Raw genomic sequence first — 115,343 nt, 5'->3', positions numbered from 1 at the left:
ATCCCTGGCCGCACTGCTGTGCTTCCTGCTGATGGTGGTGGTGATCGGCTTCCCGCTGTTGTTGCTGGTCGGTATTGCCGCATTGGTATTGACCATCATTGCCGGAATCAAGGCCAATGAAGGGCGCGCTTATCGCTACCCCTTTTCTTGGCGTTTGGTGAAATAGGCGGGATGGTTTGAAAATAAGAAAAGCCGGCTTGCGCCGGCTTTTTTCTGCCTGTCTGTAGGCTTATACGCTAAGGATCCAATCGTAATCGACGATCAGCGGGGCGTGCTGCGAGAAGCGCGGCTGGCGCGGCAAGCGGGCGCTGCGGATGCTGCGACGCATGCCTGGAGTCAGCAGTTGATAGTCAAAGCGGTAGCCGAGGTTAAGCAACTCAGCCTGCTCGCTGTCTGGCCACCAGCTGAACTGCTCGCCTTCGCGGCTGACTTCGCGCAACGCATCGACATAGCCCATGGTGCCGATCACTTCGTCCAGCCACGCGCGCTCTGGCGCCAGGAAGCCAGGGGATTGTTGGCAGTCGCGCCAGTTCTTCACGTCGATCTTTTGGTGCGCCACGTAAAACGAGCCGCAATAGATGTATTCGCGGCGTTTGCGGCGTTGTTTATCCAAATAATGAGTGAAATCATCCATAAACTTGAATTTCTGATTCAAGCTTTCATCACCTTGCTGCCCAGAGGGCATCAACAGGGTGGCAATACTGACTTTGTCGAAGTCAGCCTGCAGGTAGCGCCCATAGCGGTCGGCCGTTTCAAAACCAAGGCCGCTGATTACCGCTTTCGGTTGCAACCGCGAATAAAGTGCCACACCACCTTGGTTAGGCACTTCTGCATCGCAGGCATAAAGGAAATAGCCGTCCAGTTGGAGGGCTTGCTCGTCCAGTTCGAAGGCGGAGGCACGGGTGTCCTGCAGGCAGATGACGTCGGCATTCTGTGCTTGCAGCCAACTGAGCAAACCGCGCTCGACTGCCGCATGAATACCATTGACGTTCACACTGATGATCCGCATAAATGGCCCCAAAAATCACGTGCGTGTATGATACCCGAGCTCGTCTCTAATAAGTAATTTCCTAGCAAAGCCGTGCCGTTCGGGACTTTTTCATGCAAGCGTACCAGCGCAATTTCATCCGTTTTGCCATCGAGCGTGGGGTTCTGCGCTTTGGTCAGTTCACGCTCAAGTCTGGGCGTATTAGCCCTTATTTCTTTAATGCCGGCTTGTTCGACAGTGGCTTAGCGTTGGCGCAGCTTGGGCGCTTTTATGCGGCAGCAGTGGTGCAGAGCGGTATCGATTTCGATGTGCTGTTCGGCCCGGCCTACAAAGGTATTCCGTTAGCGGCTACCACGGCAGTGGCGTTGGCGGAGCATCATCAGCGCGATATGCCTTGGTGTTTTAACCGCAAAGAAGCCAAGGATCACGGCGAAGGCGGCACGTTGGTCGGCGCGCCACTGGCTGGTCGGGTATTGATCATCGATGATGTGATCACCGCCGGTACGGCGATTCGTGAGGTGATGCAGATCATCCAAGCACAGGGCGCGCAGGCGGCGGGTGTGCTGATTGCGCTGAATCGGCAGGAGCGCGGCAAGGGTGAGCTGTCGGCGATTCAAGAAGTCGAGCGTGACTATGCAATGCCGGTGGTGAGTATTGTGTCACTCGAGCAGGTACTGGAATATCTGGCAGAGGATGCTGAACTCAAGCAGTATCTGCCAGCGGTACAGGCCTACCGGGCTGAATACGGAATCTAACCTGTCGATAAGGTGCTGCATTGTGCATAAATCTGCCCTGACCCGCTGTTCGCTGTTGCTTGGCCTACTGCTGCCGGTTGTGGCAGGTGCCACTGAGCTGTATCGCTACGTTGATGACCGAGGTACCACCGTACTCAGTCGCCAAGGCGTGCCGCCAGAGCATATCGGCAAAGGTTATGACGTGCTGAATGATCAGGGGCGGGTGATCAAGGTTATTCCTCCTGCCCCCAGCGCCGAAGAGATGAAACATATCTTGGCCGAAAAAGCCCGCGCCAGCTCTGATGCTCAGCTACTGCGCTTGTACAGCACGCCTGAAGATATTCAGCGAGCGCGTGAGCGCAAGCTGGCTGAGCTGGATGGTTTAATCGGTGTGGCCCGCAGCAATTTGCAGTCAGTACGCACCCAGCAGGCGAATCTGCAAAGCCAAGCGGCTAATCATGAGCGCGCTGGCCGCGCCGTGCCGGAAAATCTATTGGTGCAAATCGACAATCAAAAGATCGAGCAGGAACGGCTCAAGGGCGACGTTTTGCGCTATCAGGCCGTGCGCCAAGAAGCCGATAAAAGCTTTAATGCTGACCGTGATCGACTTAAGCATTTGTTGGGGCGCAGCCAGTAACTCAATTATTCATTGCTGCGGCGCGCAATGCTCAACGGCCAAAATCTTCTCTCGTAGCCATATCGGCAGTGGGCTACTGCTGCGCGTCGCACTGTCCGCGTGTACGTAAATCACTTCCCCGCTGGTCAGCGCCTGCTCGCCGCACCAGATGCCCATGGCAAAGCTCAAGCTGGAGCGGCCGAGGCGAGCGACACGAATGCCAATGTGCAGTTCATCGTCGAAGCGCGCAGGTGCGAGGTACTCCAGTACCGTTTTGATGGCGAAAAAATCGCCACCCTCGCGGCTGAGATCCTGCGGGTAGCGAATGCCCAGCGCGCGGAAGTACTCGGTGATGGCGACATCGGCGTACGTCAGATAGTGGCCGTTGAATACGATGCTTTGCGGGTCGACCTCAGCCCAGCGCACCCGCAGCGCGTGGAAAAAAATAAAGGCTTCACGGAGCGGTGCGGTTGGCATGCGGTACACCTCAGGCGGCAGTGTTTATTTGCTGAGCTTGGGCGGTGCAACAACCTGCTGCAAGGGCTGCAGCAGGCTATCAGGTGGGCGAATCAGCCTAAATCAGCGGGCTGATTGGCGGCGCTGAACTTAGTGAGGCTTGCGGTTGTAGATCAGGGTGCCGACGCCGCTGTCGGTAAAAATCTCGAGCAGTACGGCGTTGGGTACGCGGCCATCAATAATATGTGCGCTGGTCACGCCACCTTGGACGGCTTCCAGGGCGCAGCGGATCTTCGGCAGCATACCGCCGTAAATGGTGCCGTCGGCGATTAGGCTATCAACCTGCTCGGTGGTCAAACCGGTGAGCACTTCACCCTGTTTGTCCATCAGGCCGGCAATGTTGGTTAGCAGCATCAGTTTCTCTGCTTGCAGCGCTTCGGCGACTTTGCCGGCCACCAAGTCAGCGTTGATGTTGTAGGACTCACCGTTCGGGCCCACGCCGATAGGCGCGATCACTGGGATGAAATCGCCTTTGACCAGCATATTGAGCAGGTCAGTATTGATCCCAGTGACTTCACCGACGTGACCAATATCGATAATTTCTGGCTGAGTCATCTCCGGCGTTTGCCGGCTGACCTTGAGCTTTTTCGCACGGATCAGTTGGGCGTCTTTGCCGGTCAGGCCAATGGCGCTGCCGCCATGTTGGTTGATCAGGTTGACGATGCTTTTATTAACTTGGCCGCCGAGCACCATTTCCACCACGTCCATGGTGGCGGTATCCGTCACACGCATGCCGTCGACAAAGTGGCTCTCGATACTTAAGCGTTTGAGCAGGTCGCCAATTTGTGGGCCGCCGCCGTGTACCACCACCGGGTTGATACCCACCGCTTTCATCAACACGATATCGCGGGCGAAGCCCTGCTTGAGTTCTTCGCTTTCCATGGCGTTGCCGCCGTATTTGATCACCAGCGTCTTGCCAACAAAGCGACGAATATACGGCAGCGCTTCGGACAAAACCTTGGCGACGTTGGTGGCGGCATCACGTTCGAGGGTCATGCAGTGCTCCAGTAGCAAATGGCTAATCAATCAGAACGGCAGGTCGAGGTCCGGCACGGCGCTGTAAAGCTGGGCGCGGAAAACTTCCTTGATTCGTTCGAGTTCCTGTTCGGTTTCCGCCTCGAAGCGCAGTACCAGCACCGGTGTGGTGTTGGAGGCGCGCACTAAGCCCCAGCCTTTGGGGTAGTCGACGCGCACGCCGTCGAGGTTGGTGATATTGCCTTCACCCCATACACCATCACGCTGCAAGCGTTCGATGATGCTGAACTTGCTTTGCTCGGTGACTTGGATATTGATTTCCGGGGTGGCGATATCGTTGGGGAAGGCACTGAACACATGGTCAGCGTCACGGCGGTCCTGGCTGAGAATTTCCAGCAGGCGAGCGGCGGCGTAAATGCCATCGTCGAAGCCAAACCAGCGCTCTTTGAAGAAGATATGCCCGCTCATTTCACCCGCTAACAGCGCGCCGGTTTCCTTCATTTTCTTCTTGATCAGCGAGTGACCGGTTTTCCACATCACCGGTCGGCCGCCGTAGCCGCTGATGAGTGGGGTCAAACGCCGCGTGCATTTGACGTCGAAAATGATATCGGCACCTGGATTACGCGACACCACATCCTTAGCAAATAGCATCAGCAGGCGGTCCGGGAAAACAATGCTGCCCGTGTTGGTCACCACGCCAACCCGGTCACCGTCGCCGTCGAAGGCCAAACCAATATCGGCTTTCTCGCTTTTGACTTTGGCGATCAAATCCACCAAATTTTCCGGCTTGCCGGGGTCAGGGTGATGATTAGGGAAGTTGCCGTCGACGTCGCAATACAGCGGAATCACTGTGCAGCCCAAGGCTTGGATCAGTCTCGGAGCGATCACCCCAGCCACGCCATTACCGCAGTCGACCACCACGCGCATGGGTTTAGCCATGGCAATGTCATCGCGTATTTGCTTGAAGTAGCGCTCCAGTACGTCAACCTGCTCGACCGTACCCACACCGCTCACTAGATCATTGTTGTCGATGCGTGTTTTCAGCGCCTGAATCTGTTCATTGGCCAAGGTGTCGCCGGCGATAACAACTTTGAAGCCGTTATAGTCGCGCGGGTTGTGGCTGCCGGTGAGCATGACCGCAGATTTGCCGGTGAGAATGTGCCCGGCGTAATAGACCACAGGCGTTGGCACCATGCCGACGTCACTGACATGACAGCCGCAATCGAGCAGACCTTGGATCAGTTGCTGCGCCAGTTCCGGGCCAGACAAGCGACCGTCGCGGCCGACAGCGATATTCGGCTCGCCTTGCGCGATGCTTTGCGAGCCGATAGCGCGACCTATCCAGTAGGCGGTTTCGCCATTCAGGTAGCGACCGACTATGCCGCGAATGTCGTAGGCGCGGAAAATATCAGCCGCTAGTTTTGGTGCCTGCGTTTGGGCGGGCATTGGCGGCGGTTCATTTAGACCGAGCAGGTCTTGGTCTTCGTCAAGAATGTCGATGTCGAGGATGTCCGTGTCTTGAAATAGGGGGTCGACCATGGCGTTGACCGGTGTTGGCGCGGTCGCGCGTTCGGGCTTCGTCGCATTTGAGCCGGCTGCTGCTGGGTTTGCCTGCTCGCTGGCGCGACGTGGTATGCGGGCCAAGTTTTGCGCGAGGGTGTCCAGCGCTGGTAGGCCCAAGCTAAAGGCTTTAACGGCTTTGCCAGCCGACAGTTCTTTGAGCATTTGACCCAGCTGGAGGACATCAGCACGCAACTGTTGTTGCAGGCGACTTTGCAGCAAATAAAGCCCGGCAATGGCGCCCGTCAATGCGAGCAACCCGGCAATGGCGAGTAACAGTGGCGAAAACACTGGGTTGGTCAGCGATGGTCCGGGGGTAAAACTGACGGTCCAGTTGGGGTTGCCGGTGCTGAATGCTTGCGCGGTGCCGTGGGCTTCGCCGCGCTGGGCGAGCACTTGCGGGTTGGTGTTGTTGAACTGTTGGATCAGCTGGATTTGGCCGATCTCGGCGGGCATTACCGGCAGGCTGGCGAGCAAGCGCTCCAGGTCCACGACCAGCAGCAGCGTGCCGTGCAGTGGTTCACCTTCACTCAGACGCAGCGGCGCAGCGCTATAGACCAGCCAACGCTGGCCTACTTTGTAGGCTTCAGGTGCTGGCGTTTGGCCGTTCTCTGCGCGGCGCAGCATGTCCAGTGCGGCAAAGTTCATGGGTGCACTACGGCCCATGTCCTGCACGGCTTGGCCACGGGCATTGAGGTGAGCGTCAACCACGGCATGCCAGTAGCTGAGGTTGCGCTCGGCGGCGCGGACCTGATTAATGTCTTGGCTTTGCAGGGCTAGCAGTAACTGCGGGTTGCGCGCAGCAGCTTGGGTGTCGGCGCTGAGTTGCTGCAGGGCTTTTTGCAATACGGTCGCCTGACCACCGCCCCAGGCCTGACTGAGTTGTTGTACATGCTGTTGGTAGGCGCTGTTAAGCGGACCAAACCAAAGCAGTGCACCGGCCAGAAGAGTGCCGAAAACAGCGGCCAGCACACCCGGCAGTAGACCATTAAGGCTGCTTTTAGCCGCTTTTGGCTCGGCAGGCGCACTGGTTAATTGGGCGCTTTGGGTTGGCGCGTCAGCGTCCGTTGCCGTGCGTTTGAAGAGTTTCATGCAGCGTCTCCTCGTTCATTCATCCTGAAAGTAGTTGGGGCAATCAGTGGCTGCCGGAATGGCCAAAGCCACCTGCGCCGCGCTGGCTTTGATCAAACTCGTCGACCAGTTCGAAGTGGGCTTGCACCACCGGGACCAAAATCAGTTGGGCAATGCGCTCGCCAATCGCGATGGTGAAGGCGCTCTGCCCGCGGTTCCAGCAGGACACCATCAGCTCGCCTTGGTAATCCGAGTCGATAAGGCCGACCAAGTTGCCGAGAACAATGCCATGTTTATGCCCCAGCCCTGAACGCGGCAAGATCATCGCCGCCAAGCCAGGATCGCCGATGTAGATCGACAGACCCGTGGGGATCAACACCGTTTGTCCGGGTTCAAGTACGCACGCTTGTTTGAGCATGGCGCGCAGATCAAGGCCCGCAGAGCCTGGGGTGGCGTAATGCGGCAAGGGGAATTCATGGCCGAGGCGCGGGTCGAGAATCTTGGCTTGTAAGGCGTGCATATCAGGCTCTGGGGTCGGTGAATGGTGCGTCAGCGTTGAGCCAGACGTTCGGCAATAAAACTCACCAACTGGCGGGCAATTTTGCTTTTGCTGGTCTGGGTAAAGCTGCTCTGCTGCAACTCACGGTCGATGATGGTGATGGCGTTTTCTTCGCTGTTAAAGCCGATGCTGGGGTTGGCCACATCATTGGCGACGATCAGGTCGAGGTTCTTGTCGCGCAGCTTACGTGATGCGTATTCCAGCAAGTTTTCAGTCTCGGCGGCAAAGCCAACGCTGAACGGGCGGTCTTCGCGGCTGGCCAGGGTGGCGAGAATATCCGGGTTGCGCACCATTTGCAGAAGAAGACCGTCGCCGCTGGATGGATCTTTCTTCAATTTGTGCTGGGCGACCACTTCCGGCCGGTAATCGGCTACTGCCGCTGCAGCAATGAGCACATCGCAGGGCATCACTGCCTCACAGGCGGCCAGCATGTCGCGGGCGCTGATGACATTAACGCGGGTAACGCGCTCGGGTGTTTGCAGGTGCACCGGACCGCTGATCAGGGTGACTTTGGCGCCGGCTTCAACAGCCGCCTCAGCCAGAGCGAAGCCCATTTTGCCGGAGCTGTGGTTGGTGATGTAGCGCACCGGGTCGATATTTTCTTGGGTGGGACCTGCGGTAATCACCACATGCTTGCCGGTCAGTGCTTGGTGCTGGAAGCAGTCGGCGGCGCACTGCACCAGTTGTTCGGCTTCAAACATGCGCCCCAAGCCTACGTCTCCGCAGGCTTGGCTACCTGCTGCGGGGCCGAAGAAATGCAAACCGCGCGCCGCCAGTAATTGAGCGTTGGCCTGGGTGGCTGGGTCACGCCACATGGCTTGGTTCATGGCTGGGGCGAGGGCGACGGGTGCATCGGTGGCCAGCACGAGGGTGGTTAGCAGGTCATCGGCCACGCCTTGGGCGAGGCGCGCCATCAGGTCAGCGGTGGCCGGAGCAATCAGCACCAGATCAGCCCAGCGTGCCAGTTCGATATGGCCCATGGCCGCTTCGGCTTCGGGGTCGAGCAGGTCGAGGTGCACGGGATGCCCGGATAGCGCTTGCAGGGTCAGCGGGGTGATGAACTCACGACCGCCCTTGGTCATGACCACGCGCACATCGGCCTCTTGATCTTTGAGTCGGCGAATCAGCTCGGCGCTTTTATACGCGGCAATACCACCGCCCACGCCAACAATGATGCGTTTCCGATACAGCCGCTGCATAGGCCTGCCTTTTATAAAGATGGCGTTGGTCAAAGAGGGTTACAACGTCGCGCCGACACCTCCCCAGGCCAGGCGCGACGCAAAAGTTGGGCTACGATAGCACAGAGCCTGCAGTGCAGGAGCACCACCAAACGCCAGTCAGGCTTGGCTTTTCGGCGCGCTGATAAGGCGTTAGCGGCATCTGATACCACAAGGAGGAGTGATGAGTATTCGTGACTGGCCTGCTGCAGAGCGCCCGCGGGAAAAACTCTTGGCCCAGGGCGCGGGTACGCTTACTGACGCGGAGTTGCTGGCGATTTTCCTGCGCACCGGCGTGGCTGGGCAAAGTGCAGTTGACCTGGCGCGCCACCTGCTCGGTGACTTTGGCAGCTTGCGGGCGCTGTTGCAGGCGGATCTGCCCTCGTTTAGCCAGCGTCTGGGGCTGGGCCCGGCCAAGTTCGCGCAGTTGCAAGCCGTGCTGGAAATGGGGCGGCGCCATCTGGCTGAGCAACTGCGCCGTGACTCGGCGCTGGAAAGCCCGCAGGCCGTACGTGATTACCTGAAAGCGCTGCTACGCCATGAACCCCATGAGGTGTTTGGCTGTTTGTTTCTGGACGCCAAACACCGCGTGCTAGCTTTCGAAGCGCTGTTTCATGGCTCCATCGACAGTGCCAGTGTCTACCCTCGACAGGTGGTCAAAAGGGCGCTCGCGCACAACGCCGCCGCGCTGATTCTGACTCACAACCATCCATCCGGGGTGGCCGAGCCTAGCCAGGCTGATCGGGTGTTGACCCGCCGCCTAAAAGAGGCGCTGGAGTTGGTGGATGTGCGCGTACTCGACCACTTTATTGTCGGCGACGGTGAGCCCCTGTCGATGGCCGAGTACGGCTGGCTTTAGGTCTCAGGGGACGAGGCGCACCTTGGCAAAGTCTTGCCGGCCGAACGGACTGACCTGATAACCCTCGACCTCTTTGCGCGTCAACGCGTAGGCGGTTGGGTGAGCCAGCGGCAGCCATAGCGCCTGTTGCTGGATGATCTGCTGCGCTTGCTTGTACAACTGGCTGCGTTGCACGTGGTCACTGGTGCGTTTGCCATCGGCAATCAGTTTGTCCAATTGCGGGTCGCAATAGCGGGCGAAGTTGAGCCCGGACTCGACCGAGGCGCAGGCAAATTGCGGCGTTAGAAAATTATCCGGGTCACCGTTATCGCCGGCCCAGCCCATAAACAGCAGGTCGTGCTCGCCGGCTTTGGCGCGACGAATCAGCTCGCCCCATTCGATTACGCGGATTTCAGCTTGGATGCCGATCTTAGCCAGGTCAGCCTGCAACAGTTGCGCACCGACGCTCGGGTTAGGGTTAAGCACGCTGCCACTGGGGCGCGTCCAGATGGTGGTGTTGAAACCATCAGCCAAGCCTGCCGTCTTAAGCAGTTCACGGGCTTTTTCAGGATCATGGTTATAACCAGGCAGCTCGGTAGCGTAGCTCCAAGTGTTGGGTGGGTAAGGGCCGTTAGCGGCTTCGGCACTGTTTTCGAATACCGCTTGCAGGTAGCTGGCCTTGTCGAAGGCGAGGTTGATGGCCTGACGCACAGCGGGCTGGTCCAGAGGTGGATGCTGACTGTTAATGGCCACGAAGGCGGTCATAAAGGCCGCCGTATTGACGCTTTGCAGGTGGCTGTCGCCCTCGATGGCTTTTACATCTTGCGGCTTTGGCGACAAGGCGATGTGGCACTCACCGCGGCGCAACTTCTGCAGGCGCACGTTGGCATCTGGGGTGATGGCGAATACTAAGTTGTCTACGCCAGGTGTGCCGGCAAAGTAGTTCGAGTGAGCGCTGTAGCGCACGCTGGCGTCTTTTTGAAAGCGTTTGAACACAAACGGGCCGCTACCAATGGGCTGGCTATTGAGTTTTTCCGGGGTGCCCGCCGCTAGCAGTTGCGCGGCATATTCGGCGGAATAAATTGAAGCAAAACCCATGCTGAGTGTGGCGAGGAAGGTTGCGTCTGGGCGGTTGAGGGTGAAGCGCAGGCTGAGTTCGCCGGTTTTGTCGATGCTTTTGATCAGGCTTGGCAGTTGCATCGACTGGGCATGTGGGTAGCCGCTGGCAGCAACCTTGTGCCAAGGATGAGCCGGGTCAAGCATGCGCTGAAAGCTGAACAACACGTCATCGGCATTCAGCAAACGGCTGGGGCTGAAATAGTCAGTGCGGTGAAAGCTCACATCCGGGCGCAGGGTAAAGCTGTAATTGAGGCCGTCCGGGCTGACGTCCCACGTTTGCGCCAGACTCGGCTGCAGCGTGCCGCTCGTTGCATCGAACTCTACCAGGCGGTTCATCAGCACGTCGGCCGAGGCGTTGGTGGTGGTTAGCGCGTTGTACTGCACCACATCGAAACCATCTGGGCTGGCTTCGGTGCAGACGCTGAGTGTGCTGGCGTGGGCCAATGCGTGGGCCAGCAACGAGATGAGCAGTAACGGCAAGGCGGCGGGGCGCATGGCAAACTCCTAAATAGAGGTGGGCGCGCGGGCGAAGGCCTTACCCTAGGCCATTACCCGGCAGCAGGGCAATGGCTCTTGGCGACGAGTGGTTGATCGGCTTAATCCCCTTCAACGGCTGACGTGGAGCGGCCAAGTGGGCGCGCAACGTGGTTGAGCAAAGTACGTTTAATCTTGTTGAAGCGTTGGGGTTCTGGTATAAAGCAGCGCTCTTTTGTAGGGGCCCGGTTCTTGCGCTTTCAGGTACGGCCGGTAAGACCCTCGAGATACGCGGCGTTTAGCGCCAAGATTGAATATTAGCGGCCAACCCATGCCGGGTTGGGCATGTGGTTTTAGAGGGCTGAGGCATGTCGAGAGTCTGTCAAGTTACCGGTAAGGGTCCGGTATCTGGGAATAACATTTCCCACGCAAACAACAAAACCCGTCGTCGTTTCCTGCCGAACCTGCAGCATCATCGCTTCTGGGTCGAGTCTGAGAACCGTTTCGTGCGTCTGCGCGTTTCTGCTAAAGGCATGCGTTGCATCGACAAGCGTGGTATCGACATCGTTCTGTCCGAGCTGCGTGCTCGTGGCGAAAAGGTTTAAGGAGCTAAATCATGCGTGAATTGATCCGTTTGATCTCAAGTGCCGGTACTGGTCACTTCTACACCACCGACAAGAACAAGCGCACCACCCCGGACAAAATCGAAATTAAAAAATTCGATCCGGTTGTGCGTAAGCACGTGATGTACAAGGAAGGCAAGATCAAGTAATTGATCGCGTCCTTTGCTGATAAAGCCTGCCTTCTGGTGGGCTTTTTCTTGCCTGTGATTTAACCGCGCAAACCCTGCGAGTTAAAAATTCGTTGGGGCAGTTTAAGTGTTGCGTGCGGCGCCCCCAAAAGGCCGGCCGTCTTGGCTGGCAGGCCATAAAAAGCCCGCACGCAGCGGGCTAAGAGGTTATGCATCAGCTGGCGGGCTCAGTTCGCGGCCTGCTCGAACATCACATAAACCTTGCTGCACGCTTCTAGCACTTCCCAGGTGCCGGAGAAGCCGGCTGGGATTACAAAGCGATCGCCGGCGCGCAGGGTCTTGGCGTTACCGTCTTGGTCACGCAGCACCGAGACGCCTTGCAGAATTTCGCAGTACTCGTGCTCGGTGTAGTTGACGGTCCAGTGGCCGACGGCACCCTGCCAAACCCCCGCGTTGAACTGACCGCACGGGCTGCCGTAGTGGTTACGTACGCTTTGCTCGGGGTCGCCATTAAGGACCTTTACCGCATCCGGCCGGTAGTGCTCGGGCGCAGTGTTGACGGTGGCGAAATCGACGATCTGTGTGATGTTCATAAGCGAGTCCGGTTGAGGTTGAGCGCCCGTTAAAAGTCAGGCTTGTTGTCAGTGAACAGAGTAATTTTCGAGTCTATGTTTAATAAAGCACACATAACAAGGCTGTTTTGCCGCTCTTTGTAAAAAATATTGGAACTGCGCACGCCTCTGGTTTAGTGTTGCCCGCAGGATTGGGTTTGCCTAAACCCCGGGAAAATAATTGACAGCGCATGCGCCCAGAGCGCGGCGCTTCACTCGCAATAGAGGATATTCGAATGACTAGCCTGACTCGTGCCGACTGGGAACAGCGCGCCAAAAGCCTGAAGATCGAAGGCCGCGCCTTTGTTCATGGTGAGTACCGTGCGGCGGTTTCCGGGGCTACTTTCGAGTGCATCAGCCCGGTTGACGGTCGCCTGCTTGGCCTGGTGGCCAGCTGTGATCTGGACGATGCCGAGTTAGCCGTGGCGGATGCCCGTGCCACCTTCGAGTCTGGCGTTTGGTCGCGCATGGCGCCGGCGCAACGTAAGCGTGTGATGATCCGTTTTGCTGATCTGATGGACGAGCACGCCGAAGAGCTGGCGTTGCTGGAAACTTTAGATATGGGTAAGCCGATCAGCGATTCCCTCGGCGTCGATGTGCCAGGTGCATCGCGTGCCATCCGCTGGAGCGGTGAAGCGGTCGACAAGATTTACGATGAAGTGGCCGCCACCCCGCATGATGAGCTGGGTCTGGTGACACGCGAGCCGGTGGGTGTGGTCGCGGCTATCGTGCCGTGGAACTTCCCGATGATCATGACGTGTTGGAAGCTCGGCCCGGCACTGTCCACCGGTAACTCAGTGATCGTTAAGCCGTCGGAGAAATCACCGCTGACTGCACTTCGTCTGGCCCAGCTTGCGCTGGAAGCGGGTATTCCCGCAGGCGTACTCAACGTGCTGCCAGGGTATGGCCATACCGTAGGTAAAGCGCTGGCACTGCACATGGATGTGGATACCTTGGTGTTCACCGGTTCGACCAAGATTGCCAAGCAGCTGATGATCTACGCCGGCGAATCCAATATGAAGCGTGTGTGGCTGGAGGCGGGTGGCAAAAGCGCCAATATCGTCTTCGCCGATGCGCCTGACCTCAAGGCGGCGGCAGAAGCGGCGGCTGCAGCGATCTGTTTTAACCAAGGTGAGATGTGCACCGCCGGCTCGCGCCTGCTGGTGGAGCGTTCGATCAAGGATGCGTTTATGCCCATGGTGGTGGAAGCCATGCAGGGCTGGAAAGTCGGCTACGCGCTGGACCCCGACAGTAAGGTCGGCGCGCTGGTGGATGCCGGGCACCTCAATTCAGTGCTCGGTTATATCGATGTCGGCCACCAGGATCAGGCCAAGCTGCTGTGCGGTGGTAAGCGCACCCTAGAAGAAACGGGCGGCCAGTATGTTGAACCGACCATCTTTGATGATGCGCACAACGCCATGCGCATCGCTCAGGAAGAAATCTTCGGCCCGGTATTGACCGTGATTGCCTTCGATAGCACCGAACAAGCCATTCAGATTGCCAATGACAGCATCTTTGGTCTGGCAGCGGCTATTTGGACCAGCAACCTGTCCAAGGCGCACCTGACCGCCAAGGCGTTGCGTGTGGGCAGCATGTGGGTCAACCAATACGACGGCGGCGATATGACCGCACCGTTTGGCGGCTACAAGCAATCCGGTAATGGCCGCGACAAATCCCTGCATGCCTTCGACAAGTACACCGAGATCAAGGCGACGTGGATCAAGCTATAACCAAGCGCTGACGACCGTTCTCTCTGGGAGCGGCCAGAGTGGATAAAACGCACGGCCGGGTTCCCGTTGGGAGCCCGGCCGTTGTTTTTCTACTGCGTGGCGACGGGCAATTAGCGGCAGAGGATGGGAGTTGGGCACATGAGGTGGGCAACCTATTTCGCCGTTACTGCGGCGGTAGTGGTGGTCGGGTTAGCGCTGGGGGTGACGCTGCCGCTGGTGTCGTTTCGTCTCGAGGCTTGGGGTTACGGCTCCTTTGCCATTGGCGTGATGGCCGCCATGCCCGCCGTTGGCGTATTGCTCGGCGCGCGGCTGACCGGGCACCTGGCCGGCTGGTTCGGTACGCCGCAGACCTTGCGTTTGTGCCTGCTCGCCAGCGCGGCGTCGGTGGCGCTGCTCAGCGTCATGCCCAGCTACCCATTGTGGCTGCTGCTGCGCCTGCTGATCGGCATCTCATTGACCGTGGTGTTTGTGCTTGGCGAAAGCTGGATCAATCAGCTGGTTGAGGACCGTTTGCGGGGTCGTTTAGTCGCGCTGTACGGCACCGGTTTTGCGCTCAGCCAACTGTGTGGGCCGTTGTTCTTGACCCTGCTGGGCACAGATACGGATCGCGGGTTCTGGTTTTCCGCAGGCTTATTGGTCTTCGGCAGTTTGCTGCTGCTGGGTCGCGACGGGGCGCCCAAGGTCGATGCGCAGAGTGCGTCCGGGCGCGGCGTTCTGGCGTTCTGTCGACACTCACCGGCGATTGCTTGGGCGGTGGTGCTGTTTGCCGCCTTTGAAGCCATGGTGCTGACACTGCTGCCGCTGTACCTGTTGCGCGAGGGTTTTGCTCAGCAACTGGCGCTGATTATGGTCAGCGTGGTGGTGGTGGGCGATGCCGCGCTGCAGTTACCGCTTGGCTGGATGGCCGACCGCGTGCCACGGCAAATGCTGTTCCGTTGTTGCGGCGTGGTGTTGCTGTTTTCCAGCTTGAGCATCCCACTGCTGCTGCATACGCCACTGATCTGGGCGGTGCTGTTGCTATTTGGCGCCAGCGCCGGAGGCTTGTACACCTTGTCACTGATTCTGGTCGGCCAGCGATACCGCGACGATGCGCTGGTGCGGGCCAACTCGCATATCGCTTTGCTCTGGGGCGCGGGCTGTCTGCTCGGGCCGCTGTCGACTGGCGCCGCCAGTCAGTGGGTCAGCGGCCATGCCCTGCCGATACTGATGGCAATGGGCGCTGCCGGGTTTGTTTGGCTGGCATTTCGCCGCGGCGCGTTTGATGAGGTGGCGCTGCAGCGCTGATCAATCAGGGAGCGGTGCATGGCGACTGCCGTCGCCCTAACCTCGCCCATGCCCTCAGACCAGTTCTTTCAGGCGATGCCAGAGCATGCCCAAGGCTAACAGTGGCGAGCGCAGGTGCTTGCCGCCGGGGAAGGTCATGTGCGGCACCTTAGCGAACAGGTCGAAACCGTTGCTGGCATGACCCGCAATCGCCTCACCGAGCAGTTTGCCGGCCAAGTGCGTGGCGTTAACCCCATGGCCCGAATACGCCTGGGCGTAATACACGTTGGGCTGTTCCTTAAGACGGCCGATCTGCGGCAGGCGGTTGGCGCCGATGCCAATCATGCCGCCCCACTGGTAATCAATTTTCAGGTGTTTTAGGTGCGGGAAGACGTCGAGCATTTTCGGCCGCATATAGCCGGCGATGTCGACGGGGTCACGCCCGGAGTAATGACAGGCGCCACCGAACAGCAGGCGATTGTCGGCGGACAGGCGGTAATAATCCAGCGCCACGCGCTGGTCACACAGCGCCATATTCTGCGGGATGATCGCCTGCGCCTCGGCGGCGGACAGCGGCTCGGTGGCGATTACGTAACTGCCTGCCGGCAGCACCTTGCCACCGAGGTTGCTGTTCAAGCCATTCAAATAAGCATTGCAGCTCAGCACCAAATTGGCTGCGCGCACCACGCCTTGGGCGGTGTGCACCTTGACCTCGTTGCCATAGTCGATGCGCACAACTGTCGAGTCTTCAAATAGCTGCACGCCCAAACTCTGCGCCGCCGCCGCTTCACCGAGTGCCAGGTTAAGCGGGTGCAGGTGGCCAGAGCCCATGTCGATCAGGCCGCCGACATAGCGGTTGGAGCCGACCACTTCATGCATCTGCTCAGGCTGCAGCAGGCGCATTTCATGGCGATAGCCCAGTTGCTTGAGGTCGGCCATCTCTTCGGCGAAATCGTCGAGGTGGCTGGGCTTATTGGCTAGGTCGCAATAGCCCCACGTCAGGTCGCAGTCGATATTGAACCGCTCAACGCGCTGGCGGACGATTTCCACCGCTTCCAGGCCCATTAACTTCAGGTCACGCACACCTTGAGCGCCAATCACCGCTTCAAACTGTTCGACGCCATGGCCGACGCCGCGAATCAGTTGCCCGCCGTTACGACCACTGGCGCCCCAGCCAATCTTGTGGGCTTCCAATAGCACCACCGACAGGCCTTTTTGCGCCAGTTCGATAGCCGTATTCAGGCCCGAAAAACCACCGCCGACAATGCACACATCGGCCCGTAACTCGCCGGTAAGCGCGGGGTAGGCCAGTTGGCGATTAGCGCTGGCGGCGTAATAAGAGTTGGCGTGCTGGCTGCTGTGAGCGGGCTGGTGAACGCGGGCGTCCATGTGTGGAATCCTGATTATTGTGTTTGGAAAATTTTACGAAGCATAAGCGTGGACTTTGCCAAACGCCAAGCGGCAATCGCTAATAAATATGTTTTCCGTCGGTTAAATCAGGCCAGATGCCGCGCTGCAAGCTGGTGCGCGGTTACTATGCCGGTCACCGCCTGAGGACGTTACCCATGAGTTGCACCGGCCGCAAAATCGACCAACTGCGGTTACAGATTCCCAGTTTTGCCTGCGTGCCCGGCTGCCATGATTGCTGTGGCCCAGTCACGGCGTCCTCCGAAGAAATGTCGCGCTTACCGGTCAAAAGCGCGGCTGAGCACGATGCTGCACTGGCTGAGTACAACTGCGTGCACTTGGGCCCGCAAGGCTGCACGGTGTATGACCAGCGGCCGTTGATCTGTCGCTTGTTCGGCACCACACCCAGCCTGCCATGCCCGCGTGGTCAGGGGCCTGAGCAGATGATTGAACCGGCGGTGGCAAAGCAGGTGCACAACCTGATTGCCAGCACGCGGCAGGTGTTGGTGTAGGTTGGGCTAGTCGGCAATCGGCAGGCTCAAGCTTTCTTTCACTTCTTCCATGACGATATAGCTCTTCGATTCGCGCACATGCGGCAGCTTGAGCAGGATGTCGCCGAGCAGCTTGCGGTAGCTGGCCATCTCGTTGATCCGTGCCTTCACCAAGTAGTCGAAGTCGCCGGACACTAAATGACATTCCAGCACGTGCGGCAGCTTCAGCACGGCGCGACGAAATTCCTCAAAGGTGTCGCCGGATTTGTAATCCAAGCTGATCTCAACAAACACCAACAGGCTGGCCTTGAGCTGCTGTGGGTTAAGCCTCGCGTGGTAACCCATGATGATGCCTTCGCGCTCCAGGCGCCGCACGCGCTCGGTGCAGGGTGTGGTCGACAGGCCAACGCGCTCACCCAGCTCGGTAAAGCTGATACGCCCGTCTTCCTGCAGGATGCGCAGGATGTTGCGGTCAATCTTGTCCAGTTCACGACGACTCTGGTGCTGAGTGCGCACGGTAGATACCCCTCTGTGTAAGGCAGTATTGCCAATAATTGTCGCCAAATATAGCTGTTTATATAGTGAAATACACTGCTGCTGTCTTCCTATACTGCGTTCAACTTGATCCTAAGAATTATCCGTCGTGATGAGTCACGACGAGGAGAGCAGCATGCGGGTTCTGGTCCTCGGTAGCGGTGTGATTGGTACAGCCAGTGCGTATTACCTGGCGCGCCAAGGTTTCGAAGTGGTGGTGGTCGATCGGCAAAATGCCCCGGCCATGGAAACCAGTTTCGCCAACGCCGGGCAAGTTTCGCCGGGTTATGCTTCGCCATGGGCTGCGCCCGGCGTGCCACTGAAAGCTATCAAGTGGTTGCTGCAAAAGCACGCACCGCTGGCTATTAAGGCCACGGCCGACATCAGCCAATACCTGTGGATGGCGCAAATGCTGCGCAACTGCACCGCCAGTCGTTACGCGGTGAACAAAGAGCGCATGGTGCGTTTGTCCGAGTACAGCCGTGATTGCCTCGACGAGTTACGTGCCGAAACCGGCATCGACTATGAAGGTCGCAGCCTTGGCACCACTCAGCTGTTCCGCACCCAAGCGCAACTGGATAACGCGGCCAAGGACATTGCCGTGCTTAAGCAATCCGGCGTGCCCTATGAGTTGCTCGACCGCGCGGGTATCGCCCGTGTTGAGCCGGCCTTGGCGGCCGTAACTCATAAGTTGGCCGGGGCCCTGCGTTTGCCGAACGACCAGACCGGCGATTGCCAATTGTTCACCCTCAAGCTGGCTGAGATGGCCAAAGACTTAGGCGTGGAATTCCGCTTCGGCCAAGACATTCAACGTATCGAGGCGGTTGGCGATCGAGTTAATGGTGTGTGGATCGACGGTAAGCTGGAAACCGCTGACCGCTACGTGCTCGCCCTCGGCAGCTTCAGCCCGCACCTGCTCAAGCCGCTGGGCATCCGCGCACCGATTTATCCGCTCAAGGGTTATTCGCTGACCGTACCGATCACCAATGCGGCCATGGCCCCGACCTCGACCATCCTTGATGAAACCTACAAGGTGGCCATAACCCGTTTCGATAACCGCATTCGCGTCGGCGGCATGGCGGAGATTGCCGGCTTTGACCTCAGCCTCAACCCGCGTAGGCGTGAAACCTTGGAAATGATCACCACTGATCTCTACCCGCAAGGCGGTGATCTGAGCCAAGCGGAGTTCTGGACCGGTCTGCGCCCTGCCACGCCAGACGGCACGCCAATTATTGGTGCGACCCGCTTGCGTAATTTGTTCCTTAATACCGGCCACGGCACACTGGGCTGGACCATGGCCTGCGGCTCCGGTCGTTTGCTTGCCGATTTGATGGCGAAAAAGCGCCCGCAGATCAGCGCTGAAGGTCTGGATATTGCCCGCTACAGCCGCTCCCAGGAGACTCATAAACATGTCAGTACAGCGCCTGCTCACTGAAAAGCGTCACAGCGAAATCGTTATTCATAACGGCACGGTCTATCTGGCCGGGCAATTGGCCGACGATTACAGCGGCGATATTGCGGCGCAAACCCGCGAAACCTTAGCCAGTACCGACCGTATGCTGGCTGAGGCCGGCAGCGACAAGTCGAAGATTCTCTCCGTGACCATCTATTTGAAAGAGTTGGCCCGCGACTATGCCGGCTTCAACCAGGTATGGGATGCGTGGGTTGCCCCGGGTGCAGCGCCGGCACGCGCTTGCGTTGAGGCCACTCTGTACAAGCCCGAAGTGCTGGTGGAAATCACCGTCGTAGCGGCGCTCTAAGCTGTTTTTGTCGGGATAAGACGTTGCCCGGTTTTGCCGGGCTTTTTTATAAGCCATGCTCGCTGGCCGCCCGCTTGAGCATTGCCGTGCAAGGTTAAAGACAACCTCCGTCACGTTTAACCCTGAAACCTGCTGATAGCCGAGAACATCATGCGTCCCGCCCGTGCGTTGATCGACCTGCAAGCCTTACGACACAACTACCAACTGGCCCGTGAAGCCAGTGGGGCCCGCGCATTGGCGGTGATCAAGGCAGACGCTTACGGCCATGGCGCGGTGCGTTGTGCCCAGGCATTGCAGCGCGACGCCGATGGTTTTGCGGTGGCCTGTATCGAGGAAGCGCTGCAGCTGCGCGAGGCCGGTATTGGTGGGCCGATTCTGTTGCTGGAGGGCTTTTTCGAGGCTGACGAATTACCGCTGATCGAGCAGCACGAACTGTGGTGCGTGGTGCATTCGCCGTGGCAGCTCGATGCCATTGAGCGCAGCGCTGTGCGCCGACCGCTGACGGTCTGGTTAAAGATGGACAGCGGCATGCACCGGGTTGGCCTGCACCCGACGGCGTATCAGGCGGCGTATCAGCGTCTGCTGGCCAGCGGCAGGGTGGCGAACATCACGTTGATGAGCCACTTCGCCCGCGCAGATGAACTGGATTGCCCACGCAGCGAAGAGCAATTGGCGATGTTTCAACACGCGAGTCAGGGCATTGCGGCGCCGGTCAGCGTGCGTAATTCGCCTGCCGTGCTCGGTTGGCCCCAGCTTGAGCTTAAAGAGCAGCCAAGTGATTGGGTTCGCCCCGGCATCATGCTTTACGGCGCCACCCCGTTTGATCAGGCGCAGGCCATGGCCGCACGCTTGCAACCAGTGATGACCTTAGAATCAAAAATCATCAGCGTGCGTGAACTACCGGCCGGTGAACCCGTGGGCTATGGCGCGCGCTTTGTCAGCGAGCGACCGACCCGTGTCGGCGTGGTCGCCATGGGCTATGCCGACGGCTACCCGCGGCATGCTCCGACCGGTACACCGGTGGCGGTAGATGGCCAGCTAACCTGGCTAATCGGCCGGGTATCGATGGACATGCTCACCGTCGACCTTACCGATCTGCCGCACACGGGCCTGGGCAGCCGGGTTGAACTTTGGGGTAAACAGGTGCTGGCCAGCGATGTGGCTCAGCAAGCGGACACCATCCCTTATCAGCTTTTCTGCAACTTAAAACGAGTGCCTCTGCTCTATCTCGGGGGCTAAATGCGCGGTTGTAGATGAGTGTCGAACACCAGTGTTGTAAATTCCGAACGCTATGCCATGATACGGCCTCATTTTCGTATATTCCCCAGGGGGCTCCAGCATTGGACGTCGGTGTTCGACTGCAATCCATTCGTAAACTCAAAGGCCTTTCCCAGCGTGAACTCGCCAAGCGGGCAGGCGTCACCAACAGCACTATTTCGATGATCGAGAAAAACAGCGTAAGCCCCTCGATCAGCTCGTTAAAAAAGGTGTTGGCGGGTATTCCCATGTCGCTGGTGGAGTTCTTCTCCCTAGATGTGGAGCAGGATAGCCAGGCTCAGGTGGTCTATCGCGCGGCTGAACTCACTGACATTTGCAGCGGTGCCATCACCATGAAGTTGGTGGGCAAGGCGCATCCGAGCCGGGCTATTTCCTTCCTCGATGAAACCTACCCCAGCGGCACCGATACCGGCGACGAGATGTACGCCCATGAGGGCGAAGAGGCTGGCATGCTGGTTTCCGGTAAATTAGAGCTGACCGTCGGCAGCGAGATTTTTATTCTTGAGCCGGGCGACAGCTACTACTTTGAGAGCAGCAAGCCGCATCGCTTTCGCAACCCATTCGAGCAACCGGCACGGTTGATCAGTGCTACTACGCCCGCCAACTTTTAAATAACCCTGTGACAATCTGGGTTGTTTCGGCTCTGCTGGCTTACCGTTATACTGCGACCTGCTCGCTAAACAGTGGCCGCGAGCGTGACTAGCCACAAAGAGGTGTACCGTGAACCTGATTAAAAAAATCTTGATAGCACCCGCTGCCGTTCTTGCCTTGTGGGCAGTTACTGCTCAGGCCATGACCAGTGACGAGATTGCTGAACGGCTAAAACCGGTAGGCCAAGTCTGTGTAATGGGCGAGGAATGCAAAGGTGTTGGCGCGGTCGCTGTTGTCGCCGGTGGTGCAGCGCGCTCGGCTGACGACATCATCGCCAAGCATTGCAGTGCCTGCCATATGCCCGGCATTTTGGGTGCGCCAAAAATTGGTGACACGCCAGCGTGGAAGGCTCGTGCCGACAAAGAAGGTGGCGTTGACGCTATCCTGAAAACGGCAATTGCTGGCATCAATGCCATGCCGGCGAAAGGCACGTGTGCTGATTGCACAGACGATGAGCTGCGCAGTGCCATCGTGAAAATGTCCGGCCTGTAACCCGCCAGACACCGTTGCGAAAAAGCCGCCTATTTAAGCGGCTTTTTTGTGGGCGAATCCTACGTTTTGCAGTGTTTATTGCTGTTCTCGGTCACTCAATAAAGCTGACCTGGCCATCTTTGAGCGAGCCGATACGCGCCAGCGATTCAACTCGATAACCCTGTTCATCCAGTTCAGCGCGACCGCGCTGAAACGACTTCTCAATCACCACCCCGATCCCCGCGATGCTCGCACCTGCTTGGCCGATCAGGTCGATCAGCGCACGAGCGGCATGGCCATTGGCGAGGAAATCGTCGATCAGCAGCACGTGATCGCTGGCGTTCAGGTGCTTGGCTGAGATGGCCAGGGTGCTTTCGGTTTGCTTGGTGAAGGAAAACACCTTGGAGATATACAGGTTGTCCGTGAGCGTTACCGATTGGAACTTACGCGCAAAGATCACCGGTACGCCCAGCTCCAAACCCGCCATTACCGCCGGTGCAATGCCAGAAGCCTCGATGGTGACGATCTTACTGATGCCCAGGCCGGCAAAGCGCTGAGCAAATTCATGACCGATTTGTTGCATCAGCTGGGGGTCGATCTGATGGTTTAGAAAGGCATCGACCTTGAGCACGTGCTCTGAGAGTACGGTGCCTTCCTCACGAATCTTCTGTTTCAGCGCTTCCACGCGGTTACCCTCGTTATAAATGTGGCCCGGATGCGCTCCGGGGCGTGTTCTTCTGGCTCGTATACGGCTGCGAGGATTATGTAGGGTGGATGGTGCTTTTTCATCCACCAGTGCGCTTTGGTGGATGGATGAAGCGCCATCCACCCTACGCTTGAGCAAACCTAACTCTCATCGTTTGTCGTTCCTCACGGCCACCCTGCGGGCTGGTGCAGTGGCCTTTATTTCTTGAGCATCGCCCGCATGTTGGCCAGTGCCGAGTTACCGGTGGCGGCTTTGACCTCGGGTGGCGCGTCTTCCAAGCCCTCCCAGACTAAGTCTTCGGGCGGCAGTTCATCGAGAAAACGGCTAGGCGCGCAGTCGATGACCTCGCCGTATTGCTTGCGTTTGGACGCATACGTCATGGTCAGGTTGCGCTTGGCGCGGGTGATGCCGACGTAGGCCAGACGGCGTTCTTCCTCAACCGTATCGGCTTCAATGCTGGAGCGGTGCGGGAGGATTTCTTCCTCCACGCCGAGGATGTACACCGACGGATATTCCAGCCCCTTGGAGGCGTGCAGGGTCATCATTTGCACGCCGTCGGCACCTTCCTCTTCTTCCTGCTGGCGTTCGAGCATGTCGCGCAGCACCAATTTGCCGATGGCGTCTTCGATGGTCATATCGCCGTCTTCGTCGCGCTCTAGGGTATTTTTCAATGCTTCGACGAGGAACCAGACGTTGCCCATGCGCGCGTCGGCAACCTTGTCGTTGGAGGCGTTCTGGCGCAGCCAATTCTCGTAATCGATGTCCATCACCATGCTGCGGATCGCCGCAATGGGGTCGTTCTGCGCGCATTCCTGGCGCACCCGGTCCATCCATTTGGTAAAGCGCGCCAAGCGTTCGGTAAAGCGCGCGTCCAGTGTTTCACCCAAGCCGATTTCTCCGGCGGCGGTATACATGCTGATCTTGCGGCTGGTGGCGTAGTTACCGAGTTTTTCCAGGGTTGTGGAGCCAATTTCGCGGCGCGGCACGTTGATCACGCGCAGGAAGGCGTTGTCGTCGTCCGGGTTAACCAGCAGGCGGAAGTAGCTCATCAGATCCTTCACCTCTTGGCGGGCGAAGAAGCTGGTGCCACCACTCAGGCGATACGGAATCTGATGATGCTGCAGTTTCAGCTCCATCAGTTTGGCCTGGTAGTTACCGCGATAAAGGATGGCGTAGTCGCTGTAGGGCCGGTCAGTGCGCAAATGCTCGGTGAGTATTTCTAGGGCCACGCGCTCGCATTCGGCATCTTCATTCTTGCAGCGGATCACGCGGATGGCGTCGCCCATGCCCATCTCGCTCCACAGCTGCTTTTCGAAGGCATGCGGGTTGTTGGCGATCAGGGTGTTGGCGCACTTGAGGATGCGGCTGGTGGAGCGGTAGTTCTGCTCCAGCATCACTACTTTTAGCGACGGGTAGTCGTCTTTCAGCAGCATCAGGTTTTCCGGGCGCGCACCGCGCCAGGCGTAGATCGATTGGTCATCATCACCGACCACGGTGAACTGGTTACGCATGCCCACCAGCAGCTTCACCAGCAGGTACTGGCTGGCATTGGTGTCTTGATATTCGTCCACCAGCAAATAACGGATACGGTTCTGCCATTTCTCCAAGATGGCCGGGTGCTCTTGGAACAGCTTCACCGGCATCAGAATCAGGTCGTCAAAATCCACCGCGTTATAGGCTTTAAGCGTGCGCTGGTAATGCAGGTAAACGATGGCGGCGGTCTGCTCTTTGGGGTTGCGCGACTCGGCCAGCGCCTGCTCGGGCATGATCAGCTCATTCTTCCAGCTGCCGATGGTGTTTTTAATTTCGTCGGCGCCGTCATCACCGGAATACTCCTTCTGCATGATGTCCGACAGCAGCGCCTTGATATCACCCTCATCAAAGATCGAGAAGCCCGGCTTGTAACCCAGCGCTGCGTATTCTTTACGAATGATGTTCATGCCCAAATTGTGGAAGGTCGACACCGTCAGGCCGCGCGCCTCGGGTCCTTTGAGCAGGCTGCCAACGCGCTCTTTCATCTCCCGCGCCGCCTTGTTGGTAAAGGTCATGGCGACGATATGCCGAGCTTGGACGCCGCAGTTATGCACCAAGTGGGCAATTTTACGGGTGATGACGCTGGTCTTGCCGGAGCCTGCGCCGGCGAGCACCAACAGCGGGCCGCTGACGTAGTTCACGGCTTCCTGCTGCCTGGGGTTCAGTCGAGACATTGAATCAATCGCCAGGCGAAATGGGCGGGCATTTTAACAGGCCTGATACGTTCTGCCGCGAGCGTCTGCAGGTGTGTGGCCGTCCACATAATGGCAAACCGCCACGCTTGGTTAATTTGTGCAATCCAGTACTCTGACGCCACTTTTGCTACTCAGGTGCCGGAAACAGGCGCCACTGACACAGGGATGTGGGTGATTAGACGTCGACTACGACGCACCCGAGCGGCTGCACGCTCTTTATTATTCAGCGGGGGAAGTTCTTGTCCGGGTTTGTTCAACCTTTGCGGTTACTGGTGTTGGCGCAAACGCCAGGCTGGGTCGAGTTACTGCGTGAACGCTTAAGCGCGTTCGGCAGCGCGTATGCATTGATCACAGCGCCGTCTTGGGAGGCTGCCAGTGCGTTGTTTGACACCCCTGATAATGCCTTGTTGTTGACCACCGCCCACTACCTGCCGACCTCCAAGCAGTGTTGCCTGCCGATTATTTTGCTGCTGGATGTCGAGCCTGCAGAAGAGCCGCAAGGGGTGTGCGATTGGTTGGTGCGTGACCGACTGAGCACCGATGTGCTGCTTCGCAGCCTGCGTTATGCCGCCGAGCGCAGCACGCTGCAGCTCGCCTTGCAGCGTTTGGGTGAGCAAGATGCGCTGACGGGGATTGCCAATCGTCAAGGCTTCCAGCGGTTATTGGCCGCACGGCTGGCCGAATACCAAGGCGTCGGGCTCACCCTCGGCCACCTAAATTTAGATAACTTTCGCCATGCCAACGATGCCCTTGGTTATCAGGGTGGCGACCAGTTGATTCAACAGGTTGTCGCACGTATTAAGGCGCACTTGCAGCCCAGCGATCAGTTAGCCCGTCTAGGCAGCGATGAATTTGCCTTGCTGTTGGACAGCCGCCGCGACCCGCAGCACGGCGAACGTTTAGCGGCGCACATTATTGAAGCGCTGGCCTAGCCCTACTGGATTGAGGGTGAAAGCCTGCTCGTCGGCTGCAGCCTGGGGCTGGCCCACGCTTGCGCCGAGAGCGGCGCCGACCCGCTGATGTGGCACGCGTACATCGCCATGCAGCAGGCCAAGAGCCAGCAAGGCTGCACCTTGCATGTCTACGATGAGCGCATCAACCGCAACGCGCGCAGCCGCGCGGACTTAGAAGCTGAACTGCGCCGCGCCTTGCGCCGCGATGAACTGGAGCTGCACTACCAGCCGCGCCTTTGCCTGCAAACAGGCCACATCGTCGGTCTGGAGGCATTAGTGCGCTGGCGGCACAGCGAGCATGGCCTGCTCGGGCCTAATGAATTTATCCCGCTGGCTGAGGAAAGTGGGCTGATTGTGCCGTTGGGCTACTGGGTCATTTCGCGGGCATTACGCGACATGCAATGGTTGCTCGGTCGTGGTGTGCCACCGCTGCACATGGCGGTGAATTTATCCTTCCGTCAGTTTCAGGACAGCCAGTTGTTGCCGACCCTTAGTCGCCTGATCGAAGAGCGCGGGGTGGATGCGCAATGGTTGGAGTTCGAGCTGACGGAAACGGCGGTGATGCGCCGCAGCGATAAAGTGCAGCAGACCATGCTGGCGCTCGGTCGTCTGGGCGTGCGGTTTTCCCTCGACGATTTCGGCACCGGCTTCTCTTCGTTTGAGCACCTTAATAGCCTGCCCATCGCCATGCTGAAAATCGATAAGAGTTTTGTCGCGGGCATGAACGAGCGCGCGGAAAAGCGCCAATTGGTAAAGGCGCTGGTCAACCTGGCGCACAACCTCAACTTGCAGGTGGTCGGCGAAGGCGTGGAAGACGCCGAGCAGCTGGCGCTGCTGCGCCAGTTCGGCTGTGATCAGGTGCAGGGCTACCTGATCAGCAAGGCCTTGCCGCTCAACGAGCTGGCGCGGTATTTGGTGTTTGGTATGCGCCAGCCCCTCCTGGGCCCCAATTAGCCGCTGTCGTTGGGCCTACTGCGCCACCTGAATTTGCCGCTGCGCCAATTTTTGCTGGCGGTAGCTGATGGCAGCGGGTGGCACGGCGGTGATCGTGCCGGTTTCCAACCAGCGCTTAAGGCGGTTGGCGTCGGCCATGTGGGTGTACTTGCCGAAGGCATCCAGCACCACGAATGCCACTGGGCGTTTATTCATGACGGTGTTCATCACCAGGCAGCGGCCCGCCTCACCGGTGTAGCCGGTCTTGCTCAGCTGCACGCTCCAGCCGGGTTTGCGCACCAGGCTGTTGGTGTTGCGAAAACCTAAGGTGTAGTTGGGCTTGCGAAAGGCCTGGGTTTTTTCCGAGGTGGTGCTGAACTGGCTGATCAGCGGGTACTGGCGTGCAGCCTTAAGCATCAATACCAAGTCGCGGGCGCTGGATACATTGTGCTCGGACAAACCCGTCGGCTCGACAAAACGCGAATTGTTCATGCCCAGCGCGAGCGCCTTGGCGTTCATTGCGGCGATAAAGGCGCCGTGGCCGCCCGGGTAATGGTGCGCCAAACTGGCAGCGGCGCGATTTTCCGAGGCCATCAAGGCCAGCAATAGCATATCGCGGCGGCTCAGTTCGCTGCCCACGCGCACGCGGGAGAACACGCCGCGCATTTCTTGGGTGTCGCGAATCATGATCGGCAGCACCTCGTCGAGCGGCAATTTGGCGTCAAGGGTGACCATGGCGGTCATTAACTTGGTGACGGAGGCAATCGGCACTACGCTGTCGGCATTGCGCTCATAGAGCACCTGATTAGTTTGCAAGTCGACCAGCAAGGCACTGCCAGCGGCCAAGTCTTGTTGTTTGGTCGTGGCAGCATGGGCGTGCGAGGCAACAGCAAGGCAACTGCAGATCAGCAGCAGATTTACGAGCGAATGACGGATTTTCACAGGGCGCTTCACGGGCAGGTTGAAGGGGATGGTGTAATGCCGCGCAGTATACGGAAATCGAAGCTGGACTTAAGCCGCGCACACTTAAATCGTCATCAGGGCGCGTTATAGTGCGACCGCATTTATTGCAGTGAGCTGCCCCATGCCTGAGTTATCTGCACCCACAGCACCGCCAGCGGTCAGCCTGCGCGAGGCCTTCTGGTTCTGGTTGAAACTGGGCTTGATCAGTTTTGGCGGGCCGGCCGGGCAGATCGCAATCATGCATCAGGAGTTGGTGGAGAAACGCCGTTGGTTGTCTGAGCGGCGGTTTCTCCATGCACTGAACTACTGCATGTTGCTGCCGGGGCCGGAGGCGCAACAGTTGGCCACTTATATTGGCTGGCTGCTGCACCGCACCTGGGGCGGGGTGATCGCTGGGGTGCTGTTTGTACTGCCCTCGCTGTTTATTCTGATTGGCTTGTCTTGGCTGTATATCGCTTTTGGTGATGTGCCGCTGGTGGCAGGGATTTTTTACGGGATCAAACCGGCGGTCACTGCGATTGTGGCGCAGGCGGCTTGGCGCATCGGCTCCCGCGCGCTGCAGAACAACTGGCTGTGGGGCATTGCCGGGGCATCTTTTGTCGCCATCTTCGCCTTCAACCTGCCGTTCCCATTGATCGTGATAGCCGCCGCGCTTTTGGGTTATTTCGGTGGCCGATTCTTGCCCGAGCAGTTCAGTTTGGGCGGCGGGCATGCGGCGGCGGACAAGTCTTATGGCCCCGCCTTGATTGATGACGATAGCCCGCCGGCGGCGCATACGCGCTTTCGCGCCTCGCGGCTTGCGCTGTTGCTGCTGGTCGGCGCGCTGCTCTGGCTGCTACCGATGGGCCTGCTGACCTGGCTGTATGGCTGGGACGGCAAGCTGACGCAGATGGCCTGGTTCTTCACCAAGGCGGCCCTGCTGACCTTTGGCGGTGCTTATGCGGTGCTGCCGTATGTCTATCAGGGTGCAATCGACCATTACGGTTGGCTAACGCCCACGCAGATGATCGACGGTCTGGCATTGGGCGAAACCACACCGGGGCCGCTGATCATGGTGGTGGCGTTTGTCGCGTTTATTGGTGCTTACCTGCAGCCGGTTTTTGCCGGCGACTCTGGCTTTATCAGCGGGGCAGTAGCGGCAGCGTTGGTCACTTGGTTTACCTTTCTGCCGTCTTTTCTATTCATTCTCGCCGGCGGGCCGCTGGTAGAGTCGACTCATGGCGAGCTGAAGTTCACCGCGCCGCTGACCGCAATCACCGCTGCCGTGGTCGGGGTCATCCTTAATCTGGCGTTGTTCTTTGCCTACCACGTGCTCTGGCCGCAGGGCTTCGACGGTACCTTTGACTGGCCGTCGGCGGTGATCGCCCTGGCAGCGGCGCTGGCGCTGCTGCGCTTCAAGCGAGGGGTGATGGAGGTGCTGCTGGTGTCGGCGCTGGCCGGGCTGGCGGTGTTTCTGCTGCGATAAGGGCTTGGCGCAATGTGCATATGTATGGCTCATACAAACCAGTGAGTAGTCCGGATAAGCGCCAGCGTAATCCGGGTTGGGATGATTCCCGGATTACGCCAAGGCTTATCCAGGCTACGGGGTAATGGCGCTGCGGTTCCTAGCCCATAGCCACAGCCCGACATTTGTAGCCCGGATAAGCGCCAGCGTAATCCGCGAGGGCGGAGGGTTTCTCCGGATTGCGCCAAGGCTTATCCGGGCTACGGGGTGGTAGCACGATGGTTCCAAGCCCACAGCCACAGCCCGACATTTGTAGCCCGGATAAGCGCCAGCGTAATCCGCGAGGGCGAGGGATTACCCGGATTGCGCTAGGGCTTATCCAGGCTACGGGTTGGTAGCCCAGCGGTTCCTAGCCCATAGCCACAGCCCGACATTTGTAGCCCGGATAAGCGCCAGCGTAATCCGCGAGGGCGGAGGGTTTCCCGGATTGCGCTAAGGCTTATCCGGGCTAGGGGTGGTAGCACGATGGTTCCAAGCCCACAGGCACAGCCCGACATTTGTAGCCCGGATAAGCGCCAGCGTAATCCGGGGTGGGGTGTTAGCGTAGGGCTAGAGAAACCAGCGGTATTCCCGTGCGCTGACGTCTTGCATAAAGGCCAGGTGGTCTTGGCGTTTGTTCTCGCAGTAGACCATCACACACTCTTCGCCCAAGCCTTGGTTGACCACCGGGTGATCACGCATGGCGCTGACGGCGCTGAGCATGTCTTGGGGGAAGTCGATGCCGCTTTGGCGATTTTCGTTGAGGGACGCAATCGGTTCCTTAGCAGCATCCAGCCCGTGCTCCATGCCCACTAAAATCGCCGCCAGCACCAAGTAAGGGTTAGCGTCAGCGCCGGCCAAGCGGTGCTCGATGCGCAGGTTTTTACCATCCGATTCAGGAATGCGAATACACGCGTCACGGTCCTCAAAGCCCCAACTGGCGCGGCTGGCGGCGTTGACCATGGCGCCGTAGCGACGGAAGGCGTTGTGGTTGGCGGCGAAGATCGGCATGCAGTGCGGCAGCAATTCTAAGCAGCCGGCCACAGCATGACGCAGCGGGCGCTGTGCATCGGCGGCCAGCAGGTTGTTACCGGCCGCGTCGTACAGGCTGACGTGCACATGCATGCCGCTGCCCGGTGCGTGCAAGTACGGCTTGCTCATAAAGCTGGCGCGCTGGCCGTGTTTAAGCGCCACGCCACGGGTGCTGCGGCAGAACAATGCAGCCCAGTCGGCGGCGCGCAGGCCGTCGTCGCAGTGGCCGAAGTTGATCTCGAACTGGCCGGGACCGAGTTCGGCGGTGATCACGTTGGCGTCCACGCCTTGTTCATTGGCGGCATCGACAATTTCGTGCAGCACATCGGCAAAGCGCGACAGACGCTCGATGTGCATATTTGGCTGGTTATCTTCATCGCCGCACAGCGGGTCGCGGGGGAACTGCGGCAGGCCGTCTTGCAGCGCGCGGTCAAACAAGTAGAACTCTAGCTCGAAGGCCACCACTGGGCGAATACCCCGTGCTGCCAGGCGCTTGAGCACGCGGGCGAGTACTTCACGCGGCTCGAACTCGATCGGTGCCGCAGTGCCATCGGAGCTGATCAGCATTTGCCCCAGCGGTTGGTTTTCCCAGCGCACCGGTTTCAGCGTGCCGGGGATTAGCCGGCGCGGGGCGTCCGGGTCGCCGTCGTTGAAGCAGTAATCGCCAATCGGGTACAGGCCGCCTTGCACCCCCAACAGCACACAGTTCTGCGGGATTTTCAGCGGGCCGCCGGCCGCGACTTTTTCCAGCATGTCGATGGGGTAACGCTTGCCGTAGAAATGCCCGGGAATATCCAGGCTGATCAGGTCGACATAGCGTACGTCTGGGTAAGCCGCGCGGAAGGCACGGACTTCGCTGAGCAGGTCGGGAAATACGGTTGTTATTGTCATGGCGGTATCTGCGCGGGTTAGGTGAAAACCCAGAGCACTCGTGTGGGGGAATCGGAAAGATTGGCATAGCGAAACTGTGCATGCGGCGGCAGCTGGAAACTGTCATTCGGGTTAAGGGTGACGGGCGCAGCGTCTGCGCCGTACCAGATGGTCAGCTCGCCTTCGAGGACGAAACCACCCTGTTCCGAGCTGTCGTTCAAATGCCCTTCACCGCTGGTGGCGCCGGGGTCCAGGCGGCTTTCGAGCATGGAGAAGCCACCGGCCATGGTCGGCGAGGCCAGCACGTCGGTAATGCCACCGGCGTAATGCAGGGTGCGGCGCTCGCCGGGGCGAGTGACCCAGGGCACGTCACGCGGTTTACTCAGGCTGTAGAAATAGGTGGTCGGTACGCCGAGGGTTTCGCTGATGGCGGTGAGGTCAGCCACGGTTGGCCGCGACAAACCGCGCTCGACCTGCGAGAGAAAGCCCACCGAGCGCTCGATGCGTGCGGCCAGCTCACCGAGGGTGAGGTTCTTGTGCTTGCGCAGGTCGCGGATCAAGATCGCCAGGCCGTCGATTTCTTCCTGCATGTCCATGGAATGTCCTTAGGGCGTTTTAACGCCCCTCTCCCGCTTGCGGGAGAGGGGCTGGGGGAGAGGGTCGGCTGCCCCCTCTCCCTAACCCTCTCCCCGAGGGGAGAGGGGAGAGGGGACTGGCCATCATCAAATCACATCACGCAGGCGATACCACGCCTTGCCCACCGCCTCGATCGGCGCAGCCAGCAGGTCACCACCGGGGAAGCGTGGGTTGCTCAGGCCTTGGTACAGCTCAAGCAGATCGCAGTCGCCGAGGATCGCATCGCTGACTGCACGGGCGGCGGCCAGCGTCGGCAAAATGCCGTGGCCGGAGAAGCCCTGCAGCCAATACTTTTGCCCGCTGTGGCCGACGTCCGGGGTGCGCTGCATCGTGCAGTCGATATGCCCGCCCCAGCCATAGTCGATTTGCACGCCGCGCAGTTGCGGAAACACGCGCTCCAGGTAGGGCCGGGTCGCGGCGGGTACGTCTTTGGGGATGCCGCCGAGGTAGGTGCAGCCGCCGCCGAACAGCAGGCGATTGTCTGGGGTTACGCGGAAGTAGTCCGGCACAAACTGGTTGTCGATGGCGCAGGTGCCGCGCGGGAACAACGAACGCGCCAGCTCTGGATCGAGCGGTGCGGTGGCGACCTGGTAGGAGCCGACCGGTAACAGGCGTTTTGCCAGTTGTGGGTCGAGCGTGTCGATATAGGCGTTACAGGCCATGACCAGAACGTCGCTGCGCACTTCACCCTGCTCAGTGCGCACCACAAAGCCGGCTGCCGTTTCGCGGTATTCCAACGCTTTGGTTTGTTCGAAAATCCGCCCGCCGGCCGCCTCAATGGCCGCGGCTAAACCTTGCGCTAATTTCAGGGGGTTGAGGTGGGCAGCACCGCTGTCATACAAAGCAGCCAAGTAACGCGGGCTGGCGATCCATTCGGGGAGTTGTTCTTTAGGGATAAAGCTCAGCTGCGAGTAGCCGTACTTTTGTTCCGCTTCTTCCAATCCTTCCTGCAATTGCTTGACGCGGCGCGGCAGCACAGCGGTGTAGATCGCGCCGCTGCGGTAGTCGATATCAAAGGTGTGACGCTCGGGCAGTTCGCCCATCTCTGTGGCCGCCCAGACCATGCTGTCCCACAGACGGCGTGCGCGTTCTAGGCCGAGGGCCTTTTCGAACGGCGGCATATCGCACGACCAGCCCGGCAACGCTTGCCCGCCGTTGCGCCCAGACGCGGCCCAGGCCAGACGGCTGGCCTCCAAAACCACCACCTTCTTGCCGGCCAATGCCAAACGCAGCGCCGTGTGCAGGCCGCTGAAGCCGCCGCCGATGATCAGCACATCGCACTGTAATGGCTCCTGTAAGCGCGGGCGCAGCGGGATTGTTCCCGGATAGGTCGCCGCGTAATAGGTGTCGATATGCTGGGCGGATTGCTTGAACATGGTGCGCCTCGTGAAATTCTATTTAAATAATTTCATGAAAATATACGCTACAAATTTCATAAGACCAAGCTCAGTCGCATTTTACTGAGCTGCAGACAAGAAAAAGGCCGGCCCCAAATGGGGTCGGCCTTGATGGTCTGCGCGGGTGTTTAGCCGCGTGGTTACTTCGGCAGTACAACCGAATCGATCACGTGAATCACACCATTGCTGGTCTCAATGTCGGCACTGATGACCGAGGCGCCATCGACGGTGACACCGTTGCTGGTGTCCAGCGTGAGTTCACCACCTTGTACAGTTTTTAGCGCGGTTTTACCGGCCAGATCAGCGGCCATCATCTTGCCCGGTACGACGTGGTAAGTGAGCACGGCGGAGAGCTTTTCTTTGTCAGCAAGCAAGGCGTCGAGGTCAGCCTTAGGGATTTTGGCAAAGGCGGCATCATTGGGCGCGAAGACAGTGAACGGGCCCTCACCTTTGAGGGTTTCAACCAGGCCTGCTGCGGTGACAGCCGTTACCAGCGTGTTGAACTGGCCGGCGGCGACAGCGGTGTCGACGATATCTTTCTTAGCGCCGTGATCGGCGGCAAAGGCTGGCAGTGCAGCGAAGGTAAGGGCGGCAGTGGTCAGCATCAGCGTGCGCTTGAGGCGTTGGGAAGTCGTAGTCAGTTGAGCAAACATAGGAATCTCCTGATACAGGGTTAATTGTTTTGCACAGTGTTTGTACAACAATCAGACGCGAAGTTCCGCCTTCGACATGATTTGTAAAGTTTGAGCGGCGCGCGCAGTTCAGCAACACATGCCGGCAAGAACGTCTTGCCGGCATGGGAGTGGCGCAGAGGGCGTGTGCTGAGAGGGCGTATAAATGCGGCTAGCGGACTTGATTACGGCCGCCATTTTTAGCGGCATAGAGTGCTTGGTCGGCCTTATCCAGCAGCTCGCTGGCATCGGTTGAGGGGGTTTCGGTTGATGCGATACCCGCACTTAGGGTCACCGAGAACTCGCTGCCACCGGCAATAAAGGTTAATTCAGCGAAGCGCAGGCGGATTTCATCCAGCACCCGCAAGGCTTGCTCGGCGGTGCAGTCGGGCAGCACCACGAGGAACTCCTCACCGCCGTAACGGCCCAGGCTGTCGATACGGCGCAAGCGTTGGCGCAACAGATTAGCCAGGGCGCGAATGACGTTATCGCCAGCGGCGTGGCCATGGTTGTCGTTAACCTTTTTGAAAAAGTCGATATCCAGCATGCCCACGCTGGCTGGTTTGCCGCTGCGCTGCGCGCGCTCCAGCTCAACGGCCGCTTGCTCTTTAATATCGGCGTGCTTAAGCAGGCCGGTCAGGCTGTCGCGCGACAGCGCGTTGCTCAGCAGGCGCGCGCGCTGGGCGCGGGAGAATACGGTGGCGACGAGGGCGTTATCGGAAATGGGTTTAGTGACGAAGTCATCCCCGGCTTTGATCAGGGCGCTCAGTTGCCGGTTGATGTCGGTTTCCGCTGACAAGTAGATGATCGGTACGCGCAGCCAGTCATCGTTCATGCGGATGATTTGTGCCAGCTCAGGGCCGGTGCAGCCGGGCATGTTGACGTCCAGCAGAACCACTTCGGGGTTGAAGTCACGCATATGGCTGAAGATGTTGGCAGGCTCATGCAGCATCTCTACCCGCATATTGGCGCCGCGCAAAATCAGGCTAAAACGGTTGGCCAATTCGCGGTCATCATCAATGACCAGCACCCGGTAAGGTTCGCCTTGTTGCTGGGCGAAGCAGCGCTCTAGGCGGTTTTCCAGCTGGGGAATGTCCACCGGTTTGGTGAAAAAACCCAAGGCGCCAACGCGCACAGCCTCTAGGTGAGTATCAAAGTTGCCTTGGGTGGAGGTCACCAGCAGCGGTAATGGCTCATCCAGACGCTGTTGCACGCTGGCGGCATATTCCAGGCCGGTAAGCGTTTCGTCGGGTAGGTTAACGTCGACGATCAGCGCATCCGGCAGTTGCTGTTGCAAGGCGTTATCGAGTTCGGCAATACGGGTGAAGTGTTCGGCCTGATAGCCGAAGTTATTCAGCGTCAGGCGCATGTTTTCGCCGATGGCGTACTGATCTTCGAGGATATAAATACGCCGCGCGCATTCAGACGCTTTGCCCAGCGCTGCCGGCGGCGGCAAGGACGCTTGCTCAGGGTCAGGCTGCAACGCTTGCGTGGCCAGTTGCTGCAGGCTGCGGCTGAAGTCTTGCAGGCTTTGTTGTTCCTGTTGCAGGATGGCCAGCCAGTGCTCGGCCTGCTGCTCCAGCTCACGGGCACGCTGGCCGAGGCGGCTAAAGCCGAAGGTGCCGGCGCCGCCGGCGAGTTTATGCAGCTGGTCGCGCACGGTTTGCAAGTGCTGCAACTGCTCGTGCAGTTCAACAGTTTGCAGCAGGCGTTCGGCATGCTGCCCCAGTGCGGGTAACTCTTGCTGCATGCGCAGGGTAAATGCGTTGTTTAACTGTTGCAGGTGCTGTTGCAACTGATCGGCAGCAGGCTTGCCCTTATTCATGGGCCTGGCTCCAGATTTTGCGCACCTGTGCGGCCAGTTGCATGGGGTCGAAAGGTTTGATGATCACGTCACGGGCCCCCAGGCTGCGGTAATAGGTGATTTCAGCGGGTTGCACCTTGGCCGTCATAAAGGCCACTGGCACGTGGTTAATGTCGATCAGTCGGGCGATGTGCGCCAAAGTTTGTGGCCCATCCATGCCCGGCATCATCACGTCCAGCAGGATAAAATCTGGGGCAAAATCTTGCACGTGGTCCAGCGCTTCCTGCCCGGAGGCGCAACTGAGCACTTGAAAACCGCCCACGACCTCAAGTGCCAGCCTGGCTACGGCTTGGATCGAAGGGTCGTCTTCCACATGCAGGATTCGCTGTAGTTCAGGCATACCAGTTGTGTCCTAGGGGCGTGATGGCGATTCGGCTTTCGCCTCTGCAGCCAGATTAGTCAGTTCGAACCAGAATGTCGCACCTTTGCCGGCCGTAGAGTCAAAGCCAATGTGACCATGCATGCGCTCGATAATTTCTTTGCTGATGGCCAGGCCCAAGCCGGTGCCGCCTTTATGTCGGGTATCGGTGCCATCGGCCTGTGAAAATTTGCTGAAAATGCGGGTCTGGAAGTTTTCCGGCACGCCGTTGCCGTAGTCGCGGACGCTCACCCGCACACGTTCGTCGTGTTGCGTCACAAAAACTTCCACGGTCTGCCCTTGGGGCGAGAACTTCGCCGCGTTCGACAGCAGGTTGGCCAGTACCTGGGCCAAGCGCAGTTTATCAACCTGCACACACGCGTCGGTGGCTGGGCCTTGTAGCAGCAGTTGCACCTGATAGCGGCTGGCATAAGGTTGGTTTTCTGCAATCGCTTGCTCCAGCAGCGGTTGCAGTGCTTCTTTGTGCAGCTCAAAAGACATCTTGCCGGCCACCAGCTTGTCCATGTCGAGCAGGTCGTTGATCAGCAGGTTGAGGCGCTGGCTGTTGTCTTGAGCGACCTGCAACATCTGCTGCATGTTGCTCGGCACGGCGCCGAGTACGCCACCATTGACCAAGCCGAGGGCACCGGCAATGGCGGTCAGCGGGGTACGCAATTCGTGACTAACGGTTGAAATAAACTCATTTTTCATCCGCTCAATGCGTTTGCGTTCTTCGATATCGCGGATCACTGCAATAAAGCGCCGTTCGCCTTGGTAGCTGATTTGCGAAACGGCCAGCTCGATGGTGAAAGGTTCGCCGTCGCGACGCAGGGCAGTCATCTCGATATCCTTGCCGAGCATCCGCTGAATACGGGTTTTTAAAAAATGGATGATGTCTGGGCTGCGCATTGAACGTTGCGGCTCTGGCAGCATCAGGGTGACGCTCTGGCCAACGATCTCCTGATGGCTGTAACCGAAAATACGTTCAGCGGCACGGTTAAAGGTTTCGATATTGCCCTGCTGGTCGATGGTGATGATCGCATCCAGCACGTTGTCGAGCAGGGTGCGCAGGTAGTCCTCACGTTCGCGGATGGCCATCTCATTGGCGATACGCTCACTGAAGTCTTGAATCTGTGAGACGAAGTGCACGGGTTGGTTATTGCTATCCCGCACCAGCGCCACGCTGAGCAAGACCCAGATAATTCGCCCCTGGCTGTCCAGGTAACGTTTTTCCATCTGGTAGGTGGTGATTTTCCCGGCGAGTAGCTCTTTGATGAACTGCAGGTCTGCACCCAAGTCATCGGGGTGGGTGATGTGCTGGAAATCTGTGCGCAGCAGCTGTTCGCGGCTGTAGCTGAGCATCACACAGAGCTGCTCGTTGACGTCCATCCACTTGCCGTCTAAAGACACCAGCGCCATGCCTTGGGGGGCAATGCTAAAGGCGTTGCTGAAGCGTTGTTGGCTGAGTTGCAGTTGGTCTTCCACGGATTTACGGTCGCTGATGTCCCAGATAAACCCCGAAATCCATTGCAGCTGGCCGGCACTGTTGTATTCACCGCGGCCCTTTTCCCTGATCCACACACTGTGGCCATCGGCGTGCAGCAGGCGGTAGGTCAGCTCGAAGGCCTCTTGGCGTTCGATGGCGCTTACCGCGGCAAAGGTACTGGCCAGATCGTCGGGGTGCACCACGCTGGAGAAACTGCGCACGCGGTTGTTAATAAAGTCACTGGCTGGGTAGCCACACAGCGCCTCAATTTCGTCGCTTAAATAGCTCATGGTCCAGTCGGCATCGCTGTGGCAGCGGTATACGGCTCCCGGCAGGTTAGCCACCAGGCCACGGAAGCGACTTTCACTCTTTTGCAGGGCGCGGGTGGTTTGTTGCAGGTCGTTAATGTCGCTAGCGATGCCCAGGTAGCCGGTGATGTGGCCCTGGTTGTCACGCATGGCACTGACGGTGAGGTTGACGATGCGTTGTTCGCCATTCTTGCGACAGTAGGTCCATCGCCGGGTTTCAGGCTCACCTTGGGCTGGTCTGGTGGTGAATACCGCAAACCCACTGATCTCGGTACCGAGTTGCTGGCTGAGTTGAGTGCTGCGGGTTTGTAGCTCTTCGCTCAAATGGAACAGCGATGGGTTGTGTTGGCCAATGACCTCGGCACTGCTGTAACCCAGCAGGCGTTCTGCCCCAGCGTTGAACAGGGTGATCAGGCCAGCCGTGTCGGTGGTGATAATGGAGACGCCGGTGGCCGAGTCCAGCACCGCCTGCAGATAGCGCCGCGCATCGCGCGTTTTCTCTTCTTGTTGCATGCGTTCAAGGGTGGCGCTGACCCAGCGTGCGAAAAGGCGCATGAACTCTTTATCAGCCTCATCGAAGGCGCTGCGGTGTGCCTCGCTGGAGGCATAGCAAATTGTGCCAAAGCACTGACCGGCGACCCAGATGCTGGTGCCGATATAGCTTTCTAAGGCGAATAATGGGTAGCAAGGGTGCGCGGCATGTTCACTTTCGCCCATGGTCGCAATGGCAAAGACATCACTGCCTTGCAGGGCAATGCTGCAGTAAGTGTCGCCCAAGGCAAAGCGCTGTCCGTCTTGCAGGCTGTCTGGTGGTGAGACGTGCACCATCACACGGTACGCCTGCGCCTCAATCTGGCTGATGATGCCGATTGGCATGTCGAAGAACGCCGCGCCCAGTTGCAAGGCTTGGCGCAATTGCTCTTGAGTGCCTGGGTTAGGCAGCGCGGCAATTTCATTGAGTGCACGCAGAGCCGCTTGCTGACGCTCGGTGCGCTGCTGGGCCAGCTCCCGTTGGCCGTCACGGCGCAGTGCTTCGAGCAACTGGCCCAAGGTGGTGAGCAGGGGCTGCAGCTGATCGGTAAAGTCGTCGCCGTAGCCACCCTCGCGGTTAGCCAAGCCGAGCATGCCCAGTAGCTCGCCTTTTGCACGAATCGGCAGGCCGGCGAAGGCCAGTAGTGGCGGATGTCCCGGTGGCAAGCCCGCGCGTTTAGGGTGGTTGGCTGGATCGTTTGTGATCAGTGGCTGACCGCTGCGAATGACCTGGCCGAACAGGCTGTCGAGGTTACGAAACTCCAAACCCTGCGTGGCATGGGTGTCATAGAAGGCTCGTGTATCCGCATCCCACGCGATATTGCTGATGGCAAAGGTGCGCAGGTAAGGTGCGTCTGCGTCATCCCGCAAAATTTCACCGATAAAACCGAACTGACTGGCACTGACCTCAAGAATGCGCCTGAGCAGTGTGTCAAAAGCCTCACGTTGATTGTGCTGGTTGATATAGGCCGCTTGTACCTCGCTGATCAGCCCAAGCAGCTGGTTCGCGTTTGCGGTTTGCTGGTGCCTGTCTTCGAGTTCCGCGTGGTGGCGGCGCATAACCTTTTGGCTGCTAAGCCGAGTGGCCTGCAGCAGTACTAGCAGCAGCGCCTCTGCGGCGAGCCAAGCCAGCAGCCATTTAATGATCAACCAACGCTGATCGTGCACGTGTTGGTCGACCAGCGCGCTGATATCACGCCACGTCAGGACGCGTATGGCGCTGTCGATAGCGCTTATACCGGACTGATAGTCGCTCATACGGATTTGGTTAAGCAGGTAGGTGCGCCCCTCATCGCTCATCAGCTTGAAGGTGTTACCCGCCTCGGGGTCAGGCAGGCGTTGCTGCGTGTGCCAGGTTTGCAGGTGTAAGTTGGGCGTACCCGCCAGTTGCCAGTCATCGTCATCGGCTGCGGGCATGCGCAGGTGCTCGCTACTGCTGCCGGGCATGTGTGTTGAGCGTTTGAGCAGCAGGGCAACGCCATCATTTATTTCGTCACCCAGTGATTGCAGGTCGCTCGGCATCATAAGGCTGACCTCCAGCGCCCCGACGTTAAGTCGGCCGGCGAGGCTCTCGACATGCAGGGGTACGATGGCGCGTATGCTCAGGCTTTGCTTATCAGCCACTAGGCCGATGGTGGTCAAAGAGTGACTTAGGCTGTCGAGCACTATGCGCCGTTGCAGGGCGGGGGCGTCGGCAAACCATTGCGGCTGATGGACCCTTAGCAGCACATTGGCGCGGGGAGCCAGATGCACATAAAGCTCGAAAGGCCGCGCGCTTTGCAGGTTGCGCCAACGTGGGGCGAGGCGAGTTTGCAGCTGGCTACGGATGGCGCTCAGGCGTTGCTCGTCCGGCTGTTGGCCTTGCTCTAAGGCATAGGCCTGGCGCACCAGTTCAACCAGCCACGCGTCTGCCGCGATTGTTTCTGCGAGCAGCTGCGCTTGCTGCTGCAGCTCCTGCTGGCTGTTACGCAGGGCCAATATTTGCCGTTCATGCTGTTGGGCTATTTGCAGGTCCCAGAGGCTTTCTTGCTGCTTAAGCGCAAAGCCGCCCAGCAGGCTGAAAAAGACGGCTAGGCCCAAGCTGCCAAGGCCAACAATCCAGCGGATGGCGCTGGGTTTGGTGTGCTTATCCATCGATCAGCCCCATCACGGTTGTGCAGATGAATAACGGCATTTAGGCCAAGCCCGCCAGTCTGCGCAGGCGCGCCTGCTCGGGGTCATTGACGGCGCTATTGAGTTCACATGCGGCTAGGCGCATCAGAATATTCTCGCGCTTGACGTTACTGCTCGGTAGGGCATGACAGGCACCTATCAGGTCGCGCAACTGCATCGGCAGGTGCCATTGCGCCTTGATGCTGGCTGCAAAGGGTGCGCTGAATTGGTCGAGGGCCTGCAGCACTTGGCTTTCGTTAAAATGATGGCCGCTGTCCTCCCATAACTGCACTTGATAGAGCACGCACAGTTCGCCCATACGGTGCAGCAGGGCTGCGCTATGGAAGGGCGCGGGGTCCATCGCGCATTGGCGTGCGAGTTGGGTGCTGCGCTCAATTAATTGCTCGGTGCTGTCGAGATGCGCTTGGGCAAATATGCTCAGCAGTGAGTTCTTTAGTGCGCCGCACTGGCGTAAAGCCAGGCCCATGGCCAGGTTTAAGCCGTTTCGCGCACCTAGTTTCTGCAGCGCTTCAAGTAGGTTTGAACAGGGTTTGCCTCCCGTATTGTAGGCACTGCTATTGGCAACACCTAGCAAGCGGAGACTGAGCGCGGGCTCTTGTTGCCACTCGCTGGCAAGCACGCGCAGGTCGATTTGCTCACCGTTAAAGCTTTGCATCAGGCGATCACACACCTGTGCATTGAGGGGCAATTGCAGTTCATTGCTGGGCAGGTTGCTCAGGTGCGCCAACAAGTCATCTTGAATGTTGTCGGCCTGTGCGGGTTGCTCGTCACCTTCTGGCGGCAGCAGCGCGTCTAGCTTGGAAGCAACCTGCGCGGCCTGGAAGGGTTTGCCAATAAAGGCGCTGATTTTCAAGGCTTTTACAGTCATAACACTGGCGCGGTCGGAGCGACCGGTAATCATCACCAGCGGTATGCTGCTGTTATCGCGCCTTACTTGCTCGAGCAATCGGGTGCCTGGACCGTCTGGCAGGTTCCAATCGGCGATCACTATATCCGCTGGGCATTGCTGCCATTCATGCAGGGCGCTGCTGACGCTCTCCAGGCAAATCACGTGAGCGCTGGGACGAAGGCTGAGCACAATTTGCTTGAGTAGATCGGCGATCCAACTGTCGTCTTCAAGAATTATTACGCGCATCAGTTAAGCCTACTTCCGTCGCATGCTGTGGCAGTGATGCACTGCAAGCTTTGTATGGTTTCAAGTGTCGCAGCAGCAAGCCTAGCGTAAGCCCTGCCACGTGTTGTTCAGTATCCACAATGCAGGGATCAACTAATAGATCAAACGGCAAACGTTAAGCGCTTTGTACAGTGCTCAGGTGGAAGTAAGCTCCCCGTGGTTACGGGCGGCGCCCTGGGGGCTGACAAGGGCTGTGGCACTTTGTACGAAAGAGCAACTGGTTTTCTGATCCGGGTCAGGGATAATGGCAATGCGCGTGCTATAGACTGGCGGCGTCTTTCCTTCTGTACGAGGCACTCGACACCATGTGGTACAACGGTTTTCTTGATCTGTCGGTCTGGCAGTTGATTGCAGTCACCCTGCTGATGACGCATGTGACCATCGTCAGCGTGACGGTTTATCTGCATCGCTACTCGGCGCACCGCGCGCTGGAGCTGCACCCGGCGCTGAAACACTTCTTCCGCTTCTGGCTGTGGTTGACCACGGCGCAGAACACCCGCGCATGGACCGCCATCCATCGCAAACACCACGCCAAATGCGAAACCGTTGATGACCCGCACAGCCCGGTGATTAAGGGCCTAAGCACCGTGCTACGTACCGGCGCTGAACTCTATGCTGAAGAGGCGAAGAACCCGGAAACCCTGCGTATCTACGGTAAGAACTGCCCGGAAGATTGGATTGAACGCAACCTCTACTCGCGCTTTCCGATTGCCGGTATTGCGTTGATGGGCGTCATCGATTTGGCCTTGTTCGGCGCGGCAGGCATCACCATCTGGGCGATCCAGATGATGTGGATTCCGGTGTGGGCGGCCGGCGTGATCAATGGCCTTGGTCATGCGGTCGGCTACCGCAACTTCGAATGCCGTGATGCGGCGACTAATCTGGTGCCATGGGGCATTTTGATTGGCGGTGAAGAGCTGCATAACAACCACCACACCTACCCCAACAGCGCCAAGCTGTCGGTGAAGAAGTGGGAGTTCGACATAGGTTGGTTCTGGATCAAGCTGTTCAGCATGCTCGGCCTGGCCAAGGTGCAGCGCGTTGCACCGATCGCTCACCGGGTAGCCGGTAAGCGCAGCTTGGACATGGATACCGCCATGGCCATTCTTAACAATCGCTTTCAGATCATGGCGCAGTACCGCAAGTTGGTTATCGCGCCGCTGGTGCAGCAGGAGCTGAGTAAGGCCGACGCGTCGGTGCGCCATCATTTCCACCGCGCCAAGCGTTTGCTGTCCCGTGAGCCAAGCCTGTTAGATGAAGGCCATCAACTGCGTATTCAGCGCATGCTGGAGCAGAGCCAGGCGCTCAAAGTGATCTATGAGAAACGCCTCGCCCTGCAGCAGATCTGGGTGAAAACCAGCGCCAACGGCCACGACATGCTCGAAGCCATCAAGCACTGGATCAGTGACGCGGAGGCCAGCGGCATCCAATCGCTGCGCGAGTTCGCCGAACAGTTGAAAACCTACTCGTTGCGCCCTGCAACGGCTGCGTAAACTGGCTTTGGTTGGTCCAAGCCCGCTTCGGCGGGCTTTTTATTGCGTGCTGTTTTATGCCGTGCCATGGCGCTTGGTAGTGATAAGGCCCGCCGCCGGCCCTCATTTTTAGCGAGTGCTTGAGCGCTGCAGCACAGCGGTTGTTATGGCCAGTGGCTTGCTATTCACTATATAAAAGAATAGATTGTCTTTATCTTAATTGAATAGCCTGCCATGAACCCAGAACTCGCCCCACTCGATATCAACCAGTTGCGTGCCAATGCTGATGCAGCGGGGCAGTTGCTCAAGGCCCTGAGTAATCCAGACCGTTTGCTGTTGCTCTGCCAGCTGTCGCAGGGCGAGCGCAATGTCAGTGAGCTGGAGAGCTTGCTGGGCATCCAGCAGCCGACGCTGTCGCAACAATTGGCAGTGCTGCGCCGTGAAGGTTTGGTCGAGACCCGTCGCGAGGGTAAGCAGATTTTCTACTGCATCAGCAGTCCTGAGGCGCTAGCGGTGATCAATACGCTTTATCAACTGTTCTGTGCGGGTGCGAATGATGACGATTGATTGGTACAACTTCACACCCTGGACTGCTCTAGCAGGTGGGGCATTGATTGGTTTGGCCGCAAGCCTGTTCGCGTTGATGAACGGCCGCGTCGCGGGGATTAGTGGCCTGCTGGGCAGCTTGCTGGAGCGTGGCGAAGGGCTTGGCGAAAAAGCCTTATTTCTGCTTGGTGTGTTGCTCGCGCCGCTGCTCTGGCAGCTGTTTAGCCACTTGCCTGCAATTGAAATTAACAGCGGTTGGTTGGCGCTGAGTGTGGCGGGCCTGTTGGTCGGCATCGGCACCCGTTATGGCTCGGGCTGCACCAGCGGTCATGGCGTTTGCGGGTTATCGCGGCTATCACCGCGCTCCTTGGCCGCCACCCTGACGTTTATGGCCGCGGGGTTTGCCACGGTGTTTGTCTTACGTCATCTGTTGGGGGGTTGAATATGCGCAAGCTTATGGCGTTTCTCGCCGGTTTGATTTTTGGCATCGGCTTGCTGCTGGCCGGCATGGCCAACCCGGCAAAAGTGTTGGCCTTTCTTGATTTGGCGGGTAACTGGGATCCCTCGTTGGCGTTGGTGATGGCTGCCGCGATTGGCGTGGCGTTTTTGCCTTTTAGCTGGGCGCGGTTGCAGCGCACCAGCCTGCTCGGTGCGCCGATGCAGTTGCCCAGTAAACGTCAGCTGGATCGACGCCTGATTGGCGGCAGTCTGCTGTTTGGTGCTGGCTGGGGCATTGCAGGCATCTGCCCCGGGCCGGCCGTGGCGATGCTGTTGACCGGGCACTGGCAGGTCTCGCTGTTTGTGGCCGCGATGCTGTTGGGCATGGTTGTGTTTACTGCGCTGGAACGCCGGCGCGGGTGATTGATGATCAGGAGATCACGATGAAAGCAAATGTTGGCACCCTCGACCGCAGCCTGCGCATTGCCGCTGGCCTTATTTTAATTGGCTTAGGCCTGAGTGGCGTGATTGGCGTGTGGGGCGCGATTGGCGTTGTACCCCTGGCCACCGGTCTGTTCCGACTCTGCCCGGTCTATACGCTGTTGGGTATCAACAGCTGTAAAACCAAGGCATAACCAAGGCGATCCTGCCGGCCTTTTTGGCCGGCTAGGTTGCAGCTGAAAACCGCGTACTTACCTCGTTTGTTGATCCCGCCGCTGCACACGCCGCTGAATGATGTTGTGTTCAGCAATGCGCGCCCCTTGCATCACTCATCCAACCCCGTGCTTCCCTGCTAGGACGCGCACCACTGTTTATGTGCCGCGCTTAGTCGACGCCCGCAGCATCGCCCACACCATTGCGTGCATGTGCACCCAGCTATCGACGATGATGCCTGTACGCGTGCGCAAATATTGCCGTAACGCTCGGTGAATAGACGCGCCGGCCCTTTACGGCCGACTAAAAGACCCTAGCGTGCGTGACCTCAAGGTGCTGTTGAATGCTTTATAAGTGGCCGCTACTGAACACCCTGCGTGAATACGACCGTGCTCAGGCCGGTCGTGACCTTGTGGCGGCCAGCTTGATCTGTCTGTTGCTGGTGCCGCAGGCGTTGGCGTACGCGCAGTTAGCCGGGCTACCGGCGGTGGCGGGGTTGTACGCGAGCATTCTGCCGCTGGCGGTGTATGCGCTGATCGGCGCAAGTCCTGGCGTGGCCTTGTCGTTTGGCCCGGTGGCGGTTTTGTCGTTGATGACTGCTGCAGCGTTGGCTCCAATCGCCGCTGCAGGCACCGCCGCCTATAGCGCGGCTGCCGTGGGGCTGACCCTGCTGGTGGGTGCGTTACTGCTGCTGATGGGCCTGCTGCGGCTGGGTTTTATTGCTAACTTCCTTAGCCATCCGGTCATCTCTGGGTTTATCAGTGGCGCTGCGGTGCTGATTGCCGTGAGTCAGCTGCACTATTTGCTCGGCGTATCGGCCGACGGTTTAACCCTGCCGCAGGTGCTGCCGGCACTGTATGCCCAGCTTGCAGCGACGCACCGACCTACGCTGCTCCTTGGGGGGCTGAGCCTGGTACTGCTGGTGCTGCTGCGTAATGTGCACCTGTTGCGTGTGCCCGCTGCCTGGGCGCTGCGAGTGAAGCAACTCAGCGCCTTACTGGTGATGTTAGTCGCCATGGCTACAGGTGTGCTGCTAGAGCTGGAAGCCTATGGGGTGAAAGTGGTGGGGCAAGTGCCGGTCGGTTTGCCGACGCTGGGCTTGCCAACCCTCGAGTTGGGCTTGCTGCGTGAGTTGCTGCCGGCCGCGCTGCTGATTGCCTTGGTGGGCTTTGTCGAGTCCATCTCCATTGCCCAGAGCTTGGCCATGCGCAAGCGCCAGTTGATCAGCCCTGACCGGGAACTGCTCGGCCAGGGCGCGGCTAATCTGGCCTCCGCCTTGAGTGGCGGGATGCCGGTGGCGGCGAGTTTTTCCCGCTCTGCCGTAGCCCGACAAAGCAATGTGGCGACGCCGCTGGTGGGTATTTTTGCCGCGGGGTTGATGCTGGCAGCGGTGCTTGGCTTAGCGCCGGTGTTGCAACATTTGCCGCAAGCGGTCCTAGCGGCCAGTATTTTAGTTGCCGCGATCGGCTTGGTGGACATTGCGAGCTTGCGCCGCACCTGGCGCTATTCAAGGGCTGAAGGCTGTGCGCAATTAGTGACCTTTTTCGGCGTGCTGCTGCAAGGGGTGGAGGCTGGCATCATGCTCGGTGTCTGCCTGTCGTTGTTGCTGTTTCTCTGGCGCACCAGTCGGCCGCACATGGCGGTTGTTGGGCAAGTGCCGGGCAGCCAGCATTTCCGGAATGTGCAGCGTCATGAAACGGTGCAGAGCGCCAGCGTGTTGTCATTGCGGGTGGATGAAAGCCTGTATTTCCCCAATGCACGCTACTTAGAAGCCCGTATCGGTGAGCTGATTGCGGTAAGCCCGCAGGTGCGGCATTTGGTGCTGATGTGCTCTGGGGTCAACCAGATTGATGCCAGCGCCCTCGATGCGCTAGAGGGCATCGCTGAGCAGCTGCGCAGTGCCGAGGTGCAACTGCACTTGGCTGAGGTCAAAGGCCCAGTCATGGACCGTTTGTTGCGCTCAGACTTTCTCGAGCATTTTGGCGGCCAAGTGTTTATCAGCCAATACCAAGCGCTGTGCACCCTGGACCCACAGTGTGCGGTGCATGCGCTGACGCCTTCAGCCGCGAGCAGCTAAAGCAGCAGCAGGGTGGCCAGGCCAAGGAAGGCGAAAAAGCCGACAACATCGGTCACCGTGGTCAAAATTACGCTACCGGCCAAGGCGGGGTCGATACCCATGCGATCCAGTATCAGCGGTATGGCCCAGCCCGCGAGCGCCGCGCACAGTAAGTTGAGCAAAATCGCCGCGCCCAGCACCGCACCGATCCCCCAATTGCCGAACCACCACACCGACAGTAAGGCGATCACCACTGACCACAACAGGCCGTTGAGGATGGAGATACCCAGCTCACGGTTAAGCAGGATGCGGATATTGCCTTTTTGTACTTGGCCCAATGCCAAGCCACGGATCACCAACGTCAGGGTTTGACTGCCAGCGATGCCGCCCATGCTGGCCACAATCGGCATCAGTACAGCCAAGGCCACCAGTTGCTCAAGGGTGGCTTGAAACAGACCAATCACCCATGCGGCACTGAATGCCGTCAGCAGGTTGATGCCCAGCCATACGGCACGGCGACGTGAGCTGACCAATACCGGGGCGAAAATATCCGCTTCATCGTTTAAGCCGGCCATGTGCATCAGGGCGCGGTCGGAGTCTTCACGGATCAGGTCGATCACATCATCCACGGTGATACGCCCAAGCAGCCGGTTGTGTTCATCAACCACGGGCGCGGAGAGCAGATCGTGGTCCTGAAACAGCTGGGCCACTTGGTTGCCACTGGTGGTGACGAGGATGCCGGCAATATCACGGTGCATCAGTTCGCTGACGCGCTGGTCGAGTTCGGCGGTGACCAGTTCACTCAGGCGCAGCGCACCTTGGTAATGGCCCTTGCGGTCGACCACCATCAATAGGTCGGTTTGCGGTGGTAAGCGCTCCAGCAAACGCAGGTAACGCAGCACCGCGCTGGCGGTAACATCCGCCCGCACTTGGATGGGGTCGGCGTTCATCAAGCCGCCGGCCGAGTCCTCGGGATAAGACAGCATCGATTCGAGTTGCTGGCGCTGCGCGGTACTGCTGGCGTGCAGCAACTGGTTGCCCAACTCGGCAGGCAGCGCCTGGATCAGGTCGACGCGGTCGTCCAGCTCAAGGTCTGCGGTGGCGGCAATCAGGTCTTCCGGATCAAGCTCCAGCGCCAGCGCGGTGCGAATCTCGTCATGCAGGTAGGTGAGAACTTTACCCGCACGTTCGGTTTCCACCATGCTCCAGGCGCGGTAGCGTTCTGCCGGCGGCATGGCCTCCAGCAGGCCTGCGACTTTAGCCGGGTGCATGCGGTGCAGTAACTTACCGAGGCGCTTCAGCTTGCCCTGAGCCAAGGCTTGACGCGCAGCTTCTAACTGGCTGCTTTGGGCGCTGTTGGCTTCCTCATGAGCGGCCATACTGGCCTCAGATGAATCACCCACTAACTGGGTTTTCAGGCTGGGGCTCAAATGCTGCAGGATGCGCTCTTCCAGCTCTGGGCCAATTTGCTGCCAAAGCGTCAGGCGCTGTTCGCTGTCCAGCAACTCGAGCAACGCGGCAATTTTTCCGGGGTGCATGCGCGCCAGCAATTTACGCACGCGTTTATTTTTGCCAACGGCCAACGCCTGGATGATGGCGTGGGTATCCGTAAGGCTGTGCGGGGCACTGTTGTCGTTGGGCGGGGCTGATTTCATGAGCACGAGAATAACACCCGCGCTTAGGCGCTGGAATTTGCTTGCGCTGGATCGTACTCAGCGCCGGTTGAGAGGCTGCAGCTAAAAGCCCGGCGCTGGCCGGGCGACGTTGTTCAGCCGTGCTGCGGTGCCGGTTGCTGCTGGGTGATGCAGTGGATATTGCCGCCGCCCAAGAGAATCTCCCGGCCCGGCACCATGACTACGCGGTGCTTGGGAAACAGGCGCTGCAGGATTGTTTTTGCTTCGATGTCCATCGGGTCATCAAAGCTGGGGGCGATGATGCCGCCGTTGACGATCAGGAAGTTGACGTAGGAGCCTGCCAAGCGGATCGACGGATCGCGCTCTTGGCTGCCTGAAGCCAGGTCGACCCCGGCGCACTCTGCATCGGTGGCATGCAGCGGGCCGGGAATCGGCATTTTGTGCACGATCAGCTGACGGCCTTTGGCATCACGGGTGCTTTCCAGCACGCGCATAGCGGCCTGGCAGCGCGGATAGTTGGGGTCGCTTGCATCGTCGGTCCAGGCCAGCAGCACTTCGCCGGGACGCACGTAGCAGCAAAAATTATCGACATGGCCGTCGGTTTCATCATTGAAGAGGCCGTCTGGCAGCCAGATCACGGTTTCGATGGCCAGGTGCTCGGCCAGGTACTGCTCAATCTGCTTACGCGTCAGGTGCGGGTTGCGGTTGGGGTTGAGCAGGCATTCCTCGGTGGTGATCAGGGTGCCTTCGCCGTCAACATGGATCGAGCCGCCTTCGAGGATCAGCTCATCGGTGCGATAACGCGCACAGCCTTCGATCTGCAGAATCTTGCGCGCCACTTGATCGTCGCGCACCCAGTTGGCATACAGGCCGCCATTGAGGCCGCCCCAGGCGTTGAACGCCCAATCCACGCCGCGCACCTCACCGCTGTTGTGGGTGACGAAGGTCGGCCCGGTGTCACGTACCCAGGCGTCATCAGTGCTGAGTTCGATGACACGAATATTGTGATGAATCAGGCGTTCGCAGGCGTTTTCGTACTGCCCGGCTGAAACGCCTACCGTCACCGGCTCAAACTCGGCAATGGCCTTGGCTACGGCCGTAAACGCGGCTTGAGCCGGCTTTCCGCCCAGGCGCCAGTTGTCTGGCCGCTCAGGCCAGACCATCCACGTTTGACTGTGCGGTTCCCACTCGGCAGGCATGCGAAAACCATCGGCGCGTGGGGTAGTCGTGAGCAAGGTCATGGGTCACCTGTAGCCCGGCTAGAGTCCGGGGTCATTAATTATCAGCAGCGTTCGCACAGTGTAGCCGAGCAACGTGCGCGGCTACTCAGCGGCCAAAAGAGGTGTTGAGGCCGCGGCGGCCGGCCTATTTATAGCCGATAAAAATCGGACTTATAAGCAGCTTTTAACTTTTAAGCCAATATTCACGCCGTCATATCGAATAAAAATCGATTTTATACAGCTGTTTAGCGTCTGCGGTGTGCAATCAATACGACAGCCCGTTGTTACAGGCATTATCGCAGCGAGGCGCGCGTGGTGAGGTGTGAAGCGAGGAGGGAGGTTAAGCGCTGTGGCGTTTGTGCAGCTGGTATTGCTCGTGGCCGTCATCCCAGCCCGCTTCCCAAGCGGCGACCAATACATCGGCAGCCAGGGCGCGCGGGGTGTTGGTTTGCCCGGTCATGCCAGCCATATAGCCCTGCTGGTAAGCCTTGTTGAGGCTTTCTAGGCTCCAGCTCTGGTTGTCTTCGCTGTTGCGGTCGTCGCAGGCCATGGCGGCAGCTCGAAGTGGATTTACCCTTTAATCCTAGCCGCATCATCGGGGCGGTACTGTGCCGCTGATCTTGCTTTTGCCACCGCTGACAGTTTATGTGATGCAGTTGGCGAAACGCCGGCTTATTGAGGCCGGCGTGAGCGATGCTTTGCAGCAGCGGCGAGCTACACCGCCGGGGCCAAAATGCTGGCCTGATAGGCCGCCGCAAAACTGTCAAAGTCACCCTCTTCGTTGGCTTCCAGCTCACGCTGGCTCTGCAGCGATTGCGCGGCGCTGGTTTCAAACGCCGCTTGCTGCTCAGCGCTCAACGGCTGGCTGCGGAAATACGCAGCGTGCAGTTTGCTTTGGCGCATGCCGAACTCGGTGAAGTTCAGCCCTTGCTGCAACTGCGCGAGCACCTGCGCGGAGGGCGTCAGGCAAGGGTCGGCGACTTTAGCCTGTTGCGCTTGTAACGCTTGGCTGTGGGCGCTACCGCCTTGGCTCTGGTCGAGCAATTCGGCCAGCGGCAGAATCTGCTCGAGCAGCTCATTGGCCCACGCGTGCAGTGCGACCGGCTGGCCATTACGTTGCAGGAGCAGGCCTGGGCGACGACCTTCCTTGACCACGCTGAGGAAGTTATCCGTGCAGGCATGGCACTCATCGTGTTCCAGTATCGGGCTGTCTTGCATGGCGCAAAACAGCAGGAAGGCATCGAGAAAGCGCGATTCGGTGAGGTCGATACCCAGCGGCAGAAAGGGGTTGATGTCCAAGCAGCGCACTTCCACGTATTGCACGCCACGGGCCATTAGCGCCTGAATCGGCCGCTCGCCGCTGTGGGTCACGCGCTTGGGGCGGATGTTGGAGTAATACTCGTTTTCGATCTGCAGAATGTGAGTGTTGAGCTGCAGCCACTCGCCGTCACGCTTGGCACCGATTTCCACATAAGCCGGGTAAGGCGTACCCACGGCCAGGCGCAGGCTGTCGGTGTAGCTTTGCAGGTCGTTGTAGCAGGGCGTCAGGCCTGCCTGGGCGGTGCTTTGGTAGCCTAGGTCGCTCATGCGCAAGCTGGTGGCATAAGGCAGGTAGAGCGTCTCGTCATCCAGCACCTGCAACTGGTGTGGGCGGCCGCGCATAAAACCCTTGTGCAGCGCGGGTGAAGCGCCGAACAGGTACATCAACAGCCAACTGTAGCGACGGAAATTACGGATCAGGGCGATATAGCGCGCCGACTGGTAATCCTGCGCGTTGCCAGTATCGCCTTCAGCCTGTTGCTGCAGTTGCCATAGCGCATCCGGCAGGGAAACGTTGTAGTGGATACCGGCAATGCACTGCATGGTTTTGCCGTAACGCAGCGCCAAACCTTTGCGATAGACGTACTTGAGCTCGCCGATGTGCGAGCTGCCATAGCGGGCGATGGGGATGGTGTCCTCGTCTGGCAAGGCGCAGGGCATCGACGGGCTCCACAGATATTCGCCGTCAAGTTTGCTGTAGGCAAAACGGTGAATCTGCTCCAGATCGGCCAGCGTCACCGCCGGGTCCGCTTCGGCCGGGGTGATAAATTCCAGCAGCGACTCGGAGTAATCAGTGGTGATCTGCGTATGCGTCAGGGCCGAACCGAGCGCATTGGGGTGCGGCGTCAGAGCCAACTGGCCGTCAGCGTCAACACGCAGGCATTCGCGCTCAATACCATGCAGGCAGCGGGACAACAGGGGGAGGTTGGCTTTTTCACCAAGCTGGGCCAGACGGCGGGATAACAGGTTGCTCAAGGTTGCATTCCTTCACGCATCGATTGGCCCAATATGGGGGCGTTGGCCGAGCTCTACAAGGGGCCAAGAAAACCGGTTGTGCCGGTTGCCGGGGCTTTATAACCCGAGGCAGGTGACGAGGGTTAGCGCTGGGCGCTGTGCTGCGTACCGTCATCGAGTCTGCGGGTGTGCAGCGACCTACTTCTTCAACGATTTGGCATTGGCAAACAGCGCCGCCATGCCGCCGCTGGCGGGGGCGGGTTTGTCTTGGCTGGAGTGGCGTTTGCTGCGCGGGGCGTTGCCGGCCGGCTTGTCACCACGGGATTGGCCACCACGGGATTGCCCGCCACGCGGCCCTTCGATTTTCTCGCCGGGGGTGTCGCCCATACGCATGGACAGAGCGATACGGTTACGCGGGATGTCCACTTCCATCACCTTAACCTTGACCACATCACCGGCCTTGACTGCTTCGTGCGGGTCTTTGATGAATTTCTCTGACAGCGCGCTGATATGCACCAGCCCGTCTTGGTGCACGCCAATGTCAACGAAGGCGCCGAAATTGGTGACGTTAGTAACCACACCTTCGAGCACCATGCCCAGCTCAAGGTCTTTTAGTGTCTCCACGCCTTCCTGAAACTCGGCAGTCTTGAACTCCGGGCGCGGGTCGCGGCCGGGCTTTTCCAGCTCGCTGAGGATGTCGCCGATGGTCACCAGGCCGAATTTATCGTCGGTGAACTGCTTGGGATCGAGGCGCTTGAGAAATCCGGAGTCACCGATCAGCGAGCGAATATCGCGGCCGGTGTCGGCGGCGATGCGTTGTACCAGCGGGTAAGTTTCCGGGTGCACGGCGGAGGCGTCCAGCGGGTTGCTGCCGTTCATCACGCGCAAAAAGCCGGCGGCTTGTTCAAAGGTTTTGTCGCCTAAACGCGGCACCTTTAGCAGCGCGGCGCGGCTGTTGAACGCGCCGTTGGCGTCGCGGTAAGCCACGATGTTTTGTGCAAGGGTGCTGTTGAGGCCGGAAATGCGCGCCAGCAGGGCGGCGGAGGCGGTATTCACGTCCACGCCCACGGCGTTTACGCAGTCCTCGACCACCGCGTCCAGCGAGCGCGCCAGTTTGAGCTGGGAGACGTCGTGCTGGTATTGGCCCACACCGATGGATTTCGGGTCAATTTTCACCAACTCGGCCAGCGGGTCTTGCAGGCGGCGGGCGATGGACACGGCGCCGCGCAGCGACACGTCCATGTCCGGGAATTCTTTGGCGGCCAGCTCTGAGGCGGAATACACCGAGGCGCCGGCCTCAGACACCATGACTTTGGTCAGATTCAGCCCCGGCAGCTGTTTGATCAGGTCAGCCGCTAATTTGTCAGTCTCGCGGCTGGCAGTGCCGTTACCGATCGAGATCAAATCAACGGCATGCTTGGCGCACAGCTTGGCCAAAATCGCCAAGGTGCCGTCCCAGTCATTACGCGGTGCATGTGGGTAAACGGTGCTGGTTTCTAGCACCTTGCCGGTGGCATCGACCACCGCCACCTTACAGCCGGTGCGCAAGCCTGGGTCCAGTGCCAAGGTGGCGCGTGGCCCTGCTGGAGCGGCCAGCAGTAGGTCGTGCAGGTTGCGCGCAAAAACGTTAATGGCCTCATTTTCGGCACCTTCACGCAGTTCGCCGAACAGGTCGGTTTCCAAGTGGGTGTAGAGCTTGACCTTCCACGTCCAGCGCACCACTTCAGCCAGCCATTTATCGGCGGCGCGGCCACGGGCGCTGATGCCGAAGCGCTCAGCGATCATGCCCTCGCACGGGTGCATGGCGCCCGGCGGAGCGCCGCCCGGCAGCTCATCGCCGACCTTCAAGCTGGCACTCAAGATCCCTTCGTTACGCCCACGGAAAATTGCCAGCGCGCGGTGCGACGGTGCGCCCTTGAGCTTTTCGTCGTGCTCGAAGTAGTCGCGGAACTTGGCCCCGTCGGTTTCTTTACCGACGATCACGCGGGCGCTGAGGATGGCGTGATCTTTCAGGTAGCTGCGCAGGCTGGCCAGCAGGTTGGCATCCTCGGCGAAGCGCTCCATGAGGATGTACTTGGCGCCTTCGAGCACGGCCTTGATATCAGCCAAGCTTTTTTCTGCGTCGATAAAGCGTTCGGCTTCAGCTTCCGGGTTCAGGCTTGGGTCGTTGAACAGTGCGTCGGCCAGCTCGCCGAGGCCGGCCTCTAGGGCAATTTGGCCCTTGGTGCGGCGCTTTTGCTTATAGGGCAGGTACAAATCTTCCAGGCGAGTTTTAGTCTCAGCCAAATTGATTTCGCGGGTCAGCTCAGGGGTGAGTTTGCCCTGCTCATCAATGCTGGCGAGGATGCTGGCGCGGCGGTCGTCGAGTTCGCGCAGGTAGCGCAGGCGCTCTTCTAAGTTACGCAGTTGGGTGTCATCCAAGCTGCCGGTAACCTCTTTGCGGTAACGCGCGATAAACGGCACGGTGGAGCCTTCATCAAGCAGCGCCACGGCAGCGGCAACCTGTTGCGGGCGCACGCCCAGTTCTTCGGCAATGCGGTTGTTGATGCTGAGCATATAAAAAGCTACCCACAGGGCGGCCATGCCAGCGGCATAGCGCGCGAAATCAGTTGAGTCGGCGTGACCTTTAAGGCCCTCATCCGGTGCTGCGCAGCATCTTTTCCCGTTAGGAAAAGAACCCCGGCCGTTATCGCCATGGGATTGCCACGTCGATGCGGCCGCGCATTATAAACATTGCTCGGCCGCGTGCCGGAAACCGATCGGGGAAAAATCTGCTAACAATGGACTGCACGTCAGCGGCGGCTCCTGAGCCATAATACTGACAATTGCACATTGCCAGCGCGCCCGCGTCCGGCAGATGCTTGGTCAAGGAGCCCTGAATGAGCAGCACTGCACTTCCTGTTGAAGGCGAAAAAATTCTCATCGTCGATGACGACGCCCGTTTGCGCCGTTTGCTCGAGCGCTTTTTCGAGGAGCAGGGCTACCGCGTGCGTGCGGTGGAAAACGTCGAGCAGATGGACCGTCTGCTGGCGCGCGAGCTGTTTAATTTGGTGGTGCTGGACCTGATGTTACCGGGCGAAGACGGCTTGTCCGCCTGCCGTCGGCTGCGTGAATCGAATAATCAGGTACCCATCATCATGCTCACCGCCAAGGGCGATGAAGCCAGCCGTATTCAAGGGTTGGAGCTGGGCGCTGATGACTACTTGGCCAAGCCGTTTAACCCGCGTGAGTTGCTGGCGCGCATCAAGGCTGTGCTGCGTCGCCAAATTCCGGTAGTACCAGGCGCGCCCGGCACTGAGGACGAGAGCGTGAGCTTTGGCGAGTATGAGCTGTCGCTGGCCACCCGTGAGCTTAAGAAAGGCGATGAGGTGCACATGCTCACCACCGGTGAGTTCGCTGTGCTCAAAGCCTTGGTACAGCACGCCCGCGAGCCGCTGACCCGTGACAAATTGATGAACTTGGCCCGTGGTCGCGAGTGGGATGCGCTGGAGCGTTCCATTGATGTGCAGATTTCGCGCTTACGCCGCCTGATCGAACCGGACCCGTCCAAGCCGCGCTATATCCAGACGGTGTGGGGCGTGGGCTATGTGTTCGTTCCAGACGGCAATAAGTAACCGCCGTAGGGTGGATGACGCTTTATTCATCCACCTTCGTTTCTGCTCGGTGGATCGATGAGGCGCGATCCACCCTACAACCACATCGAGTCACCATGAAAACCCCTCTTTGGTTCCCACAAAGCTTCTTCGCGCGCACCTTGTGGCTGGTGTTGATCGTGGTGCTGTTCTCCAAGGCGCTGACCCTGGTTTATCTGATGATGAACGAGGATGTGCTGGTCGACCGCCAGTACAGCCACGGCGCCGCGCTGACGTTGCGTGCCTATTGGGCGGCAGACCCGGAAGACCGCGCCACTATTGCCGAGGCTGCCGGGCTGACGCGGGTGCCGTACGAGCAGGTGCCGGCCACCGAACAGCATTGGCCGTACAGCGATATTTTTGAACGGCAGATGCGCACTGAGCTGGGCCCCACCACCGAAGTGCGGGTGCGCGCTAAGAGCCCGCCGGCACTCTGGGTGCATGCGCCGGTGCTGGGGGATGACTGGCTGCGTGTGCCGCTTTACCCGCACCCACTGCGTGGTCAGCGCATTTGGAGTGTGCTCGGCTGGTTCCTGGCCATCGGCCTGTTGTCGACGGCGGCGGCGTGGATTTTCGTGCGCCAGCTCAGTGCGCCACTCAAACGCTTGGTATTTGCCGCACGACAAATTGGTAAGGGCCGCAGCGTGCGCTTGCCGGTCAGTGATACACCGAGCGAGATGACCGAGGTCTACCGCGCCTTTAATCAGATGGCTGAGGACGTGGAGCAGGCAGCCCGCGAACGTGAATTGATGCTTGCCGGGGTGTCGCATGACCTGCGTACGCCACTGACGCGCCTGCGACTGTCTATGGAGTTTTTAAACACGGACTCCGAGCTGACCGAAGACATGGTCCGTGATATCGAGGACATGGATGCCATTCTTGATCAATTCCTCGCGTTTATACGTGACGGGCGCGACGAGCCGCTGGAGCAACTCGACCTGCTCGAGTTGGTTCGTGAAGTGGTTGCCCCCTACAACCAAAAAAACGAGCAAGTGCGCCTGTGTCTGGAGCCAATCCCGGTGTTCCCGCTGCGCCGCGTCTCGCTTAAGCGGTTGTTGGTTAACTTGATCGAGAACGCCCTGCGCTATGGTGGCAATGCGGTTGAGGTGGCGGTGTCGCTGTCGGGCAACCACAGCGCGCCTTATGTGGTGCTCAGCGTACTTGATCGTGGTGCGGGCATTGATCCAGCTGAACTGGGCAGCATCGTTAACCCGTTTATTCGGGGCGATCGTGCCCGTGGTGGGCAAGGTGCCGGGCTGGGGCTGGCCATCGTCAAGCGTATCGCCGCCTTGCATGGTGGCAGTATCGAGTTGCGTAACCGCTCTGGCGGTGGGCTGGAGGCGCGCGTTTGTCTGCCGCTGGGTTTATTGCTGCCCCGCGACGCGGTGTGATTCGCTGTTTAGCCGCTGCCCTGCCAAACGGTTAGCGCAAGGCCGAAAACAGCGGCAAACAAAGCCCTAGCATTCTGACCCTGTTACGCTGAACTATGATTCATCAGCGCTTTGACATGAGGTCAGCATGCCTGCCGTCCCAAATCGCCTTCCTCTCTGGACTTGGTTGCTGCCGCTGCCCTTGCTGCACGTGGCCACCTGGCTGGCCCTAGCAACGCAGTTCAGCAATGGCTCGGCGCTTTGGTACCCGCCGTTTGCGCTGGCGCTGGTATTTGGCTTGTGGTGGGGGCCGCGCGTGCTGCTGGCGGTTTACCTGAATGCCATGTTGTCCATTCCGCTCTGGGGGTTGGAATGGCAGTGGGCAACTTTATATGCCCTGCCAGAAACCCTCGGCGTAGCGTTGGCCTTGCTGTTGATGCGTCAACGTCCGTTTGACCCCGCCATGCCCGACCTTAATCACCTGATGCGCTTTATGTTGTGGGGCGTGTTGATACCCATCATTCCCATGGCGCTGGGGGTGCAAGGTAACCTCTGGTTGCTCGGTCATGTACCGCAGGCAGATGTCTTGGCGAGCAGCTTGACCCTGTGGCTGGCCGATAGTCTGACCGTGCTGGCCATCAGCATCCCGTTGCTGGCGTATGTGACGCCTTTTATGCGTCGCCGCAGCTGGTTGGCTCCAGCGGTTCTTAGCGGCAGTTTGCAGGTGCCTGAGGCGCTTCGTCAGTTACCGCCCTGGCCGCTGTTGCTCTTGCTGTTCGCCGGGCTGCCCTGGCTGCTCGGTTTGCTACCGCTGACCCTCAACCTACCGCTGATTGGCGTGATGATGCTGGCGTTGGCATTGGTCTGGGGCTTTGCCGGTGGTATCTGTGGCGCAGTGTTGAGCGTGGGCATGGTATTGATCTTGCCGTTGCTGCGCGGCCTGGGTGATGCGCAGGCTTGGCTCGACCCGCAACGGTTGGAAATGCACGTCAGCGTGCTGCTGTTTATGCTCGCCACGCTGTTGGTGGGGCGCAGCCTCAGTGATCTACGCCAAGCACTGGTGCGCAGTGCGCAGATGCAGCAGCAATTGGCACTGGCCAACCTGGCCCTGGAAGCCAGCCCGTTGGGGGTCATCATCGCCGACGCTCGTCATCCTGAGCTGCCACTTATTTACTGCAACCCGGCGTTTGAGCAAATCAGCGGCTATAGCCGCGAGGAAACGCTGGGCAATAGCTGGAACTTCCTGCTCCGCGATGACCAGCAACAGCAAGGCCTCAGCCGTTTGCAGCAAGCGGTGCGCGACGGCACCGGCTGTGATGTGGTGCTGCGTAACTACCGCAAGAACGACCAGCAATTCTGGAATGAAATCACCCTCGCGCCCATGCATGATGACCACGGCATCAGCCATTACGTCGCGCTGCAGAATGACGTAACGGCCCGCGAGCAACTGGCCACTCAGGTGCGTTCGCAGAGCGCCGAACTGTTCAGGCAAAGCCATCTGTTTAGCCAAACCGAGCACATCGCCAATCTCGGGGGTTGGGTGTTGAACATGCCGCAGCAAACAATGGATTGGAGCCCCGGCTGTTATCGGATTTACGAGCTGGACCCTAGAAACGGGCCGCCGGACCTAAACGGTGCTTTGAGTTATCTGGACGCCAGTGGCCGCGTGCTCTCTGAGCAGATTCTGCAGAAGCTGATTAACGGTCAGGATCAATTCGATATCGAGGTGCGCCTGCTCACAGCCAAGGGCAAGAGCCGCTGGCTGCGTATTCGCGGTATCGCTGAGCGCGATGGAGCCGATTTAGTGCGGGTGTATGGGGTGCTGCAGGACGTCAGCGCGCGCAAAAATGCTGAACAGCAACTGCGTGAGCGTGATGAACGCCTACGGTTATTTTTTGAAGCGCCCCTGATCGGCATGGCCTCGACCAGCCCACATTTTGCTTGGGAAGAAGTCAACGACAAGCTCTGCAGTATTCTCGGGCGCAGCCGCGAGCAATTACTGGCGTGCAGTTGGCAAGCGCTGTCGTTGGCCGACGACCTGCAGGCCGAGCAGCCGCTGCTTGACCAAGTGCTTGACGGTAGCCTTGAAGGCTTTGAGCTGGAAAAGCGCTTTCGCCGCGCCGACCAGAGCTTGGTCTACACGCGTGTCAGCCTGCGCGCGGTGCGCCACAGCAACGGGCGAGTGCGCATGTTTCTGCTGCTGGTCGAGGACATCAGCCAGCGCCTGCAGGCTGAAGCGCGCTATCAAACTATCGTTGAGAATGCGCCTGAAGCCATTGTGCTGATCACCCCTGGGGGCGCGTTGGTCGAGTGCAACGATAATGCGCTGCGTTTATTGCGCTATAGCCGTGAAGAAATATTCAAAAAACGCGTACTTGAGCTAAGCCCGAATAAGCAGGCTGACGGTCAACTGACCGCTGACTTGGCGCAGGTTTATCTGCGGTGTGCGATGGCCGGCGAGGCCCCGGTGTTTGAGTGGCTACACCGTGACAGCAAAGGCCGGCAGATTCCTTGTGAGGTGCGCTTGGTGCGCATGCCCGGCGAGCCGGTGCTGATCCGCGGGAGCATCACCGATATTTCCGAGCGTCAGCGTTATCAGCGTGAAATCGAGCGACTGGCCTTTAGTGATGACCTGACAGGCCTGCCGAATCGGCGTTTGCTGCTTGACCGCTTGCAGCACGCGATGTCGCGCGAGCAACGCGAAAATACCTTGGGTGCACTGCTGTTTATCGACCTTGATCATTTCAAAACGGTCAACGACAGCCTCGGCCATCTTGTTGGAGACGGCTTGTTGCGCGAAGTCACCACACGACTGGCCAGCAGTTTGCGCACCGAAGATACCCTGGCGCGGATGGGCGGCGATGAGTTTGTGGTGCTACTCGAAGGGCTCGACAGTAACCCGCAATTGGCCGCAGAGGCGGCGGCCAGCACGGCGCAGAAGCTGCTGAAAAGCCTTGTAGGGACCTGCTGGATTGATGGCCATGAGCTGTCGATCAGCGCCAGTATCGGCATCGCTTTGCATCCATTTGGCAACCAACTGGCCGCCGATGTGCTGAAACAGGCGGATACCGCCATGTACCGGGCTAAGCAGGGCGGACGAAACGCATTGCACTTTTTTGCTCCTGAAATGCAGGCCGCCATCGACCAGCGTTTGCAGTTGCAGGGCGAGTTGCGTCAGGCCGTGCAGCGCGAACAGTTGTATCTGGTGTTTCAGCCGCAATTGAGCCTAGCCACCGGAGCCGTTACCGGTGCGGAAGTGTTGCTGCGTTGGCTGCATCCCGAGCGCGGCGAAATCATGCCCGGCGATTTTATTCCGTTGGCGGAAGAAACCGGGCTGATCGAGGAATTAGGCGGCTGGGTGCTGGAGCAGGCGTGCGCGGCGCTGGCGCGCTGGTTACCGCAATGGCCGCAGTTGGTGTTGGCCGTTAACCTCAGCCCGCGCGAGTTGCGTCAGCGCAGCTGTGTGGCACGCATCAGTGAATGCTTACAGCGTCATCAGGTGCCAGCGGCAGCCTTGGAGTTGGAGATCACTGAGGGGGTGTTGCTGGAGGACGTCGAGCAATGCATCAGCAATATGCAGGCGCTCAAAGTGTTGGGTGTACGCTTTGCCATTGATGATTTCGGCACCGGTTATTCCTCGCTGACCTACCTCAAGCGGCTACCGCTGGATCGCCTGAAAATTGATCGCAGCTTTACCTGGGACATGGACGGCGAAGATGGCAGCGGCCTGATGCTGGTACAGACCATCTTGGTGATTGCCCGCAACTTAGGCCTGGAATGCATCGCTGAAGGCATCGAAAGCCAACGCCAGCTCGACTGCCTGCGCGATAATGGCTGCTCGCTGGGCCAGGGTTACCACATCAGCCGGCCGCTGCGTGCGGCGGCTTTCCTCGCGTGGATGGAGCAGCACCGGCTATTGGCTTGAGTATGCGTGTCGGCATCCCTGCCGCGTCCAGTAATGGTCTGCAATACCAGCCCGGCCATCCTTGGCCGTGCGTTCACCGGGGCGAAGCATGCTTCGCCTATATCCGGCTCACCCTTTGCCCTTAGTGCGCGTCAGGTGTGGGCCGCCGTTTTTCTCGATGTACTGGATGATGATGCCGGCGACATCTTTGCCCGTCGTGGTTTCAATGCCGGCTAAGCCGGGTGATGAGTTCACTTCCATCACCAGCGGGCCGTGGTTGGAGCGCAGAATATCCACACCGGCCACCGACAGGCCCATGACCTTGGCCGCACGGATGGCGGTCATGCGCTCTTCTGGGGTGATTTTGATCAGGCTGGCGCTGCCGCCACGGTGCAGGTTAGAGCGAAATTCGCCGGGCTTGGCCTGACGCTTCATGGCGGCGATCACCTTGTCGCCGACCACAAAACAGCGGATGTCTGCGCCACCGGCTTCCTTGATGTATTCCTGCACCATGATGTCTTGCTTGAGTCCCATAAACGCCTCAATGACCGACTCGGCCGCCGTGGCAGTTTCACACAACACCACGCCAATACCCTGCGTGCCTTCCAGTACCTTAATCACCAGTGGCGCACCGTTGACCATGTCGATCAGGTCGGCGATGTCATCCGGGGAATGGGCGAAACCGGTGACCGGCAGGCCGATACCACGGCGTGACAGCAACTGCAGGGAACGTAACTTGTCACGCGAACGGGCGATGGCCACTGACTCGTTAAGCGGGAACACCCCCATCATTTCGAACTGGCGCAGTACCGCACAGCCGTAGAAGGTTACCGAGGCGCCAATACGCGGGATCACCGCGTCAAAGCCTTCCAGCGGTTTGCCGCGATAGTGGATCTGCGGTTTGTGGCTGGCGATGTTCATGTAAGCGCGCAGGGTGTCGACCACCACCATTTCGTGGCCCCGCAACTCCCCGGCTTCAACCAGGCGGCGGGTGGAATACAGGCGCGGGTTGCGCGACAGCACGGCGATCTTCATTGGGCACCAGACGGGTCAGCAAGGGTGGGTTTGTTTTGCATGTAGGTCAGCGCCGGGTTTACCAGCAACTGCCCATCGACCAGCGCTTTGGAGCCGAGCAATACGCGGTAGCGCATGGTTTTGCGGCAGGTCAGGGTAAATTCCACCGGCCACTCGCGCTCGCCGAGGGTGAGCTGGGTGCGAATCACATAGCGCGATTGGCTGTGGCCGTTGGAGCTTTTGATAGTTTTCAGCGACACCAGCGGCGCTTCGCAGCGATGCCGGCGTTGCACCAAGGTGCCGAGGTGCGCGGTAAAGCGCACCCAAGGCTCGCCATCACGGTCGAATGGCTGAATATCGCTGGCGTGCAGGCTGGAGGTGCTGGCGCCCGTATCAATTTTGGCGCGTAGACCCACTAAGCCCAGCTGCGGCAGGTTGATCCATTCACGCAGGCCGATCACGCCCAGTTGGTTAAAAGTTTTCAAAGGGGCATCCGTTATAGTTGCGCGCATTCTAGTTGGCCCTTGGCACAACTGCATCAGGCAAAATGCTCGCCTGCCCAGCGTGAACAGTGAGGACTCGATGAGCGATAAAGATGACGACAAGGTGCGCCTGGATAAATGGTTGTGGGCCGCGCGTTTCTATAAAACCCGCGCGCTGGCCAAGGCCGCCATCGACGGCGGCAAGGTGCATCACCGAGGTGAGCGTTGCAAACCGGGTAAGGAGCCACGAGTCGGTGATGTGTATGTGATTCGCAATGGTTTTGATGAGCGCAGCGTCGTCGTGCAGGCGCTGTCCGTGGTGCGGCGCGGCGCGCCAGAGGCGCAAGCCCTGTATGCCGAAACCGCTGAGAGCATCGAACGCCGCGAACAGGCGGCGGCGCAGCGCAAAGCTGGCGCCTTAGGCATGCAGACCGATGGCCGGCCGAGCAAAAAGCAGCGTCGGCAGTTGCATCAGTTTCACGGTAATCAGGAATAAGATGCCGCGCGGGGTCAACACCAGCGGCTGGTGCGAGGGCAGAGTGTTGAGCATGCAGGGTGCCGCTGTTTTCATCAATGAAGGCAGTGGCAGGGCTGTGTCGATAGTTTCTGCGTGCGGTGTTGATAGATAAGAGGCGCTTGGTCGGATCGACGTTTGCGCCTAAAATCCTCAGCCGAGCCACATTTAGTGAAGTTGGCATGCCTGATTTTTCCCAACGCTTCTTGTTCGACGACAGCGATATTCGTGGTGAACTGGTCGGTCTGACCGACAGCTACAGCCACGTGCTGGCCAAACACACCTACCCGCAGCCCGTCGCCCAATTACTGGGTGAGCTGCTGGCTGCCGCCGCCCTGCTGATCGGCACGATAAAATTCGACGGTCTGCTGATCCTCCAGGCCCGTTCTTCGGGCGCGGTGCCGTTGCTGATGGTCGAGTGCTCCAGCGAAGGCGAGTTGCGCGGTATCGCGCGTTATCACGCCGAGCAAATCAACGCCGATGCTAGCTTGCGTGAGTTGATGCCCGATGGCGTGCTGGCCATCACCGTCGACCCAAAAGCCGGGCAACGCTATCAAGGTATCGTTGATCTGGAAGGCGACACCTTGGCCGACTGCCTGACCAATTATTTTGCCACCTCCGAACAGTTGCCCACGCGCTTCTGGCTAAGCGCCGATGGCCAGCGTGCTCGCGGCTTGCTGCTGCAACAACTGCCGGCCGACCGCTTGATGGAAGCCGATGAGCGTGAAGCCAGCTGGCAGCATGCACTCGCCCTCGCTGACACGGTCAAGGCCGAAGAACTGCTGGGGCTGGATAATGAAACGTTGCTGCACCGCTTGTATCACCAAGAAGCGCTGCGCCTGTTTGAGCCGCGCGGGCTGCAATTTCGCTGCAGCTGCTCGCGTGAGCGCTCCGCCCGCGCGCTGACCAGCCTCGGCCAAGCGGATGCGCAGGCGTTGGTGCAAGAGCAGGGCGGGCAGGTGGAAATCGATTGCCAGTTCTGCAATGAGCGCTACCTGTTTGATGCGGCCGATGTGCTGCAATTATTTATGGATGGCAGCAGTGAGGGGCCGTCGGACACGCGCCACTGATTATTGGCTGCTGCGCGTCGGGCCTGCGCCGTTAAAAGCAGGCTTGGGATGCTGATGTACAAACGTATACACCGCTTTCTCGCATGTTTTGCCTGACAGGCCTCTAGCTCGTTGGCTTGTAGCCGTTTGCGGGACGAATCGCACGCTAACCGCGGCATGTTGATCTGATCAGGGGCTGCACGTGCAGCCTGCTTTTCTGGCATAATCCGCCACACTTTTTTCGCTGTAGTAGGGTTTTTTTGCTACTACAAAACGTTCGGAAGACTCGGCCGCTTGGCCAACGGGGACCCACATGACGCAAGCCAACAACGCCGTGCACACCGACATCAGCGCTGCCCAACTGGTCGAAGAAGCCCTTCGTCGCGGCGAAGGCGAACTGGCCGCTACTGGCTCGCTGGTCGTACGCACTGGCCACCGTACTGGTCGTTCGCCGGCTGACCGCTTCATTGTGCAAGAGCCAAGCACCGAGGCAAAAATCGCCTGGGGCGCGATCAATCGCCCATTCCCAGCCGACAAATTCGATGCCCTGTGGGACCGCGTACAGGCATTCTCCGATGCCCAGGACAGCTTTGTATCCTACGTTCATGTAGGTTCGGCCGACGCGCACTACCTACCGGTGAAAATGACCACGGCGACGGCGTGGCAGAACCTGTTTGGCCGCTGCTTGTTTATCAACCCGCCGCAGTACAACCCGGCGAGCAAGGGTGAGTGGCAGATCCTCAACGTCGCCAACTTCGAGTGTGTGCCTGAGCGTGACGGCACCAATTCTGATGGGTGCGTGATCCTCAATTTCGCCGCCAAGAAAGTCCTGATCGCCGGTATGCGTTACGCCGGCGAGATGAAGAAAGCCATGTTCAGCGTGCAGAACTTCCTGCTGCCAGATGCTGACGTGCTGCCAATGCATTGCGCCGCCAACATCGGTGAAGAGGGCGACGTCACCTTGTTCTTCGGCTTGTCTGGCACGGGTAAGACCACCTTGTCGGCCGACCCGAGCCGTTACCTGATCGGTGACGACGAGCACGGCTGGGGCGTGGGCGTGGTGTTCAACATTGAGGGCGGTTGCTACGCCAAGTGCATCGATTTGTCTGAGAAGAACGAGCCGGTCATCTGGAAAGCCATTCAGTTCGGCGCCGTACTGGAAAACGTGGTGCTCGATGAAAATCGTGTGCCGGATTACGCCGACGACAGCCTGACTCAGAACAGCCGTGCGGCTTACCCGCTGGAACTGATTGAGAAGCGCAGCGAGAACAACCTCGGCGGCGAGCCGAACGCGGTGATCTTCTTGACCTGCGACCTGACTGGCGTGTTGCCACCGGTGTCGATCCTCAACGAAGAGCAGGCGGCCTACCACTTCCTCTCCGGTTACACCGCGCTGGTGGGCTCCACTGAAATGGGCAGCGGCGGCGGCATTAAGTCGACTTTCTCCACCTGCTTCGGCGCACCATTCTTCCCGCGCCCGGCCGGTGAATACGCGGAATTGCTGATCAAGCGCATTCGCGGCTTCGGTTCCAAGGTGTATCTGGTCAACACCGGCTGGACCGGCGGCGGCTATGGCGTCGGCAAGCGCTTCAATATTCCGACCACCCGTGGCGTGATTGCTGCGATCCAGAGCGGCGCGCTGATCGGCACTGAAACCGAGCAACTGCCCATCATCAACCTCAGCGTGCCAAAGTCGGTGCCGGGTGTTGAAACCAATTTGCTCAACCCGCGTAACACCTGGGCTGATCAGAATGCCTACGACCAAGCAGCGAAAGGCCTAGCGGGTTTGTTTGTGGAGAACTTCAAAAAGTTCGACGTGTCCGATGCGATCCGTAATGCCGGCCCGCAGCTTTAAGCCGCATTCGCTGTAACTTAAAACCGCCTTAGGGCGGTTTTTTGCATATAGAGCCGCGATATACCTGATTGAACAGCGCGGGTGATGCTCGGTCGGGTGGCGCTGCGCGGATAAGTTGTTTGCCCTAGGGGAGAAAGGTCTAAGCCTGCTGCGTTTGTGCGCACGCGATAGACCCAAACGGAAAAGCCGCCCTGAGGCGGCTTTGGGTGCGTATCTGCAAGCAGATCAGGCACATTAGGCGGTTGTGACGTTTAACGTTAATCAGGTGGCCGCTCTGCACGGCCTCACGGGTTGCCCTGTTGTTGACTCAGGCCGCGGCTTTTACGGTTGGCATCTCAGGCGATTTCCAGTGTCTTTGCGTGGCGACTGTCGACTTAAACAAGGCTGGCGAGTGCCAGAACGTGTCGATATGGCGCTGGCGGCGCTGGGGCTTTCGAGTTGCTTGGCCCATAAGATTCGTGGCGTGACACAGCGTACGGTGAGTTTGCGTGATCCCTGCTTGATTGCACATCGGCCCAGTATTCGCCTCAGTGACGCCGGGTTAGCCGGTGTCTGTGCTGTGCGGCCTTCTGGCCGGATGGGTGAGCAATCTAACGGGTGACCGGCAAGCTGCCGTTGAAACCAGATACCTGCATACTCATCTCCTTTGTTTGCCTGCATGAACTCACTGTAGGCGTCTAAAGCTGACCTTGTTAGTTGGATTGGCAATAGCCGGGCGGCTTCTAGGTCTTAATTATTGTTTGCCGCTGTTGCGGTCAATGGAGTAACCGCTATGAGTACCCTTGAGCGCGTGTTTGGCTTTCAGCAGCTGCGCCCCGGTCAGGAGCGGGTTGTCAGCGCCGTGCTGGCGGGCCGTTCAGCGGCGGCCATCTTCCCCACGGGCTCGGGCAAGTCGCTGTGTTACCAGTTGCCGGCCTTGCACCTACCGCACCTGACGTTGGTGGTCTCGCCGCTGCTGGCCTTGATGCAGGACCAATTGGCGTTTCTGCATGGTCGGGGCATCAGCGCCGCCAGTATCGACTCGGCGCAAAGCCGAGAGGCCGCCAGTGCGGTAATGGCCCGGGCGAAATCCGGCGAGCTGAAAATTCTGATGATCTCGGTCGAGCGCCTGAAGAACGAGCGCTTCCGTCATTTCATCAGCCAAGTACCGATTTCCCTGCTGGTGATCGACGAGGCGCATTGCATCTCCGAGTGGGGGCACAACTTCCGTCCGGACTACCTGAAATTACCGGATTATCAGCGTCAGTTCGGCATACCGCAGGTGCTGCTGCTGACCGCCACGGCAACGCCGCCAGTGATTGCCGACATGCAAAAGAAGTTCGCCATTGCCGCGGATGATGTGGTCACCACCGGCTTCTACCGGGCCAACCTCAATCTGTTGGTTGAGCCGGTTAGTGGTGCTGACAAACAGCGCCGTCTAGAGCAATGGCTGGGGGGCAAGGCCGGGCAGCCGAGCATCGTTTACGTCACGCAGCAAAAAACCGCTGAGCAGGTGGCTGCGCGCCTGAGCCAGTGTGGCATTGCTGCCAGCGCTTACCACGCCGGGATGCCGCACGACGCGCGGGAGGCGATCCAGCGCCAGTTTATGGCCGGGCAGATCAACTGCATCGTCGCCACCATCGCCTTCGGCATGGGCATCGACAAGAGTGATATCCGCAATGTGGTGCACTTTGACCTGCCTAAATCCATCGAGAATTACAGCCAGGAAATCGGTCGCGCCGGCCGTGACGGCCAGCCCTCGGATTGTCTGGTGCTGGCCAATCGCGACAGCCTCAACGTGCTGGAAAACTTCGTGTATGGCGACACGCCGGAGTTGGGCGGCATTCGCTGCGTGCTCGATGAGTTGTTGGCTAATGCTCAGGGTGGCGAGTGGGAGTTGATGCTCAACTCGCTTGCCGATCAGAGCAATATCCGCCAGCTGCCGCTGAAAACCCTGCTGGTGCAGTTGGAGCTGCGCGGCATCATCGCACCGCGCTATGCCTATTTCGCCGAGTATTGCTTCAAGTACTTGCTAGAGCCTGAGGCGCTGCTGGCCAAGTTCGACGGCGAACGGCGGCAGTTTGTCGAGGCGCTGATCAGTACCTCGCAGCGCGCACGCACCTGGTGCGCGGTGGATTTCGACCTTCTCTATCAGCAAAGCCAAGCCGAGCGTGGTCGGGTGATCAAAGCGCTGGATTATTTTCAGGAGAAAGGCTGGGTCGAGCTGGAAAGCAAACAGATGACCGAGGTTTATGCATTGCTTGACCCGCATTTCGACCCGGCCGCGCTGAGCGCCGAATTGCACGGCTATTTCAGCCAGCAGGAGGCCAGTGAGATCCGCCGGATTCACGCCATGCTGGCCTTGTTTGCCAGCGAGCAATGCCTAAGCCAGCGTTTGGCCGCTTACTTTGGTGACGATAATGCGCCGCAGCAGTGCGGGCATTGTTCGGTATGCCGTGGGCAGGTCGCCCGCCTGCCTGCGCCGCCAGCCTTATCGTCTTTGGCTGAGCAGGATGTACGTGGGCTATGCGACGGCTTTTCGCGCAAACATCAGGAGGTGAAAGGCAGCCAGCCGAGCAGTGAATGCCTAACGCGCTTTCTCTGCGGCATCAGCGTGCCGCTATTTACCAAGCTCAAGGCGCGTCAGATTAGCGGGTTTGCGGCGCTGGAAGAGTATCCCTATGCCGAGGTGCGAGCGTGGTTGCTCGCTCAACAAGGCTAGCGGCTATTCACCGATATCTTCGTTCCACAGGGTTGGCTGGGCGGCGATAAAGCCCTGCATCAGGTGCAGGCATTCGCTGTTGTGCAGCACCTCAAGGCTTACGCCGCGCTCGCGCAGCAGCGCTTCCTCGCCGAGGAAGCTCTGGTTCTCGCCGATGACCACTTTAGGAATGCCATACAACAGAATGGCTCCACTGCACATCGCGCAAGGCGAGAGGGTGGTGAAGAGCACCGACTCGCGGTAAGTCTGTGCGGTCTGCCGTCCGGCGTTTTCCAAGGCGTCCATTTCACCATGGCGAATGGCGCTGCCTTGCTGCACGCGTCGGTTGTGCCCGCGGCCAATAATTTGGCCGTTATGCACCAGCACTGAACCAATCGGGATACCGCCTTCGGCCAGACCTTGGCGAGCTTCGTCGATGGCTGCTTGCATAAATCTATCCATGGTCGCCTTACCTCGTGCGTTGTAGGGGAGTTAGCTCACTGCTGCTGTGCTGTCTGGCCTTGGCTTAACGTCCATTCCAGCACCTCGCGGGCCAGTTGGTCGCCCGCTTCGCCGAAGGCGTTGACCACCGCGGGTACTGACGTGTCGCGGGCTGTTTGACTGACGTTAAAGCGCCGGCTGGCGAGGATACGCAGCGTGCCGCTTTGCACCAGCCGCGCTTCGAACAGGATGCGCGTGACCGGCTGGCCGTTCTGGTATTCGCTGTGGAAGGCGCGCAGGTCGCCGTCCAGTTCAAGGTCAGCCTGCAGGCGTGCGCTATCACTGCTGACTGCCCTTAGGCGGCCGTCATCAAGGAAGGCGTCGATCAGCCGATCACGCAGCAGCAGAGGCGCGCGATCGCTCCAGCGTACGCCCTGGTAGGCGCTGACTTGATCGCCCGGCGGCACCACGGCAATCCGCGTGCTGTCGAGCAGTTGGCTGCTGTAGGGCGTGTTCACCCGCAGTGTCCACGTGGTGCTGCCGGTGTGCGCAGGCAGGTGCGTGGCGGGCAGGCGGTAAACGCTCAGAACCGGACTTTTAGGCCATATCGAGCAGGCGCTCAGGCTGCTGATCAGCGCCACGGCGGCAAGCAGGCGAAGGCGGTTCATGGTTGGAACTCCTTAATGGTGTCGCTGCGCAGCAGGTAGCCGGCAGGGTCTTCTTCCAAGCGGCGGGAGAAGGAGCGCAGGGCGCTGAGGGTTTCGCGCAGTTCGCCGATGGTCGGGCCCAGTTCGCCAATCCCCTGCATGCCGCCATCGAGCGCGCTGCGGTTGTCTATCAGTAACTGTTCGACGGTGTTGCTGCTGCGTTCCAGTGAGGCCATCAGGCGGCTGGCGCTGTCCATCGCGTCACGGCCCTGACCGCTGATGAGCTGGTTGGCGTTGCGCATCAGGTCGGCAGCTTCCTGGCTGGCTGTGCTCATGTGTTGCAGCGCCTGGCGCAGCTCATCGCGCTGTGCGGCGACGCTGGCGCTGGTTTGTTCGATGTTTTCCAGGGTGCGCGAAATACGCCCGACATTCTCTTGGGAGAACAGTTGGTTAGCGCGGTCGAGCAGGCGCGTGACGCTGATGACTAAGTCTTCACCGTTGGTCATTAAGCGTGCCAGCGGCGAGCGGTCGGCGATAATTTCCGCCCGTTGGTTACCTTGGCTGGCAAGGATTGGGCTGTCTGGGGTGCCGCTGTGCAGCTGGATCAACGCGGCGCCGGTAATCCCGGTGATTGATAGGCGTGCGCGGGTGTCTTGCTTGATCGGGGTACTGGCGCTGACGCGAATATGGGCGCGGACTTTGCGCGGGTCTTTGGGGTCTAGGCGCAGGTCGATCACATCACCGACCTTGATGCCGCTGTATTGCACCACGCTGCCCTGAGACAAGCCGCTGACGGCCTCGTTGAAGATCACGTCATAGTCACGCCACTCTTGCTCCGAACTGGCCTTGCTCAGCCACAACGCAAAGCCCAGCGCGGCCGCTGCCATCAGCACGGTGAACAGGCCAATCAACACGTGGTGCGCACGCGGTTCCATTTAGCTTCTCCCTGGCGCGCCGTTGGCCGCCTGTTCGGCTGCGCGTCCGCGCGGGCCGTGAAAGTATTGGTCAATCCATGGGTTGTCGGTGGCGGCCACCACGTCCAGGCGGTCGGCCACCAGCACGCGTTGTTCCGCTAACACCGCCACCCGATCACAGATGGTGTAGAGCGTGTCGAGGTCGTGGGTGACCAGAAACACGCTGAGGCCGAGCGCATCGCGCAGGGTCAGAATCAGTTGGTCAAAAGCCGCTGCGCCAATCGGATCAAGCCCGGCGGTGGGTTCATCGAGAAACAAAATCTCTGGCTCCAGCGCCAAGGCGCGGGCCAGTGCTGCGCGCTTGACCATGCCACCAGACAGCTCGGTGGGGTATTTGTCACCGGCTTCACGCGCCAAGCCGACCAGTGCCAGCTTGACCAGTGCCAAGCGCTCGGCCGAGGTGCGGCTGAGGCCCGCGTGCTCGATTAGCGGCAAGGCGATGTTTTCCGTCACCGTCAGCGAGGAAAACAATGCGCCGCGTTGATACAGCACACCGAAGCGCCGTTCCAGTTGCGAGCGGCGCTCAGGCGGCAGATCCAGCAGCTCTTCACCAAAGACCCGCACGCTGCCGGAATTGGCGCGGCGCAAGCCGAGAATGCTGCGCAGTAATACCGACTTGCCGGTGCCAGAGCCGCCGACCACACCCAGTACTTCACCGCGATACAGGTCTAAATCGAGATTTTGGTGCACCGTTTGGCTGCCGAAGCGATTCACCAGTTGACGCACTTGGATAATGGCTTCGCCCGTCACCAGCCCATCTCCATGAGAAACAACGCGGCGAGGGCGTCGAGCACAATCACCACAAAAATCGACTGAACCACGCTGGAGGTGGTGCGCTCACCGACTGATTGCGCGCTGCCGGTGACTTTAAAGCCCTCCAAACAACCAATTACCGCGATCAGAAAGGCAAATATCGGCGCTTTGGCCATGCCGACCCAGAAGTGTTTGAGGGCGATATTTTCCTGCAGCATGGCCAGGTACATGGTCGGCGGGATGTCTAGGCTCAGGGCACAGACCACCGCGCCGCCAAGGATGCCGCTGAGCATGGCGATAAACGTCAGGATTGGCAGGGCGATCAGCAAGGCAAACACCCGTGGCAACACCAGCAGTTCCAGTGGGTCGAGACCGAGGGTGCGGATGGCGTCGATTTCTTCGTTGGCCTTCATCGAGCCAATCTGTGCGGTATAGGCGCTGGCGGTGCGGCCGGCGATCAAAATGGCGGTGAGCAACACGCCAAATTCACGCAAAAAGGAGAAGGCCACCAGGTCAACGGTGTAGATGCTCGCACCAAAGTCGGCGAGTACCGTGGCACCGAGAAAGGCCACCACGGCGCCCACCAAGAAGGTCAGCAGCGCGACGATGGGTACCGCATTGAGGCCGCTCTGTTGCAGGTGGGCGACCAGCGACGTCATGCGCCAGCGGCTGGGGCGCAAGGCGATCGCTGCCATCGCTGCCAAGGTCATGCCGATAAAGCCGAGCAGCGCCACGCCTTGCTGCCAAAGCTCTTCGAGGGATTGGCCAATTTGGCCGAAGAATTCACGCCACGCCGGAATGCGCTTTACCGTTACAGCATCACCGGCCTCGGCGATGGCTTTGCCAACCGCTTGCAATAAGGCCCGGCGCTCACTGGCCAGCCCCGGCGCATCATTGGCCAGTTGTGCTAAGCGCTGAGCGCCGAGTAACTCCACCAGCAGCGCAGCGCCGGCAGTATCCAGCGCGCCGAGCGCTTGCAGGTCGATGCTGGCGTCACCGTGCAAGGCGCCACGACGCCGCAACACCTCGGTTTCGAGGCTGGCGTAATGGGCCAGCGTCCAGTCACCGCCAATGCGCAAACCTGAAGGCGCATCCGTGCGGGTGGGGGCAAGCGGGGTGATAAACGGGGCTGTGCTCATGGCGCACAGCTTAACCTTCTGGCCGAGTTACGCCCAGTTCGCTCGGCCGCTTGGATGTTCGGCGCGGGCCAGTCGCGAGGCACAACACGAGGGTTTTGGCGTTGTGCTGATTTAGCGCGGGTTGTTTCAGCGGCGCGTTGGGCTGCGCTTTCAGGCAGCTCTAGGTCGACTTCAGGATAGTTGCCGTGACGTCTCAGTCCTAGACTCGGCTGTCTTGTTTGCTGACCTTAGGAGCTTGTCATGAAGCCGATTACCGTACTGCGCGAAACCCTGCCAATACCGCTGCTGGACGCGTGCAAGTGGACCCGCGTCGCCGGTGAGCCGCACACCGTCAACCTGAACGCTTACACCTCAGAAGACGGCAGCAAGATCATGGGCACCTGGATTTGCACCCCAGGTAAGTGGGAAGTGGCTTATGAAAAGTGGGAGTACTGCCACTTTCAGGAAGGCTATTGCATCATCACGCCAGAAGGCGAAGAGCCGATCCACTTGCGCGCCGGTGATATTTTTGTCATTGAAGTGGGCATGAAGGGCACGTGGGAAGTGGTCGAAACCGTGCGCAAGTACTTTGTCTTTGCCTAAGTTCTCGCGGTAAGTCTCTGCTAAGCCGCCGGCGAGGGCTTTAGTTGTGGCGAAACACCAACGCTTTTAAAGCGCTATCCGGCTGGCTATCCGGGAACTCCGCGGGGTTGCTCAGGCGTTCGCTGAAACGCAGGTTGGGCGCTTCACTGGCCATCGCATCAATCAGGTATTGCGGGCCGATTTCTGGCTCGTTGCTGCAAGCCAGGACCATGCCGTTGGCGGCGAGCAACTCGGGCAGACGGCGCAGCGTTCGCGGGTAATCTTTGCTCAAAACAAAGCTGCCGCGCTGGAAGGACGGCGGGTCGATGATGATCAGGTCATAAGGTCCGTACTTGGCGACTTTGCCCCAAGACTTGAACAGGTCATAGCCGAGAAATACCACCTGGCTCAGGTCATGTTGGTTGAGTCGATGGTTGTCGCGGCCCCGGCTGAGCGCCGGCCTGGACATGTCTAAATTGACCACGTGCTGCGCACCACCAGCTAACGCGGCCACTGAAAAACCGCAGGTGTAGGCAAATAAGTTGAGCACGCGTTTGCCTGCTGCATGCGCTTGCACCCATTGGCGGCCATGGCGCATGTCGAGGAACAGCCCGGTGTTCTGTTTTTTGCCCAAATCGAGGCGATAGTTCAGGCCGTGCTCGCCAATATCCCAATGTTCCAGCGGTTCACCGAGTAGCCATTGCGTAGGGCTTTCGGGCAGATAGCGTTGTTGCAGCAACAGGCTGTGGGCACCGCTGTGCTGCCACGTCGTGCTCTGACCGAGGGCCTGTAACATCGCCTGTAGCGCCTGCAACTCGCTATCACTCAGCGGCTTAAACAGCGCCACCAGCAGCACGCCTTGCAGCCAGTCCACCGTGATCTGCTCCAGCCCCGACCAGCAGCGGCCGCGCCCGTGAAACAGGCGGCGAGTTTCCGGCGGAGGGCTATTCAAGGCGCTGATCAAGTGCTGCTGCAGGGTGGTGAGGTCGGTGGGCGTCATGGGCGGCAGTCAGTGGGGGAGACGGCTATTTTAACAGGCTTATGCACGCGGCAATCTAGGCGGGCAAATCAGCTGCTCGTCATCACTCGCGCTAACCTGCTGCTGTTCATAACAGCAATGGTTGGATGACAAAACGGCCGCTGCGGGTGATTCTGGCGAACACTGTTGGCCCATAAGCGAGGCCGGCATGCATAAGAAGAAGCCTGAGGAGCCACCATGTCTGTCGAGCATTTGGATGTTTTGATCATTGGCGCGGGTTTATCCGGCGTCGGTGCCGCGTATCACCTGATGAAGCACTGCCCGAGCAAGCGCTTCGCCATCCTTGAGGGCCGTGCCGCACTCGGTGGCACCTGGGACTTGTTTCGTTATCCGGGTATACGTTCCGACTCAGACATGTTCACCCTCGGCTACAACTTCAAACCCTGGACCAACCCACTGGCGATTGCTGACGGCCCGTCGATCCGTCGTTATATCGAAGAAACCGCGCAGGAAAACGGCATTCAGGAAAAGATCCGCTTTGAGCACAAAGTGCTCAGCGCTGACTGGAGCACCGAACAGGCCACATGGACCTTGCAGGTACAGCGTGGCGATGAAGCCGAACCGGTCAGCATACGTTGCCAGCACCTGCTGATGTGCACCGGCTATTACCGTTACGAGGCGGGCTACACCCCTGAATTTAAGGGCCGCGAGCAATTCCAAGGGACGTTTATTCACCCGCAGCTATGGCCGGAAAACTTCGATTACAGCGGTAAGCAAGTGGTGGTTATTGGCAGCGGTGCCACGGCGGTGACGTTAGTGCCGGCCATGGCCGATAAAGCCAAGCATGTGACCATGCTGCAGCGCTCACCGACCTATGTGGTCAGCCTGCCCGAGGGCGACTCGATATCGGCGTTTTTGCGGCGATTTCTACCGGAAGCGTGGGTGTATCGGTTGGCGCGTACGCGCAATGTGGCCATGCAAATGGGCTTCTTCAAACTCTCTAGGGTCTGGCCCAGCTTGGTGCGCAAGGTATTATTACGCCTGGCTAAGCGCGAGCTGGGTGCGGACTTCGACATGCGCCACTTTAGCCCCAGCTACAACCCTTGGGATGAGCGCGTGTGTGCGGTGCCTAACGGCGATCTGTTTAATGTGCTGCGTGAGGGCAAGGCATCGGTGGTGACCGAGCATATCGACGGGTTTACCGCCACCGGCATCCGTCTCAAGTCCGGCCAAGAGCTGCCAGCGGACGTCATCATCAGTGCCACGGGCCTGGAGTTACAGCTATTTGGCGGCATGAGTGTGGCAGTGGATGGCGTGCCTTTCGACGCCGCGCAGAGCATGGGTTATCGCGGCATTATGCTGCGCGACTTGCCGAATGCGGCGGTGGTGTTGGGGTACACCAATGCCAGCTGGACGCTTAAAGCCGATCTATCCAGCGAGTACTTCTGCCGGCTGATCAATCACATGGACGCCACGGGCATGCGCCAATGCACCCCGCGTGATGCGGCGCGAGCCGTTAAAACTGCACCCTTTCTTGATCTTGCTTCCGGCTATATCCAGCGGGCGGCGGGTAAGATCCCCAGCCAAGGCGATCGTGCCCCCTGGAAGCTCTACCAGAACTACCTGTTTGACCTGGCGCTGCTGCGCTATGGCAAGGTTGCAGACGGTTATCTGCAGTTCAGCTCACCGCAGGTCGTGAAACCTACGGAAAACGCTGCCGCGGTCTAGACTTAGCAACAATGTAAGCCAAACGCTATAACTAGTTGAAGCGTTATGCCTACAGGCACATGGCCATTTGCCGCTTTAGCAGCAGACAGCACGCCACTATATTTTGTGACCGCGCTCACGGATGATAAGCCAGATAAGAATGGCGGCGGCCACAGAGCAGTTATTAAGAGGGTGAGCGCAATGGAATCACTTCAAAAAGAGCAGCGCTATTTACCGGAGCTGCGCGTTTACATCGACAAGCTATTGGCCAAAGGCTGGGTGATCGCCGGGCGTAACCCGTTGACCCTGCAGTCCGGGCGCAAAACCTACCGGGTGATGCACGGTATGTTGATTGGCAGCGCCGCGTTTTAGCGCACCGCATCGCGTTTCCCAAGGCTACTGCTGATCGGCAGTGGCCTTTTTTATGCGTGGCTGCCGGGGTGGGCCATTCAATTCTGATGGAGGTGCGTTGACCGTGTCGGCTGCTGCGCTTATCAATCAAGTGAGTGCCACTCGGTGAGGCGCGTAGGATAAGTACCAAACACGCATAACCCTTACTAATAAGAGGACGCCCAATGCTGCCCTTTAGCTTTGCCACAACCGCACAAATTCTCTGTGAGCTGGGTGCGTCCCAACGCGTGGGCCAATTGTGCCGCGAGCGCGGTGCGCAGCGGGTGCTGATTGTGACTGACCCAGGTATCCGCCAGCTTGGCCTGCTCGACAGCGTGTTGCCGGGGTTTGCGCCGGCCGGTGTCAGTGTTGAGGTGTTCGATCAGGTTGTGGCTGATCCGCCGGAAGCCATCGTGCTGGCTGCAGTGGCGCAGGCCAAGGCGTTTAAGGCGCAGTTGATTATCGGCTTTGGTGGCGGCAGTTCGATGGATGTGGCCAAGCTGGTCGCGCTGCTGGCGCATGCCGATTGCAGCCAGCAACTGGCGCAACTGTATGGCGTCGGTAATGCCCGCGGCCCGCGCCTGCCGCTGATTCTGCTGCCAACCACCGCCGGCACCGGTTCGGAAGTCACCCAGATTTCCATTATCACCACCGGGGCAACCAGCAAAATGGGTGTGGTCTCGCCGTTGCTGTTGCCCGACGTGGCCGTATTGGATGCTGAGCTGACCCTTGGTCTGCCGCCGGCGGTGACAGCGGCCACCGGCATCGACGCCATGGTGCATGCCATTGAGGCCTACACCAGCGTGCTGAAGAAGAACCCGCTGTCTGATCTGCTGGCCCGCGAAGCGCTGCGCCTGCTCGCCGCCAACCTAGATGAAGTGGTGCACAACGGCGCTAACCGCGAGGCGCGTCAGGCCATGTTGCTCGGTTCTTGTTTAGCCGGGCAGGCGTTTGCCAACGCGCCGGTGGCGGCGGTGCATGCGCTGGCGTATCCGCTGGGCGGGCACTTTCATATTCCCCATGGGCTGAGTAACGCGCTGGTGCTGCCGCATGTGCTGGGTTTTAACGCCAGCGTCGCGGCGCCGCTGTATGCCGAGTTAGCACCGTTGGTGGTGGGCAAGCACCTGCGCGCGGGCAACGAGGTGCAGCAAACCGAGCAGTTTATCGGCGCTTTGGTAGATTTTAGCGAACGCAGCGGTTTGCCGACGCGCCTGCGCGATGCGGGCGTGGCCCAAGACATGTTGCCGACCTTGGCTCACGATGCCATGCAGCAGCAGCGCCTGCTGGTGAATAACCCACGGGAAGTGACCGAAGCCCATGCCTTAGCGATCTACCAAGTCGCCTACTGATGACCCTCGATAAGGACTTTGCATGAACCCCCCAGAGCACCTGCGTCGCGACTATCGTCACTTCCAGCCCATCACCACGCGCTGGCACGACAACGATGTTTACGGCCATGTGAACAACGTCACCTACTACAGCTTCTTTGACAGCGCGGTGAACACCTACTTGATCGAAGTGGGCGGCCTGGATATTCATCACGGCAGTGTGGTGGGTTTTGTTGTGAGTTCGAGCTGCGACTACTTCGCTTCCATCGCCTTCCCTGAGCGCATCGAGATTGGCTTGCGAGTCGGCAAATTAGGCAACAGCTCGGTTCAATATGAGCTGGCGGTGTTCAAAGAGGGCGAGCATGTTGCCTGCGCCGCCGGGCGCTTTGTGCATGTGTTCGTTGACCGCAGCAGCAATCGGCCGATGAGCATCCCGGAAAATCTGCGCGCTGCGTTGACGGTTCTGTTGGTTGAGCATGCCGGCTAAGCGGCGCGCGCTCGACAAGCGCCCAACGGGGCTTTCGCAGCCATCGGCCAGCCTGAACAGCGTGAGTGAGCACCCAAGAAAAAGCCGCTGATGAGCGGCTTTCGGTTGTCTGGGTTCGCTACCTAGTGGTGTTTATGCTTCTTATGTTTTTTGTGCTTTTTGCCGTTGTAATGACCTCTGTCGCGTTCGCCACCACCGGCGTACTCATTGGCCAGCGCGCCACCCGCTGCGCCACCGAGACCGGCACCGATGGTTGAGCCCGTGCTGCCGCCAACCTTATTGCCCAATACCGAGCCACCCGCAGCACCCAGCCCACCGCCCAGTGCGGCTTCAGTTTTGTTACCGTCACGTGCGGTAATCACCCCACCGGCTGCGCCACCCAGGCCTGCACCAACCGCCGCGCCCGTGCTGCCGCCAACCTGTTGGCCGATTACATTACCCAATACGCCGCCGAGTCCGCTGCCAATGGCGACCTTGCCGGTATCACCAGCGAAAGCGAGAGGGGAAACCAGGGCGCTGAATATCAGCGCAGAACATAATGTACGCATACGGCAGACCTTCTCGACTAAAGGGGATGCGGACCTAAGCCTTTGGTTTTAAAGGATGAAGAGTCCGTACCCACTCTTAGAGCCAATTGCAGGAAAAAATTCCCTGCCGTTGGTCGCTGTTGTGATCGCCGCCACACAACCCGCGATTAAAGAATGCGTGCCTCGGCGTGATGCGCCTGCAGGCGGATCGCTACGTACTTCGAGGTCGGGGTGAAACTGCCCGCACCCACGCTCTGCAGCGGCACTAATGGATTGGCCTCCGGGTAGTAAGCGGCGGCCTGGCCGGCGGGAATATCGAAGGCCAGCAGGGTGAAGCCTAAGACCTTGCGCTCGATACCGTCATCCCAAATGGACTGAATGTCGACCTTCTGCCCTGGCTGGAAACCCAGGCGCAGGATGTCGGCTTCGTTGACGAACAGCACCTGACGCTGGCCCTTGACCCCGCGGTAGCGGTCGTCGAGGCCATAGATGGTGGTGTTGTACTGGTCGTGGGAGCGCAGGGTTTGCAGGATCAGGTCTGGCGTCTGCCCGCTGTTGCGCACCTGCGGTGGCAGCAGGTCGGTGGGCAGTGGGTTGGCCTTGAAGTTGGCCTTCTGGCTCGCGGTCAGCCAGCGCCGTTCGGCAGCGGCGTTGCCCAGGTAGAAGCCACTGGGGTGTTGCAGGCGCTGGTTGAAATCGTTGAAGCCCGGGATTGTTTCGGCAATCAGCTCGCGGATGCGCCGGTAATCGGCAATCAGCGCACCCCACTCAACCGGGTGGTCGCCCAGTGTAGCGTTGGCGATACCCGCGATGATCGCCGGCTCCGAGCGCATCTGCGCCGACAGCGGTTCGAGCTGGCCGTAGGAGGCGTGGACCATGCTGAATGAGTCTTCCACGGTCACGGCCTGCGGGCCGCCGGCCTGCTGGTCGATGTCGGTACGGCCGAGGCACGGCAGAATCAGCGCATCCGTGCCGGTGGTCAGGTGGCTGCGGTTGAGCTTGGTGCTGATCTGCACGGTCAGCGCGCAGCGGCTTAGCGCGGCATGGCTGCGCGGGCTGTCCGGGGTGGCCTGAGCGAAGTTGCCGCCCAGGCCGATAAACACTTTGGCGTTACCGTCGAGCATGGCGTTGATCGCCTCGACGGTGTTGTGGCCCTGCGCGCGCGGTACCTGGAACTGAAAGCGCTTTTCTAATGCATCGAGAAACGCCGCTGCTGGGCGCTCATTGATGCCCATGGTGCGGTCGCCCTGCACGTTGCTATGCCCACGCACCGGGCACAGGCCGGCGCCCGGCTTGCCGAGGTTGCCGCGCAGCAGCTGCAGGTTGACGATTTCCTGAATGGTCGCCACCGAGTTGTGGTGCTGGGTAATGCCCATGGCCCAGCAGATGATCACCCGTTCGGCGCGCCGGTAGAGCAGGGCAGCATGTTGCAAGTCATCCAGGCTCAGGCCGGATTGTTCGACCAGCGACGCCCAGCTGCTGGCATCCAGCAGTGCCAGGTAGTCATCTACGCCGCCGGTGTGTTCAGCAATAAACGCCAGGTCGAACACCGCCGGCTCGCCTTTGGCCAGCGCTTCGCGGTGCCATTGCAGAAGAAACTTGGCCATGCCGCGCAGCGCTGCCAAGTCGCCGCCCAAGGCGGGGCGGAAGAACGCGGTGTTCAATGGCTCGGAGCCGTTGGTGAGCATTTCCAGCGCATGCTGCGGATGCTGGAAACGTTCCAGGCCGCGCTCTTTTAGCGGGTTGAAACACACCACCTGTGCGCCGCGTTTGACCGCTTCGCTCAGTGGTTCGAGCATGCGCGGATGGTTGGTGCCGGGGTTTTGCCCGAGCACGAAGATCGCATCGCTGTGCGCAAAGTCGGCGAAGGTCACGCTACCTTTACCGGTGCCGATGCTCTGGCCGAGGGCCACGCCGCTGGCCTCGTGACACATGTTTGAGCAGTCAGGGAAGTTGTTGCTGCCAAAGGCGCGCACAAACAGCTGATACAGATAAGCCGCTTCATTGCTGGCCCGGCCGGAGGTGTAGAACTCCGCTTGATTGGGGCTTTCCAGCTGTTTCAGGTGCTCGGCTATCAGGGCAAAGGCGGCGTCCCAACTGATCGGCTGGTAGTGATCGCTGGCGGCGTCATAGCGCATGGGTTCGGTCAGGCGGCCCTGGTATTCCAGCCAGTAATCGCTCTGCTCACGCAGCTGGCTGACGCTGTAACGGGCGAAGAAGGCGGCATCCACCCGGCGTTTGGTGGCTTCCCAATTAACCGCTTTGGCGCCGTTCTCACAGAACTTGATGTGGCCGTCTTCCGGCGAGTCGCCCCAGGCGCAGCCTGGGCAGTCAAAGCCGCCATGCTGATTCGTCTTGAGCAGGGCGCGCAGGTTTTTGAACGGCTGCTTACTGTCCAGCCAGAAGTGCGTAACGCTGCGCAGCGCACCCCAGCCAGCGGCGGCGCTTTGGTAGGGTTGGTAGCGCGGTTTGATTGGTTGCAGGCTCATGGTTGGGTAGCTCCGGGTGCGGCCGGGCTGTACACCCGTGGTGCGCTCTGCTGGGGAATATGGATCAGATTGAGGTTGTGCTGGCGTGCCCATTGCACGCTCAGGCTGGTCGGTGCCGACAGGCTGACCAGGGTGCCGATACCGGCGCGCAGCGCCTTGTGGATCAGCTCCAGGCTGCAACGGCTGGTGACTACGGCAAAGCCCAGGCGCAGGTCTTCACTGTCGCGGTGCAGTGCGCCGAGTAGCTTGTCGAGCGCGTTATGCCGGCCGATGTCTTCGCGGCACAGGCGGATCTGTCCCTGGCCATCGACAAACAGCGCGGCATGCACCGCACCACTGTGGCGAGCCATGGTTTGTTTGGCTTGAATGCGTGCGCGTAAGCCTTGCAAGTGAGCGGCTGCCGGCAGTGGGCTGGGCATCAGGCTCTGCAGCTGCGGCAGCGCTTGTGCCAATGCCTCGACCCCGCACAGGCCGCAGCCGCTGTTACCGGTCAGCGTGCGCCGCTGCTGCTTGAGTGCCCAGAAGGCGCGGTTGCTGACCTGTACGTCGGCACTGATGGCGCTGTCATGCTGCTGGAGGCTGATGTCGTAGATCTCATCGAAGCGGTCGATCAGGCCGGCGCTCAGGCTGAAGCCGTAGATAAAGTCTTCTAGGTCGCTGGGCGAAACCATCATCACGCTGTGGCTGATGCCGTTATAGCTGATCGCCAGAGCGGTTTCGCTGGCCAGCGCGGCTGCCCCGCTTTGCTGGTCGGTAGCCAGCTCAGCAAAGCTGTAGGTGGGTGCTGGTAGTAATGTCGGCGCGCTGGGTGGCGGGCTGGTGGGCGCGTGGCGTGACATGGACAAGACTTCCCGGCGATTACGTGGTCTTGCCAGCCTAGGCCGCTCTATCAGGGGCGTCTAATTGCTGTTAACGATCTTTTGATCGATGTGCTCTATCAAGGCGTCAAGCGTGAGCCTTGCAGCCCGCCGTGCCGGGAAAAAGCTTATGCGCTTCGGCAAAGCAGGCTTCGGCCAGGGCTGAGCGCGGCGCGCTGCGGCGCAAAATCAAGCCCAGTGGCGCGCGGATGTGCGCATCCTCAATCGGCGTCAGCGCCAGGTGCTCGGTGAACTCCGCTAAGCCGCCGTTGAGCGGCATGATCGCGCAACACAAGCCTGCGCTGACGGCTTGTAACAGTTGATGCACGGCATCGGTTTCCAGCCGTGGGCTGGGCGTCAGGCCACGGGAGCGAAAGCTGTGGTCGATGGATTGGCGAAAATGCATGCCCGCCGAGAGCAATCCCAGCGGCAGTTCGATCAGGCTTTCCCAGCGCAGCGCCGGGCCGGTGAACTGGAAGTGCCGACGGTCATACAACAGGCCCATGGAGGTTTGCGCCAGCTCTAAACTGTCGAAATGCTCAGGGTTGAGGCGGTCGAGGTACGACAGGCCAAGGTCGAGCTGATTGCGCCCGAGGCGTTCAAGGATCTCCTCGCTGCTCAGGGCAAACAGCTGAAAACGCAGGCCGGGATGTTGCTCCGCGAAAAACTGCACCAAGCGCATCGGGTCGAAGCCCGCCAACGGCACCACGCCCAAGCGCAGGGTGCCGACCAGCTGCCCACGGCAGGCGGCTGCTTCGGCGTACAGGCCATCATGCGCGGCCATCACACTGCGGGCCCAGGCCAGAATGCGCTCGCCCTCGGCGCTGAAACCCTCGAAGCGCTGGCCACGGTGCACCAACTGCAGGCCCAACTCATCTTCCAGTTGGCGTATGCGCATGGATAACGTCGGCTGGGTGATATGGCAGCGCGCGGCGGCCTGGCCGAAATGCCGGGTTTCATCTAAAGCGATGAGGAACTTCAGCTGTTTGATATCCATAAAGCATCCTCAATGTCCTTGGGCGGCACGCTGTTTGAGGCTACAGCCCCTGCAGCAGGGCGTGGTAATCCTCAACGGCGGCAAACTCTTCGGTGTCTTTCGGCGCGGCCTGGCTGTCGGGCTGATGCACGGCGAGCAGGTGGCCGATACCAAAACGTCCAGCGCTGCGCAAAATGGGCAGGCTGTCATCAATAAACAGGCTGCGCGCCGGCGTGAAGGTGATGTCGAGTTGCAGGGCATGCCAGAACTGCTGATCTTCCTTGGGGAAGCCGTAGTCGTGGGAGCTGATCAGGCGGTCGAAATAGGGCACCAGCTCAATGCGCTCCAGCTTTAGCGACAGCGAGTCGCGGTGCGCATTGGTAATCAGCACTACCTGTTTACCTGCCGCGCGCAGAGCCTGGATAAAGGTGTCGGCGTCCGGGCGCAGGGCGATCAGGTGCGCAACTTCGCGCTTAAGGTCGCGGATCGACAGGTTGAGTTCGCGGCTCCAAAAATCTGTGCAGTACCAGTTAAGAGTGCCGGCGTGCTCACGGAACAGCGGCAGCAATTCGGCGTCAGCCAGCGCGCGGCTGATGCCGTGGTGCTCGGCGTAGCGCTGCGGCAAGTGCTGCAACCAGAAGTGGTTGTCGAAGTGCAGATCGAGCAGGGTGCCGTCCATATCCAGCAGGACGGTGTCGATGGCGTTCCAAGGCAAGGCGGGCATGCGAACTCTTTGGGCTGGTGCGCAGGCTATGGCGATTTGCGCTTGTGGCGTCGAGGTCGCGCAATCTCCTGGGCAGATAATCGGACAAGCCGCGTTATGATAACCCGCTATGCCCTGCCCAGGAGCCGCCTCATGCGCCAGAAACCTACCGTACTCGCCCGCGAAATTGTTGCCAGCAGCCGTCTGTTCCGGGTTGAGGAGTTGCAGCTGAGGTTCAGTAATGGCGTTGAGCGCACCTATGAGCGGCTGGCGGGCAAAGGCGCAGGCTATGGCGCGGTGATGGTGGTGGCGATGGCGGATGCCGAGCACGCCTTGCTGGTGGAGGAATACTGCGGCGGCACCGATGATTATCAGCTGTCGCTGCCCAAGGGGCTGATCGAGCCGGGTGAGGATGTGTTGGCGGCGGCGAACCGTGAGCTGAAGGAAGAAGCCGGCTTTGGCGCGCGGCATCTTGAGCATCTGGCTGAGCTAAGCCTGTCGCCGGGTTACATGAGCCAGAAAATTCAGGTGGTGCTGGCTCAAGACCTTTACGAAGAACGCCTGCCTGGCGATGAGCCAGAACCGATGCGTGTCGATAAAGCCAACCTGCGCGAACTGCTGAGCCTGATCCAACAGCCACAATTCACCGAAGGCCGTGCCCTGGCCGCGCTGTATTTGGTTCGCGATGTGTTGACTCAGCGTGGAGAATTTAAACCGTGAGCCACCCCCTGATTCCTGCAGTGATCGAGTTGGTGCGTCTGGCCGGTGCCGCCATCCTGCCGCACTGGCGCGCCAACGTGACGGTCAATGAGAAAGCCGATGCCTCGCCAGTGACCGCTGCCGATATGGCTGCGCACCACCTTCTTAATGATGGCCTGCTGGCCTTGGCCCCTGATATCCCGGTGCTTTCCGAGGAAGCCGCGGATATCGCCCTGAGCGTGCGTGCGCAGTGGCAGCGCTGGTGGCTGGTTGACCCGCTGGATGGCACCAAGGAGTTTATTGCCGGCAGCGAGGAATTCACCGTCAACGTCGCGCTGATCGAAAACGGTCGCGTGGTGTTCGGCGTGGTCGGCATTCCAGCCAGCGGCCAGTGCTATTACGGCGGCGCTGGTCTGGGCGCTTGGCGCGCTGATGCGGCAGGTGTCAGCGAGGCGATCAGCGTGCGGTTGGCCCCGCAGGAAGCGTTTACATTGGTGGCCAGCCGTCGTCATTCCAGCCCTGCACAAGAAGCCTTGCTGGCAGGTTTGAGCGAGCGCTTTGGTGATCTGCAACTAGCCAGCGTCGGCAGCTCACTGAAATTCTGCCTGCTCGCCGAAGGCAATGCCGACTGCTACCCGCGCTTAGCCCCGACCTCGCAGTGGGACACTGCCGCGGCGCAAGGCGTGCTGGAAGGTGCGGGCGGTGAGGTGCTGACGTTGCAGGGCGAGGTGCTGACCTATGAGGCGCGTGAGTCGCTGCTTAATCCGTACTTTTTGGCCCTGCCGGCTGCAGCCGCTTGGCGAGCGGAGCTGATCCAGTTGGCCCGTGCCTTGGATTGAGGGATGAGCCTGCCGTGACCTGGCTGGCTCCGTCGCGGTTAAAGCCCCTGCCACCGATCTGTGTGCAGGGCAGCATCATGCCCGTAGCCCGGATGTAATCCGGGTAAAAGACCAAAGAAACCCGGATTGCATCCGGGCTACCGCAGTAGGGTGGATGTCGGTGTGTATATCCACCGGCCACTTACTCAGCCGAGCATATCGCTGTAGCGCGCATCCTTTTTGAACACCAGCGGCTGGGCGAAGCCTGGAACCTTTATGTGCTCGGGGCTGATTTCGATCTGCTGATCGTCGATCAGGTCGTGGCCGAAGTTGTAGATGATCCCCAAGTGTCCCAAGAGCGCCTGTGCATCGTAAGCCTGCGCCGCTGCGCGGGTGGTTTCGCGGCGTGCTTGGTAGGCGGCAAACGCTGTTTCGCCATGACGCTTGCGCAGCATGCGCTCAGCCACATGCGGGGCCAGCAGCAAGGCGCTGGCGTTGTTGCCGCCAAAGCCTTTGGAGTTAATCACGCACATATCCAGCTGCTCGGGTGCGCGGCAGCGGTCGGCGGTGGTAAAGCTCAGGTGCTGTTGGTGGACGTCATCGGCCACGGCATCGATGGTTTTAATCCCCGGAATAATGCCGTACTTAAAACTGCCCAAGGCTGAGATCACTTGATCGCCACTGGCGGTGGCCAGCGAGTGGCCGACAAAGGCTTTCACCGCCGTCACCGGCCATTGTTCGATGGCGAAGACGCCAGCAATACGGTCGAGAATGGCTGATTCGGTAATCCGGTTAGCCGGGGTGCTGGAGCCATGCGCGTGGACGAAACTGCGTTCACGCACCGCATCAATACCGAGCAACTGCACCGCACTGGCCACAGCCTTGGCCACGGTCAGGTAATTGCCGGGGCCGGGGGCAGAAATGGATTTCTTAAAGCCGTCCGCGTTGATAAATACATCCGGCACGGCGCCGTGAATGTCGGCGCCCAGCTCTAGCGCCAACGCGTCATCCATCAGCACCACGAACTGGCAGGCTTCCGCCAAGGTAAAGCCGCAGTTTTCGCCAAACGGGCGGCTGGCGCGACGCCAGTCTACCTCGCTCTCGCTCTGGGCCCCCTCGTTTTTGCTTTGGATCTGTCGCAGGCCGTCCTCGGTGGCGAGCGCGCCCATGGCGCCATAACCCTCGATGCATTCCTGATTGATCGGCGCTTCGCTGTTGCCAACGATGACCACTCGCGCCTTGCCGCTGGCAATCAGTTCGGTGCCTTTCTGCAGGTTATAGAGGAAGGTGGCACAGGCGCCTGTGATGCTGCCAGTGGTGCCGACGCTGCCCAGTACATAAGCGTTGATAAAGTCCGCCGGCATGGTATTCAGGCCCAGGGCCAACTGCTTGGCGGTGACGCGGCCGCCTTTGAGGCGCGACTGCATCAGGCCGCCGAAGCCGTTTTCGTCGAGCTGACTCATGATGCTGCCGGCGAACACCGCGACTTCGTCCGGGGCTACGTGCTGCATGATGGTCTGCCACTCGATGCCGGTGGCGCGCAATGCGTCGGTAACGCCGACGATGGTCATGGCCAGGCCGCGCGGGTGGAAACGGGCGTTGTACAGCTCGCTCGGCTCAAAGCCGGTGGGCAGTTGCCCGGCGGATTTCACCGGCAGGGCGCGGTAGCTATCGACCTTAAACTCGCAGTTGTCATGCAGGGTCACGAGCACTTCAGTGGCGTTTAATTCGTCCACCGCCCAGTCCGATGGCAGCGGGTCGGGCAGGTGCTTGCGCAGGGTGATAAAGCTCAGCGGCTGGCCAGCGGTGGCGCTGATGTCGATGGTTTTTTGCCAATGCGCCGCATCCGGGTCTAGGTGCTGTTTCTCGATGCGACGCACCAGGGTCGAGGCGAGAATCTGCTCGGCGAAGCGGCTGTCGATCTCATTCAGGCTGAGGCTGTTGCCTTCGCTGTCCTGGTGCGCGCCATCGACCACTTTCACCAGCTTCATCATTACCGCAAGGCCAGCGAGGGTTTGCTGACGTGTGGTGATGTCCATGGACTCAATCACGGTGCGGCGGAAGCCGTGGTGAAAAGAGCTGCGCCCGGCCGCGTTATAGCCACCAAAACCAACGATCACAGGTAAGCGTGAGGTCACTCGATAACTCCTTGAAAAGATGACGCCCGGCACGCGCAGATAAAACGATGGCAGCGTGCCAAGGTAGCTGGAGCGCTCTGCGGCGGGAGTTGCGTCTCGGTCAGGCGCTCAGCATGGCTGTGCAGGTGCCTATGCTGACGTGGTTACTGACCCGTGAGTCACGGTTTCGACCAAGGTAGAGCATCGCCAAAACCCTACCACTGCTATGGTTTCTCCAGCCCAAGGTCCTGCCGGAGAATAACCATGCACAGCGTCAACCCTTACGAATACGGTATGCCGCGCGATGCGGCGAATTTTCAGGCATTGAGCCCGCTGGGGTTTATCGAGCGCGCCGCCAGTGTCTACCCACAGCGCCTGGCATTGATCAACGGTAGCCTGCGCCAGACCTGGGGCGAAACCTACACTCGGAGTATTCGTCTGGCCTCGGCGCTGGCCCAGCGCGGCATCGGCGTGGGCGATACGGTGGCGGTGATCGCCCCCAACGGCCCGGCGATGTTTGAGGCGCATTTTGGCGTGCCGATGTGCGGTGCGGTGCTGAATGCCATCAACACCCGTCTGGATGCTGAAGCCATCGCCTTTATCCTGCAGCACGGTGAAGCCAAGGTGCTGCTGGTGGACAAGGAGTTTGGTGAACTGGCCCAGCGTGTGGTCGGGCACCTGCCGCAACCGCCCCTCGTCGTTGGCATTGATGATGTGGAGTACCGCGACGGTCTGCTAATTGGCCAGTTGGATTACGAGGCGTTACTGGCCGAGGGTGATGCTGATTACGCCTGGCAAATGCCGGCAGATGAGTGGCAGGCGATCTCCCTCAACTACACCTCCGGCACCACCGGCAACCCCAAGGGCGTGGTCTATCACCACCGTGGCGCGCACCTGAATGCCCTGTCGAATGCCATGTGCTGGGACATGAGCCGTTTCCCGGTGTACCTGTGGACGCTGCCGATGTTCCATTGCAACGGCTGGTGCTTCCCTTGGGCGTTGGCGGCCTATGTAGGCGTCAATGTATGCCTGCGCCATGTGCGCGCCGAGGCTATCTATCCGGCCATTGCTGAGCATGGTGTCGACCACTTTTGCGGTGCGCCGATTGTGCTGAATATGCTGGCCAACGCCTGTGATGAGTTAAAAGTACTGAAGACTCGGCCAGTCAAGGTACTCACTGCCGGCGCCGCGCCTCCGGCCGCAGTGATTGAGGCCATGGAAGCACTGGAGTTTCGCGTCACCCACGTTTACGGCCTGACCGAAACCTACGGCCCTAGCGTTGCCTGTGAATGGAAGAATGAGTGGGACGGCGAAACTGCAGAGCAGCGCGCCCGGCTGAAATCCCGTCAGGGCGTGCGTGCCCCTTTACTCGACGGTTTAATGGTGGCTAACCCAGACACCCTGCAGCCGGTGCCGAAAGACGGCCAGACCATCGGCGAAATCATGATGCGCGGTAACGTGGTGATGAAAGGCTACCTGAAAAACCCTTCGGCCACGGCTGAAGCCTTCGCTGGTGGCTGGTTCCATTCCGGCGACCTGGCGGTCTGGCATGCCGACGGTTATGTGGAGATCAAAGATCGCAGCAAGGACATCATCATTTCTGGCGGCGAGAATATTTCCTCCATCGAGGTGGAAGATGTCTTGTATCGGCATCCGTTGATTTTGGAAGCCGCCGTGGTGGCCATGGCCCATGCCAAATGGGGTGAAACGCCGTGCGCCTTCGTCACCCTCAAGCCGGGTGCCGAACTGAATGCCGAGGAGGTGATCGCCTTCTGCCAGCAGCGCCTGGCGCGCTTCAAGGTGCCGGGCTGCGTGGTGTTTACCAGCTTGCCAAAAACCAGCACCGGCAAGGTGCAGAAGTTTGTCTTGCGTGAGCAAGCCAAGGCATTGGCCGATCAGCAGGCGGTCGCTTGAGCAGCTAACGTGCTTCAATTCACCCGGCCAAACGAGAGTTGATGATGCTTGTTACAGGTTTAGACGAATAACGTGTTGAGAAACTAAATGCAATTCAATACTATTTGGCATCTCAACTCGTCTAAACCCATGAGGCAGTCTCCATGCAGGTAAGTAAGCGTCTGTTAGCCGCACTTTCTCTCACCGCGTTGGCCGGCGCGGTTCAGGCCGCTGATGAAGTGGTGGTTTACTCCGCGCGCATCGATGAGCTGATCAAGCCAGTTTTTGATGCCTACACCGCTAAAACCGGTGTCGAAGTGAAGTTTATTACCGACAAAGAAGCGCCGCTGCTGGCGCGTCTGCAAGCCGAGGGGGAGAACACGCCTGCCGATATGCTGATTACGGTGGATGCCGGCAACCTCTGGCAGGCCGAGCAGCAAGGTGTGCTTAAGCCGCTCAAGTCGGCTGTTATCGACGCCAATATCCCTGCGCAGTACCGCTCTAGCACCGGCAGCTGGACAGGCTTGTCACTGCGTGCGCGGACAATTTTTTACTCCACCGAGCGGGTCGAGCCGAGCGAGTTGTCCACCTACGAAGCACTGGCGGATAAAAACTGGGAAGGCCGTCTGTGCCTGCGCACCAGCAAGAAGGTTTATAACCAGTCGCTGACCGCCACGCTGATCGAAATCCATGGCGCGGCTAAAACCGAAGAAATTATCAAGGGCTGGGTAAGCAACCTGGCCACTGACGTCTTCGCTGATGACACGGCGTTGCTGCAAGCCATCGATGCCGGTCAATGCGATGTGGGCATTACCAACACTTATTACTTCGGGCGCCTGCAGCAGCAGCAACCAGGCCTGAAAGTGAAGCCCTACTGGCCCAACCAGAATGACCGCGGGGTGCACGTCAACTTGGCCGGTGCTGGCGTCACTAAGTACGCACCGAACGCCGAGGCGGCGCAAAAGCTGCTGGAGTGGATGACCAGCGAAGAAGCTCAGGCGCTGTTTGCCGGTCTTAACCAAGAGTTCCCGGCCAATCCGAAGGTCCCGGCGTCCAAAGAAGTGCAGGCATGGGGCACCTTTAAGGCCGATGCCATCCCGGTTGAAGTGGCCGGTAAGCGTCAGGCTGAAGCCATCATGCTGATGGACCGCGCGGGTTGGAACTGATCGGCATTCGAAGAGTGGGTTGAGGCGCACCGCGTCGATACCCATCGTTGCCGGATGGTATCGCGGCGCGTAACCCATCCCATGCAGTTACGCGCCGCAACCGGCCCTGCAACTGCCGTTATACTCGACGCCCCGGCCTAGCCCGGGGCGTTGTGTTTTAACTGTTGAGCACACTGTTTCGAGGATTTTGCGTGGCCCATCCTGCCCAGCGCCGCTGGTACCCCATCGCCTTTGCCGTCGCCTTGTTGGTGTTGCTGCCGCTGAGCGTGTTGCTGTTCAGTTGGCATGAGATCGACCAGCAAATCTGGGCGCACTTATGGCAAACCCAGCTGCCGCGTTTACTCGGTAATACCTTGGTGTTGGTGCTGGGTGTGGGCGTTGGGGTGACGCTGCTGGGCGTAAGCCTGGCGTGGCTGACCAGCCTCTGCGAGTTCCCCGGGCGGCGCTGGCTGGATTGGGCGCTGATGCTGCCGTTTGCCATCCCGGCCTATGTGCTGGCGTTTGTGTTTGTAGGTCTGTTGGATTTTGCCGGCCCGCTGCAAACGCTGCTGCGCGAATGGTTCGGCAGCGGTGTACGTTTCCCGCGGGTGCGCTCCACCGGCGGGGTGATCATCGTCTTGGTATTGGTGTTCTACCCCTACGTTTACCTGTTGGCCCGTAATGCCTTTCTGGCCCAAGGCAAAGGCTTGATGGAGGCTGCGCGGGTGTTGGGCTTAAGCCCTTGGCGGGCCTTTTGGCGGGTCGCGCTGCCCATGGCACGCCCGGCGATTGGTGCAGGCTTAGCCCTAGCAATCATGGAAACCTTGGCGGATTTTGGCGCCGTGTCGGTGTTTAATTTCGATACTTTCACCACCGCTATTTATAAGACGTGGTACGGCTTTTACAGCCTGACCAGCGCCACTCAGCTGGCCAGCCTGTTGCTGCTGGCCGTGATGGTGGTGTTGTACGGCGAACGGCGTGCCCGCGGCGCCGTTCGCCCCGCCAATGAACGGCCGCGCGGCAAGGCGCTGTATCACTTGCGCGGCGGCAAAGCGCTGGCCGCCAGCATGTGGTGCGGGCTGGTGTTCGCCTGTGGTTTTGTCATCCCGGTGCTGCAGTTGATCGTTTGGTTTTGGCAGCGGGGTCGTTTTGATCTGGATGAACGTTACAGCGCGTTGATTCTGCACACGCTCTATCTGGGTGCGATGGCCGCGTTGATTACGGTCAGCGTGGCGCTGTTGCTGGCCTTTGCCCGGCGCATGGCACCGACTCGGCTGATGCGTTCAACCGTGGGCTTGGCCAATTTGGGTTATGCCTTGCCAGGTTCGATGTTGGCAGTGGCGATCATGCTGGCCTTCAGTTATCTCGATCGCGAACTGGTAATCCCGTTATCCAGCTGGCTCGGCGGCGCGGGAAAACCGGTGTTGCTGGGCAGTCTCTCGGCGCTGCTGTTGGCTTACATGATTCGCTTTATGGCAGTCGCCTACGGCCCGTTGGAAAACAGCTTGGCGCGGATTCGGCCATCACTGCCTGAGGCTTCGCGCAGCCTAGGAGTGGGTGGAGTCGGCCTGTTCTTTAAGGTGTACCTGCCCTTGCTGGTGCCGGGAGCGCTATCGGCGGCCCTGTTGGTGTTCGTCGATGTGCTCAAGGAAATGCCCGCCACTTTGCTGATGCGCCCGTTCGGCTGGGACACGCTGTCGGTACGCGTGTTTGAAATGACCAGTGAAGGCGAATGGGCGCGTGCCGCGCTGCCGGCCCTGACATTGGTGATGGTGGGGCTGTTGCCGGTGATTCTGCTGATCCGCCGTTCAGCGCGTCGCGTGGGTTAATCCGACCGGCTGAATGCGACCCGCTGCCGTGTTGGGATGACCGCCCTCAGCGTTGCGGCTACAATGCGCGCCATTCGCAGCGGCCCAGCACGTTATAGCCCGTGTTTGCAGCCTTTTTATCGGCTCAAGCGGGTTGCCGCTGCACTGCCCAGCCCGCAAGGAGACACTCATGGGACAGCGCACACCGCTCTACGACTTGCACCTCGCGTTAGGTGCCAAGATGGTCGACTTCGGCGGTTGGGACATGCCGTTGCACTATGGCTCGCAGGTCGAGGAGCACCACGAGGTACGTCGCGACTGCGGAGTGTTCGATGTGTCGCATATGACCGTGGTGGATGTCAGCGGCACTCAGGCCAAGGCCTTCTTACAGCACCTGCTGGCCAACGACATCGAGCGTCTGCAGAGCATCGGCAAAGCACTTTACAGCGCCATGCTCAATGAGCAGGGCGGGGTGGTGGATGATTTGCTCGTTTACCTGCTGGACGCAGGCTACCGCTTGGTCACCAACGCCTCAACCCGTGACAAAGACTTGGCCTGGATGCGCCTGCAAAGCGCCGGTTTCGATGTGCAGCTGCAAGAGCGCAGCGAGCTGGCCATGCTGGCCATTCAAGGGCCGCATGCGCGCAGCAAGACGGCTGAGCTGGTTAGCGCGTCCCGCGCCAGCTTAATCAAGAGCCTCAAGCCCTTTGAGGGCCAGCCGGATGGGGACTGGTTTATCGCCCGCACCGGTTACACCGGTGAAGATGGACTGGAAATTATCTTGCCAGCTGGCGAAGTAGTGGCCTTCCTCAATGACTTGGTGGGCGCAGGTATTTCCCCTATTGGCCTCGGCGCGCGCGACACCCTGCGCCTGGAAGCCGGCCTGAATTTGTACGGCCAAGACATGGACGAAAGCGTGACGCCGTTGGTGGCGAACATCGCATGGAGCATCGCGTGGGAGCCCGCCAGCCGTGTGTTCGTTGGGCGCAGCGCTCTGCGCAAGCAACAGGTCGACGGCATCCATGCCAAGCTGGTTGGGCTGGTATTGGAGGAGCGCGGAGTATTGCGCGCGCATCAGGTGGTGCGGGTTGAAGGGGTGGGTGAAGGCGAGATCACCAGTGGCAGCTTTTCCCCGACCTTGGGCAAATCGATTGCCTTGGCGAGGGTGCCCGCGGCGACCAGTGAACGAGCCGAAGTGGAAATTCGTGGTAAGTGGTACCCGGTACGCGTGGTTAAACCGACCTTTGTGCGTAACGGCAAGGCGATGATCTGAGCATGCTTTGGTCGAGTGCGTTCGGTGTTGAGTCAGGCGCCAGGTTTTAAAAGACTTTCTTTCGGCATGGCCAAGGCCTGCTAAATTTCTATGACGGCGCGGTCGCCGTCATGCCAGATGAGGAACGACACATGAGCAATATCCCCGCCGATCTGCGTTACGCCGCTAGCCACGAGTGGGCGCGTCTGGAAGCTGATGGCAGCGTTACCGTCGGTATTTCTGACCACGCTCAGGAAGCCCTAGGCGATGTAGTGTTTATCGAGTTGCCTGAAGTCGGTAAAGCGCTGAATGCCGGTCAGGAAGCGGGCGTGGTGGAGTCGGTTAAGGCTGCGTCTGACATCTATTCGCCGATCTCGGGTGAGGTGATTGCAATCAACGATGGCTTGGCAGACAGCCCAGAAAGCGTGAACAGCGACCCTTACGGCAGCTGGTTCTTCAAGCTGCAGCCAAGCAACAGCGGTGAGCTGGATAAGCTGCTCGACGCAGCTGCTTACAAGGCCACCGCCGACAGCGACGCCTAACGCTCAGCGCTAAACAACAAAGCCCCGCAGTGCGGGGCTTTGTTGTTTATACCGCGTGGGCTCAGTCTGGTTGCACCGCGACTACTTGCAGTAGCACGCCATCGCGGCCGACCACGCGCACCGGCGTACCCGCTGGCAGGTCGTCGCCAACCACCAGCCATAAAGTGTCGCCCGCTTTTATTTTGCCGCGCCCAGCACTGATGGCGTCATGCAGTACGAAGGTGCGGCCAACGAACTCACTGCCGCGCTGGTTCAGCCCCGGTTGATCCGAAGGCTTAGCGGCGCTGCGCTGACGGTGCCACCAGAACACCGCCGTGAGGATCGAGAACAGACCGAACAGGACGAACTGCAAGGCCCACGGCATCTCAGGGAAGATAAACGTCAGTAAGCCAACGCTGGCAGCCGCTAGGCCGATCCACAGCAAGTAACCGCCAAGGCCGAACACTTCGAGGATCAGCAAGAAAGTGCCGAAGGCCAGCCAGTTCCAGTACGACAGGTGCTGTAAAAAGTCCCACATGGCTTAACCCTTGTTGTCACCGAACGTGGCTTTGACGATTTCACCAATACCGCCGACAGCACCGATCACCTGGCTGGCTTCCAGCGGCATCAAGATGACTTTGCTGTTGTTGGCGCTGGCCAGTTGGCCGAGGGCTTCGATGTACTTCTGTGCGACGAAGTAGTTAACCGCCTGCACATTACCTTTGGCGATGGCTTCAGACACCATGCGCGTGGCCTCGGCTTCGGCTTGGGCGGCGCGCTCGCGCGCTTCGGCTTCGAGGAAGGCGGCCTGGCGCTGACCTTCGGCTTTAAGGATATCGCCCTGTTTCTGCCCTTCAGCGGTAAGAATAGCAGCGGCACGCAGGCCTTCGGCTTCAAGGATTTGTGCGCGCTTGATCCGCTCGGCTTTCATTTGGCCGGACATGGCGGCCATCAGGTCGGCGGGCGGGCTGATGTCTTTGATCTCGATACGCGTGATCTTGATGCCCCACGGCGCGGTGGCTTCATCGACGGTGCGCAGCAGTTTTTCGTTGATCGCGTCGCGCTGGCCGAGCATGGCGTCCAGCTCCATGGAGCCTAATACGGTACGGATATTAGTCATTACCAAGTTGCGGATGGCGTGCTCAAGGTTGTTCACCTCATACGCCGCTTGGGCTGCATTGATAATTTGGAAGAAGCAGATGGCATCTATTTGCACCGTGGCGTTATCGGCGGTGATGACTTCTTGCGGCGGAATATCCAGCACGTTTTCCATCACGTTGAGCTTGCGCCCGACTTTATCCATGATCGGCACGATGATATTCAAGCCCGGCTTGAGGGTGTTGGTGTAGCGGCCAAAGCGCTCCACTGTCCACTCGAAACCCTGCGGCACGACTTTGAAGCCCATAAAGACCAACGCGACGGCGAGGCCGACAAACAGAAAAATCACGCTGCCGATTTCCATGAGGTATAGCTCCTTAAGTGAGGGGGGTCTGCTGATGGCTTATCTAAGCACAGTTGTTGTGAGCGCTGCAGTCGATGCTGTTACAAGGTGCGCTGATTAGGGTGCAGGTTGCGCCAGCGCCTCGATTAAGCGGGCGTCGCGCTGATAAATATCCGGGTAGAAGCGCAGGTCGCCATCAAGCGTTGCTTCGGCGGTCCAGTAGGCGATCAGCAGCGGCGCCGGATGCTGCAGGCGGTATTGCTGCGTCTTGCCGCTGGCGATGCGGGTTTGCACATCGGCTAACTCATCCGCTGTGAGCAGCCAGGTCAGCAGCGTGTCCACCGCCTCGACCCTCACGCAGCCGGAGCTGAAGGCGCGCGGCGCTTTGCTGAACAACTGCTGGCTGGGCGTGTCATGCAAGTAAACCGCAAATGGGTTATCGAAGCGTACGGCCAAGCGTCCCAGTGGGTTATGGCTGCCAGCCGCTTGACGCAGTTGGATGGCGCCAGGCCTCTGCCAGTCGACGGTGTAGGGGTCAAGCAGGTTACCGGCGCGGTCGAGCACGCTCATCTGGTGGCGTGCGAGGTAGCTGATGTCATCACGAATGGCCGGCAATTTATCTTCACGCAAAATAGTGGGCGGTACGGTCCAGGTTGGGTTGAGGGTCAGGCGCTCAATGCGCGAGGCCAGCAGCGGCGTTTGCCGATCGGCGCGCCCGACTTGGGTGCGGCTGCGCCAGAGCAGTTGGTGATGCCGGATCACCTGCAGCTCGGCGGCTGCAACGTTGATCAGCACCTCAGCGTCACCCATGGGTTCGGCCAGCCAGCGCAGGCGTTCGAGGTTGGCGCGCAGTTGCTCGCGGCGCATCGGCGCACTGATGTTGAGTTCGGTCAATGTGGCGGGGCCGAGAATGCCGTCTGGGTTCAGGCCATGTTCGCGCTGAAAGTGCTCCAGCGCATGCTGAGTGGCCTCATCGAAGGCAGTGCCTGGCGCATCTGTTCGCGCAGCCAAATAACCCTGGGCAATCAGCCGGGTACGCAGCGCCGGCAGCCGTGCATCGTTACCGCCGGGCTTGAGCAGCGCCGCACTGGGCAGCGTCGGCCACTCATCGAGCATGCGCAGGCGCTGCTGTGCATAGGCGCTGCGCAGTCGCTGGTATTGCGCGGTGGTGGGTCGTGCGCTCGCAAACGCCGCGGCAGGCGTTTGCAGGTGCAACAGGGCCAGCGAGAGGGTGGCCAATTGTGAATCTGCAGGTGTTTGTTCTGGGGCTGACCACAGGGGCTCCAGACGCTGTTGCAGTAACCGCCCCCGGCGCACGTGCAGCAAGGCCTGCAAGTAGCTGTGGCTGGTTAGCAGGTCGCCGCAATCGCGCTGCTCGGAGAAGCCTTCTGCGACCAAGCTGGGCAGTGCATATTCGCTGGGGTCTAGGCCGTCATCGGCTAATAGCGCCAGTTGCTCGCGCAATTGCTGCAGTTGCTCGCTGCGTTGCCAAGCCGGTTGGCCGGCGCGCTGGGCATAAAAAGCCTGCAATAACTGCTGGGCATTAACAGTTAGGCTTGCCGGTAAAGGGCTGCAATGCTGGGGTAACTCTGCCAGTAAGGGCCGCAAATCAGTAACGGTGACGACAGTTGCCTCGTCGGCATTAACGACCAGTGGCAGGGTGAGCAGGGCAGCGCTCAGGTAAAGTGTGGTTTTTTTAAACAATCTACTGCTCCAGTCCTTGGCCTAACAGTCAGCGAGTGATGCTCAGTATAGGCTTGCGGTGGTTCGACCCTGTTACAGGTTGTCCTAAGGTACTAGAGGTTTGTGTATATGTTTGGACGTCTTGGCAGGGTGTGTCTGATTGGTGTTTGGTTTGCTTGCGCGCCGTTATCGGCACTGGCGGCAGCGCCGGATGGGCTGCTCAGGGACTTGGCTCGAATTGCTCCCGGTCTCAATCAGCAAGCGCTGCAGCACGCGCTGGCGGCGATGCAATGTGCGGTTAACCATGGCGCTGAGCCTGCTAGCCGCTTGGCGGTGATTGATTATTCAAGGCCCTCCACCGAGCGCCGTTTGTGGATTTTCGATCTGCAACGCAAGCGTCTGGTGCTGCAGGATTTCGTTGCCCACGGGCGCCAGTCGGGGGAGAACTTCGCCAAAGCGTTTTCCAATCGATTAGGCAGCCATCAAACCAGCTTGGGGTTATTCCGCACGGCTGAAAGTTATCGCGGTAAGCACGGGTATTCCCTGCGCATGGATGGCTTGGAGCCGGGGCTGAATGATCTGGCCCGCGAGCGCGCCATCGTCATCCATGGCGCGGCCTATGTAAGCCCGCGTCTGGTGCAGAGCCAGGGGCGTATCGGCCGCAGCTTGGGGTGTCCTGCGGTGCGTCCGGAGGTCGCGCGGATGGTGGTTGATCAGCTCAAGGGCGGGCAGTTTCTGTTTGCTTGGCACTCTGACCAGCGGCTGTTACAGGCCTCTACTTATCTGGATTGCAAGCCGCAGCGAGTAGCCAGTGTCCAGGCTCGTCAGCAGCGCTTGCCGCGTAGCTAATTGTGTTACGACGTAAGATTATTTCTGCTCGCTCTGCGGCGTGCCCCGGTCTTATCCGTAGCCCGAACAAGCGCAGCGCAGTCCGGGACCGGTTTGGGCGTTGGATTGGTTGGATGCGACAAATCGCCATCGATTGGGGCATCGGATGTTTCCCGGATTGCGCCAAGGCTTATCCGGGCTACGCGTCGCGCGATGGCTATTTCTGTTCGCTCTGCGGCGTGACGCGTAGCACTTCTTCGATGGTGGTTAGGCCTGCGGCGACTTTTTGTGCGCCGGACAGGCGCAGGCTGCGCATGCCTTCTTTGAACGCGTGCCGGCGCAGGGCAATTAAGTCGGTATCGGCAGTGATCAGCGGCTTCATCGCATCATTGATCAGCATAATTTCATACACCCCGGCGCGGCCGCGGTAGCCGGTGTCGCGGCATTCCAAACAACCCACGGCGCGGCAGGCGTGAGTCGGCAGCGGCGCACTCCAGGGTTTGGTCAAGCTTTGCCAGCCGTCTTCATCCAGCGTTTGTGGTGCTTTGCAATGGGCGCACAGGGTGCGCACGAGGCGCTGCGCCATGACCCCGAGCAGGGTGGCTTTGAGCAGGTAATGCGGTACGCCCAGCTCGAGCAGGCGAGTGATGGCGCTGGGGGCATCGTTGGTGTGCAGCGTGGAGAGCACTAAGTGGCCGGTCAGCGCCGCTTGGATGGCCATCTCGGCGGTTTCTAAATCACGAATTTCACCGACCATGATGATGTCCGGATCTTGGCGCATCAGGGCGCGCACGCCACTGGCGAAGGTCAAATCGATGTTGTTCTGCACCTGCATTTGGTTGAAGGCGCCTTCGATCATCTCGATGGGGTCTTCGATGGTGCAGACGTTGACTTCCTGAGTCGCCAGCTGCTTGAGCGTGGTGTACAGCGTGGTGGTTTTGCCCGAGCCGGTGGGGCCGGTCACCAAAATAATGCCGTTAGGCTGGCGGGTCATGCTCTGCCAGCGCTTGAGGTCGTCGGCAGAAAAGCCCAGCTGGTCGAAACTTTTCAGCAGCACTTCCGGGTCGAAAATCCGCATCACCATCTTTTCGCCAAATGCGGTGGGCAGGGTTGAGAGGCGCAACTCCACTTCGCCGCCGTCTGGCGTCTTGGTCTTAACTCGGCCGTCTTGGGGTTTGCGCTTTTCGGCGACGTTCATCCGGCCCAGGCTCTTCAGGCGGCTGACGATGGCCATGGTGACCTGCGGCGGGAATTGATAAACAGTGTGCAGCACGCCGTCGATACGAAAGCGCACGCTGCCCTGTTCACGCCGCGGCTCGATATGGATATCACTGGCGCGCTGGGTGAAGGCGTACTGGAACAGCCAGTCGACAATATTGACGATATGCGCGTCGTTGGCGTCAGGCTCTTGGTCTTGGGCGCCGAGGTTGAGTAGCTGTTCAAAATTACCCACGCTGCTGATTTTGCTGTCGCCGGCTGAGGCGCCGCTGACCGATTTGGCCAAGCGGTAGAACTCCACGGTAAAGCGCTGAATATCAGTCGGGCTGGCTACCACGCGCTTAATTGGGCGCTTGAGCACGTGGGTCAGGTTAACTTCCCAGCTATTCACCAACGGCTCGCTGCTGGCGATGGTCACGCTGTCGCTGTCCACCGCCACGGCGAGAATCTTATGGCGCTGAGCAAAGGCGTAGGACATCAGCGGCGTGATCGCGGCGACGTCAATCTTCAGTGGGTCAATACGCAGGAAGGGTTGCCCGCATTGCTCCGCCAGCCAACTGGTTAGCCCCTCTAGCTCAAGCTTTTTGCCCGGATGCTTGAGGTCATCTAACTGCTGCGCGGCGAGGAACTCCAGCGGGTGTTGCTGGTTGCTGACGGCGCTGCGGCGGATCGCCAGGCATTGTTCGGCATGGTCTTGATTGGTCCGGCCTTGGGCAACCAGCTCACGCAGCAGGTCGGCGAGCTCCAACTGACGATCATGGGCGGTCGAGACAAAGGCGGACATAAAACTCCCTGGCAATCCTGATAGCTAAGCAATGCCCCCAGCATGACGCCTGGGGCGCGGGCTGTCTGCCGACTTGATCCATTTTTGCATCGCCACGGCGTCTTGCTCCGGGCGTTTAATTCAGGTGCGCTTTAGGGTTTTCACGCCATCAGCGGTGCCGAGCAGCAGCAAGTCGGCCGGGCGCGCAGCGAACAGGCCGTTGGTCACCACGCCGACGATGGCGTTGATCTGGCTTTCCAGCTCTGCGGGGTTGGTAATCGACAGGTTGAACACGTCGAGGATGATATTGCCGTTATCGGTCTTTACGCCCTCGCGGTAGACCGGGTCGCCGCCGAGCGTGACCAGCTGGCGAGCCACATAGCTGCGGGCCATGGGGATGACTTCGACCGGCAACGGGAAGTTACCTAACACCGGCACCAGCTTGCTGGCGTCGGCAATGCAGATGAACGTGCGCGCGACGGCGGCCACAATCTTCTCGCGGGTCAGGGCTGCGCCGCCGCCTTTGATTAGGTTGAGGTGGGCGTCGCTTTCATCCGCGCCATCGACATAAAACTCGAGGTCGCTGACGTTATTCAGTTCATACACCGGGATGCCATGACCCTTAAGGCGCGCGGCAGTGGCTTCAGAGCTGGCCACAGCGCCGTCGAATTCCATTTTGTGTTGGGCCAAGGCGTCGATAAAGCAGTTAGCAGTGGAGCCGGTGCCGACTCCGATCACACTCTTGGCGTCGAGCTTGGGCAGAATAAAGTCGACGGCAGCCTGAGCGACGGCTTGCTTGAGTTGATCCTGATTCATCGTGGGGCCTGGCGTAGAAGTGATAGAGGGCGCGAATTATAGCGCGTGAGCGGGGTAAAACCTTGCAGGGTGTCGACCTGCCAAGGCACATCGTGCAGGGCCTGTGGTTAGGTGTGATGCCTGAGTGATCGTAGGGCGGCTATGCCGCAGGCGAGTCCGTCAGCAAGCCGCCGCGGGTGGACAAATTGTCGCTATGCCCGCTCTACACCCGCGCCGGCGAGGCGGTTAGCCTCTCGCCAGCCGACATAACCCCGGCATTCGTATGGTCGCGCAGCGCGGGCCTGGGGTAGACTCATCGACCCTGTGCAAAGCCGCCTGCGATCAAGCCCATGCTCGAACAGTACGTTAAAAAAATTCTCACCTCGCGCGTCTATGACGTGGCAGTGGAAACTCCGTTGCAAGTTGCCAATCAACTTTCCGAGCGTTTGGGCAACCGTATTTTGCTCAAGCGCGAAGATATGCAGTCGGTGTACTCGTTCAAGATTCGTGGCGCCTATAACAAGCTGGCGCAACTCTCCGCCGAAGAGCAAGCCTGCGGTGTGGTCACGGCATCGGCTGGCAACCATGCTCAGGGTCTGGCGCAAGCCGCCAAGGTGCTGGGGGTTAAGGCCACCATCGTGATGCCCAAAACCACCCCGGAGATCAAGGTCCAGGGCGTGCGCTCGCGCGGCGCTAAAGTGGTGCTGCACGGTGACAGCTTCCCCGAGGCGCTGGCCTATTCGCTGAAGCTGGTGGATGAGAAGGGCTACATCTACATCCACCCTTACGATGACCCGCACACTATCGCCGGCCAGGGCACCATCGCCATGGAGATCCTGCGGCAGCAGCCGGGTAAATTAGACGCGATATTTGTGCCGGTGGGCGGCGGCGGGCTGATCGCCGGGATCGCCGCCTATGTGAAATACCTGCGCCCCGAGATCAAGGTGATCGGTGTCGAACCGGATGACTCCAACTGCTTACAAGCGGCCATGGCTGCTGGTGAGCGTGTGGTGTTGCCGCAAGTTGGGCTGTTTGCCGACGGTGTGGCCGTGGCGCAGATCGGCCTGCACACCTTCGCGGTGTGCAAGGACTATGTCGATGAAGTGATCACCGTCAGCACCGATGAGATGTGTGCGGCCATTAAGGATATTTACGACGACACCCGCTCAATCACCGAGCCGGCTGGCGCGCTGAGTGTTGCAGGGATCAAAAAATATGTGGAGCGCGAGGGCTGTAGCGGCCACGTGTTGGTGGGCATCGACTCCGGCGCCAACGTCAATTTTGACCGTTTGCGCCATGTGGCCGAGCGCGCCGAGCTGGGCGAGAAACGTGAAGCGATCATCGCCGTTACCATCCCCGAGCAGCCCGGTAGCTTCAAGGCGTTCTGTGAAGCCATCGGCAAACGGCAGATCACCGAGTTTAACTACCGCTTTCACCAGAACAAAGAAGCGCACATTTTTGTCGGCGTACAAACCAACCCGCTTACCGACCCGCGCGCCGCATTGGTACAGGGCCTGCGGGATCAAGGTTTCCCGGTATTGGATTTAACGGACAACGAGCTGGCCAAACTGCATATCCGGCATATGGTCGGTGGGCATGCGGCTGCCGTGCCGGATGAGTGCGTGTTCCGTTTCGAGTTCCCTGAACGGCCGGGTGCGCTGTTTAATTTCTTACAGAAGCTCGGTGGTCGCTGGAACATCTCAATGTTCCATTATCGCAACCATGGTGCTGCTGATGGTCGCGTGGTCGCAGGCCTACAAGTGCCGAGTGATGAGCGTCATCTGCTGCCGGCGGCGCTGGAAGCTATCGGTTATCGCTATTGGGATGAGAGCGATAATCCCGCCTACACACTCTTTCTTGGATAAGCCGGGCACCCGGTAGGACTGAATTGATGGAACATTACCCGTTGCTGAAAATGCTGCACATGCTGCCTGGGATCGTCTTGCTGCTGGGGGGTCTGGCCCATATGTTTATGCTGTGGAAGGCGGCGCGTAACGGCGATACGGCGATTTTGCAGCGCAAGCTCAAGCGCACTCGCCTGATCAGCCTGCCGGTGCTCGGCCTGCTGGCCCTGAGTCTGCCCATAACCGGTTGGTGGCTGGTTGATCTAACCGGTTTGCCCCTCAGCCAAACCTGGCTGCTGGCCAGTAGCGTGCTGTTTGCGGTGATGGCGCTGTTTGTTCTGTTGCTCAATGGCCGTCTGGCTGCTTGGCAGGCTCTGGGCGACCGCCCTGCACCCGCGAGCCTGAAGCGTCTGGCTGCTGTGTATGCCGTACTGATCATCGTGTTGCTGGTGGTGATCATGGCGCTGATGGGTGCCAAGCCCATTTAATAGAAGCACGCCCCGTTAGCCCGGACCCCCTCCGGGCTACAGGCTGATCTGCCGTGCGAATAAACCAAAAATCTATAGGGGCTACGGGGCCTAGCGGGCATAGCCGAGCCCGGCCCGTTAACCCGGACCTCATCCAAGTTTATCGACCGTAGCCCGAACAAGCGCCAGCGCAGTCCGGGTTCCAGAATTAGTTTTAAGCGATGCGCGTGCCTCCGATGCTTAGCGTGGTCATTCCCGGATTGCGCTGGTGCTTATCCGGGCTACAGGGCTGATCTGCATTGCGAGTAAGCCATAATTTTTATGGTGTGACGGGGCCGAGCGGGCATAGCCGAGCGCGACGCCGATAAAATGCCGTCTGATCAGGCGGCGTTTATATGGGGGCGCTGTTAGCGCAGGGAAATCACTGGCCAGTCGCGTTTCTCGGCTTCGGCGCGCAGGTTCGGGTCGGGGTCTACGGCGAACGGGTGGGTGACTTGCTCCAGCAGCGGCAGGTCGTTGATTGAATCGCTGTAGAAATAGCTATCAGCCAGACTCAAGCCGGTTTCGCCGAGCCAGCGAGTGAGGCGGGTGACCTTGCCTTCCTTGAAACACGGCACGTCGGTGGTGCGGCCGGTGTAGCGGCCATCAAGCATTTCGCACTCGGTCGCCAATAGTGTGTCGACGCCCAAGCGTGCGGCAATCGGCGCGGTAACGAAGCGGTTGGTGGCGGTGATGATGAGCAGTTTGTCGCCGGCTTCGCGGTGCTCGGCGAGCAGCGCCTCGCCTTTGGCCAGGATGATTGGCTCGACACAGTCACGCATAAACTCGCGGTGCCATTGGTCCAGCTGGGCCATTTCGGTGCGCCCGAGGATTTCTAGGCTGAAATTCAGGTAATCGGTGATATTCAGTCGGCCCGCGAGGTAATCCTGATAAAACGCATCGTTGCGCGCCTTATAGGCAATCGCGTCGAGGATGCCACGTTCACACAGGTAATCACCCCACGCGTGATCGCTGTCGCCGCCCAGCAGGGTGTTATCGAGATCAAATAAAGCCAAACGCACGGGGCACCTACCATCGCAAGGGTTTGAAGGCATTGAGGATAACGGCTTTTATGAGTCATTCCCATTCTGCCGGCCACTCGCGTTGCTGCTGCTGCGGCCTTTGTGGAACAATGCCTCATGTCTTAAATTCAGGCGTTTACGAGGTTGTGTGCCGTGATCGATTCCGATGGTTTTCGCCCCAATGTCGGCATCATTCTGACCAATGATGTTGGGCAGGTGCTGTGGGCGCGTCGGATCAACCAAGATGCTTGGCAGTTCCCGCAAGGCGGGATCAATGACCACGAGTCGCCGGAAGAGGCGCTGTACCGCGAATTGACCGAAGAAGTGGGCCTTGAGCAGCAGGATGTAAAAATTCTCGCCTGCACCCGCGGCTGGTTGCGTTATCGTCTGCCCCAGCGTTTGGTGCGCACGCACAGCCAGCCGCTGTGCATTGGGCAGAAGCAGAAGTGGTTTCTGTTGCGCTTGACCGGCACTGAAGACCGCGTGCGCATGGACCTCACCGGCAAGCCGGAATTCGACGGCTGGCGATGGGTCAGTTACTGGTACCCGTTGGGCCAGGTGGTCACCTTCAAGCGCGAGGTTTACCGTCGCGCCTTAAAAGAACTCGCCCCGCGCCTGTTGGCGCGGGACTGACAAAGGCTGTAGCCAAGCATGCTCAATACGCTGCGCAAGATTGTCCAGGAAGTAAATGCCGCCAAAGACCTCAAGGCGGCACTGGGCATTATCGTGCAGCGGGTGCGCGAGGCCATGGGCAGCCAAGTCTGCTCGGTGTACTTGCTAGATCCGGAAACCGGGCGCTTTGTGCTGATGGCCACCGAAGGCCTGAACAAGCGCGCCATTGGTAAGGTCAGCATGGCCCCCAACGAAGGCTTGGTCGGCCTCGTGGGCACCCGCGAAGAGCCGCTTAACCTCGAGCACGCCTCCGAACACCCGCGTTACCGCTACTTTGCCGAAACCGGTGAAGAGCGTTATGCCTCCTTTCTCGGCTCACCGATCATTCACCACCGCAAGGTGATGGGCGTGCTGGTGATCCAGCAAAAAGAACGCCGCCAGTTCGATGAAGGTGAAGAAGCCTTTCTGGTGACCATGAGCGCACAGCTTGCTGGTGTGATCGCCCACGCGGAGGCTACGGGTTCAATTCGCGGCTTGGGTCGTCAGGGCAAGGGTATTCAAGAAGCCAAATTCGTCGGTGTGCCGGGCTCGCCCGGTGTTGCAGTGGGTACAGCCTTGGTGGTGCTGCCGCCAGCTGATCTGGACGTGGTGCCGGACAAATCAATCGATGACATTGCCGCCGAGTTGACCCTGTTCAACAACGCGCTGGAGGGTGTGCGCAGCGATATGCGTGCGCTGTCGGCGAAGATGGCCACGCAGTTGCGCCCTGAAGAGCGCGCGCTGTTCGATGTTTATCTAATGATGTTGGAAGACGCTGCCTTGGGTAATGAGGTGGTGAAAATCATCCGCACCGGCCAATGGGCCCAAGGTGCACTGCGGCATGTGGTCAGCGAGCACGTTAACCGCTTTGAATTGATGGACGACGCTTACCTGCGTGAGCGCGCCAGCGACGTCAAAGACCTCGGCAGACGCCTGCTCGCCTATCTGCAGCAGGCGCGTCAGCAAACGCTGGTGTACCCGGACAATTGCATTCTGATCAGTGAAGAGCTGTCGCCAGCCATGCTTGGCGAGGTGCCAGAAGGCAAGCTGGTCGGCCTGGTTTCGGTGCAGGGGTCGGGCAACTCGCATGTGGCGATTTTTGCCCGCGCCATGGGTATTCCCACGGTGATGGGCGCAGTCGATCTGCCGTACTCGAAAATCGATGGTATTCAACTGATCGTCGATGGCTATCACGGTGAGGTGTTCACCAACCCCAGCGAAGTGCTGCGCAAGCAATACGCTGAAGTGGTTGAGGAAGAACGCCAGTTGACGCAAGGCCTTGATGCGTTGCGTGGGCTGCCCTGCGAAACCCTCGACGGTCATCGCATGCCGCTGTGGGTCAATACCGGTCTGCTGGCTGATGTGAAGCGCGCTCAAGAGCGCGGTGCAGAGGGTGTCGGCCTGTATCGCACCGAAGTGCCGTTTATTATGAAAGAGCGCTTCCCCAGCGAGAAAGAACAGCTGGTGATTTATCGCGAGCAACTGGCCGCTTTCCACCCGTTACCCGTGACCATGCGCAGCTTGGACATTGGCGGCGACAAAGCGCTGAGTTATTTCCCGATTAAGGAAGAAAACCCCTTCCTTGGCTGGCGCGGCATCCGCGTGACCCTCGACCATCCGGAAATCTTCCTGGTGCAGACCCGCGCCATGCTCAAAGCCAGCGAAGGGCTGAACAACTTGCGCATCCTGTTGCCGATGATTTCCGGTATTCAGGAGCTGGAAGAAGCGTTGCATTTGATCCACCGCGCCTGGGGCGAGGTGCGCGACGAAGGCACGGATGTGCCACTGCCGCCTATCGGTGTGATGATCGAAATTCCGGCGGCGGTGTATCAGGTCCGCGAGTTAGCGCGACAAGTCGATTTTCTCTCGGTTGGCTCGAATGACCTGACCCAATACCTGCTGGCCGTAGACCGCAATAACCCACGGGTGGCGGATCTCTATGACTTCCTTCACCCCGCCGTATTACAGGCCCTGCGCCTGGTGGTGGCCGGGGCGCACGCCGAAGGTAAGCCGGTGAGTATTTGCGGTGAAATGGCCGGCGATCCAACGGCGGCGGTGTTGCTGATGGCCATGGGTTTCGATGGCCTGTCGATGAACGCCACCAACCTGCCCAAAGTGAAGTGGCTGCTGCGCCAGATCAGCATGGTCAAAGCTCAGGAGTTGCTTGCTCAAGTGATGACCATCGACAACCCACACCTGATCCACAGCACCCTGCAACTGGCCCTGCGTAACCTTGGGCTCGGCCGCATGATCAATCCGGCTTCGGACATTCAGGCGTGAGCACCAAGGCTCTGTGCTAAGCCTGCGGACACCGTCTCTTGCGCTGCGCCAACTGGCGACCTTGCGCCTGTCAGCAGCCAGCGCCTTGGTCTGCCAGGGCCATAGCCTCTGGTCGTTAGCGGACGATGCGTTGGTTTTGCATCGCTATAGCCTACGTGGCGACTTGCAGACGGAGCAGCAGTTGTTGCCCGGTGAACTGCCCGCTGATGCCGCCTTGCGTAAACGCGTCAAGCCTGACTTTGAAGCCTTGTTGCTTTTGCCTGATAGCAGCCTGTTAGCGCTGGGCTCTGGTTCAACGTCGCAACGCTGTCGCGGGTGTTTGATCCACGGCGATAGCTCGCGGGTGATTGACCTTGAGCCGTTGTACCGTGCGCTCGCTGAGCATTTTCAGGATTTGAACATCGAAGGCGGCGTGCTCTACCGCGGGCAGCTACTGCTGGCGCAGCGTGGTAATGGCCGTGGTCGCGAAAACGCCCTGGTGCTGCTTGATCTGCCGCAGGTGCTACGTGACCTTGACGCCGGCCAGCTCAGCGCTAAAGCACTGCGGCAGATTGTTCCGGTGCATTTACCGCCGTTGGATGGAGTGCCGCTGAGCCTCACGGACCTCAGTGTGGCGCCCAGCAATGTGTTGTATTTCACTGCAGCGGCAGAGGCTACCGACTCCAGTTACCTCGACGGTGCCTGCGTCGGCAGTGTGCTGGGGCGTTTGGATGAACATTTGGCTGTCGCCGAGCTTATAAGGTTGACGCCTGCGGCGAAGATCGAGGGATTGGCTTTTCAGGCGGATGGCCGACCGCTGTTAGTGGCTGATGCGGACGACCCCGCTATTGCCGCGCCGCTGTTTACCCTTGATGGTTTGAGCGCGCCAGCGCGCGCCGATTAAGCATCGCTGCCGGCATCAACAGGCGAATTCAACCTCACCCAGATAGCAGCCGTCAGCGCCGAAACTGCGCTCAGCCAGCCGGCGGCTGCCGTCGGCGTTAACGATCAGCGCGCTGCTGGCGCGGGTGCCATAGGCGGCGCTGGCAATAAATAAACTCGACAGCAACCGCTCGCTAGCCAGGCCAATACCGGTTTGCGGCAAGGCAGCATCCGGCGCTTGTGTAGGGTCGCCCATCAGGTCAAGCAAACTATCGATCTGCGGCGTTTCTAGCTGTTTATGCAGCGCCTGCTTGGCCTTCGTCAACTTGGGCCAAGGCGTATTGAGGTCCGCATTCGACAGCCCATGCACGCCCTCAGCCAGCGCCGTGGCGCAGCCAGTCTGGGAATTGAAGTGCCACAGTTGCTGCGTGTCGCCGAGCAATAAGTTGAAGCCGCTGTAATCTGCGCGCTGCTCGCTGAGTTGCCGCAGCAGCGCGGCGCGACTCAGCTGACCACTGAGAAAAGCCAACGGCAACTCGCCCCGTGAGCGTGCGCCCAAGGGCAGGCTGAGGTCGCGGATGTTGGTCAGTGCAGCAAAGCGCCCATTCGGGCCGACGCCAAGCCAGGTACCGCCAGCCTGCGTATCACGTCCGGCAAACACGCCCGGCAGCTCGGGCCACTCGGCCAGCGGCAGGCTGGGGCGCGCATAGAATTCATCACGGTTGGCCGCCACCAGTAGCGGCTGAGCATGGCCGGGACGCCACGCCAAAACGATCAAGCACATGCCCTTAGCTCCTTAACTTCGCCAGCACGCCGGCGTTGTCCAGCTCGCTGCCTAAATGCAGGCGCACTTTGCGCGCACCACTGCCCAAACCAAGCTCCAGCAGAATGCGCTCCTCAACCTGCGACAGGCCGCCTTCCAAACGCTCCAGCGGTTGAATCAACAACTGCGGCGGTAGGCTTAGGCGCAGATAGCGCTTGGGCAATATTTGCCCGATAGCGCGCTGCAACAAGTGCTCGGCCGCCGCAAAGTCAGCGACCAATAGACGCTGATTACTGAACGGCGGGTTTGCCTGCAGGTGTAACTCACGCCCACTTTGCACATGCAGCAGTTGCATCTGGTTACAGCTCAGCTTGAGGTACAGAGTTGGGCGCACGGCGGTCTATCCCGGAGTCAATGGGGCACTCTACGCAAAGCCTAAGCTTTCATCCATCGCGCAAACTAGAGTCCGGCCCTGTGCATCCGTTACCATGGCGGATTGTTTGTGGGGGGGGTGCTGATGGAACTGCTGCTGTATTTGGTCTTGGGCGCTGCGGCCGGAACGCTGGCAGGGCTGTTTGGCGTAGGCGGCGGCATCATCATTGTGCCGGTACTGGTGCTGAGTTTTGCTGCTCAGGGTTTTGATCCGGTTGTACTGACGCACCTAGCCGTCGGCACGTCGCTGGCGACCATCATCTTCACCTCGATCAATTCTGTGCTTGAACACCAGCGCAAAGGCGCGGTGCTGTGGCCGGTGTTTGCCTGGATGACCTTGGGTATTTTGCTCGGCGCTGGAGTGGGTGCTGCATCTGCTACGGCCATCCAAGGCCCGCTGCTGCAGAAAATTATTGGCGTTTTCGCCATTATTATTGCCGTGCAAATGGCCTTGGAGCTAAAACCCAAAGCCAGTCGCACGGTGCCCGGTAAGCCCGCCTTGGCCCTTGCCGGCGGGGTGATTGGCTGGGCGTCGGCGATTTTCGGCATTGGTGGCGGCTCGCTGACCGTGCCGTTTCTGACTTGGCGCAGCGTGCCGATGCAAAAGGCGGTGGCGACGTCCTCAGCCTGCGGCCTACCGATTGCACTGGCCAGCGCCCTGAGTTTTATCTGGTTGGGCTGGGCTAAACCCGAACTGCCGCAGTGGAGCGTGGGGTTTGTGTACCTGCCAGCACTGCTCGGGATTGCCATCCCCAGTATGTTTTTCGCCCGAATAGGCGCGCGCTTGGCGCACACACTGTCGCCGCGTCTGCTCAAACGTTTGTTTGCCCTGCTGTTATTCAGCGTGGGCCTGAGTTTCCTCGTTTAAGGAGTTTTTGATGCTGCCTTACCCGCAGATTGACCCGGTTGCACTGGCCCTTGGCCCGCTAAAGATTCACTGGTACGGCCTGATGTACCTGATTGGTATTGGCGGCGCTTGGTGGTTGGCCTCGCGCCGCGTCAACGCCTTTGCGCCGAGCTGGAACAAAGAAAAGCTCTCTGATCTGGTGTTCTGGGTGGCGATGGGGGTGATCCTCGGCGGCCGTCTGGGCTACGTACTGTTTTACGACCTGGCCGCTTATATCGCCGAGCCGGCCCGCATGCTGCGCATCTGGGAAGGCGGCATGTCGTTCCATGGTGGCTTCATCGGAGTAATGCTGGCCAGCTGGTGGTTCGGCAAACGCAACGGCAAGAGCTTCTTCGAGTTGATGGACTTTATCGCGCCCCTCGTGCCGATTGGTCTGGGTGCTGGGCGCATCGGGAATTTCATCAATGCCGAGCTGTGGGGCAAAGCCACCGACGTGCCATGGGCGATGGTCTTCCCCACCGACCCGCAACAGCTGGCGCGCCACCCTTCGCAGCTCTATCAATTTGCGCTGGAAGGCCTCGCGCTGTTCGCCGTGCTCTGGTTTTACTCGCGTAAACCGCGCCCGACTATGGCAATTTCCGGCATGTTCGCCGCCACCTACGGCATCTTCCGCTTTATCGTCGAGTTCGTTCGTGTGCCGGATGCCCAGCTCGGTTACCTGGCGGGTGGCTGGCTGACCATGGGCCAAGTGCTGTGTGTACCCATGGTGCTTGGCGGGCTGGGGCTGATCGCATACGCCTACAAACGACAGGCTGCACAGGAGGCCGTGTAATGCAGCAATACCTCGACCTGATGCGCTTGGTGCGCGAGACCGGGACCTCCAAAAGCGACCGCACCGGCACCGGCACTTACAGCCTGTTCGCCCAGCAGATGCGCTTTAACCTGGCGGACGGCTTCCCGCTGGTAACCACCAAGAAGTGCCACCTCAAATCCATCATTCACGAGCTGCTGTGGTTCTTGCAGGGCGACACCAACATCAAGTACCTGAAAGATAACGGCGTGCGCATCTGGGATGAGTGGGCCGATGAAAACGGTGACCTCGGCCCGGTGTATGGCTACCAGTGGCGCAGCTGGCCCACGCCGAATGGGGGCTCGATCGACCAAATCAGCACGCTGATCGAGATGATCAAAACCAACCCGGACTCGCGCCGCCTGATCGTTTCCGCCTGGAACCCCGCACTGGTCGAGCAGATGGCCCTGCCGCCGTGCCACGCGTTGTTCCAGTTCTATGTGGCCGATGGCAAGCTCAGTTGCCAGCTGTATCAGCGCTCTGCGGATATCTTTTTGGGCGTGCCTTTTAACATCGCCAGTTACGCCCTGCTGACCATGATGGTGGCGCAGGTGTGTGATTTGCAGTTGGGCGAGTTCATTTGGACCGGTGGCGACTGCCACCTCTACGCCAACCATATTGAACAGACCGATCTGCAGTTGACCCGGGAGCCGCTGCCGCTGCCGGTGATGAAACTCAACCCCGAGGTGAAGGATTTGCTGGCCTTCAAATTCGAGGACTTTGAGCTGCTCGGCTACCAGGCGCATCCGCATATTCCGGCCCCTGTAGCGGTCTGATCACCGGCGCAGACGGCAGTTTTTGTTACCCTGAGGCGTCTTTTAGTTGGGGGAACAACGCATGGCGAGAGTTCTAATCGTCTTGTGGCTGATGCTGCTAGGGCTGAATACAGCGGTCGCAGAACCGAGCGAACCGCTGCTGCGGGTGGGTATCAGTGAGGTGCCGCCCTTCGTAATCAAAGAGCTAGATGGCAGTTGGCGTGGCATCAGCATCGACTTATGGAGCAGCGTTGCCAGTCAAGCGGGCTACCGTTTTGAACTGTTGCCCATGCCCTTTGAGCGCCTCCTGACGAGCTTAGAAGAAGGTCAGTTGGACGTGGTGGTGGGTGCGCTGACCATGACCGCTGAGCGTGAGGAACGCTTCGACTTTACCCATCCTTTTTACCGCACCGGCTTGGCTATCGGCCTGCAACGTGATGGCGATAAAAGTGGTTGGATGGCGCTCAAAGGGCTGCTCTCTTGGCAATTTCTAAGCCTAATTGGCGGCTTGGCGGTGTTATTGCTGCTGGTCGGGGCGCTGCTCTGGTTGTTTGAGCGACGTAATAATCAGGAGCAGTTTGGTGGCACGCCCGTGCAAGGCTTGGGGTCCAGCTTTTGGTGGGCAGCGGTGACCATGACCACCGTGGGCTACGGCGACAAAGCGCCGGTCACTTTAGGCGGGCGTTTAGTCGGGCTGGTGTGGATGTTTACGGGCTTAATCATGGTGTCGACCTTTACCGCAGCGGTTGCCAGCATGCTCACCGTGGGCAACCTGCAAGGTGGTATCCAAGGTGCTGAAGACCTGCGCCGTGCCCATGTCGCTAGTGTCGAAAACACCTCCGGTGCACTCTATTTGCAGAGCCAGCGCATTCGCCACAGCACCTACCCTAGCGTGATGGCCGCCATGCAGGCCGTTCAGCAAGGTGAAGCCGAGGCTGTGGTCTATGACCTGCCGATCATGCAGTACCGCAATGGTGAGTTAAACCAAGGTGGGCTGCGCATTCTGCCCGGCACGTTTGAGAATCAGTCCTACGCCTTTGCGCTGGCCAGTGGCAGCCCCTACCGCGAGCGCATCAACCTAGAGTTGCTGCGCGCGGTGGGGGAGGATGAATGGACCAAGGTGCAGCGTCTTTACTTAGGTGCACCCTAAGCGGTGCTCTGTAGGGCGTCGGTCAGCGCCCTCAGCTGTATCTCACGCTCGCTTTGCTGCAAGCATGCGCCAGGGTTGAGCGATGACCATTCGGGGTGGGCACGGGCTTTGTACAGGGCGTCTGGCAGTTTGCCCTCGCGCCAGCTGGCCTCCTGCGGAGTGGCTAGGGTGATGGCCTCGACAGCAGCGTGGCCACGGTTTTGCAGCGCCTGCAGGAGGTGTTGTTGGCGCAGGCCGAGCAGGCGTAGCACCGCGTCGTCGACGCTCAGCTCGCGCTGGCCTTTGAGTTTGCCTTTTAGTCGTGCGCCGTAACTGCGTAAGGTTTGTGCACTGCCGCCGATCAGCGCACCGACCACAGCTGCCGCGCCCAAGGTGATGCCGCCGACCAGCAAATCAACCCCGACACCGGTAGCGGCGCCCGCCGCCATGCCGCCGCCGACCTTGATGCCAAGTTGCTTGAGGGTTTCCGGGTTGAATAAATCATCGCCCCAGCGGCCGTCCAGCAAGGGCAGCTCAGCGGCTTTGGCGTCTTCTTGGCGAAAGGCGTACAGGCGCAGCAGGGCCTCGACGCAACGCTGTTCGCGCTGGCGAATAACCTGGTGCAGCTCGCGGATTGCGCCTTGCTCCAGCAGGGTTTGCGCGGCCACGCTGCGCCTACATGCGGCGCAGTCGAGCAGCAGTTCAGCGATTAGCCGGGCGGCACTGTTGCGCCTTAGCTGGCGCTGCGCCTGATGGTCATCAGCCAGCCGTTGCAGGTGTGGCCGGGCTTTTTCCAGCAGCAGGGCGAGGCTGTCATACAGGCGCCGCTCGCCATCCAACGGCGGCGCCACGCTGTCGAAGCACACCAACGCATGCAGGCCAAGACGGGCGAGGGCATCACGCCACGCCTGCTCACGGTGCTGGCTGCTGCTAACAAAATTCAGCACGGGCAGCAGCGGTCGGCCACACATGGTCAGCACCGCCAGCTCATCACGGTATTTGGCCAGCACCGGTTCGCGGGCATCAATCACGTACAAGCCGGCATCTGAGGCGAGCAGTTGCCGCAGCACCTTGGCCTCCTGCTCAAAACGCTGACGGGCTTCGCTGCCTTCTAGAAAGCGCGCCAGTCGCGCTGGGCCGTCCAAGCGTTCGCCGGGACGATCCAAGCGTTCCAGATACTCCAGCAGGGCGATAGCGTCTTCAAGACCGGGCGTGTCATACAGTTCCAGCACGGCTTCACCGTCTACCGAGAGGCGTGCACCTTCGACATGCCGGGTGGTGCTGGGGCGATGCGAGACCTCGCCGAAGCCAACATCGCGGGTCAGGGTGCGCAGCAGCGAGGTCTTGCCGACATTGGTGTGGCCGACCACGGCGAGTTTGAGTAGGGGGCTCACATTGCCTCTCGTAGCCCGGATGAAATCCGGGTGCTGGCTTCGCGCTGTCGATACCCGCCGGGTTGCATCCGGGCTAGGTGTTTAGTCATGGCCATGCTCCAACCAGCTGAGCGGCAGGCTGTTGCTGTGCTGCAGTTCTAGTTGTTCCAGTGCGCGGTGCCAGTCGTCTAAGCGGGCGCTGTCGAGGGTTTCACCGGGCGGTGGCGGCAGCAGGCAAATGCGTGTGGCGGCGGCGCTGCGTGCCAGCTCGCCGAGTAGCGCCAGGCTGCCACGGTCCGGCGAGCGACGTGGGTCGCAGGCAATCAGCAGGCGTGCAGGTGGAAAGCGGCTGAGTTGGTCGAGCAGCTGCTTGCGCTGTTCACGGCTGTCGATGACTCCCGCATCGCTAATGCCGTTAGGCAGCGGCGGCGGCCAGCTGCGCTGTGGGTCGAGCTCGACCGCCACCAGCACGGCGCCTTGGCTGTCGACCACACTGCTGCCCGCGTGCGCCTGATGCAGCTGCGCGGGTGCGGCGTCGCAAATACCCAGGCGTTCACTGCTCGGTTGCAAGTGCTCGCGCAGCAGGCTGTAGCCGGGCAGGCTGAGGTCCAGCGTTAAGGCTGCCTGACCACGTTGCCAACGCCACAGGCACAGCAACAGCAGGCCCGCGCGCGGCAGCAGACCGTAAACCACCAGTACGCCCACCAGCCAACCGGCCCAGCTCAGCCTTGCCTGTTCGCTGGCTAAGACGCTGTCGCCGCTGGCGCGGATCAATTCAGCATCGGGCAGGCTAAAACCGAGCAGCGCTGGCAGGCTGCCGAGGGCGTGGGTCAGTGCGATAAAGCTGTCCCCGCCGAGCAGGGTGCTTTCCCAGACGAAGCCGTAACGCCGAGTGGCCAGCAGGGCCAGCAAGGTCAGCAAGGCCGTGAGCAGGGTCAGTAACCAAAAACCGTGCACCAGCACACCCAAGCCCCAGCGACTGATGCGTTGGCGTTGCAGCATCAGCAGCAGCGAGGGAGCCAGCTGCGCGGCTTGAGCGTCGCGGGCGAGCTTGGCGCTTAGCCACAGCCACACAAGCCCGAGGGCGCCGGCGCTGTCACGACTCAGTAGCAGGCTCAGCGTCCAGCCCAGTAGCAGCAGCAGATGCACGCCAAGCAAGCTGCCTAAAGCCCAAAATACGTTGACCGAGCGCAGGCCGTCACCCAGCGCTGCTACCGCCAGGCCGCTGCCGCTGAGGATGGCCAGCAACAATAAAAACAGCCCGGCTAGGCGCGCACCCTGCAACCAATGCTGCAAGGCCTGAACTTGGCCGTCGCGTTCACCCAGCAGCCAGGCCCGGGTCTGGATACGCTCGCTGAGTGCGCCGCCTTGAGCCTGAGCGCGACGATTGGCCTCACTGTCTTCCAGCGGCCCGGCATGCTCTTCGCGCAGACGAATGGTTTCACTGAGCCAGAGGCGTTGCAGGCGGCTGGGTGTGGGGTTTTCAAATGGGCGCACACGCGGTTCCATTGGCGAGTTGAACGTAGAGGATAACCGCAGCAGGCGCTGTGCGGCACCGGTAAGCATGTGTACGAGTGCGGCCAGCCCAGCTAGGCTAATGATAATGAGCAAGCAAGCGTCTCGCTCAGCGGTTTGGCTGAATAACTATAAAAGCGAGTGTCATCGTGAAGTTACCGCACTTGGAGTGGGTCAATCAGGATTCGCCGTACCTGCGTCAGCATCAGCAAGGCTTTCGCCTGCTGCAGTTTGACGATGAACTGGAGCAGGCGTTCAAGCTGTATCACGCGGATTTACTGTTGCGCCGCATGCGTTGGGCGCTGCTGGTGGCGACGCTCATCGCACTGGTATTTGTGCTGGTGGATGCGCTCAACCTACCGGACCCACTGCGCGGGCAAATACTCAGCGTACGCATAGGCGT

101 protein-coding genes and 1 pseudogene (2 of these 102 cut by a window edge) are annotated in these 115,343 nt (G+C 59.7%); 52 read left to right on the top strand and 50 right to left on the bottom strand.

All coding sequences use genetic code 11. From position 1 onward, the window contains the following. On the top strand, positions 1-166 hold the end of the coding sequence (locus WF513_RS16520; RefSeq protein WP_339080489.1) for a DUF4870 domain-containing protein. It extends 206 nt beyond the left edge of the window; the window shows 166 of its 372 coding nt (coding positions 207-372); the start codon falls outside the window, past its left edge; it ends in the stop codon at positions 164-166. A 63-nt stretch (positions 167-229) separates the two neighbouring features. Here the strand turns inward: WF513_RS16520 and WF513_RS16515 are convergent, their stop codons facing one another. Then, entirely contained in the window at positions 230-1,009 is a 780-nt protein-coding gene (locus WF513_RS16515; protein WP_339080488.1) for an exodeoxyribonuclease III, read from the bottom strand. A gap of 92 nt (positions 1,010-1,101) precedes the next feature. Here WF513_RS16515 and pyrE point away from each other — a divergent pair, with 92 nt between their 5' ends. Both pyrE and WF513_RS16505 read left to right on the top strand, forming a co-directional pair. Beyond that, a complete protein-coding gene (gene pyrE, locus WF513_RS16510; RefSeq protein WP_339080487.1) occupies positions 1,102-1,743 on the top strand; it encodes an orotate phosphoribosyltransferase in 642 nt (213 codons plus the stop codon). A gap of 22 nt (positions 1,744-1,765) precedes the next feature. Then, positions 1,766-2,359: a DUF4124 domain-containing protein gene (locus WF513_RS16505; protein WP_339080486.1), complete on the top strand. Its 594-nt coding sequence runs from the start codon at positions 1,766-1,768 to the stop codon at positions 2,357-2,359. Between the two features lie 9 nt (positions 2,360-2,368). On the opposite strand, the gene WF513_RS16500 is transcribed toward WF513_RS16505, so the two are convergent. From WF513_RS16500 to coaBC, 5 genes are all read right to left on the bottom strand, one after another. Further along, a complete protein-coding gene (locus tag WF513_RS16500) occupies positions 2,369-2,815 on the bottom strand; it encodes a thioesterase family protein (protein WP_339080485.1) in 447 nt (148 codons plus the stop codon). Positions 2,816-2,944: 129 nt separating this feature from the next. After that, positions 2,945-3,850 (bottom strand): acetylglutamate kinase, encoded by a 906-nt coding sequence (argB, locus tag WF513_RS16495; RefSeq protein WP_339080484.1) that lies wholly within the window; start codon positions 3,848-3,850, stop codon positions 2,945-2,947. 30 nt (positions 3,851-3,880) lie between these two features. Then, the gene (gene algC, locus WF513_RS16490) at positions 3,881-5,275 is read right to left on the bottom strand and encodes a phosphomannomutase/phosphoglucomutase (protein ID WP_339083635.1); all 1,395 of its coding nucleotides are present in this window, start codon (positions 5,273-5,275) and stop codon (positions 3,881-3,883) included. Positions 5,276-6,524: 1,249 nt separating this feature from the next. Beyond that, positions 6,525-6,980, bottom strand: coding sequence for a dUTP diphosphatase (dut, locus tag WF513_RS16485; RefSeq protein ID WP_339080483.1), 456 nt, complete (start codon positions 6,978-6,980; stop codon positions 6,525-6,527). A 29-nt stretch (positions 6,981-7,009) separates the two neighbouring features. After that, positions 7,010-8,218, bottom strand: coding sequence for a bifunctional phosphopantothenoylcysteine decarboxylase/phosphopantothenate--cysteine ligase CoaBC (gene coaBC / locus WF513_RS16480; protein WP_339080482.1), 1,209 nt, complete (start codon positions 8,216-8,218; stop codon positions 7,010-7,012). Positions 8,219-8,420: 202 nt separating this feature from the next. Between coaBC and radC the strand changes: the two genes are divergently transcribed. Beyond that, the gene (gene radC / locus WF513_RS16475) at positions 8,421-9,095 is read left to right on the top strand and encodes a DNA repair protein RadC (protein ID WP_339080481.1); all 675 of its coding nucleotides are present in this window, start codon (positions 8,421-8,423) and stop codon (positions 9,093-9,095) included. Positions 9,096-9,098: 3 nt separating this feature from the next. Here the strand turns inward: radC and WF513_RS16470 are convergent, their stop codons facing one another. Next, a complete protein-coding gene (locus WF513_RS16470) occupies positions 9,099-10,688 on the bottom strand; it encodes an ABC transporter substrate-binding protein (protein ID WP_339080480.1) in 1,590 nt (529 codons plus the stop codon). A 347-nt stretch (positions 10,689-11,035) separates the two neighbouring features. Here WF513_RS16470 and rpmB point away from each other — a divergent pair, with 347 nt between their 5' ends. After that, the gene (gene rpmB / locus WF513_RS16465) at positions 11,036-11,272 is read left to right on the top strand and encodes a 50S ribosomal protein L28 (RefSeq protein WP_339080479.1); all 237 of its coding nucleotides are present in this window, start codon (positions 11,036-11,038) and stop codon (positions 11,270-11,272) included. Positions 11,273-11,283: 11 nt separating this feature from the next. Beyond that, positions 11,284-11,439 (top strand): 50S ribosomal protein L33, encoded by a 156-nt coding sequence (gene rpmG / locus WF513_RS16460; protein ID WP_022960960.1) that lies wholly within the window; start codon positions 11,284-11,286, stop codon positions 11,437-11,439. A gap of 206 nt (positions 11,440-11,645) precedes the next feature. Here the strand turns inward: rpmG and WF513_RS16455 are convergent, their stop codons facing one another. After that, the gene (locus WF513_RS16455; protein ID WP_339080478.1) at positions 11,646-12,011 is read right to left on the bottom strand and encodes a cupin domain-containing protein; all 366 of its coding nucleotides are present in this window, start codon (positions 12,009-12,011) and stop codon (positions 11,646-11,648) included. Between the two features lie 254 nt (positions 12,012-12,265). On the opposite strand from WF513_RS16455, the gene WF513_RS16450 reads away from it, so the two are divergent. Then, positions 12,266-13,759 carry an aldehyde dehydrogenase gene (locus WF513_RS16450; RefSeq protein WP_339080477.1) on the top strand — a complete coding sequence of 498 codons (1,494 nt, stop codon included), beginning with the start codon at positions 12,266-12,268 and terminating at the stop codon, positions 13,757-13,759. A 138-nt stretch (positions 13,760-13,897) separates the two neighbouring features. Further along, positions 13,898-15,043 carry an MFS transporter gene (locus WF513_RS16445; protein ID WP_339080476.1) on the top strand — a complete coding sequence of 382 codons (1,146 nt, stop codon included), beginning with the start codon at positions 13,898-13,900 and terminating at the stop codon, positions 15,041-15,043. Positions 15,044-15,097: 54 nt separating this feature from the next. Here WF513_RS16445 and WF513_RS16440 read toward each other — a convergent pair whose 3' ends face one another. Further along, entirely contained in the window at positions 15,098-16,411 is a 1,314-nt protein-coding gene (locus tag WF513_RS16440) for an FAD-binding oxidoreductase (protein ID WP_339080475.1), read from the bottom strand. A 176-nt stretch (positions 16,412-16,587) separates the two neighbouring features. Between WF513_RS16440 and WF513_RS16435 the strand changes: the two genes are divergently transcribed. Then, positions 16,588-16,941, top strand: a complete 354-nt coding sequence (locus WF513_RS16435) for a YkgJ family cysteine cluster protein (protein ID WP_339080474.1) — start codon at positions 16,588-16,590, stop codon at positions 16,939-16,941. Between the two features lie 6 nt (positions 16,942-16,947). Here WF513_RS16435 and dadR read toward each other — a convergent pair whose 3' ends face one another. Continuing rightward, positions 16,948-17,436, bottom strand: coding sequence for a transcriptional regulator DadR (dadR, locus tag WF513_RS16430; protein ID WP_090250512.1), 489 nt, complete (start codon positions 17,434-17,436; stop codon positions 16,948-16,950). Positions 17,437-17,590: 154 nt separating this feature from the next. On the opposite strand from dadR, the gene dadA reads away from it, so the two are divergent. The 5 genes from dadA to WF513_RS16405 all read left to right on the top strand — a co-directional run bounded on the left by dadA (position 17,591) and on the right by WF513_RS16405 (position 21,635). Further along, positions 17,591-18,889, top strand: a complete 1,299-nt coding sequence (gene dadA / locus WF513_RS16425) for a D-amino acid dehydrogenase (protein WP_339080473.1) — start codon at positions 17,591-17,593, stop codon at positions 18,887-18,889. Next, the gene (locus tag WF513_RS16420) at positions 18,864-19,214 is read left to right on the top strand and encodes a RidA family protein (RefSeq protein WP_339080472.1); all 351 of its coding nucleotides are present in this window, start codon (positions 18,864-18,866) and stop codon (positions 19,212-19,214) included. The genes dadA and WF513_RS16420 overlap by 26 nt, the downstream gene beginning before the upstream one ends. A 150-nt stretch (positions 19,215-19,364) precedes the next feature. Then, complete coding sequence (alr, locus tag WF513_RS16415) at positions 19,365-20,453, top strand: alanine racemase (RefSeq protein ID WP_339080471.1); 1,089 nt, start codon at positions 19,365-19,367, stop codon at positions 20,451-20,453. Positions 20,454-20,554: 101 nt separating this feature from the next. Continuing rightward, positions 20,555-21,103 carry a cupin domain-containing protein gene (locus tag WF513_RS16410; protein WP_339080470.1) on the top strand — a complete coding sequence of 183 codons (549 nt, stop codon included), beginning with the start codon at positions 20,555-20,557 and terminating at the stop codon, positions 21,101-21,103. Positions 21,104-21,212: 109 nt separating this feature from the next. Further along, positions 21,213-21,635: a c-type cytochrome gene (locus WF513_RS16405; RefSeq protein WP_339080469.1), complete on the top strand. Its 423-nt coding sequence runs from the start codon at positions 21,213-21,215 to the stop codon at positions 21,633-21,635. Between the two features lie 91 nt (positions 21,636-21,726). Here WF513_RS16405 and WF513_RS16400 read toward each other — a convergent pair whose 3' ends face one another. After that, entirely contained in the window at positions 21,727-22,299 is a 573-nt protein-coding gene (locus WF513_RS16400) for a xanthine phosphoribosyltransferase (protein WP_339080468.1), read from the bottom strand. Between the two features lie 218 nt (positions 22,300-22,517). Further along, on the bottom strand, positions 22,518-24,527 hold the full coding sequence (gene rep / locus WF513_RS16395) for a DNA helicase Rep (protein WP_339080467.1): 2,010 nt from the start codon (positions 24,525-24,527) through the stop codon (positions 22,518-22,520). Between the two features lie 260 nt (positions 24,528-24,787). Between rep and WF513_RS16390 the strand changes: the two are divergent. Beyond that, a pseudogene (locus WF513_RS16390) lies at positions 24,788-26,455 on the top strand (bifunctional diguanylate cyclase/phosphodiesterase). A 15-nt stretch (positions 26,456-26,470) separates the two neighbouring features. Here WF513_RS16390 and pbpG read toward each other — a convergent pair. Further along, positions 26,471-27,376 carry a D-alanyl-D-alanine endopeptidase gene (gene pbpG / locus WF513_RS16385; protein ID WP_339080466.1) on the bottom strand — a complete coding sequence of 302 codons (906 nt, stop codon included), beginning with the start codon at positions 27,374-27,376 and terminating at the stop codon, positions 26,471-26,473. 142 nt (positions 27,377-27,518) lie between these two features. Between pbpG and chrA the strand changes: the two genes are divergently transcribed. Continuing rightward, positions 27,519-28,862 carry a chromate efflux transporter gene (gene chrA, locus WF513_RS16380; protein ID WP_339080465.1) on the top strand — a complete coding sequence of 448 codons (1,344 nt, stop codon included), beginning with the start codon at positions 27,519-27,521 and terminating at the stop codon, positions 28,860-28,862. Between the two features lie 588 nt (positions 28,863-29,450). Here the strand turns inward: chrA and WF513_RS16375 are convergent. The 8 genes from WF513_RS16375 to WF513_RS16340 all read right to left on the bottom strand — a co-directional run bounded on the left by WF513_RS16375 (position 29,451) and on the right by WF513_RS16340 (position 41,340). Next, entirely contained in the window at positions 29,451-30,797 is a 1,347-nt protein-coding gene (locus WF513_RS16375) for a glutamine synthetase family protein (RefSeq protein ID WP_339083633.1), read from the bottom strand. A gap of 23 nt (positions 30,798-30,820) precedes the next feature. Next, a complete protein-coding gene (locus tag WF513_RS16370) occupies positions 30,821-31,378 on the bottom strand; it encodes an XRE family transcriptional regulator (protein ID WP_339080464.1) in 558 nt (185 codons plus the stop codon). Positions 31,379-31,504: 126 nt separating this feature from the next. After that, on the bottom strand, positions 31,505-32,794 hold the full coding sequence (locus tag WF513_RS16365; RefSeq protein WP_339080463.1) for an FAD-binding oxidoreductase: 1,290 nt from the start codon (positions 32,792-32,794) through the stop codon (positions 31,505-31,507). A gap of 161 nt (positions 32,795-32,955) precedes the next feature. Further along, positions 32,956-33,468, bottom strand: a complete 513-nt coding sequence (locus tag WF513_RS16360) for a fasciclin domain-containing protein (RefSeq protein ID WP_339080462.1) — start codon at positions 33,466-33,468, stop codon at positions 32,956-32,958. 190 nt (positions 33,469-33,658) lie between these two features. Further along, positions 33,659-35,311 (bottom strand): diguanylate cyclase, encoded by a 1,653-nt coding sequence (locus tag WF513_RS16355; protein ID WP_339080461.1) that lies wholly within the window; start codon positions 35,309-35,311, stop codon positions 33,659-33,661. Continuing rightward, positions 35,304-35,690, bottom strand: coding sequence for a response regulator (locus tag WF513_RS16350; RefSeq protein WP_339080460.1), 387 nt, complete (start codon positions 35,688-35,690; stop codon positions 35,304-35,306). The genes WF513_RS16355 and WF513_RS16350 overlap by 8 nt, the downstream gene beginning before the upstream one ends. A 12-nt stretch (positions 35,691-35,702) precedes the next feature. Next, positions 35,703-40,166, bottom strand: coding sequence for a PAS domain S-box protein (locus WF513_RS16345; protein ID WP_339080459.1), 4,464 nt, complete (start codon positions 40,164-40,166; stop codon positions 35,703-35,705). Between the two features lie 40 nt (positions 40,167-40,206). Next, complete coding sequence (locus WF513_RS16340; protein ID WP_339080458.1) at positions 40,207-41,340, bottom strand: HDOD domain-containing protein; 1,134 nt, start codon at positions 41,338-41,340, stop codon at positions 40,207-40,209. Positions 41,341-41,684: 344 nt separating this feature from the next. Between WF513_RS16340 and desA the strand changes: the two genes are divergently transcribed. From desA to sulP, 6 genes are all read left to right on the top strand, one after another. Next, on the top strand, positions 41,685-42,872 hold the full coding sequence (desA, locus tag WF513_RS16335; RefSeq protein WP_339080457.1) for a delta-9 fatty acid desaturase DesA: 1,188 nt from the start codon (positions 41,685-41,687) through the stop codon (positions 42,870-42,872). Positions 42,873-43,085: 213 nt separating this feature from the next. After that, positions 43,086-43,418, top strand: coding sequence for a metalloregulator ArsR/SmtB family transcription factor (locus WF513_RS16330; RefSeq protein ID WP_339080456.1), 333 nt, complete (start codon positions 43,086-43,088; stop codon positions 43,416-43,418). Beyond that, positions 43,408-43,839, top strand: coding sequence for a YeeE/YedE family protein (locus WF513_RS16325; RefSeq protein ID WP_339080455.1), 432 nt, complete (start codon positions 43,408-43,410; stop codon positions 43,837-43,839). Before WF513_RS16330 ends, WF513_RS16325 begins: the two co-directional genes overlap by 11 nt. 2 nt (positions 43,840-43,841) lie before the next feature. After that, positions 43,842-44,258, top strand: a complete 417-nt coding sequence (locus WF513_RS16320) for a DUF6691 family protein (protein WP_339080454.1) — start codon at positions 43,842-43,844, stop codon at positions 44,256-44,258. A gap of 20 nt (positions 44,259-44,278) precedes the next feature. Beyond that, positions 44,279-44,470, top strand: coding sequence for a DUF2892 domain-containing protein (locus WF513_RS16315; RefSeq protein WP_339080453.1), 192 nt, complete (start codon positions 44,279-44,281; stop codon positions 44,468-44,470). Positions 44,471-44,832: 362 nt separating this feature from the next. Continuing rightward, positions 44,833-46,566: a sulfate permease gene (sulP, locus tag WF513_RS16310; protein WP_339080452.1), complete on the top strand. Its 1,734-nt coding sequence runs from the start codon at positions 44,833-44,835 to the stop codon at positions 46,564-46,566. On the opposite strand, the gene mgtE is transcribed toward sulP, so the two are convergent. The 5 genes from mgtE to WF513_RS16285 form a co-directional block, all read right to left on the bottom strand. Beyond that, positions 46,563-48,200, bottom strand: coding sequence for a magnesium transporter (gene mgtE, locus WF513_RS16305; protein WP_339080451.1), 1,638 nt, complete (start codon positions 48,198-48,200; stop codon positions 46,563-46,565). The genes sulP and mgtE overlap by 4 nt on opposite strands. 113 nt (positions 48,201-48,313) lie before the next feature. Further along, complete coding sequence (gene aguA, locus WF513_RS16300) at positions 48,314-49,420, bottom strand: agmatine deiminase (protein ID WP_339080450.1); 1,107 nt, start codon at positions 49,418-49,420, stop codon at positions 48,314-48,316. 319 nt (positions 49,421-49,739) lie between these two features. Continuing rightward, positions 49,740-49,949 carry a ribosome modulation factor gene (locus WF513_RS16295; RefSeq protein ID WP_339080449.1) on the bottom strand — a complete coding sequence of 70 codons (210 nt, stop codon included), beginning with the start codon at positions 49,947-49,949 and terminating at the stop codon, positions 49,740-49,742. 164 nt (positions 49,950-50,113) lie between these two features. Beyond that, positions 50,114-51,694, bottom strand: a complete 1,581-nt coding sequence (gene gshA / locus WF513_RS16290) for a glutamate--cysteine ligase (protein WP_339080448.1) — start codon at positions 51,692-51,694, stop codon at positions 50,114-50,116. Positions 51,695-51,871: 177 nt separating this feature from the next. Further along, positions 51,872-54,229, bottom strand: coding sequence for a Tex family protein (locus WF513_RS16285; RefSeq protein ID WP_339083631.1), 2,358 nt, complete (start codon positions 54,227-54,229; stop codon positions 51,872-51,874). Positions 54,230-54,552: 323 nt separating this feature from the next. Here WF513_RS16285 and ompR point away from each other — a divergent pair, with 323 nt between their 5' ends. The 3 genes from ompR to WF513_RS16270 all read left to right on the top strand — a co-directional run bounded on the left by ompR (position 54,553) and on the right by WF513_RS16270 (position 60,600). Next, a complete protein-coding gene (gene ompR / locus WF513_RS16280; RefSeq protein WP_339080447.1) occupies positions 54,553-55,287 on the top strand; it encodes a two-component system response regulator OmpR in 735 nt (244 codons plus the stop codon). Positions 55,288-55,382: 95 nt separating this feature from the next. Next, complete coding sequence (locus tag WF513_RS16275) at positions 55,383-56,696, top strand: ATP-binding protein (protein WP_339080446.1); 1,314 nt, start codon at positions 55,383-55,385, stop codon at positions 56,694-56,696. Between the two features lie 127 nt (positions 56,697-56,823). Beyond that, positions 56,824-60,600, top strand: a complete 3,777-nt coding sequence (locus tag WF513_RS16270; protein WP_339080445.1) for an EAL domain-containing protein — start codon at positions 56,824-56,826, stop codon at positions 60,598-60,600. A gap of 108 nt (positions 60,601-60,708) precedes the next feature. Here the strand turns inward: WF513_RS16270 and rimK are convergent, their stop codons facing one another. Further along, positions 60,709-61,614: a 30S ribosomal protein S6--L-glutamate ligase gene (gene rimK / locus WF513_RS16265; protein WP_339080444.1), complete on the bottom strand. Its 906-nt coding sequence runs from the start codon at positions 61,612-61,614 to the stop codon at positions 60,709-60,711. After that, positions 61,611-62,078, bottom strand: a complete 468-nt coding sequence (locus WF513_RS16260; protein ID WP_339080443.1) for an ATP-dependent zinc protease — start codon at positions 62,076-62,078, stop codon at positions 61,611-61,613. Before WF513_RS16260 ends, rimK begins: the two co-directional genes overlap by 4 nt. A gap of 97 nt (positions 62,079-62,175) precedes the next feature. Here WF513_RS16260 and WF513_RS16255 point away from each other — a divergent pair, with 97 nt between their 5' ends. From WF513_RS16255 to WF513_RS16240, 4 genes are all read left to right on the top strand, one after another. After that, the gene (locus WF513_RS16255; RefSeq protein WP_339080442.1) at positions 62,176-62,571 is read left to right on the top strand and encodes a S4 domain-containing protein; all 396 of its coding nucleotides are present in this window, start codon (positions 62,176-62,178) and stop codon (positions 62,569-62,571) included. Between the two features lie 200 nt (positions 62,572-62,771). Then, positions 62,772-63,659, top strand: a complete 888-nt coding sequence (hslO, locus tag WF513_RS16250; RefSeq protein ID WP_339080441.1) for an Hsp33 family molecular chaperone HslO — start codon at positions 62,772-62,774, stop codon at positions 63,657-63,659. A gap of 292 nt (positions 63,660-63,951) precedes the next feature. Next, a complete protein-coding gene (locus WF513_RS16245) occupies positions 63,952-65,493 on the top strand; it encodes a phosphoenolpyruvate carboxykinase (protein WP_339080440.1) in 1,542 nt (513 codons plus the stop codon). Between the two features lie 772 nt (positions 65,494-66,265). Beyond that, positions 66,266-68,194, top strand: a complete 1,929-nt coding sequence (locus WF513_RS16240; RefSeq protein ID WP_339080439.1) for a RecQ family ATP-dependent DNA helicase — start codon at positions 66,266-66,268, stop codon at positions 68,192-68,194. A 3-nt stretch (positions 68,195-68,197) separates the two neighbouring features. On the opposite strand, the gene WF513_RS16235 is transcribed toward WF513_RS16240, so the two are convergent. From WF513_RS16235 to WF513_RS16215, 5 genes are read right to left on the bottom strand one after another with little or no spacing between them, the layout of a single operon-like run. Next, positions 68,198-68,635 (bottom strand): nucleoside deaminase, encoded by a 438-nt coding sequence (locus WF513_RS16235; protein WP_339080438.1) that lies wholly within the window; start codon positions 68,633-68,635, stop codon positions 68,198-68,200. A 35-nt stretch (positions 68,636-68,670) separates the two neighbouring features. Further along, positions 68,671-69,282, bottom strand: a complete 612-nt coding sequence (locus WF513_RS16230; RefSeq protein WP_339080437.1) for an ABC-type transport auxiliary lipoprotein family protein — start codon at positions 69,280-69,282, stop codon at positions 68,671-68,673. After that, positions 69,279-70,196: an MlaD family protein gene (locus tag WF513_RS16225; protein ID WP_339080436.1), complete on the bottom strand. Its 918-nt coding sequence runs from the start codon at positions 70,194-70,196 to the stop codon at positions 69,279-69,281. The genes WF513_RS16230 and WF513_RS16225 overlap by 4 nt, the downstream gene beginning before the upstream one ends. Then, on the bottom strand, positions 70,197-70,985 hold the full coding sequence (locus WF513_RS16220; RefSeq protein WP_339080435.1) for an ATP-binding cassette domain-containing protein: 789 nt from the start codon (positions 70,983-70,985) through the stop codon (positions 70,197-70,199). It lies immediately after the preceding gene. Then, complete coding sequence (locus WF513_RS16215) at positions 70,982-72,127, bottom strand: ABC transporter permease (protein ID WP_339080434.1); 1,146 nt, start codon at positions 72,125-72,127, stop codon at positions 70,982-70,984. Before WF513_RS16215 ends, WF513_RS16220 begins: the two co-directional genes overlap by 4 nt. 240 nt (positions 72,128-72,367) lie before the next feature. On the opposite strand from WF513_RS16215, the gene WF513_RS16210 reads away from it, so the two are divergent. Beyond that, the gene (locus WF513_RS16210; protein WP_339080433.1) at positions 72,368-72,709 is read left to right on the top strand and encodes a cupin domain-containing protein; all 342 of its coding nucleotides are present in this window, start codon (positions 72,368-72,370) and stop codon (positions 72,707-72,709) included. A gap of 40 nt (positions 72,710-72,749) precedes the next feature. On the opposite strand, the gene WF513_RS16205 is transcribed toward WF513_RS16210, so the two are convergent. After that, positions 72,750-73,688 (bottom strand): class I SAM-dependent methyltransferase, encoded by a 939-nt coding sequence (locus WF513_RS16205; RefSeq protein ID WP_339080432.1) that lies wholly within the window; start codon positions 73,686-73,688, stop codon positions 72,750-72,752. Between the two features lie 216 nt (positions 73,689-73,904). Between WF513_RS16205 and WF513_RS16200 the strand changes: the two genes are divergently transcribed. The 4 genes from WF513_RS16200 to WF513_RS16185 all read left to right on the top strand — a co-directional run bounded on the left by WF513_RS16200 (position 73,905) and on the right by WF513_RS16185 (position 77,579). Next, positions 73,905-75,395 carry an NAD(P)/FAD-dependent oxidoreductase gene (locus WF513_RS16200; RefSeq protein WP_339080431.1) on the top strand — a complete coding sequence of 497 codons (1,491 nt, stop codon included), beginning with the start codon at positions 73,905-73,907 and terminating at the stop codon, positions 75,393-75,395. A gap of 180 nt (positions 75,396-75,575) precedes the next feature. Further along, positions 75,576-75,746: a hypothetical protein gene (locus tag WF513_RS16195; protein WP_339080430.1), complete on the top strand. Its 171-nt coding sequence runs from the start codon at positions 75,576-75,578 to the stop codon at positions 75,744-75,746. A 203-nt stretch (positions 75,747-75,949) separates the two neighbouring features. Further along, positions 75,950-77,113 carry an iron-containing alcohol dehydrogenase gene (locus WF513_RS16190; RefSeq protein ID WP_339080429.1) on the top strand — a complete coding sequence of 388 codons (1,164 nt, stop codon included), beginning with the start codon at positions 75,950-75,952 and terminating at the stop codon, positions 77,111-77,113. A gap of 22 nt (positions 77,114-77,135) precedes the next feature. Beyond that, positions 77,136-77,579 (top strand): thioesterase family protein, encoded by a 444-nt coding sequence (locus tag WF513_RS16185; RefSeq protein ID WP_339080428.1) that lies wholly within the window; start codon positions 77,136-77,138, stop codon positions 77,577-77,579. 122 nt (positions 77,580-77,701) lie between these two features. Here WF513_RS16185 and WF513_RS16180 read toward each other — a convergent pair whose 3' ends face one another. The 5 genes from WF513_RS16180 to yrfG all read right to left on the bottom strand — a co-directional run bounded on the left by WF513_RS16180 (position 77,702) and on the right by yrfG (position 83,152). Continuing rightward, entirely contained in the window at positions 77,702-78,127 is a 426-nt protein-coding gene (locus WF513_RS16180) for a glycine zipper domain-containing protein (RefSeq protein WP_339080427.1), read from the bottom strand. A 146-nt stretch (positions 78,128-78,273) separates the two neighbouring features. Then, positions 78,274-80,595 carry an FdhF/YdeP family oxidoreductase gene (locus WF513_RS16175; protein ID WP_339080426.1) on the bottom strand — a complete coding sequence of 774 codons (2,322 nt, stop codon included), beginning with the start codon at positions 80,593-80,595 and terminating at the stop codon, positions 78,274-78,276. Continuing rightward, on the bottom strand, positions 80,592-81,434 hold the full coding sequence (gene fdhD, locus WF513_RS16170) for a formate dehydrogenase accessory sulfurtransferase FdhD (protein WP_339080425.1): 843 nt from the start codon (positions 81,432-81,434) through the stop codon (positions 80,592-80,594). Before fdhD ends, WF513_RS16175 begins: the two co-directional genes overlap by 4 nt. Positions 81,435-81,540: 106 nt before the next feature. Then, entirely contained in the window at positions 81,541-82,449 is a 909-nt protein-coding gene (locus WF513_RS16165) for a LysR family transcriptional regulator (RefSeq protein ID WP_339080424.1), read from the bottom strand. Positions 82,450-82,489: 40 nt separating this feature from the next. Then, complete coding sequence (gene yrfG / locus WF513_RS16160; RefSeq protein WP_339080423.1) at positions 82,490-83,152, bottom strand: GMP/IMP nucleotidase; 663 nt, start codon at positions 83,150-83,152, stop codon at positions 82,490-82,492. A gap of 132 nt (positions 83,153-83,284) precedes the next feature. Here yrfG and nudE point away from each other — a divergent pair, with 132 nt between their 5' ends. Further along, on the top strand, positions 83,285-83,851 hold the full coding sequence (gene nudE / locus WF513_RS16155) for an ADP compounds hydrolase NudE (protein WP_339080422.1): 567 nt from the start codon (positions 83,285-83,287) through the stop codon (positions 83,849-83,851). After that, the gene (cysQ, locus tag WF513_RS16150) at positions 83,848-84,669 is read left to right on the top strand and encodes a 3'(2'),5'-bisphosphate nucleotidase CysQ (protein ID WP_339080421.1); all 822 of its coding nucleotides are present in this window, start codon (positions 83,848-83,850) and stop codon (positions 84,667-84,669) included. Before nudE ends, cysQ begins: the two co-directional genes overlap by 4 nt. A gap of 185 nt (positions 84,670-84,854) precedes the next feature. Here cysQ and WF513_RS16145 read toward each other — a convergent pair whose 3' ends face one another. After that, entirely contained in the window at positions 84,855-86,786 is a 1,932-nt protein-coding gene (locus tag WF513_RS16145; RefSeq protein WP_339080420.1) for a beta-ketoacyl synthase, read from the bottom strand. Positions 86,787-87,029: 243 nt separating this feature from the next. On the opposite strand from WF513_RS16145, the gene WF513_RS16140 reads away from it, so the two are divergent. The 5 genes from WF513_RS16140 to gcvH all read left to right on the top strand — a co-directional run bounded on the left by WF513_RS16140 (position 87,030) and on the right by gcvH (position 93,405). Next, the gene (locus WF513_RS16140) at positions 87,030-88,679 is read left to right on the top strand and encodes an acyl-CoA synthetase (protein WP_339080419.1); all 1,650 of its coding nucleotides are present in this window, start codon (positions 87,030-87,032) and stop codon (positions 88,677-88,679) included. Between the two features lie 143 nt (positions 88,680-88,822). Further along, complete coding sequence (locus WF513_RS16135; protein ID WP_339080418.1) at positions 88,823-89,824, top strand: extracellular solute-binding protein; 1,002 nt, start codon at positions 88,823-88,825, stop codon at positions 89,822-89,824. Between the two features lie 191 nt (positions 89,825-90,015). Further along, positions 90,016-91,632 carry an iron ABC transporter permease gene (locus WF513_RS16130; protein WP_339080417.1) on the top strand — a complete coding sequence of 539 codons (1,617 nt, stop codon included), beginning with the start codon at positions 90,016-90,018 and terminating at the stop codon, positions 91,630-91,632. A 169-nt stretch (positions 91,633-91,801) separates the two neighbouring features. Continuing rightward, positions 91,802-92,884, top strand: a complete 1,083-nt coding sequence (gene gcvT, locus WF513_RS16125; protein WP_339080416.1) for a glycine cleavage system aminomethyltransferase GcvT — start codon at positions 91,802-91,804, stop codon at positions 92,882-92,884. A 131-nt stretch (positions 92,885-93,015) separates the two neighbouring features. Then, positions 93,016-93,405, top strand: coding sequence for a glycine cleavage system protein GcvH (gcvH, locus tag WF513_RS16120; protein WP_339080415.1), 390 nt, complete (start codon positions 93,016-93,018; stop codon positions 93,403-93,405). A gap of 61 nt (positions 93,406-93,466) precedes the next feature. On the opposite strand, the gene WF513_RS16115 is transcribed toward gcvH, so the two are convergent. The 3 genes from WF513_RS16115 to WF513_RS16105 all read right to left on the bottom strand — a co-directional run bounded on the left by WF513_RS16115 (position 93,467) and on the right by WF513_RS16105 (position 96,529). Next, the gene (locus tag WF513_RS16115; RefSeq protein WP_339080414.1) at positions 93,467-93,922 is read right to left on the bottom strand and encodes an NfeD family protein; all 456 of its coding nucleotides are present in this window, start codon (positions 93,920-93,922) and stop codon (positions 93,467-93,469) included. A 3-nt stretch (positions 93,923-93,925) separates the two neighbouring features. Further along, positions 93,926-94,846 (bottom strand): SPFH domain-containing protein, encoded by a 921-nt coding sequence (locus WF513_RS16110; protein ID WP_339080413.1) that lies wholly within the window; start codon positions 94,844-94,846, stop codon positions 93,926-93,928. Between the two features lie 96 nt (positions 94,847-94,942). Beyond that, positions 94,943-96,529, bottom strand: coding sequence for a L,D-transpeptidase family protein (locus WF513_RS16105; RefSeq protein WP_339080412.1), 1,587 nt, complete (start codon positions 96,527-96,529; stop codon positions 94,943-94,945). A gap of 108 nt (positions 96,530-96,637) precedes the next feature. On the opposite strand from WF513_RS16105, the gene WF513_RS16100 reads away from it, so the two are divergent. After that, the gene (locus WF513_RS16100; protein WP_339080411.1) at positions 96,638-97,357 is read left to right on the top strand and encodes a murein L,D-transpeptidase catalytic domain family protein; all 720 of its coding nucleotides are present in this window, start codon (positions 96,638-96,640) and stop codon (positions 97,355-97,357) included. Positions 97,358-97,553: 196 nt separating this feature from the next. Here WF513_RS16100 and WF513_RS16095 read toward each other — a convergent pair whose 3' ends face one another. Beyond that, complete coding sequence (locus WF513_RS16095) at positions 97,554-99,338, bottom strand: ATPase, T2SS/T4P/T4SS family (RefSeq protein ID WP_339080410.1); 1,785 nt, start codon at positions 99,336-99,338, stop codon at positions 97,554-97,556. 120 nt (positions 99,339-99,458) lie between these two features. Next, complete coding sequence (rpiA, locus tag WF513_RS16090; RefSeq protein WP_339080409.1) at positions 99,459-100,133, bottom strand: ribose-5-phosphate isomerase RpiA; 675 nt, start codon at positions 100,131-100,133, stop codon at positions 99,459-99,461. Between the two features lie 329 nt (positions 100,134-100,462). Here rpiA and ilvA point away from each other — a divergent pair, with 329 nt between their 5' ends. Next, a complete protein-coding gene (gene ilvA / locus WF513_RS16085; protein ID WP_339080408.1) occupies positions 100,463-101,977 on the top strand; it encodes a threonine ammonia-lyase, biosynthetic in 1,515 nt (504 codons plus the stop codon). Between the two features lie 26 nt (positions 101,978-102,003). After that, complete coding sequence (locus WF513_RS16080) at positions 102,004-102,444, top strand: DUF2269 family protein (RefSeq protein ID WP_339080407.1); 441 nt, start codon at positions 102,004-102,006, stop codon at positions 102,442-102,444. A 386-nt stretch (positions 102,445-102,830) separates the two neighbouring features. Here the strand turns inward: WF513_RS16080 and WF513_RS16075 are convergent, their stop codons facing one another. Then, entirely contained in the window at positions 102,831-103,484 is a 654-nt protein-coding gene (locus tag WF513_RS16075) for an HAD family hydrolase (protein WP_339080406.1), read from the bottom strand. A 153-nt stretch (positions 103,485-103,637) separates the two neighbouring features. Here WF513_RS16075 and WF513_RS16070 point away from each other — a divergent pair, with 153 nt between their 5' ends. From WF513_RS16070 to WF513_RS16060, 3 genes are read left to right on the top strand one after another with little or no spacing between them, the layout of a single operon-like run. Then, complete coding sequence (locus WF513_RS16070) at positions 103,638-104,117, top strand: RNA pyrophosphohydrolase (protein WP_339080405.1); 480 nt, start codon at positions 103,638-103,640, stop codon at positions 104,115-104,117. A gap of 18 nt (positions 104,118-104,135) precedes the next feature. Continuing rightward, entirely contained in the window at positions 104,136-106,415 is a 2,280-nt protein-coding gene (gene ptsP, locus WF513_RS16065; protein ID WP_339080404.1) for a phosphoenolpyruvate--protein phosphotransferase, read from the top strand. A gap of 13 nt (positions 106,416-106,428) precedes the next feature. Continuing rightward, positions 106,429-107,298: a hypothetical protein gene (locus WF513_RS16060; RefSeq protein WP_339080403.1), complete on the top strand. Its 870-nt coding sequence runs from the start codon at positions 106,429-106,431 to the stop codon at positions 107,296-107,298. A gap of 15 nt (positions 107,299-107,313) precedes the next feature. Here the strand turns inward: WF513_RS16060 and WF513_RS16055 are convergent, their stop codons facing one another. Continuing rightward, positions 107,314-108,060, bottom strand: a complete 747-nt coding sequence (locus WF513_RS16055; RefSeq protein WP_339080402.1) for an NRDE family protein — start codon at positions 108,058-108,060, stop codon at positions 107,314-107,316. Between the two features lie 4 nt (positions 108,061-108,064). Beyond that, positions 108,065-108,433 carry a hypothetical protein gene (locus WF513_RS16050; RefSeq protein WP_339080401.1) on the bottom strand — a complete coding sequence of 123 codons (369 nt, stop codon included), beginning with the start codon at positions 108,431-108,433 and terminating at the stop codon, positions 108,065-108,067. A 123-nt stretch (positions 108,434-108,556) separates the two neighbouring features. Here WF513_RS16050 and WF513_RS16045 point away from each other — a divergent pair, with 123 nt between their 5' ends. The 4 genes from WF513_RS16045 to WF513_RS16030 all read left to right on the top strand — a co-directional run bounded on the left by WF513_RS16045 (position 108,557) and on the right by WF513_RS16030 (position 112,073). Next, positions 108,557-109,339 carry a sulfite exporter TauE/SafE family protein gene (locus tag WF513_RS16045; RefSeq protein ID WP_339080400.1) on the top strand — a complete coding sequence of 261 codons (783 nt, stop codon included), beginning with the start codon at positions 108,557-108,559 and terminating at the stop codon, positions 109,337-109,339. A 10-nt stretch (positions 109,340-109,349) separates the two neighbouring features. Then, the gene (lgt, locus tag WF513_RS16040; protein ID WP_339080399.1) at positions 109,350-110,150 is read left to right on the top strand and encodes a prolipoprotein diacylglyceryl transferase; all 801 of its coding nucleotides are present in this window, start codon (positions 109,350-109,352) and stop codon (positions 110,148-110,150) included. Beyond that, on the top strand, positions 110,150-110,944 hold the full coding sequence (locus WF513_RS16035) for a thymidylate synthase (RefSeq protein ID WP_339080398.1): 795 nt from the start codon (positions 110,150-110,152) through the stop codon (positions 110,942-110,944). The genes lgt and WF513_RS16035 overlap by 1 nt, the downstream gene beginning before the upstream one ends. A 61-nt stretch (positions 110,945-111,005) precedes the next feature. After that, positions 111,006-112,073, top strand: a complete 1,068-nt coding sequence (locus WF513_RS16030; RefSeq protein ID WP_339080397.1) for a transporter substrate-binding domain-containing protein — start codon at positions 111,006-111,008, stop codon at positions 112,071-112,073. Here WF513_RS16030 and WF513_RS16025 read toward each other — a convergent pair. Together WF513_RS16025 and WF513_RS16020 are read right to left on the bottom strand one after the other, a co-directional pair. After that, the gene (locus tag WF513_RS16025) at positions 112,070-113,446 is read right to left on the bottom strand and encodes a DUF3482 domain-containing protein (protein WP_339080396.1); all 1,377 of its coding nucleotides are present in this window, start codon (positions 113,444-113,446) and stop codon (positions 112,070-112,072) included. The genes WF513_RS16030 and WF513_RS16025 overlap by 4 nt on opposite strands. Before the next feature lie 81 nt (positions 113,447-113,527). Beyond that, on the bottom strand, positions 113,528-114,934 hold the full coding sequence (locus WF513_RS16020) for a DUF2868 domain-containing protein (RefSeq protein WP_339083629.1): 1,407 nt from the start codon (positions 114,932-114,934) through the stop codon (positions 113,528-113,530). A 155-nt stretch (positions 114,935-115,089) separates the two neighbouring features. Here WF513_RS16020 and WF513_RS16015 point away from each other — a divergent pair, with 155 nt between their 5' ends. Further along, positions 115,090-115,343 carry the 5' end (the start) of a diguanylate cyclase gene (locus tag WF513_RS16015; protein WP_339080395.1) on the top strand. The gene runs 931 nt beyond the window's last position, so only the first 254 of its 1,185 coding nucleotides appear in the window; it begins with the start codon at positions 115,090-115,092; the stop codon falls past the right edge of the window.

The organism is Pseudomonas sp. TMP9, assembly GCF_037943105.1.
Taxonomy (GTDB): domain Bacteria; phylum Pseudomonadota; class Gammaproteobacteria; order Pseudomonadales; family Pseudomonadaceae; genus Aquipseudomonas.
This window is presented reverse-complemented; position numbering and strand designations above follow the sequence as displayed.

Bases quoted from the DNA above. Each gene is read 5' to 3' on its own strand.
- WF513_RS16035 (WP_339080398.1), top strand. From the start codon at position 110,150: ATGCAGCAATACCTCGACCTGATGCGCTTGGTGCGCGAGACCGGGACC.
- WF513_RS16140 (WP_339080419.1), top strand. From the start codon at position 87,030: ATGCACAGCGTCAACCCTTACGAATACGGTATGCCGCGCGATGCGGCG.
- WF513_RS16190 (WP_339080429.1), top strand. From the start codon at position 75,950: ATGCTGCCCTTTAGCTTTGCCACAACCGCACAAATTCTCTGTGAGCTG.
- WF513_RS16185 (WP_339080428.1), top strand. From the start codon at position 77,136: ATGAACCCCCCAGAGCACCTGCGTCGCGACTATCGTCACTTCCAGCCC.
- WF513_RS16030 (WP_339080397.1), top strand. From the start codon at position 111,006: ATGGCGAGAGTTCTAATCGTCTTGTGGCTGATGCTGCTAGGGCTGAAT.
- WF513_RS16450 (WP_339080477.1), top strand. From the start codon at position 12,266: ATGACTAGCCTGACTCGTGCCGACTGGGAACAGCGCGCCAAAAGCCTG.
- WF513_RS16165 (WP_339080424.1), bottom strand. From the start codon at position 82,449: ATGGATATCAAACAGCTGAAGTTCCTCATCGCTTTAGATGAAACCCGG.
- radC (WP_339080481.1), top strand. From the start codon at position 8,421: ATGAGTATTCGTGACTGGCCTGCTGCAGAGCGCCCGCGGGAAAAACTC.
- WF513_RS16230 (WP_339080437.1), bottom strand. From the start codon at position 69,282: ATGAACCGCCTTCGCCTGCTTGCCGCCGTGGCGCTGATCAGCAGCCTG.
- WF513_RS16295 (WP_339080449.1), bottom strand. From the start codon at position 49,949: ATGGCCTGCGACGACCGCAACAGCGAAGACAACCAGAGCTGGAGCCTA.
- coaBC (WP_339080482.1), bottom strand. From the start codon at position 8,218: ATGCAGCGGCTGTATCGGAAACGCATCATTGTTGGCGTGGGCGGTGGT.
- lgt (WP_339080399.1), top strand. From the start codon at position 109,350: ATGCTGCCTTACCCGCAGATTGACCCGGTTGCACTGGCCCTTGGCCCG.
- WF513_RS16095 (WP_339080410.1), bottom strand. From the start codon at position 99,338: ATGTCCGCCTTTGTCTCGACCGCCCATGATCGTCAGTTGGAGCTCGCC.
- gcvT (WP_339080416.1), top strand. From the start codon at position 91,802: ATGGGACAGCGCACACCGCTCTACGACTTGCACCTCGCGTTAGGTGCC.
- WF513_RS16470 (WP_339080480.1), bottom strand. From the start codon at position 10,688: ATGCGCCCCGCCGCCTTGCCGTTACTGCTCATCTCGTTGCTGGCCCAC.
- WF513_RS16020 (WP_339083629.1), bottom strand. From the start codon at position 114,934: ATGGAACCGCGTGTGCGCCCATTTGAAAACCCCACACCCAGCCGCCTG.
- chrA (WP_339080465.1), top strand. From the start codon at position 27,519: ATGCCTGAGTTATCTGCACCCACAGCACCGCCAGCGGTCAGCCTGCGC.
- gcvH (WP_339080415.1), top strand. From the start codon at position 93,016: ATGAGCAATATCCCCGCCGATCTGCGTTACGCCGCTAGCCACGAGTGG.
- WF513_RS16330 (WP_339080456.1), top strand. From the start codon at position 43,086: ATGAACCCAGAACTCGCCCCACTCGATATCAACCAGTTGCGTGCCAAT.
- WF513_RS16365 (WP_339080463.1), bottom strand. From the start codon at position 32,794: ATGTTCAAGCAATCCGCCCAGCATATCGACACCTATTACGCGGCGACC.
- WF513_RS16445 (WP_339080476.1), top strand. From the start codon at position 13,898: ATGAGGTGGGCAACCTATTTCGCCGTTACTGCGGCGGTAGTGGTGGTC.
- aguA (WP_339080450.1), bottom strand. From the start codon at position 49,420: ATGACCTTGCTCACGACTACCCCACGCGCCGATGGTTTTCGCATGCCT.
- dut (WP_339080483.1), bottom strand. From the start codon at position 6,980: ATGCACGCCTTACAAGCCAAGATTCTCGACCCGCGCCTCGGCCATGAA.
- WF513_RS16270 (WP_339080445.1), top strand. From the start codon at position 56,824: ATGCCTGCCGTCCCAAATCGCCTTCCTCTCTGGACTTGGTTGCTGCCG.
- WF513_RS16500 (WP_339080485.1), bottom strand. From the start codon at position 2,815: ATGCCAACCGCACCGCTCCGTGAAGCCTTTATTTTTTTCCACGCGCTG.
- yrfG (WP_339080423.1), bottom strand. From the start codon at position 83,152: ATGCCCGCCTTGCCTTGGAACGCCATCGACACCGTCCTGCTGGATATG.
- WF513_RS16215 (WP_339080434.1), bottom strand. From the start codon at position 72,127: ATGAGCACAGCCCCGTTTATCACCCCGCTTGCCCCCACCCGCACGGAT.
- WF513_RS16055 (WP_339080402.1), bottom strand. From the start codon at position 108,060: ATGTGCTTGATCGTTTTGGCGTGGCGTCCCGGCCATGCTCAGCCGCTA.
- WF513_RS16115 (WP_339080414.1), bottom strand. From the start codon at position 93,922: ATGTGGGACTTTTTACAGCACCTGTCGTACTGGAACTGGCTGGCCTTC.
- WF513_RS16210 (WP_339080433.1), top strand. From the start codon at position 72,368: ATGAAGCCGATTACCGTACTGCGCGAAACCCTGCCAATACCGCTGCTG.
- WF513_RS16350 (WP_339080460.1), bottom strand. From the start codon at position 35,690: ATGCCTGAACTACAGCGAATCCTGCATGTGGAAGACGACCCTTCGATC.
- WF513_RS16180 (WP_339080427.1), bottom strand. From the start codon at position 78,127: ATGCGTACATTATGTTCTGCGCTGATATTCAGCGCCCTGGTTTCCCCT.
- WF513_RS16420 (WP_339080472.1), top strand. From the start codon at position 18,864: ATGTCAGTACAGCGCCTGCTCACTGAAAAGCGTCACAGCGAAATCGTT.
- WF513_RS16355 (WP_339080461.1), bottom strand. From the start codon at position 35,311: ATGAATAAGGGCAAGCCTGCTGCCGATCAGTTGCAACAGCACCTGCAA.
- WF513_RS16045 (WP_339080400.1), top strand. From the start codon at position 108,557: ATGGAACTGCTGCTGTATTTGGTCTTGGGCGCTGCGGCCGGAACGCTG.
- dadA (WP_339080473.1), top strand. From the start codon at position 17,591: ATGCGGGTTCTGGTCCTCGGTAGCGGTGTGATTGGTACAGCCAGTGCG.
- WF513_RS16340 (WP_339080458.1), bottom strand. From the start codon at position 41,340: ATGCGCGTAATAATTCTTGAAGACGACAGTTGGATCGCCGATCTACTC.
- WF513_RS16200 (WP_339080431.1), top strand. From the start codon at position 73,905: ATGTCTGTCGAGCATTTGGATGTTTTGATCATTGGCGCGGGTTTATCC.
- WF513_RS16360 (WP_339080462.1), bottom strand. From the start codon at position 33,468: ATGTTTGCTCAACTGACTACGACTTCCCAACGCCTCAAGCGCACGCTG.
- nudE (WP_339080422.1), top strand. From the start codon at position 83,285: ATGCGCCAGAAACCTACCGTACTCGCCCGCGAAATTGTTGCCAGCAGC.
- WF513_RS16325 (WP_339080455.1), top strand. From the start codon at position 43,408: ATGACGATTGATTGGTACAACTTCACACCCTGGACTGCTCTAGCAGGT.
- pyrE (WP_339080487.1), top strand. From the start codon at position 1,102: ATGCAAGCGTACCAGCGCAATTTCATCCGTTTTGCCATCGAGCGTGGG.
- WF513_RS16225 (WP_339080436.1), bottom strand. From the start codon at position 70,196: ATGGAACCGCGTGCGCACCACGTGTTGATTGGCCTGTTCACCGTGCTG.
- mgtE (WP_339080451.1), bottom strand. From the start codon at position 48,200: ATGAAATCAGCCCCGCCCAACGACAACAGTGCCCCGCACAGCCTTACG.
- ilvA (WP_339080408.1), top strand. From the start codon at position 100,463: ATGCTCGAACAGTACGTTAAAAAAATTCTCACCTCGCGCGTCTATGAC.
- rimK (WP_339080444.1), bottom strand. From the start codon at position 61,614: ATGAAGATCGCCGTGCTGTCGCGCAACCCGCGCCTGTATTCCACCCGC.
- WF513_RS16440 (WP_339080475.1), bottom strand. From the start codon at position 16,411: ATGGACGCCCGCGTTCACCAGCCCGCTCACAGCAGCCAGCACGCCAAC.
- rep (WP_339080467.1), bottom strand. From the start codon at position 24,527: ATGTCTCGACTGAACCCCAGGCAGCAGGAAGCCGTGAACTACGTCAGC.
- WF513_RS16435 (WP_339080474.1), top strand. From the start codon at position 16,588: ATGAGTTGCACCGGCCGCAAAATCGACCAACTGCGGTTACAGATTCCC.
- rpmG (WP_022960960.1), top strand. From the start codon at position 11,284: ATGCGTGAATTGATCCGTTTGATCTCAAGTGCCGGTACTGGTCACTTC.
- WF513_RS16080 (WP_339080407.1), top strand. From the start codon at position 102,004: ATGGAACATTACCCGTTGCTGAAAATGCTGCACATGCTGCCTGGGATC.
- WF513_RS16205 (WP_339080432.1), bottom strand. From the start codon at position 73,688: ATGACGCCCACCGACCTCACCACCCTGCAGCAGCACTTGATCAGCGCC.
- WF513_RS16315 (WP_339080453.1), top strand. From the start codon at position 44,279: ATGAAAGCAAATGTTGGCACCCTCGACCGCAGCCTGCGCATTGCCGCT.
- algC (WP_339083635.1), bottom strand. From the start codon at position 5,275: ATGCCCGCCCAAACGCAGGCACCAAAACTAGCGGCTGATATTTTCCGC.
- WF513_RS16255 (WP_339080442.1), top strand. From the start codon at position 62,176: ATGAGCGATAAAGATGACGACAAGGTGCGCCTGGATAAATGGTTGTGG.
- WF513_RS16285 (WP_339083631.1), bottom strand. From the start codon at position 54,229: ATGCTCAGCATCAACAACCGCATTGCCGAAGAACTGGGCGTGCGCCCG.
- WF513_RS16320 (WP_339080454.1), top strand. From the start codon at position 43,842: ATGCGCAAGCTTATGGCGTTTCTCGCCGGTTTGATTTTTGGCATCGGC.
- WF513_RS16370 (WP_339080464.1), bottom strand. From the start codon at position 31,378: ATGGACATGCAGGAAGAAATCGACGGCCTGGCGATCTTGATCCGCGAC.
- WF513_RS16135 (WP_339080418.1), top strand. From the start codon at position 88,823: ATGCAGGTAAGTAAGCGTCTGTTAGCCGCACTTTCTCTCACCGCGTTG.
- WF513_RS16245 (WP_339080440.1), top strand. From the start codon at position 63,952: ATGACGCAAGCCAACAACGCCGTGCACACCGACATCAGCGCTGCCCAA.
- alr (WP_339080471.1), top strand. From the start codon at position 19,365: ATGCGTCCCGCCCGTGCGTTGATCGACCTGCAAGCCTTACGACACAAC.
- WF513_RS16235 (WP_339080438.1), bottom strand. From the start codon at position 68,635: ATGGATAGATTTATGCAAGCAGCCATCGACGAAGCTCGCCAAGGTCTG.
- WF513_RS16195 (WP_339080430.1), top strand. From the start codon at position 75,576: ATGGAATCACTTCAAAAAGAGCAGCGCTATTTACCGGAGCTGCGCGTT.
- WF513_RS16175 (WP_339080426.1), bottom strand. From the start codon at position 80,595: ATGAGCCTGCAACCAATCAAACCGCGCTACCAACCCTACCAAAGCGCC.
- WF513_RS16275 (WP_339080446.1), top strand. From the start codon at position 55,383: ATGAAAACCCCTCTTTGGTTCCCACAAAGCTTCTTCGCGCGCACCTTG.
- sulP (WP_339080452.1), top strand. From the start codon at position 44,833: ATGCTTTATAAGTGGCCGCTACTGAACACCCTGCGTGAATACGACCGT.
- WF513_RS16455 (WP_339080478.1), bottom strand. From the start codon at position 12,011: ATGAACATCACACAGATCGTCGATTTCGCCACCGTCAACACTGCGCCC.
- WF513_RS16110 (WP_339080413.1), bottom strand. From the start codon at position 94,846: ATGGAAATCGGCAGCGTGATTTTTCTGTTTGTCGGCCTCGCCGTCGCG.
- WF513_RS16100 (WP_339080411.1), top strand. From the start codon at position 96,638: ATGTTTGGACGTCTTGGCAGGGTGTGTCTGATTGGTGTTTGGTTTGCT.
- hslO (WP_339080441.1), top strand. From the start codon at position 62,772: ATGCCTGATTTTTCCCAACGCTTCTTGTTCGACGACAGCGATATTCGT.
- ptsP (WP_339080404.1), top strand. From the start codon at position 104,136: ATGCTCAATACGCTGCGCAAGATTGTCCAGGAAGTAAATGCCGCCAAA.
- rpiA (WP_339080409.1), bottom strand. From the start codon at position 100,133: ATGAATCAGGATCAACTCAAGCAAGCCGTCGCTCAGGCTGCCGTCGAC.
- desA (WP_339080457.1), top strand. From the start codon at position 41,685: ATGTGGTACAACGGTTTTCTTGATCTGTCGGTCTGGCAGTTGATTGCA.
- WF513_RS16240 (WP_339080439.1), top strand. From the start codon at position 66,266: ATGAGTACCCTTGAGCGCGTGTTTGGCTTTCAGCAGCTGCGCCCCGGT.
- rpmB (WP_339080479.1), top strand. From the start codon at position 11,036: ATGTCGAGAGTCTGTCAAGTTACCGGTAAGGGTCCGGTATCTGGGAAT.
- WF513_RS16345 (WP_339080459.1), bottom strand. From the start codon at position 40,166: ATGGATAAGCACACCAAACCCAGCGCCATCCGCTGGATTGTTGGCCTT.
- ompR (WP_339080447.1), top strand. From the start codon at position 54,553: ATGAGCAGCACTGCACTTCCTGTTGAAGGCGAAAAAATTCTCATCGTC.
- argB (WP_339080484.1), bottom strand. From the start codon at position 3,850: ATGACCCTCGAACGTGATGCCGCCACCAACGTCGCCAAGGTTTTGTCC.
- fdhD (WP_339080425.1), bottom strand. From the start codon at position 81,434: ATGTCACGCCACGCGCCCACCAGCCCGCCACCCAGCGCGCCGACATTA.
- WF513_RS16515 (WP_339080488.1), bottom strand. From the start codon at position 1,009: ATGCGGATCATCAGTGTGAACGTCAATGGTATTCATGCGGCAGTCGAG.